Annotated in this window: 107 protein-coding genes, 7 tRNA genes and 1 pseudogene (2 of these 115 only partly in view); 39 read left to right on the top strand and 76 right to left on the bottom strand. The window is 72.5% G+C overall.

Annotated features, from left to right (window positions below; genetic code table 11):
• A protein-coding gene (locus tag ACFY3I_RS21795; protein ID WP_390862031.1) for a hypothetical protein crosses the window boundary here: on the bottom strand, positions 1-915 show its 5' portion. 321 nt of this gene lie to the left of the window's left edge; only the first 915 of its 1236 coding nucleotides appear in the window; it begins with the start codon at positions 913-915; its stop codon lies off the left edge, out of view.
• A complete protein-coding gene (locus tag ACFY3I_RS21790; protein WP_365293295.1) occupies positions 912-1478 on the bottom strand; it encodes a DUF4365 domain-containing protein in 567 nt (188 codons plus the stop codon). Before ACFY3I_RS21790 ends, ACFY3I_RS21795 begins: the two co-directional genes overlap by 4 nt.
• A 169-nt stretch (positions 1479-1647) precedes the next feature.
• Between ACFY3I_RS21790 and ACFY3I_RS21785 the strand changes: the two genes are divergently transcribed.
• Positions 1648-2373 carry a 3'-5' exonuclease gene (locus ACFY3I_RS21785; protein ID WP_365293296.1) on the top strand — a complete coding sequence of 242 codons (726 nt, stop codon included), beginning with the start codon at positions 1648-1650 and terminating at the stop codon, positions 2371-2373.
• 129 nt (positions 2374-2502) lie between these two features.
• On the opposite strand, the gene ACFY3I_RS21780 is transcribed toward ACFY3I_RS21785, so the two are convergent.
• A complete protein-coding gene (locus ACFY3I_RS21780; protein WP_390862030.1) occupies positions 2503-2919 on the bottom strand; it encodes an ester cyclase in 417 nt (138 codons plus the stop codon).
• A gap of 152 nt (positions 2920-3071) precedes the next feature.
• Positions 3072-3443 carry a MarR family transcriptional regulator gene (locus ACFY3I_RS21775; protein WP_390862029.1) on the bottom strand — a complete coding sequence of 124 codons (372 nt, stop codon included), beginning with the start codon at positions 3441-3443 and terminating at the stop codon, positions 3072-3074.
• A 212-nt stretch (positions 3444-3655) separates the two neighbouring features.
• Here ACFY3I_RS21775 and ACFY3I_RS21770 point away from each other — a divergent pair, with 212 nt between their 5' ends.
• Positions 3656-5059: a DUF488 family protein gene (locus ACFY3I_RS21770; protein ID WP_390862028.1), complete on the top strand. Its 1404-nt coding sequence runs from the start codon at positions 3656-3658 to the stop codon at positions 5057-5059.
• Between the two features lie 84 nt (positions 5060-5143).
• Here ACFY3I_RS21770 and ACFY3I_RS21765 read toward each other — a convergent pair.
• A pseudogene (locus ACFY3I_RS21765) lies at positions 5144-6040 on the bottom strand (C4-dicarboxylate ABC transporter); the annotation flags it as partial.
• A 432-nt stretch (positions 6041-6472) separates the two neighbouring features.
• On the opposite strand from ACFY3I_RS21765, the gene ACFY3I_RS21760 reads away from it, so the two are divergent.
• Positions 6473-7534: a GlxA family transcriptional regulator gene (locus ACFY3I_RS21760; protein ID WP_390862027.1), complete on the top strand. Its 1062-nt coding sequence runs from the start codon at positions 6473-6475 to the stop codon at positions 7532-7534.
• Here ACFY3I_RS21760 and ACFY3I_RS21755 read toward each other — a convergent pair.
• From ACFY3I_RS21755 to ACFY3I_RS21735, 5 genes are all read right to left on the bottom strand, one after another.
• Positions 7521-7925 (bottom strand): nuclear transport factor 2 family protein, encoded by a 405-nt coding sequence (locus tag ACFY3I_RS21755; RefSeq protein WP_390862026.1) that lies wholly within the window; start codon positions 7923-7925, stop codon positions 7521-7523. The two genes, ACFY3I_RS21760 and ACFY3I_RS21755, sit on opposite strands and share 14 nt — an antisense overlap.
• 135 nt (positions 7926-8060) lie before the next feature.
• A tRNA-Val gene (locus tag ACFY3I_RS21750) sits at positions 8061-8135 on the bottom strand.
• Between the two features lie 39 nt (positions 8136-8174).
• Positions 8175-8621 carry an SRPBCC family protein gene (locus tag ACFY3I_RS21745; RefSeq protein WP_365293309.1) on the bottom strand — a complete coding sequence of 149 codons (447 nt, stop codon included), beginning with the start codon at positions 8619-8621 and terminating at the stop codon, positions 8175-8177.
• Between the two features lie 631 nt (positions 8622-9252).
• Positions 9253-9324, bottom strand: a tRNA-Val gene (locus tag ACFY3I_RS21740).
• Between the two features lie 75 nt (positions 9325-9399).
• Complete coding sequence (locus tag ACFY3I_RS21735; protein ID WP_390862025.1) at positions 9400-9864, bottom strand: TIGR02611 family protein; 465 nt, start codon at positions 9862-9864, stop codon at positions 9400-9402.
• Positions 9865-10055: 191 nt separating this feature from the next.
• Here ACFY3I_RS21735 and ACFY3I_RS21730 point away from each other — a divergent pair, with 191 nt between their 5' ends.
• Positions 10056-10469: an SsgA family sporulation/cell division regulator gene (locus ACFY3I_RS21730; RefSeq protein ID WP_004002642.1), complete on the top strand. Its 414-nt coding sequence runs from the start codon at positions 10056-10058 to the stop codon at positions 10467-10469.
• Positions 10470-10740: 271 nt separating this feature from the next.
• Entirely contained in the window at positions 10741-11301 is a 561-nt protein-coding gene (locus ACFY3I_RS21725; RefSeq protein ID WP_390862024.1) for a CGNR zinc finger domain-containing protein, read from the top strand.
• A 121-nt stretch (positions 11302-11422) separates the two neighbouring features.
• Here the strand turns inward: ACFY3I_RS21725 and ACFY3I_RS21720 are convergent, their stop codons facing one another.
• A complete protein-coding gene (locus ACFY3I_RS21720) occupies positions 11423-11575 on the bottom strand; it encodes a hypothetical protein (RefSeq protein ID WP_365293315.1) in 153 nt (50 codons plus the stop codon).
• 252 nt (positions 11576-11827) lie between these two features.
• Positions 11828-12274: a hypothetical protein gene (locus tag ACFY3I_RS21715; RefSeq protein WP_390862023.1), complete on the bottom strand. Its 447-nt coding sequence runs from the start codon at positions 12272-12274 to the stop codon at positions 11828-11830.
• 236 nt (positions 12275-12510) lie between these two features.
• On the opposite strand from ACFY3I_RS21715, the gene ACFY3I_RS21710 reads away from it, so the two are divergent.
• Entirely contained in the window at positions 12511-13029 is a 519-nt protein-coding gene (locus ACFY3I_RS21710) for a DsbA family protein (protein WP_390862022.1), read from the top strand.
• A 150-nt stretch (positions 13030-13179) separates the two neighbouring features.
• On the opposite strand, the gene ACFY3I_RS21705 is transcribed toward ACFY3I_RS21710, so the two are convergent.
• The 3 genes from ACFY3I_RS21705 to ACFY3I_RS21695 all read right to left on the bottom strand — a co-directional run bounded on the left by ACFY3I_RS21705 (position 13180) and on the right by ACFY3I_RS21695 (position 15942).
• A complete protein-coding gene (locus ACFY3I_RS21705; RefSeq protein ID WP_390862021.1) occupies positions 13180-14004 on the bottom strand; it encodes a GNAT family N-acetyltransferase in 825 nt (274 codons plus the stop codon).
• Positions 14005-14080: 76 nt separating this feature from the next.
• Positions 14081-14902, bottom strand: coding sequence for an aminodeoxychorismate lyase (locus tag ACFY3I_RS21700; RefSeq protein ID WP_365293319.1), 822 nt, complete (start codon positions 14900-14902; stop codon positions 14081-14083).
• A complete protein-coding gene (locus ACFY3I_RS21695; protein WP_390862020.1) occupies positions 14899-15942 on the bottom strand; it encodes a chorismate-binding protein in 1044 nt (347 codons plus the stop codon). The genes ACFY3I_RS21700 and ACFY3I_RS21695 overlap by 4 nt, the downstream gene beginning before the upstream one ends.
• Positions 15943-16120: 178 nt before the next feature.
• On the opposite strand from ACFY3I_RS21695, the gene ACFY3I_RS21690 reads away from it, so the two are divergent.
• The 5 genes from ACFY3I_RS21690 to ACFY3I_RS21670 all read left to right on the top strand — a co-directional run bounded on the left by ACFY3I_RS21690 (position 16121) and on the right by ACFY3I_RS21670 (position 16590).
• Positions 16121-16193: transfer RNA gene (locus ACFY3I_RS21690), tRNA-Gly, on the top strand.
• Positions 16194-16231: 38 nt separating this feature from the next.
• Positions 16232-16305: transfer RNA gene (locus tag ACFY3I_RS21685), tRNA-Cys, on the top strand.
• A 1-nt stretch (position 16306) separates the two neighbouring features.
• A tRNA-Val gene (locus ACFY3I_RS21680) sits at positions 16307-16378 on the top strand.
• A 34-nt stretch (positions 16379-16412) separates the two neighbouring features.
• Positions 16413-16484, top strand: a tRNA-Val gene (locus ACFY3I_RS21675).
• Between the two features lie 34 nt (positions 16485-16518).
• Positions 16519-16590 (top strand) — tRNA-Val (locus ACFY3I_RS21670).
• Between the two features lie 96 nt (positions 16591-16686).
• Here ACFY3I_RS21670 and ACFY3I_RS21665 read toward each other — a convergent pair.
• The 4 genes from ACFY3I_RS21665 to ACFY3I_RS21650 all read right to left on the bottom strand — a co-directional run bounded on the left by ACFY3I_RS21665 (position 16687) and on the right by ACFY3I_RS21650 (position 19336).
• Positions 16687-16989 carry a zf-TFIIB domain-containing protein gene (locus ACFY3I_RS21665; protein ID WP_390862019.1) on the bottom strand — a complete coding sequence of 101 codons (303 nt, stop codon included), beginning with the start codon at positions 16987-16989 and terminating at the stop codon, positions 16687-16689.
• Positions 16990-17132: 143 nt separating this feature from the next.
• Positions 17133-18059, bottom strand: coding sequence for a phosphotransferase family protein (locus ACFY3I_RS21660; protein WP_390862018.1), 927 nt, complete (start codon positions 18057-18059; stop codon positions 17133-17135).
• A 616-nt stretch (positions 18060-18675) separates the two neighbouring features.
• Positions 18676-18852 (bottom strand): hypothetical protein, encoded by a 177-nt coding sequence (locus tag ACFY3I_RS21655; RefSeq protein WP_046726640.1) that lies wholly within the window; start codon positions 18850-18852, stop codon positions 18676-18678.
• A 208-nt stretch (positions 18853-19060) separates the two neighbouring features.
• Positions 19061-19336, bottom strand: coding sequence for a hypothetical protein (locus ACFY3I_RS21650; protein ID WP_365293328.1), 276 nt, complete (start codon positions 19334-19336; stop codon positions 19061-19063).
• A gap of 196 nt (positions 19337-19532) precedes the next feature.
• On the opposite strand from ACFY3I_RS21650, the gene ACFY3I_RS21645 reads away from it, so the two are divergent.
• Positions 19533-20855 carry a protein kinase gene (locus ACFY3I_RS21645; RefSeq protein WP_365293404.1) on the top strand — a complete coding sequence of 441 codons (1323 nt, stop codon included), beginning with the start codon at positions 19533-19535 and terminating at the stop codon, positions 20853-20855.
• 6 nt (positions 20856-20861) lie between these two features.
• Here the strand turns inward: ACFY3I_RS21645 and ACFY3I_RS21640 are convergent, their stop codons facing one another.
• The 9 genes from ACFY3I_RS21640 to ACFY3I_RS21600 form a co-directional block, all read right to left on the bottom strand.
• Complete coding sequence (locus ACFY3I_RS21640) at positions 20862-21680, bottom strand: RNA methyltransferase (RefSeq protein ID WP_365293329.1); 819 nt, start codon at positions 21678-21680, stop codon at positions 20862-20864.
• Positions 21681-21744: 64 nt separating this feature from the next.
• Entirely contained in the window at positions 21745-22992 is a 1248-nt protein-coding gene (cobA, locus tag ACFY3I_RS21635; RefSeq protein WP_390862017.1) for a uroporphyrinogen-III C-methyltransferase, read from the bottom strand.
• Between the two features lie 676 nt (positions 22993-23668).
• The gene (gene cobT, locus ACFY3I_RS21630; protein ID WP_390862016.1) at positions 23669-27445 is read right to left on the bottom strand and encodes a nicotinate-nucleotide--dimethylbenzimidazole phosphoribosyltransferase; all 3777 of its coding nucleotides are present in this window, start codon (positions 27443-27445) and stop codon (positions 23669-23671) included.
• A gap of 393 nt (positions 27446-27838) precedes the next feature.
• Positions 27839-29068 carry a precorrin-6y C5,15-methyltransferase (decarboxylating) subunit CbiE gene (cbiE, locus tag ACFY3I_RS21625; RefSeq protein WP_390862015.1) on the bottom strand — a complete coding sequence of 410 codons (1230 nt, stop codon included), beginning with the start codon at positions 29066-29068 and terminating at the stop codon, positions 27839-27841.
• Positions 29069-29181: 113 nt separating this feature from the next.
• Positions 29182-29811: a GNAT family N-acetyltransferase gene (locus tag ACFY3I_RS21620; protein ID WP_390862014.1), complete on the bottom strand. Its 630-nt coding sequence runs from the start codon at positions 29809-29811 to the stop codon at positions 29182-29184.
• A gap of 234 nt (positions 29812-30045) precedes the next feature.
• On the bottom strand, positions 30046-30876 hold the full coding sequence (locus tag ACFY3I_RS21615; protein WP_390862013.1) for a MetQ/NlpA family ABC transporter substrate-binding protein: 831 nt from the start codon (positions 30874-30876) through the stop codon (positions 30046-30048).
• An 87-nt stretch (positions 30877-30963) separates the two neighbouring features.
• Positions 30964-31689, bottom strand: coding sequence for a methionine ABC transporter permease (locus ACFY3I_RS21610; RefSeq protein WP_390862012.1), 726 nt, complete (start codon positions 31687-31689; stop codon positions 30964-30966).
• The gene (locus ACFY3I_RS21605) at positions 31686-32729 is read right to left on the bottom strand and encodes a methionine ABC transporter ATP-binding protein (protein ID WP_390862011.1); all 1044 of its coding nucleotides are present in this window, start codon (positions 32727-32729) and stop codon (positions 31686-31688) included. The genes ACFY3I_RS21610 and ACFY3I_RS21605 overlap by 4 nt, the downstream gene beginning before the upstream one ends.
• Positions 32730-33045: 316 nt before the next feature.
• Positions 33046-33693 (bottom strand): HAD family hydrolase, encoded by a 648-nt coding sequence (locus ACFY3I_RS21600; protein ID WP_365293346.1) that lies wholly within the window; start codon positions 33691-33693, stop codon positions 33046-33048.
• A 69-nt stretch (positions 33694-33762) separates the two neighbouring features.
• Here ACFY3I_RS21600 and ACFY3I_RS21595 point away from each other — a divergent pair, with 69 nt between their 5' ends.
• Both ACFY3I_RS21595 and ACFY3I_RS21590 read left to right on the top strand, forming a co-directional pair.
• Positions 33763-34122: a hypothetical protein gene (locus ACFY3I_RS21595; protein ID WP_365293347.1), complete on the top strand. Its 360-nt coding sequence runs from the start codon at positions 33763-33765 to the stop codon at positions 34120-34122.
• Positions 34103-34543, top strand: coding sequence for a hypothetical protein (locus tag ACFY3I_RS21590; protein WP_390862010.1), 441 nt, complete (start codon positions 34103-34105; stop codon positions 34541-34543). Before ACFY3I_RS21595 ends, ACFY3I_RS21590 begins: the two co-directional genes overlap by 20 nt.
• A gap of 118 nt (positions 34544-34661) precedes the next feature.
• Here the strand turns inward: ACFY3I_RS21590 and ACFY3I_RS21585 are convergent, their stop codons facing one another.
• The 3 genes from ACFY3I_RS21585 to ACFY3I_RS21575 all read right to left on the bottom strand — a co-directional run bounded on the left by ACFY3I_RS21585 (position 34662) and on the right by ACFY3I_RS21575 (position 36969).
• Entirely contained in the window at positions 34662-35159 is a 498-nt protein-coding gene (locus ACFY3I_RS21585) for a GNAT family N-acetyltransferase (protein WP_390862174.1), read from the bottom strand.
• A gap of 44 nt (positions 35160-35203) precedes the next feature.
• Positions 35204-35710 (bottom strand): sigma-70 family RNA polymerase sigma factor, encoded by a 507-nt coding sequence (locus ACFY3I_RS21580; protein WP_390862009.1) that lies wholly within the window; start codon positions 35708-35710, stop codon positions 35204-35206.
• Positions 35711-35784: 74 nt separating this feature from the next.
• A complete protein-coding gene (locus ACFY3I_RS21575) occupies positions 35785-36969 on the bottom strand; it encodes a glycerophosphodiester phosphodiesterase (protein ID WP_390862008.1) in 1185 nt (394 codons plus the stop codon).
• Between the two features lie 320 nt (positions 36970-37289).
• Between ACFY3I_RS21575 and ACFY3I_RS21570 the strand changes: the two genes are divergently transcribed.
• Together ACFY3I_RS21570 and ACFY3I_RS21565 are read left to right on the top strand one after the other, a co-directional pair.
• Entirely contained in the window at positions 37290-37961 is a 672-nt protein-coding gene (locus ACFY3I_RS21570) for a lysophospholipid acyltransferase family protein (RefSeq protein ID WP_365293354.1), read from the top strand.
• A 162-nt stretch (positions 37962-38123) separates the two neighbouring features.
• Positions 38124-39758 (top strand): multicopper oxidase family protein, encoded by a 1635-nt coding sequence (locus ACFY3I_RS21565; RefSeq protein ID WP_390862007.1) that lies wholly within the window; start codon positions 38124-38126, stop codon positions 39756-39758.
• A 4-nt stretch (positions 39759-39762) separates the two neighbouring features.
• Here ACFY3I_RS21565 and ACFY3I_RS21560 read toward each other — a convergent pair whose 3' ends face one another.
• The 3 genes from ACFY3I_RS21560 to ACFY3I_RS21550 form a co-directional block, all read right to left on the bottom strand.
• A complete protein-coding gene (locus ACFY3I_RS21560) occupies positions 39763-41295 on the bottom strand; it encodes an MFS transporter (RefSeq protein ID WP_390862006.1) in 1533 nt (510 codons plus the stop codon).
• Positions 41292-41843 (bottom strand): helix-turn-helix domain-containing protein, encoded by a 552-nt coding sequence (locus ACFY3I_RS21555; RefSeq protein WP_365293360.1) that lies wholly within the window; start codon positions 41841-41843, stop codon positions 41292-41294. Before ACFY3I_RS21555 ends, ACFY3I_RS21560 begins: the two co-directional genes overlap by 4 nt.
• 182 nt (positions 41844-42025) lie before the next feature.
• Positions 42026-42562 carry a TetR/AcrR family transcriptional regulator gene (locus ACFY3I_RS21550; protein ID WP_390862005.1) on the bottom strand — a complete coding sequence of 179 codons (537 nt, stop codon included), beginning with the start codon at positions 42560-42562 and terminating at the stop codon, positions 42026-42028.
• 79 nt (positions 42563-42641) lie between these two features.
• Here ACFY3I_RS21550 and ACFY3I_RS21545 point away from each other — a divergent pair, with 79 nt between their 5' ends.
• On the top strand, positions 42642-43691 hold the full coding sequence (locus ACFY3I_RS21545) for an aldo/keto reductase (RefSeq protein WP_390862004.1): 1050 nt from the start codon (positions 42642-42644) through the stop codon (positions 43689-43691).
• Positions 43692-43779: 88 nt separating this feature from the next.
• Here ACFY3I_RS21545 and ACFY3I_RS21540 read toward each other — a convergent pair whose 3' ends face one another.
• The 3 genes from ACFY3I_RS21540 to ACFY3I_RS21530 form a co-directional block, all read right to left on the bottom strand.
• Positions 43780-44754 carry an aldo/keto reductase gene (locus ACFY3I_RS21540; protein WP_390862003.1) on the bottom strand — a complete coding sequence of 325 codons (975 nt, stop codon included), beginning with the start codon at positions 44752-44754 and terminating at the stop codon, positions 43780-43782.
• Between the two features lie 260 nt (positions 44755-45014).
• A complete protein-coding gene (gene argH, locus ACFY3I_RS21535) occupies positions 45015-46442 on the bottom strand; it encodes an argininosuccinate lyase (protein ID WP_390862002.1) in 1428 nt (475 codons plus the stop codon).
• 79 nt (positions 46443-46521) lie between these two features.
• Positions 46522-47715, bottom strand: coding sequence for an argininosuccinate synthase (locus ACFY3I_RS21530; protein ID WP_390862001.1), 1194 nt, complete (start codon positions 47713-47715; stop codon positions 46522-46524).
• A 211-nt stretch (positions 47716-47926) separates the two neighbouring features.
• On the opposite strand from ACFY3I_RS21530, the gene ACFY3I_RS21525 reads away from it, so the two are divergent.
• The 6 genes from ACFY3I_RS21525 to ACFY3I_RS21500 all read left to right on the top strand — a co-directional run bounded on the left by ACFY3I_RS21525 (position 47927) and on the right by ACFY3I_RS21500 (position 53307).
• A complete protein-coding gene (locus ACFY3I_RS21525; RefSeq protein ID WP_390862000.1) occupies positions 47927-48787 on the top strand; it encodes a hypothetical protein in 861 nt (286 codons plus the stop codon).
• A gap of 143 nt (positions 48788-48930) precedes the next feature.
• Entirely contained in the window at positions 48931-49518 is a 588-nt protein-coding gene (locus tag ACFY3I_RS21520) for a pyridoxamine 5'-phosphate oxidase family protein (protein WP_390861999.1), read from the top strand.
• Between the two features lie 3 nt (positions 49519-49521).
• A complete protein-coding gene (locus ACFY3I_RS21515) occupies positions 49522-50226 on the top strand; it encodes a L,D-transpeptidase (RefSeq protein WP_390861998.1) in 705 nt (234 codons plus the stop codon).
• 82 nt (positions 50227-50308) lie between these two features.
• The gene (locus tag ACFY3I_RS21510; RefSeq protein ID WP_365293378.1) at positions 50309-51691 is read left to right on the top strand and encodes a ferredoxin reductase family protein; all 1383 of its coding nucleotides are present in this window, start codon (positions 50309-50311) and stop codon (positions 51689-51691) included.
• Between the two features lie 43 nt (positions 51692-51734).
• Positions 51735-52514 carry an FMN-binding protein gene (locus tag ACFY3I_RS21505; protein WP_390861997.1) on the top strand — a complete coding sequence of 260 codons (780 nt, stop codon included), beginning with the start codon at positions 51735-51737 and terminating at the stop codon, positions 52512-52514.
• A gap of 52 nt (positions 52515-52566) precedes the next feature.
• The gene (locus tag ACFY3I_RS21500) at positions 52567-53307 is read left to right on the top strand and encodes an FAD:protein FMN transferase (RefSeq protein WP_390862172.1); all 741 of its coding nucleotides are present in this window, start codon (positions 52567-52569) and stop codon (positions 53305-53307) included.
• Positions 53308-53558: 251 nt separating this feature from the next.
• Here ACFY3I_RS21500 and ACFY3I_RS21495 read toward each other — a convergent pair whose 3' ends face one another.
• Genes ACFY3I_RS21495 through argC form a run of 5 tightly spaced genes read right to left on the bottom strand, consistent with a single transcriptional unit; the run spans position 53559 to position 58386 of the window.
• Positions 53559-54104, bottom strand: coding sequence for an arginine repressor (locus ACFY3I_RS21495; protein WP_365293384.1), 546 nt, complete (start codon positions 54102-54104; stop codon positions 53559-53561).
• A gap of 7 nt (positions 54105-54111) precedes the next feature.
• Positions 54112-55308, bottom strand: a complete 1197-nt coding sequence (locus ACFY3I_RS21490) for an acetylornithine transaminase (protein ID WP_390861996.1) — start codon at positions 55306-55308, stop codon at positions 54112-54114.
• Positions 55305-56213, bottom strand: a complete 909-nt coding sequence (argB, locus tag ACFY3I_RS21485) for an acetylglutamate kinase (RefSeq protein ID WP_365293386.1) — start codon at positions 56211-56213, stop codon at positions 55305-55307. The genes ACFY3I_RS21490 and argB overlap by 4 nt, the downstream gene beginning before the upstream one ends.
• Positions 56210-57361, bottom strand: coding sequence for a bifunctional glutamate N-acetyltransferase/amino-acid acetyltransferase ArgJ (argJ, locus tag ACFY3I_RS21480; RefSeq protein ID WP_390861995.1), 1152 nt, complete (start codon positions 57359-57361; stop codon positions 56210-56212). The genes argB and argJ overlap by 4 nt, the downstream gene beginning before the upstream one ends.
• Positions 57358-58386 (bottom strand): N-acetyl-gamma-glutamyl-phosphate reductase, encoded by a 1029-nt coding sequence (argC, locus tag ACFY3I_RS21475; protein ID WP_390861994.1) that lies wholly within the window; start codon positions 58384-58386, stop codon positions 57358-57360. The genes argJ and argC overlap by 4 nt, the downstream gene beginning before the upstream one ends.
• A gap of 211 nt (positions 58387-58597) precedes the next feature.
• On the opposite strand from argC, the gene ACFY3I_RS21470 reads away from it, so the two are divergent.
• Entirely contained in the window at positions 58598-60613 is a 2016-nt protein-coding gene (locus ACFY3I_RS21470; protein WP_390861993.1) for a hypothetical protein, read from the top strand.
• Here ACFY3I_RS21470 and ACFY3I_RS21465 read toward each other — a convergent pair.
• The 4 genes from ACFY3I_RS21465 to ACFY3I_RS21450 form a co-directional block, all read right to left on the bottom strand.
• Positions 60585-60998 (bottom strand): GtrA family protein, encoded by a 414-nt coding sequence (locus tag ACFY3I_RS21465; protein ID WP_390861992.1) that lies wholly within the window; start codon positions 60996-60998, stop codon positions 60585-60587. The two genes, ACFY3I_RS21470 and ACFY3I_RS21465, sit on opposite strands and share 29 nt — an antisense overlap.
• The gene (locus ACFY3I_RS21460; protein ID WP_365293394.1) at positions 60998-61972 is read right to left on the bottom strand and encodes a glycosyltransferase family 2 protein; all 975 of its coding nucleotides are present in this window, start codon (positions 61970-61972) and stop codon (positions 60998-61000) included. The genes ACFY3I_RS21465 and ACFY3I_RS21460 overlap by 1 nt, the downstream gene beginning before the upstream one ends.
• A 39-nt stretch (positions 61973-62011) precedes the next feature.
• A complete protein-coding gene (locus tag ACFY3I_RS21455) occupies positions 62012-64630 on the bottom strand; it encodes a YfhO family protein (protein ID WP_390861991.1) in 2619 nt (872 codons plus the stop codon).
• 197 nt (positions 64631-64827) lie between these two features.
• Positions 64828-65724: a DMT family transporter gene (locus ACFY3I_RS21450; protein ID WP_390861990.1), complete on the bottom strand. Its 897-nt coding sequence runs from the start codon at positions 65722-65724 to the stop codon at positions 64828-64830.
• A 259-nt stretch (positions 65725-65983) separates the two neighbouring features.
• Between ACFY3I_RS21450 and ACFY3I_RS21445 the strand changes: the two genes are divergently transcribed.
• Together ACFY3I_RS21445 and ACFY3I_RS21440 are read left to right on the top strand one after the other, a co-directional pair.
• A complete protein-coding gene (locus tag ACFY3I_RS21445) occupies positions 65984-66436 on the top strand; it encodes a carboxymuconolactone decarboxylase family protein (protein WP_390861989.1) in 453 nt (150 codons plus the stop codon).
• Positions 66437-66527: 91 nt separating this feature from the next.
• On the top strand, positions 66528-66971 hold the full coding sequence (locus tag ACFY3I_RS21440) for a DUF6314 family protein (RefSeq protein WP_390862170.1): 444 nt from the start codon (positions 66528-66530) through the stop codon (positions 66969-66971).
• Here ACFY3I_RS21440 and ACFY3I_RS21435 read toward each other — a convergent pair.
• From ACFY3I_RS21435 to ACFY3I_RS21425, 3 genes are all read right to left on the bottom strand, one after another.
• Complete coding sequence (locus tag ACFY3I_RS21435) at positions 66953-67546, bottom strand: histidine phosphatase family protein (RefSeq protein ID WP_390861988.1); 594 nt, start codon at positions 67544-67546, stop codon at positions 66953-66955. The genes ACFY3I_RS21440 and ACFY3I_RS21435 overlap by 19 nt on opposite strands.
• A 116-nt stretch (positions 67547-67662) precedes the next feature.
• Complete coding sequence (locus ACFY3I_RS21430; protein ID WP_390861987.1) at positions 67663-68109, bottom strand: GNAT family N-acetyltransferase; 447 nt, start codon at positions 68107-68109, stop codon at positions 67663-67665.
• Positions 68110-68264: 155 nt separating this feature from the next.
• Complete coding sequence (locus ACFY3I_RS21425) at positions 68265-69704, bottom strand: PLP-dependent aminotransferase family protein (RefSeq protein WP_390861986.1); 1440 nt, start codon at positions 69702-69704, stop codon at positions 68265-68267.
• Here ACFY3I_RS21425 and ACFY3I_RS21420 point away from each other — a divergent pair.
• Positions 69703-70647, top strand: a complete 945-nt coding sequence (locus tag ACFY3I_RS21420; protein WP_390861985.1) for a DMT family transporter — start codon at positions 69703-69705, stop codon at positions 70645-70647. The genes ACFY3I_RS21425 and ACFY3I_RS21420 overlap by 2 nt on opposite strands.
• Before the next feature lie 13 nt (positions 70648-70660).
• Positions 70661-70861: a DUF1918 domain-containing protein gene (locus ACFY3I_RS21415; RefSeq protein WP_351934048.1), complete on the top strand. Its 201-nt coding sequence runs from the start codon at positions 70661-70663 to the stop codon at positions 70859-70861.
• A 33-nt stretch (positions 70862-70894) separates the two neighbouring features.
• Here ACFY3I_RS21415 and ACFY3I_RS21410 read toward each other — a convergent pair whose 3' ends face one another.
• Positions 70895-72124, bottom strand: a complete 1230-nt coding sequence (locus ACFY3I_RS21410; protein ID WP_390861984.1) for a glycoside hydrolase family 10 protein — start codon at positions 72122-72124, stop codon at positions 70895-70897.
• A gap of 171 nt (positions 72125-72295) precedes the next feature.
• On the opposite strand from ACFY3I_RS21410, the gene ACFY3I_RS21405 reads away from it, so the two are divergent.
• Both ACFY3I_RS21405 and ACFY3I_RS21400 read left to right on the top strand, forming a co-directional pair.
• Positions 72296-73156 (top strand): 3-hydroxybutyryl-CoA dehydrogenase, encoded by an 861-nt coding sequence (locus tag ACFY3I_RS21405; protein ID WP_365287789.1) that lies wholly within the window; start codon positions 72296-72298, stop codon positions 73154-73156.
• Between the two features lie 408 nt (positions 73157-73564).
• On the top strand, positions 73565-73822 hold the full coding sequence (locus ACFY3I_RS21400) for a hypothetical protein (RefSeq protein ID WP_365287791.1): 258 nt from the start codon (positions 73565-73567) through the stop codon (positions 73820-73822).
• On the opposite strand, the gene ACFY3I_RS21395 is transcribed toward ACFY3I_RS21400, so the two are convergent.
• The 10 genes from ACFY3I_RS21395 to infC form a co-directional block, all read right to left on the bottom strand.
• Entirely contained in the window at positions 73819-74355 is a 537-nt protein-coding gene (locus ACFY3I_RS21395) for an NUDIX domain-containing protein (protein ID WP_365287793.1), read from the bottom strand. The genes ACFY3I_RS21400 and ACFY3I_RS21395 overlap by 4 nt on opposite strands.
• Positions 74356-74443: 88 nt before the next feature.
• Complete coding sequence (locus ACFY3I_RS21390; RefSeq protein ID WP_365287795.1) at positions 74444-75784, bottom strand: transcriptional regulator; 1341 nt, start codon at positions 75782-75784, stop codon at positions 74444-74446.
• 200 nt (positions 75785-75984) lie between these two features.
• Positions 75985-77091, bottom strand: coding sequence for a PP2C family protein-serine/threonine phosphatase (locus ACFY3I_RS21385; protein WP_390861983.1), 1107 nt, complete (start codon positions 77089-77091; stop codon positions 75985-75987).
• Positions 77092-77354: 263 nt separating this feature from the next.
• Positions 77355-79868: a phenylalanine--tRNA ligase subunit beta gene (gene pheT, locus ACFY3I_RS21380; protein WP_390861982.1), complete on the bottom strand. Its 2514-nt coding sequence runs from the start codon at positions 79866-79868 to the stop codon at positions 77355-77357.
• Positions 79868-80989 carry a phenylalanine--tRNA ligase subunit alpha gene (gene pheS / locus ACFY3I_RS21375; protein WP_390861981.1) on the bottom strand — a complete coding sequence of 374 codons (1122 nt, stop codon included), beginning with the start codon at positions 80987-80989 and terminating at the stop codon, positions 79868-79870. Before pheS ends, pheT begins: the two co-directional genes overlap by 1 nt.
• Positions 80990-81114: 125 nt before the next feature.
• Positions 81115-82251, bottom strand: coding sequence for an ATP-binding protein (locus ACFY3I_RS21370; RefSeq protein ID WP_365287804.1), 1137 nt, complete (start codon positions 82249-82251; stop codon positions 81115-81117).
• A 53-nt stretch (positions 82252-82304) separates the two neighbouring features.
• The gene (locus ACFY3I_RS21365; RefSeq protein ID WP_390861980.1) at positions 82305-83159 is read right to left on the bottom strand and encodes a TrmH family RNA methyltransferase; all 855 of its coding nucleotides are present in this window, start codon (positions 83157-83159) and stop codon (positions 82305-82307) included.
• Positions 83160-83336: 177 nt separating this feature from the next.
• Positions 83337-83720 (bottom strand): 50S ribosomal protein L20, encoded by a 384-nt coding sequence (gene rplT / locus ACFY3I_RS21360; RefSeq protein ID WP_018549117.1) that lies wholly within the window; start codon positions 83718-83720, stop codon positions 83337-83339.
• A 98-nt stretch (positions 83721-83818) separates the two neighbouring features.
• A complete protein-coding gene (gene rpmI / locus ACFY3I_RS21355) occupies positions 83819-84013 on the bottom strand; it encodes a 50S ribosomal protein L35 (protein WP_351320349.1) in 195 nt (64 codons plus the stop codon).
• 134 nt (positions 84014-84147) lie between these two features.
• Positions 84148-84804, bottom strand: coding sequence for a translation initiation factor IF-3 (gene infC, locus ACFY3I_RS21350; protein ID WP_365288192.1), 657 nt, complete (start codon positions 84802-84804; stop codon positions 84148-84150).
• 401 nt (positions 84805-85205) lie between these two features.
• On the opposite strand from infC, the gene ACFY3I_RS21345 reads away from it, so the two are divergent.
• A complete protein-coding gene (locus ACFY3I_RS21345; RefSeq protein WP_351700433.1) occupies positions 85206-85580 on the top strand; it encodes a DUF1844 domain-containing protein in 375 nt (124 codons plus the stop codon).
• On the opposite strand, the gene ACFY3I_RS21340 is transcribed toward ACFY3I_RS21345, so the two are convergent.
• Positions 85581-86312, bottom strand: a complete 732-nt coding sequence (locus tag ACFY3I_RS21340; protein WP_365287809.1) for an SseB family protein — start codon at positions 86310-86312, stop codon at positions 85581-85583.
• Between the two features lie 150 nt (positions 86313-86462).
• Between ACFY3I_RS21340 and ACFY3I_RS21335 the strand changes: the two genes are divergently transcribed.
• On the top strand, positions 86463-87512 hold the full coding sequence (locus ACFY3I_RS21335; protein ID WP_390861979.1) for a serine hydrolase: 1050 nt from the start codon (positions 86463-86465) through the stop codon (positions 87510-87512).
• A 100-nt stretch (positions 87513-87612) separates the two neighbouring features.
• Here the strand turns inward: ACFY3I_RS21335 and mycP are convergent, their stop codons facing one another.
• Together mycP and ACFY3I_RS21325 are read right to left on the bottom strand one after the other, a co-directional pair.
• On the bottom strand, positions 87613-88776 hold the full coding sequence (gene mycP / locus ACFY3I_RS21330) for a type VII secretion-associated serine protease mycosin (RefSeq protein ID WP_390861978.1): 1164 nt from the start codon (positions 88774-88776) through the stop codon (positions 87613-87615).
• A complete protein-coding gene (locus tag ACFY3I_RS21325) occupies positions 88773-89588 on the bottom strand; it encodes a hypothetical protein (protein WP_390861977.1) in 816 nt (271 codons plus the stop codon). Before ACFY3I_RS21325 ends, mycP begins: the two co-directional genes overlap by 4 nt.
• 1272 nt (positions 89589-90860) lie before the next feature.
• Between ACFY3I_RS21325 and ACFY3I_RS21320 the strand changes: the two genes are divergently transcribed.
• Positions 90861-92063, top strand: coding sequence for an amino acid deaminase/aldolase (locus tag ACFY3I_RS21320; protein ID WP_390861976.1), 1203 nt, complete (start codon positions 90861-90863; stop codon positions 92061-92063).
• Here the strand turns inward: ACFY3I_RS21320 and ACFY3I_RS21315 are convergent.
• From ACFY3I_RS21315 to ACFY3I_RS21300, 4 genes are read right to left on the bottom strand one after another with little or no spacing between them, the layout of a single operon-like run.
• Positions 92048-92881 carry a DUF2510 domain-containing protein gene (locus tag ACFY3I_RS21315; RefSeq protein WP_390861975.1) on the bottom strand — a complete coding sequence of 278 codons (834 nt, stop codon included), beginning with the start codon at positions 92879-92881 and terminating at the stop codon, positions 92048-92050. The two genes, ACFY3I_RS21320 and ACFY3I_RS21315, sit on opposite strands and share 16 nt — an antisense overlap.
• Before the next feature lie 33 nt (positions 92882-92914).
• On the bottom strand, positions 92915-93706 hold the full coding sequence (locus ACFY3I_RS21310) for a 3-oxoacyl-ACP reductase (protein WP_365287821.1): 792 nt from the start codon (positions 93704-93706) through the stop codon (positions 92915-92917).
• Positions 93703-95082, bottom strand: coding sequence for an aldehyde dehydrogenase family protein (locus ACFY3I_RS21305; protein WP_365287823.1), 1380 nt, complete (start codon positions 95080-95082; stop codon positions 93703-93705). The genes ACFY3I_RS21310 and ACFY3I_RS21305 overlap by 4 nt, the downstream gene beginning before the upstream one ends.
• 8 nt (positions 95083-95090) lie before the next feature.
• Complete coding sequence (locus ACFY3I_RS21300) at positions 95091-96449, bottom strand: glutamine synthetase family protein (protein WP_365287825.1); 1359 nt, start codon at positions 96447-96449, stop codon at positions 95091-95093.
• A gap of 95 nt (positions 96450-96544) precedes the next feature.
• On the opposite strand from ACFY3I_RS21300, the gene ACFY3I_RS21295 reads away from it, so the two are divergent.
• Both ACFY3I_RS21295 and ACFY3I_RS21290 read left to right on the top strand, forming a co-directional pair.
• Complete coding sequence (locus ACFY3I_RS21295) at positions 96545-97279, top strand: FadR/GntR family transcriptional regulator (RefSeq protein ID WP_390861974.1); 735 nt, start codon at positions 96545-96547, stop codon at positions 97277-97279.
• 74 nt (positions 97280-97353) lie between these two features.
• Positions 97354-98040 carry a gamma-glutamyl-gamma-aminobutyrate hydrolase family protein gene (locus ACFY3I_RS21290; RefSeq protein ID WP_390862168.1) on the top strand — a complete coding sequence of 229 codons (687 nt, stop codon included), beginning with the start codon at positions 97354-97356 and terminating at the stop codon, positions 98038-98040.
• Between the two features lie 127 nt (positions 98041-98167).
• Here the strand turns inward: ACFY3I_RS21290 and ACFY3I_RS21285 are convergent, their stop codons facing one another.
• A complete protein-coding gene (locus ACFY3I_RS21285; RefSeq protein WP_390861973.1) occupies positions 98168-99106 on the bottom strand; it encodes a LysR family transcriptional regulator in 939 nt (312 codons plus the stop codon).
• Positions 99107-99176: 70 nt separating this feature from the next.
• On the opposite strand from ACFY3I_RS21285, the gene ACFY3I_RS21280 reads away from it, so the two are divergent.
• A complete protein-coding gene (locus ACFY3I_RS21280) occupies positions 99177-100295 on the top strand; it encodes a TDT family transporter (RefSeq protein ID WP_390861972.1) in 1119 nt (372 codons plus the stop codon).
• On the opposite strand, the gene ACFY3I_RS21275 is transcribed toward ACFY3I_RS21280, so the two are convergent.
• The 5 genes from ACFY3I_RS21275 to ACFY3I_RS21255 all read right to left on the bottom strand — a co-directional run bounded on the left by ACFY3I_RS21275 (position 100207) and on the right by ACFY3I_RS21255 (position 105610).
• Positions 100207-100926, bottom strand: coding sequence for a helical backbone metal receptor (locus ACFY3I_RS21275; RefSeq protein WP_390861971.1), 720 nt, complete (start codon positions 100924-100926; stop codon positions 100207-100209). The two genes, ACFY3I_RS21280 and ACFY3I_RS21275, sit on opposite strands and share 89 nt — an antisense overlap.
• Positions 100923-101492 carry an XRE family transcriptional regulator gene (locus ACFY3I_RS21270; protein WP_365287837.1) on the bottom strand — a complete coding sequence of 190 codons (570 nt, stop codon included), beginning with the start codon at positions 101490-101492 and terminating at the stop codon, positions 100923-100925. The genes ACFY3I_RS21275 and ACFY3I_RS21270 overlap by 4 nt, the downstream gene beginning before the upstream one ends.
• A gap of 160 nt (positions 101493-101652) precedes the next feature.
• Positions 101653-102627, bottom strand: a complete 975-nt coding sequence (locus tag ACFY3I_RS21265) for a hypothetical protein (RefSeq protein WP_390861970.1) — start codon at positions 102625-102627, stop codon at positions 101653-101655.
• Positions 102628-102756: 129 nt separating this feature from the next.
• A complete protein-coding gene (locus ACFY3I_RS21260) occupies positions 102757-104544 on the bottom strand; it encodes an ABC transporter permease/substrate binding protein (RefSeq protein WP_390861969.1) in 1788 nt (595 codons plus the stop codon).
• A complete protein-coding gene (locus ACFY3I_RS21255; protein ID WP_390861968.1) occupies positions 104537-105610 on the bottom strand; it encodes a glycine betaine/L-proline ABC transporter ATP-binding protein in 1074 nt (357 codons plus the stop codon). Before ACFY3I_RS21255 ends, ACFY3I_RS21260 begins: the two co-directional genes overlap by 8 nt.
• Before the next feature lie 171 nt (positions 105611-105781).
• Here ACFY3I_RS21255 and ACFY3I_RS21250 point away from each other — a divergent pair, with 171 nt between their 5' ends.
• Both ACFY3I_RS21250 and ACFY3I_RS21245 read left to right on the top strand, forming a co-directional pair.
• On the top strand, positions 105782-106711 hold the full coding sequence (locus ACFY3I_RS21250) for a 5'-3' exonuclease H3TH domain-containing protein (RefSeq protein WP_390862166.1): 930 nt from the start codon (positions 105782-105784) through the stop codon (positions 106709-106711).
• A 113-nt stretch (positions 106712-106824) separates the two neighbouring features.
• Positions 106825-107673, top strand: coding sequence for a siderophore-interacting protein (locus ACFY3I_RS21245; RefSeq protein ID WP_390861967.1), 849 nt, complete (start codon positions 106825-106827; stop codon positions 107671-107673).
• 93 nt (positions 107674-107766) lie between these two features.
• On the opposite strand, the gene ACFY3I_RS21240 is transcribed toward ACFY3I_RS21245, so the two are convergent.
• From ACFY3I_RS21240 to ACFY3I_RS21230, 3 genes are all read right to left on the bottom strand, one after another.
• Positions 107767-108543 carry an ABC transporter permease gene (locus tag ACFY3I_RS21240; RefSeq protein WP_390861966.1) on the bottom strand — a complete coding sequence of 259 codons (777 nt, stop codon included), beginning with the start codon at positions 108541-108543 and terminating at the stop codon, positions 107767-107769.
• Positions 108540-109547 carry an ATP-binding cassette domain-containing protein gene (locus tag ACFY3I_RS21235; protein ID WP_390861965.1) on the bottom strand — a complete coding sequence of 336 codons (1008 nt, stop codon included), beginning with the start codon at positions 109545-109547 and terminating at the stop codon, positions 108540-108542. Before ACFY3I_RS21235 ends, ACFY3I_RS21240 begins: the two co-directional genes overlap by 4 nt.
• A gap of 182 nt (positions 109548-109729) precedes the next feature.
• A complete protein-coding gene (locus ACFY3I_RS21230) occupies positions 109730-110362 on the bottom strand; it encodes a PadR family transcriptional regulator (RefSeq protein ID WP_390861964.1) in 633 nt (210 codons plus the stop codon).
• 211 nt (positions 110363-110573) lie between these two features.
• Here ACFY3I_RS21230 and ACFY3I_RS21225 point away from each other — a divergent pair, with 211 nt between their 5' ends.
• Positions 110574-111264: the beginning of an amino acid permease gene (locus ACFY3I_RS21225; RefSeq protein ID WP_390861963.1), read on the top strand. It continues 839 nt past the right edge of the window; 691 of the gene's 1530 nt are visible here — the first part of the coding sequence; the start codon lies at positions 110574-110576; its stop codon lies off the right edge, out of view.

Below are 111264 nucleotides of genomic sequence, written 5' to 3'. Positions count from 1 at the left end.
GACCACGGTGCCGGTGATCCGGACGGGCACGGAGGGTTCGTCGCGCAGGAAGCGGGCGCCCGCCTCGCGCAGCACGGGCAGGTCGCCGGGCGAGAACTCGACGGGCTCGGCGGTCGAGGCGCAGTCGTCGGGGACACCGGCGCCAGGCGCCCACTCGACGGATATCCGGGCGCCCTCGGTGCCGCGCACCAGCATGGCCAGGGCGTCGGTGAGCTCCCGGCTGACGCCCGCCTCGACGGCCGCGTCGAAGGCGTCCATGCCACCGGTGGCCCGCTGGTAGTCGATGGCCTCGCGGGCGGCGTACAGGGCCTGGTGAAGGCGTACGGCCAGCGGCCGCCCGGTGGCCACGGGCACGAAGGCGGTCAGGCCCCGGCCGCCGTCCGCCGAGCCGACGAGGACGGACTCCAGCAGGGCGGCGGCGGCTCGCTTGTGCCGGGCGCCGTAGTAACCGGCACGCGCGTGCGTGGCGAGCGCGCCGGCCAGCAGGGTCTGGCGGGCCGCGCCGCGCAGCTGCTCCTCGACCGTCCAGGGCGCGGCGTCCGCGGGCCCGCTCGGCACATCCCGCCACCAGCGGATCTCGTCGCTGGGCACCGCGAGGCCGACCAGTACCTCGCGCGCGGCGGGCGTGCCACTGCGCACGAGAGCCGTGAGCGCCTCCCCGAGCAGGTCGTCACTGTCCGGGAAGGCGCGGCTCTCGGGCACGAGCAGGCTGGTGCCGGTGTTGCCCGGCCCCGGTGGGGTCCAGCGGCCGTACCGGCCGGGGGCGCCGCCGCGCCGCTGCCAGCCGTGCCGGCGCAGCAGCGCGCCGAGCACCGCGGGGTCGACGTCGGTGGGCTCGGGAGGGTGGTTCCAGTGCGGGTCCACCGGGTGCGGCCGGACTTCCCGCAGCTGCTCCTCGTACGGACGGTGCCTCATGGTCGTCCTCCCGTCCCGACCCGCGTCATGATCTCGCAGAGCGCCCGGTCGTCGAAGATGCGCGAGGTCGGGACCCGCACGGTGGTCCGGGTCCGGCCGGTGATCGGATGCCCTGCCAGGTTGACCCAGTAGCAGCAGTGGCGCAGGTCGAGCCGGTCGTGGCTGGCGCGCAGCCAGTCGTCCTGGGAGCGCGGAACCAGCATCACCACGAGGATCTTGTGCACCGACACCGGCGTGCGGGCGAGCTTGCGCAGGTGGTCGTTGTCCAGCGTGAAGGAGAAGAAACGTCCCGGCGGGTTGGGTGCGATCTGGTACGTGCACTTGAGCTGCACCTTGATCGTCACCTCGTCGTCGACGGTGTGACCGGGCGAGCCGTGACTGACGTGCCAGTCGATGCCGTTGTCCGGGAACGGCTGCGAGAGCGAGCAGCCGGCCGCCGCGGCGACGGCGTGCAGATATCCCACCTGCAGTGTCTCCATGCAGGCGGTGGTGGCGAGTGTGCCGCGATGGGGGCCCGTGCGTTCGGGCAGCAGCCCGCCCCGCTCGGGCTGCGCTATCGCCATGACCAAATGCCTTCCCAGCCAAAGAGTTTCCCCGTGGCGGGCCGCTGAACTGCAAAGACCCGCACTCCTGTTGTGTCCTTCCGGCGTACGCCGCAAACGGCCCGGGTATCACCAAACGGGCAGAAGACGGAACGTCAGCTGCCGTGGGTGAACGAGGAGTTGTATTGGCATGACGTGCTGGTACGAGGGGCCCTTGGCGGCCTTCGACACGGAGACCACGGGCGTGGACGTGGAGACCGACCGCATCGTGTCCGCCGCGGTCGTCGTCCAGGACGCCCCGGGCACCCGGCCCCGGGTGACCCGCTGGCTGGTCAACCCGGGCATGCCGGTGCCGGAAGCGGCGACGGCGGTGCACGGGTTGACGGACGAACACCTGCAGCGCAACGGCCGTTGGCCGGCGCCGGTGATGTACGAGATAGCCGAGCATCTGGCCGAGCACGCGGCGATGCACCGCCCGCTGGTGGTGATGAACGCGCCGTTCGATCTGACGCTCCTGGACCGCGAGTTGCGACGGCACCGGGCGTCCGCGCTGGACCGCTGGTTCGAGGCGAGCCCCCTGCTCGTCCTCGACCCGCGGGTCCTGGACAAGCATCTGGACCGCTACCGCAAGGGCCGCCGCACCCTGACCGACCTCTGCGCGCACTACGAGGTCACCCTGGAGGGCGCGCACGACGCGGCCGCCGACGCGCTGGCCTCGCTGGAACTGGTACGGGCGCTGGGCCGCCGGTTCGCGGCCCGGCTGGAGCGCCTGAGCCCCGCCGAGCTGCACACCCTGCAGACGACGTGGCACGCGGCGCAGGCGCGCGGGCTTCAGGCCTGGTTCGCGCGCAGTGGCACACCGGAGACGGTGAACACGTACTGGCCGCTACGGCCGGACCTGCCGACGGCGGCGTGAGCGGCGGGGCGCCGGCGACCCGGCGCCCCGCCCATCACGGCGTCACCTCAGGACCTCACCGCGGGGTTCCCTGCACGGCCCCGCCTCAGGACCTCACCGGGGGTTCCGCTTCACGGCGTCACGCACGCCTCACACCGGCGCGAGGCCGAGCTGTTGCAGCATGCCGAGCTGGTCACTGCTGCCCCAGCGTTCGACGAGCTTGCCGTCACCGTCGAAGCGGCTGATCTGCATGCCCCGGTAACTCACCTTCCGGCCGGTCGCCGGATGCCCCATGAGCGGTCCCAGGTGCGTGCCGGAGATGACATAGGCGAAGGCCAACTCGTCGTCGGTGGCCATCAGATGCTCCACCTGGACGTTCAGGTCGGGGAAGGCCTCCCGCAGTTCGCCGAACATGCCCTTGTAGCCGTCGGGTCCCGGCCCCTGTCCCGGGGCGGGATCGTGGTCGACCGAGTCGGCGGCGACGATCCGGTCGAGGGCGTCGAGGTCGCCGGAGACGACGGCCTCGCCGAAGGCGGTCTGCGCGGCGATGTTCGCTTCCTGAGCCATGGGCCCTCCCGATGGCGTCCCGGGGCACCGGCATGTGCGTCTTTGACCGTACCCCGGGCGCTCACCAGCGGCATGTCCGCACCGTGGCCGGGCGCACCAGGTCCCGGGAACCGGCGCTGCGACCGGAGAGGTTCACCGGCTCGCCCTTCCGGTCACAGCTCCAGGTGCCTGCCCAGCAGCGCCCGCGCGGTCCTCTCGGCATCCGTGTACCTGGCGCGTCCCGCGTCGGTCAGCGTGACCTCGACCGTCCTGCGGTCCCCGGCACGTCGACGGCGGTCGACGAGTCCGGCCGCCTGGAGGTCCTTGAGGACGTAGGTCATCCGGGTGCCCGACTCCTGGAGGAACGCGGTCAGCCGGGCCACCGGGACGGGCCCGTCCCCGGCCTCGGCGACGGCACCGAGCACCAGGTAGCCGTGGAGCGACAGCCCGTGCACGGCCCGCAGTTCGCCGTGCAGGTGCCCCAGGGCGGGCAGGATCGGGGAAGGCCGCCGTCGGATGCCGTCCGAGGGGTCGGTGTCGTTCATGTCGCTCCAGGAGTGGGGCCCCGCGGCCGCGGACGCGGCCGGACCATCACAACCAGGGACCGCACCCGGCCGATCGCGGGCGGAGCGGACACGAAGCCCTCGGATCAGGACACCGACTCCACTCGGACATTCGCCATCTCATCGCCCGAAAGGTCATGGAGCGCACATTCCACTAATATGCACTTGCCGCAAGAGCTGCCGGAGCGTATGCCATGGCCAAGCAGATCATCTGTCGCGGGATCCACGGACAACCGCCGCCTTCCGAGGACGGCGGGAGTACCGAACGGGTGCTGGTCGACCGCACCTGGCCGCAGGGCGTCCACCGGCGCGACGCACCGCTCGACGCCTGGCTGCGGGAGGTCGCGCCCTCCACCGGCCTGCAGCGCTGGTACGGCGACCACCCGCACCGGTTCGGCGAGTTCCGTCGCCGCTACCTGGTCGAACTGGGCGATCCGGAGCACCGCCGCGAACTCGCCCGGCTCCAGGATCTGGCCGAGCGCCGAAGCCTCACGCTGCTCACCGCGGCCCGGGACACGGACCGCGGCCATGCCGCGGTCCTCGCCGAGTGGCTCACCGACCACGGCGCTCCCCCGCCCCCTCCCCACGTGACGGACGTCAATGCCGGGGCGCTCGCCTTCGTCATGGGCACCGGAATCGTCTCCACCTGCCTGTACGCCGTCGGCGCCGGGACCTTGTCTGCCGTGCTGCTCTGGGTGGCCCTGGCCGGCTTCGCGGTTCTGGTGCCCGCCTACGCCTGGCGGCTGGTGCGCCGCCGGGAACGGCTGGTCGCGGATCTCCTCGGACCTCGCGCCTTCGCCTTCCTCACGCTGGCCATCTCCTCCAACGTGCTGGCCGCACGCCTCGTCCCGGGCGGCCACACCGCGGTGGCCGGCGCGTTCCTGGCGTTCGGCGCACTCGCCTGGCTGGTGCTGGACTACGGCATTCCGCTCACGCTCATCACGACCACGCGACGGGGCCCGGTGCTCGACCAGGCGAACGGCACCTGGTTCCTGTGGGCGGTGGCCTCGGAGTCCGTGGCGGTGGCGGCCGCCGCACTGGCCCCGGCGGCGCCGGGGCCGGTGCTGCCGGTGGTGGCGTTGGTGTGCTGGGGCGTCGGGCTGGTGCAGTACCTGCTGACCGCCGGCATCGTGCTGGCCCGGATGCTGGTCCGGCCGGTGCGGGCACAGGCCCTCATGACGTCGGTCTGGATCTGCATGGGTGCGGCGGCGATCGCCGTGCTCGCCGGGGTGCGGCTGGTCTCGCTCCCGCCGGGGACCCTGTCACCGACGCGTCCGGTCGTCCTCGGGGCGTGCGTGATCCTGTGGTCGTTCGCCAGCTGGCTGGTGCCGTTCCTGCTGGCTCTGGGGGTGTGGCGGCACGCCCTGCGCGGCGTGCCGCTGCGCTACGACCTCGGCTGGTGGAACCTCGTCTTCCCGGTCGGCATGTACGCGGTCACCACGCACGAACTGGGACGCGTGACCGGAACCTCCTGGATGGCCGTCGCCGGCCGCTGGGAGGTCTGGGTCGCCGCGGTGTTCTGGGCCCTCGTGTTCTTCGCCATGGCCGCACGTCTGCTCCGGTCCCGCGCCTCGCGGCCGGGCGCGGGGGCGAGGTGACCGGCGGACGGCGTGCCGCAGGGAGTGCCAGGTGACCACCGCCCACGCGGCGACGAGCACCACGTACAGGGCGACGGCGGTCCACACGAACAGCTCTGACCCGGTGCGGACGGCCAACGCGCTGGTGCCGGTCACGCAGGCACCGAGCGGGAAGATGAAGGACCACCAGGTGGGTGCGAAGGGCAGCCCCCGCCTCACCTCCCGCACGGTCAGCGCGGTGGCGAGCACCAGCCACAGGGTGGCGAAACCCCATATCCCGATCCCGCCCAGCAGGGCGGCGACGGCGCTGCCCCGCGCGTACGGGGCGGGCAGCGCGCTCGGCGCCGCCGTGGCCAGCGCACCCAGCGCGGTCACCGCCTGGTCCAGGGCCCCCACCCCGATCCAGACCGTGGGCACGGTCACGCCGCTGGGCGCTTCGTGGTGCACCAGCCGGCTGTACACCATGGCCAGCACCAGCAGCACCGCCACCAGGCCGAGCCCGAGCATCGCGTAGCAGCCCAGCAGCAGGGCGAGCCGGGGCTGTCCGGGCGCCGCCCTCGGGACCAGCAGGGCGCCCGTCGCGGCGGACACCATCGGCGGCACCACCGGCAGCAGCCAGCCGCCGAACGCCGCGTCCGCGGTGAAACGGTGACGGGTGACCATCAGGTACGGCACCGCACACGCGGTGACGAGACCGAGCACCGTGCCGGCCGACCACAGCACCCAGTCCACGTCCACCGCCGCCCGCTCCCCGATCAGCCGCCGGCCGAGCAGCAGCGTTCCGGACCCGACGGTCAGCAGTGCCATCGGCGGCGCTCCGAAGAACTGGGCAAGCACCGGATCACCGGCGTGCGCGCGCAGCATCCTCTGCCCGAGATATCGGAGGCCCAGCACGGTCAGCAGCAGCGCGGCCCCCGCCCAGACCACCGTGGCGGCCACGTCGAGACCGGGAAGGCTCCGCGGCAGGGTGGCCGCCGCCGACGCGACGATCCCGGTACCCATGACGGCCGCGAACCAGCTGGGCGCGAGCCGCGCTCGCCCCCAGCGGTGCGCTCCGCCGGGCCGGCCCCGGCTACGTTCCGAATCGCCCGGAACCGGGCTGTCCTCGGACGGGATTGCTTGGCTGGTACTGGAGTGGGGTGGCACGGCGTGGAGCGCCTTCTCTTCTCGTGTCGGATGCGTCACCGTCCGGGGCCGGCAACGGCAACGGGCCGGCCGGCGCCGGCCGACACCCGGCAGCTCACGGGGCGCGGCCGAGACCGGCGGCCCGTCGGCGTCTCCGAACCTAGGGGGCGGACCGGATCCCGCCACAGAGCAGCACGTGCCACGACGCCCTCACTCCAGGACATCGGGGCACCGCCCGGCCGGGTGAATTGGGAGGCCGGACCCGGTGGGCCTAATGTGGAGCGAGTTCGTCCGGCCAGGAGGCACACGATGAAGGACAGCCCGTCAGGCAGGAAACCGCTGCTGGTGACCGTGCTGGTCTTCCCCGGCGTTCGCCTGCTCGACGTCACCGGCCCGATCGAGGTGTTCTCCTCGGCCAACGACTTCGGCGGCCGCTACCGCGTGCGCACGGTGTCCTCGGACGGCGCCGACGTGCTCACCGCGTCCGGCACCGGCCTGCACGTCGACCTGTCCGCGGCGCAGGCCCAGGACCCCGGCGACGTGCTCGTCGTACCCGGCGGCCCCGAGTGGCCGACCCTGGTCAAGGACGACGCCCTGCTGGACACCGTGCGGGCACTCGACGCGCACAGCCGCCGTACCGCGTCCATCTGCACCGGTGCCTTCCTGCTCGCCGCGGCCGGACTGCTCGACGGCCGCACGGCGACGACGCACTGGCGCTTCACCGACCAGCTCGCCCTGCGCTACCCGCGGGTGACCGTGTCGCCCGACGCCCTGTTCGTCCGCGACGGCCACATCATGACCTCGGCGGGCGTCAGCTCGGGCATCGACCTGTCGCTCGCCCTGGTGGAGGAGCACTTCGGCGCCGACGTCGCCCGCGCCGTCGCCAAGGACATGGTGGTGTTCATGCAGCGGCCGGGCGGCCAGTCGCAGTTCAGCGTCCGCTCCCGGACTCCGCACGCGCGGCAGGAGACCCTGCGCCGGGTCCTGGACGCGGTAGCCGAGGACCCGTCCGCCGACCACACCCTGGCGGCCATGGCCCGCCGGGCGGGTGTGAGTTCCCGTCACATGACGCGCCTGTTCCACGAGGAGACGGCCACCACCCCGGCCCGCTACGTCGAGCGGATCCGCATGGAAGCCGCCCAGGCCATGCTGGAGAGCGGCGACGACCCCCTGGCCACGGTGGCGCGGCGCACCGGCTTCGGCTCGCCCGAGTCGCTGCGCCGGGCCTTCACCCGCAACCTCGGCATCACGCCGGGAACCTACCGGGCACGCTTCCGTACGACGAACACGACGGACACCACGGAGCCGTCGGTCCCGTCGGGTGCGGCGGACGCGCCGGGAGCGCCGGCGTCGGCGGTCAGGTGCCCGTGACGGTCCGCCCCGGCATCGGCTCGGCGAGCGCGGCCCGCCAGGCCGGCGTGGCGAACGGGCCGGCGAAGTACTGGGTCTCGTGCACCACATGCCGGTCGGCGAACTCCATGACGCTCACCGAGTACGACGGGACGCCGTCGTAGGTGATCACGCACTCGCTCACCCACAGGTTCGCGTGACCGGTGATCCGCTGGACGGTGAAGTGCCGGTCGGCGGGGTGCCCGCCGCGCTGGGCCGCGATCGTGTCCCGCCCCCGGAAACGCTCGCCGGACTGCGGGTAGTCGAGGATCGCGTCCGCCGCGTAGAGGGTGTGCTCGGCTTCGACGTCACCGCGTTCCGAGGCCCGCCAGTGTTCTTCGATCGCGGCCCTGATCAGGGAATCCACGTCCATGGCACCGCCCTTCCGCAGCGACGTCAGCCTAGACGCCCCCGGCCGGGGCGGCCCGGGGCACGGGGCCGGGAGGTCCGCCGTTCGGCCGGGTCACACGCAAAAGGCCGGTCCGCACTGGCGGACCGGCCTTCCCGGTGGTGGGCGATACTGGGTTCGAACCAGTGACCTCTTCGGTGTGAACGAAGCGCTCTCCCACTGAGCTAATCGCCCGGGAACGCAGTGAACGATACAGGGACCGGCGGGTTTCGTTCAAACCGCTTGCAGGTGCCTGCACAGTCCGCGCCGTCCCGACCACATCATCAGCCGGTGGTTGGCGCGGAAGAACGGCCGTCCGGGGACCGCCAGTCGGCGCAGCAGGGGCTTGTCGACGTCGACGACCTGGTCGTAGCGGGCCAGGGTGCCGGTGCCGTCGGCGGTGACCGTCCAGCGCGCCCAGCCCTCGATGTCGCCGCTCATCGCGATCTCCAGCACCCCGGCGGCCGGATCGCGCCGGACCTCGCGCGCGGTGAACGTGATGCCGTACGGCAGCACCGAGCGGATGGTGAGGAGGCCGGTGGTGTCACTGAGCCGGCTGACCCTGCGCACCTGCGGCCACCAGCACGGGTACTCCTCGACCCGTTCCAGGGCCTCGTAGACGGCCGCGCCTTCGAAGGGCAGCGGCCACAGGCTGCGGAAGCGGTAGTGGGTCCATTCCATGGGCGCAGTCTGCCCACCGGGCCCGTCCGAGTACGCGTGCCCGTGCCCGCCCGGAGGTGATCCGGGCTCAGATCGGCTGCCCCGACCCGGGACTTGCGGTCGAGGGGAATTCCTCGCTTGTCGTACTTCCGAAGAAAGGTGACGGCCTTTTGGAAATCAGCCCGGGGATTTCCGTCGACGGCCCGGGTCCGGAACTTCTCCCAGAACGATTGATATGTCTGGAAGTCGGTCTTGACCTCGATCTTGGATACTTCTTCCCGAAGGCTTCGACGGTCTCGTCGATCTTCGCGGCACGTCTCTCCGCATCCCGCCACGAGTAACGGATCGTCACCGTCCGGCACCCGGGGGCCGCCCCCGCCGCGGGGATCCAGCGACTCGGCACTCCGAATGAATCGTTCCAGACGAGTGATCGCCTACGAGGGCGGCGACGGAGACCTCCGACCATCCGGCGACCTCGCGCCTCCGATCCGGAACCGGCGCACGGAGTGCCGGTGTCGGGAACCCGGTGATCCCACACGATTGCCGCCGCCGTACGGGTGACACCCCAGGCACCCCGTCGGCCGCGCCCGCCGCAACCCCCGGGAACGACCGCGGCCCACCTGCTGTCTCGCAGGTGGGCCGTGGTTCCGGGTGGGCGATACTGGGTTCGAACCAGTGACCTCTTCGGTGTGAACGAAGCGCTCTCCCACTGAGCTAATCGCCCGGACGCAGGAAGAACATTACCCCATGTCAGGGGGTGCTCCCGACCAGTCGCCGGGGGTCGCCGCCGCGGGCCGGATCACTCCTCGATCTTCCAGGGCATCACCGTGCCGAACTTGGACAAGTACACCCCGGCCAGGCCGGCCACGATCGCCAGGCCGACGACGGTCAGCGCGATGTTGCGACGGCGCACCTTGGGATCGAGTGCCTTCTGGGCGGCCTCCGTGACCTTGCGTTTCGTCCAGCGGAGCACCAGCTGGGCCCAGACGAACTCGGTCGCCCAGATCGCCATGCCGCCGAAGATGATCACCCAGCCCGGCCCCGGCAGCGGCAGCAGGACCACGCCCACGACCACCACCGCCAGACCGAGCGTGAAGACCCCGACCTGCCAGCTCAGGTGCAGCACCCTGCGTGCCCTGACGAATTCGGGTGCCCGCGATCCCAGTCCCCGCTCGTCGCGCGCCCCGTCCGGCTCCGTCCCGTCCACCTCGCTCCCGTCCGAGGCCATGGCGACCTCGCCCGGTTCGTTACTCCCCGTATTCATACGACCAAACCCTACCCGAGCGATTCCGGTCACCGGAATGGTCGTAGATCGCGCCGATGTTCTCGGCCGGAAGAGTTACGTAAACACACGCAAAACACTCAGAGGGGTTTACAACGGCACCGTAGGTGGCATGTCGATTTCGCCGACGTGCGAATCCCCGAGCGCACACTGAGCGAAAGGCCCTGGCGCTTATGAACACCACGGTCAGCTGCGAGCTGCACCTGCGCCTCGTTGTGTCGAGCGAGTCATCCCTGCCTGTCCCCGCAGGCCTGCGGTACGACACGGCCGACCCCTACGCCGTGCACGCCACCTTCCACACCGGAGCCGAGGAGACCGTCGAGTGGGTGTTCGCCCGCGACCTCCTCGCCGAGGGGCTGCATCGCCCCACCGGCACCGGCGACGTCCGCGTCTGGCCGTCCCGCAGCCACGGTCAGGGCGTCGTGTGCATCGCCCTGAGCTCTCCGGAGGGCGAAGCCCTGCTCGAAGCCCCGGCGCGGGCTCTGGAGTCCTTCCTGAAGCGCACTGACGCCGCCGTGCCGCCCGGCACGGAACACCGGCACTTCGATCTCGACCAGGAGCTCTCGCACATTCTGGCGGAGAGCTAGGGCGACGCCCCTCCAAGCCGCCCGGCGCCGTCCACTCGGGGAGACGGCTCGGGCCTAGATAACCGCATACGGCAGCACCGGCGCCGCCACCGTGTTGGGTCACGGGGCGGCACCGGTGTGTCCGCGTGCCCTGAGGGAACCGCCGCCGGGTGGCGCGCGTTCTAACGGGCAGCGACGAGTGGGGCAGAGCACGGTGCGGTGGAGCCGTATGTCGCTACGATCGGCCACCATCGGCGGGCGCCCGCCCGACCAAGAGGCCAGGGAGCGAAACGTGCTGATCACCCACGACACCCGGTGTTCCCTAGACGTCGTGGTGGACCTGGTGAACACCGCGCCGGAGGACGACACGGCGCAGGACGGCCTGCCCGATGTCGCGGCCCTCAAGGATTTCGTACGAAACCACGACATGAGCGACGTGGGGGTGCTCTCGGAGTTCGACCTGTCGGCGGTGCGCAGGGTCCGCGGACGGTTCGCGGGCATCTTCGCGGCCCAGGACGCCCGGGTCGCCGCCGGGATGATCAACGAACTGGTCGCGGCCGCGGGCACCACGCCCCAGCTCACGGACCACGACGGCTACGACTGGCACGTGCACTATTTCGCGCCAGGGGCCTCGGTGGCCGACCACCTCGCCGCCGACTGCGGGATGGCGCTCGCGTTCTTCGTCGTCGCCGGGGAGCAGGAGCGGCTGCGGCGCTGCGAGGCCCCGGACTGCCGGCGCGCCTTCGTGGACCTCTCCCGCAACCGCTCGCGCCGCTACTGCGACAGCCGGACCTGCGGGAACCGCCTGCATGTCGCCGCCTACCGGGCACGCCGCAAGGAGTCGGCGAGCTGAGCCGAGGCCGGAGGGGAGGCCGGGAGGGGCGGGATCGCCGCGCGGCCTTGCGGTCCGACGGCGGGGTGGACCGATGCCGACGCCTGTCCCGGCGGGTGGCGCCGGGACGGGCGGGTACGGCTCACAGCCACAGCAGGTCGTGCAGCGCAGCCATGAGAATCAGACACCCGATCACCGCAAGGAAGATCATCAGCGGTGGCTGGGAAAGGGCGAAGAGGCACCCGCGCGGCTCGTCCTTGGGCGGCGCGGCCTCGCTCTGTTTCGTGTCCAGCATCTCGCGGCGATGATGACCCAGCGGACACCCTCTACGCGATCAACACGCCCGGAATGGGCTGGAGTTCGCTGAATTCCGTGATGTCCGGTCCGCTTGCGTCCGCCTGGTGAACGCTTCCATGCATACGGTAGACAGAGTGTGTCGTTTCAATGCCTCATGCGACAGTCGTACACATTCGCCGACAATCCGCCCGCCGAACCACCCGGCCGGTCGCCGAGTCGGCTGCCCGGGCGGCATCGGATCGGCGTCGGGTCATATTCCGTGCTTTTTGAGGATGGCCTCGATGTCGCTGAAGTCCTCACCCGAGCCGGTGCCGCGGGAGGGCGCCGGCCGCCCGGCCGCCGGGCGGGCGGCGGAACCCAGCGACGGAGCCGAGGCGGTGGGGGCGACAACGTCCCGCCGCTCACCCCGGGCGGCCGCCCTGCGGTCGGCACGGGTGGAGCCGCGCCGGCGCTCCACGGCGCGCGTGGCGGCGAACAGGGCCCAGGCCGCGCCGAGCACGCCGAAGCCCGCCCAGGCGGTGGGGCTGAACGCCGTGTCGGCGAGCCAGCCGACCACCCCCGTCATGACCAGGCCGACCGGCACGAGGGAGTAGGCGGCGATACGAGCCGCCGCCAGGAATCGCTTGCGGTAGGCGGTCACCACGGCGATGCCCAGGCCGGCCGCGGACGCGGCGGAGCAGACTGTCTCGGCGATCATCCGGTCCTCCTGGCGGCTCGGGCGGGCGGGGCGACGGGCACACGCTGCGTCGCGCCCTCTCCATCGTGCACCGCCCGGCCCCCGCGATCCATGCCCGCGCCCCACAATCAGGGACGTCTCGGGGTCCTCTCCGGGTCGTCTCCACCCCAGGTACGAGCGGCGGTCACACCCGGCCACCGGCCGCCGCCCACCGTCACGATTGGGTCGACGGAGTCCGGCCTGTAAGACTGGTCGCCATGAACGACTCCCCCGCGCACGCCGACGCCCCGGTCCTCGACGTCTGGTGCGAACTCCAGTGTCCCGACTGCCGCACCGCCCTGGACGACCTCCGCGCCCTGCGTGCCCGGTACGGCGACCGGCTGGAGCTGCGGCTGCGGCACTTCCCGCTGGAGAAGCACAAGCACGCCTTCGCCGCCGCGCAGGCCGCCGAGGAGGCCGCGGAGCAGGGCAGGGGCTGGGAGTACGTCGAGGCGGTGCTCGGCCGGGTCGAGGAGCTGGACCGCCGGGGCGAGCCGTTCCTGGTCGAGGTGGCCCGTGAACTGGGCCTGGACGCCGAGGAGTTCGACACCGCGCTGGTCGACGGACGGCACATCCTCATCGTCGACGCCGACCAGGCCGAGGGGCAGGCCATCGGCGTGACCGGCACCCCGACCTACGTCATCGGCGGTGAACGCCTCGACGGCGGCAAGAGCCAGGAGGGCCTGCGCGAACGGGTGTCGGAGATCGCCGACCGGTTGTTGGCCGGCCGGGACTGACCCGCGGGCGGGACGCGCCGCCGGGCCGGCACGGCTCCGGAGCGGGCTCCCGTATCGGAGCGGGTCCAGGGGGCTCCCGTATCGGCGCGGTTCGGCGGACTCGTACCGGAGCGGGTTCGGCGGCCTCTCGTACCGGAGCGGGTTCCGGTATCAGAGCAGGTTCTTGTACAGGTGACGGGTGATCGTCCGGTAGCCGAGTGACTCGTAGAGCCGCTCGGCGGGGGTGTTGCCCGCGAAGACGTTCAACAGGATGGCCCGCCGGCCGGCCGCGATGGCCCGCGCCTCCGCGAGGAGCATCAGGGTGCGGCCGTGCCCCCTGCCCCGGTGGGCCGGGTCGGACTCGACCTTGTACACGAACGCCTCGCCCTCCCGGACGCCCGTCCAGAGCGTGCCGACCGCGGTCCCCTCGTGCTCCAGGACGCCGAGTTCCATCCCCGGCGTTGCCGGGCCGTCGGGCAGTGCGGCGGCGGCGTCCCGCAGGGCCTTGGCCCTGGCCGCCGCCTCGGGCATCCCGCGCTCGGTCCAGCTTCGCGCGTAGTCCTCCTGGTGCGCTTCCCGCCAGGGGCCGAACTCCGCCGCGGTCATCGGCCGCCCACGGCTCCCCGCGGGCAGCTCGGGCGGGGTGTCACCGAGCGGCTTCCGCAGGTGGCGGTTGCGCAGGACGTACCCGAGGGCGGTCGCCGTCCTCAGCGCCACCTCCGCCTCCGCCGGCACCGACACCTCGATCCGCGTGCACCCCCAGCCGCGCAGCACCTCCTCGGCGGCGAGCGCGGCGACCGTGCCCCGGCCCCGTCGGCGGTCCGGTTCCTCGATGCGCAGGTCCAGGATCCGGCCCACCGGGTCCCCGGGGTCGGGGCTCGTGCCGAGGTGCACCGCCCCGACGGGACGGCTGTTCACGCACACCTGGTAGCGGCGGGACGCAGCCCCGTCGGCATCGCGCTGGAGCGGCTCGGTCGGCCGCAGGGTGGTGGTCATCAGAGGTGTTCTACCCGCCGCGGACGCGCTCGTCAGCCCATTTACGGCGGACTCCCGCGGACCTCACGGCGGACTCCTACGGGTCGAGGTCCTGCCCGGACCGCTCGTCGAAGATCCGCATCGCCTTGGCGGTCACCGGGCCGGGGGCGCCCGGGAGTTCGCGGTCGTCGACCCGGTGCACGGCCTGGACGTCGCGCAGGGTGGAGGTGAGGAAGACCTCGTCGGCCCGCTCCAGGACGTCCAGGGGCAGGTCGCTCTCCTTGGCGTCGGTCCACTCGACGGTCAGCGCGCGGGTGATGCCGGCCAGGCAGCCGGAGGTGACCGGCGGGGTGTGGATCTCACCGTCGAGGACGACGAAGACGTTGGAGCCGGTGCCCTCGCAGAGCTGTCCCACGGTGTTGGCGAACAGCGCCTCGGACGCTCCGTGTCGGTGGGCTCGGGCCAGGGCCACCACGTTCTCGGCGTACGAGGTGGTCTTCAGTCCGGTGAGCGCGCCGCGCTCGTTGCGCGTCCAGGGGACCGTGACGACGGCGGTGGTGTCGGGCCGGCGGGCGGTCTCCCCCAGGGCGACCACGAGGGTGGGGCCCCGGTCACCGCGGTCGGAGCCGAGCGGGCCGTGGCCGCCGGTGTAGGTGATGCGCAGCCGGCCCAGCGGCACCGGGTTGGCCGCGAGCACCGCGGCGCACGCCCGGCGCACCTCGTCGTGGTCCGGGTCGGGCAGGCCGAGGCCCCGGGCCGAGCGGGTCAGCCGGTCGAGGTGCCGGGTGAGCGCGAAGAGCCGCCCCTCGGTCGCCTTCACCGTCTCGAAGATGCCGTCCCCCACGGTCAGCCCGTGGTCGAACACGGAGACGCGCGCGGCCTCCGTGTCCTGCAGTCCGCCGTCCAGCCAGATCTTCACCGCGGCTCCCCTTCGTTCACGTCGTACGTACCCGACGCTACCGCGAGCAGCCGGGCGGCCTTGAGCTCGGTCTCCCGCCATTCGCCCTCGGGGTCGGACCCCCAGGTGATCCCGGCCCCGGTGCCGAACCGCAGCTCGCCCGCGTCCCGGTCGATCCAGAAGGTCCGGATGCCGACGGCCAGCTCGCCGACGCCCCGGTCCGCGTCGACCCAGCCGATGCCGCCGCAGTACGGACCGCGCGGCGCGGTCTCGAGGTCCTCGATGATCCGCAGGGCGCTCGACTTCGGCGCGCCGGTGACGGATCCGGGCGGGAAGGCCGCGGCCAGCAGTTCGGCCCAGCCGGCCGACGGGGACAGCTCGCCCCGGACCGTGGAGACGAGATGGACCAGCCCGGGATGCTTCTCCACCACGCACAGGTCGGGGACGGTCACGGTGCCCGGAGCGCAGACCCGGCCGATGTCGTTGCGGACCAGGTCGACGATCATCACGTTCTCGGCGTGGTCCTTCTCCAGCAGGTCCGCCTCGGTGCGGCCGGTGCCCTTGATGGGCCCGCTCTCCACGGTCCGTCCGGTCCGGCGCAGGAACAGCTCGGGCGAGGCGGTGGCTATCTGCACGCCGTGCTCCGGCAGCCGAATCGTTCCGGCATACGGGGCCGGGTTGCCGCGGGCCAGCAGCGCGGTCAGGGCGTCGACGTCGGCGTCCGGGGCGACCGGCGCGGACAGCACGCGGCACAGGTTGGCCTGGTAGACCTCGCCGGCCGCGATGTGCGCACGGATCCGCCGCACGGCCCTCGTGTACGCGGCGTGGTCGAGGGACGACGCCCAGTCCCCGGTGGCCGGCCCCCGCCAGCGGCCCGGTACCGGGGCGGGCACCGGCGCCTCCCGTACGGCGTCGAACCGGGCGCAGGTCAACCGGCCCTCGAAGTCGGCGCAGACGGCCCAGAAGCCGGTGGAGTCGAGGGCCGCGGGGTCGCTGGTGACGTCGAGGAGTCCGGTGGCGAGCCGGGTGCCGAAGCGGGCGAGAGGGGGGTGATGGAGCACGTCGTCGAGTCTATGGCGGGTGACCTGGGGGTGACCCGGGTGTGTCGGCGAGGGGGCCCTGACCACGCCGTCCGCCGGGGCAGGCGCAGCACGCTGCGTAAACGCGTTTTTGTGCTGGCCCGGGAATCCGCTAGAGTTCAACACGTCGCCGGGCCGCGAGAGCGGGCCGAACCGACAGGCGGACGTAGCTCAGTTGGTAGAGCGCAACCTTGCCAAGGTTGAGGTCGCGAGTTCGAGCCTCGTCGTCCGCTCGAAGGAACGAGGGGTCTTCCCGGTCCCCTACACTCCTGGTGGAGTGGCCGAGAGGCGAGGCAACGGCCTGCAAAGCCGTCTACACGGGTTCAAATCCCGTCTCCACCTCCAAGGACGATTAGCTCAGCGGGAGAGCGCTTCCCTGACACGGAAGAGGTCACTGGTTCAATCCCAGTATCGTCCACTGGATCTTGGCCGAGAGGCTTGAGATCTGTCCCGCGCGATTAGCTCAGCGGGAGAGCGCTTCCCTGACACGGAAGAGGTCACTGGTTCAATCCCAGTATCGCGCACGCAGTGCCCGTGATCTCCGGATCGCGGTCCCGAGGACGATTAGCTCAGCGGGAGAGCGCTTCCCTGACACGGAAGAGGTCACTGGTTCAATCCCAGTATCGTCCACACCATGGAGAGCCCCGACCGTTGCGACGGTTGGGGCTTCTTCGTGCGCGCCAGGGGCCGCGTGTGCGCCCGGCACAGGTGCCGGGCGCGCCGGGCTCAGCTGGAGAAGAGCATGTGGGCCCAGCTCTTGTTGTGGCCGTGGTGACCGCCGTGGTGACCGCCGTGGCCCCCGTAGTGACCGCCGTGGTGCTGCTGCGGGGCGCCCCAGGCCGGCGCGGGCGGCGCCGGGTAGGCCTGCGGGGCCGGCGGGACCGGCTTCGCCCACTGGGCCTCCATCTGGGTCAGCGCCTCCAGCTCGCCGTAGTCGAGGAAGATGCCCCGGCAGCCGCTGCACTGCTCGATCTGGACGCCGTTGCGGTTGTAGGTGTGCATCGGCGCATGACATTTCGGACACTGCATGGTCGGCTCAACTCCTCGCCGGTGAAAACTGCTTCACGTTCTCCCAGGACAGACTCCGTCCGACCCCGGTCGGTTGCACCCTACTTCGGGAAATCGAGGGCCAACCGGGCGGGGGCCGGGACCTGTCGGGCGACGATGACGTGTCATTCCGGGGCCATTCGGGCACAGGCGTCGATCAGACACCGCTCGACCTCGTCCAGGGCCCGGTCCGCCGCGATCGCCTTCGCGAGGTAGCGGGCGGCGGTCTGGACGGTGAGCGCACGGGCCGGCACGTCCAGGGCCGGCCAGGGGTCGCCGCCCTCCGGTACGGCCGGGCCGCCGGCCGCGCGGTAGGCGGTCAGGAAGCGGGTCCACTCGTCGGGCGGGAGCAGACCGCACGCGTACCAGGACGCGGGGCGGGCGAGGTCCCAGCCCGGGGCGCCGACGCCCAGGTCGTCGATGTCGATGAGCCGCCACGGACCGTCCGGCGCCGGGTGCCGGACCAGCTGGCCGAGATGGAGATCGCCGTGGACGATGGTCCGGGTACCGGGCATCGGAGCCTCGGCCCGGGCCCAGGGCGGCAGCCCCGACCAGGCGCGGAGGACCGGCGGGGCGGCGGGGTGGGCATCCGCTCCGGCGAGTGCCGCGCGGAGCCGGTCCATCGCCTGGGCCGCCTTGGCGGGGCCGCGCATCGGGGGCGTGGCGGGGGCGGGCGGCTCGCGGTGCAGCAGGGCGAGGAGGATGGCGGCGGCTTCCCAGGGGGCGGCGTCCGGGGCGTCGGGGTCCACGGGGGCGCCGTACGGCCACAGGGTGACCGGACGGCTGCCGACGAAGGCCGCGGGGGCGGGGGCGAGCGGCGGGAGGAAGACCTCGGGGAGGCGGGCGGCGATGGCCAGCCGGACGGTGAGGGCGGTGGGGTCGGTGCCGGGGGCGTGCGCCTTGGCGACGGTCTCCGCGTGCCGGAGGACCGTGGTGTCGGGTCGGTGGGCGAGGGTCGAGGTGGCGTCGGCGCCGCAGGGGCAGGGGGCGGCGTCGGGGTGGGCGGCGGCTCTGACCGCGGCGGCCAGCCGGGGTACTACGTCTGCGGTCATGGGGTCCCCCGGGAGGTGGTGCGGCTGTGCTGGGGTGAGGGTACGCGGGTGCGATGCGCCGGGGTCCACCCGCGACCGGGAGTACCGGCGTCCCGCTCGCCCGCGCTCGCGGGAGTGCCGCCACACCCTCCGGGCCGCGCCGGCTGCGCGGGAGCCCGCGGCCGTACGGGAAACTGCGGCTCTACGGAAGCCCGTGGCGGTGTGAGAGCCCGCGACTGCGCGGAAGCCTGCGGCTGTGCGGGAATCGACCCGGAAGTGAGCCCCCAGGGGCTCGGGGAACCGTGCGGTCGGACCGACCGCACCCTCCCGGGCCGCGCCGGCTGCGCGGGAGCCCGCGGCCGTACCGCCGAGCCCGCGACTGCGCGGGAATCGGCCCGGAAGTGAGCCCTCAGGGGCGCGGGGAGCCGTACGGTCGGGCCGAAGGGCCCGCGGACGACGAGGTCGCCCGGGTGCCCGCGCCGCAGGCTGGGCGCGACCGACGTGCCGGGGAAAAGCAATGCCGGCGCAGCTCCCCAGCTGCGCCGGCATTTGTGCCGTCCGCCGCACCCCCGTCCCCACGGGGTTTCATGGGTGGATGTCCCCGCCCGGACCGCTCTTCCGGGCCTGGGGTCGCCGCTCAGCGCCCCAGCATCACTCCCACGGACGACGCCTGTGTGGCCACCGTCTCCCAGCCGTCGAAGACGAGCAGGAGCAGGGCCGCCAGGGGGAGGGCCATCAGCGTCGCCACCAGCGGGTGGCGACGGCCCTGTCGGCGGGGGCGGGTGGTGTGTGTCCGCTGTGCCGTAAGAGCCATGGTCCCTCTCCTGACCGTTCAGTTGTCGTTGGCAGCGGCGGGTGTCTGACCTCGGGGGACGAGTGCTGCACCCGCCGCTTGACCTCAAATCTAGGTGCGGGCCGCCCGGGGGACGTCATGCCCTCGTACCGAATCGCGGGCCTCCGAGAGGATGAGCCATGACCTGCGCCCTACTCCCCTGGGTGGAGACAGGGTCCCGCGCCTCGTCCTAGGCCTCGGGGTCTTCCCTGAGAGGGTGCCCGGTCCCACCCGGTTTTTCCGAGCTGTCCTCGCGGGGCACCGGCTGCTCGACGAGGGCCAGGACCCGGGTCGCCATGAAACGGGCCGTACGGACAACAGTGCCGTTTCGCGTGACTTCGCTCACTTCCACCACCCCTCGTCGCACCGCTGTCTCCACCCGGCGACCCGCCCTGCTGGCCACCACCTCGTACGTACGGGTCGTGTCCCCGGCATCGACGACTATCTCCACCCGATCACCCTTCACAGTGTCAATCCCCCTTCTGTGACGGCTTGTTGGCGCAGACGGACAGTCAAAGGCGCACAATCCGCCGCCTTCCTGACCACTCCTCAAGTCTCCCACCCGGCACTGACAATCCGTCGGGCCGAGAGGGCGCGGCCTCTGCGCGCGGGCGGCCGTGGAAACGTAAGCTGTGCCACGTCACACGGACCGGGCAGCGGGGATGAACATGGCGATGATGCGCCTGAGGCGCGAGGACCCGCGCGTCGTCGGCTCGTTCAGGCTTCACCGAAGGCTCGGCGCCGGCGGCATGGGCGTGGTCTACCTGGGCTCCGACAAGAAGGGGCAGCGGGTCGCGCTGAAGGTGATCCGGCCCGACCTCGCGGAGGACCAGGAGTTCCGGTCGCGGTTCGCCCGTGAGGTCTCGGCGGCCCGGCGGATCCGGGGCGGTTGCACGGCACGCCTGGTCGCCGCGGATCTGGAGGCCGAGCGGCCGTGGTTCGCCACCCAGTACGTTCCCGGTCCCTCGCTGCACGACAGGGTCGCCGACGACGGCCCCCTGGGCGCGGCGGACGCGGCGGCGGTCGGCGCGGCCCTGTCCGAGGGGCTGGTCGCCGTCCACGAGGCCGGAGTCGTCCACCGGGATCTCAAGCCGTCCAACATCCTGCTGTCCCCGAAGGGGCCGCGGATCATCGACTTCGGCATCGCCTGGGCCACCGGTGCCTCCACGCTCACCCACGTCGGTACGGCGGTGGGCTCCCCCGGGTTCCTCGCGCCCGAGCAGGTGCGCGGGGCCGCCGTCACCCCGGCCACCGACGTGTTCTCGCTCGGGGCGACCCTCGCGTACGCGTCGACCGGTGACTCGCCCTTCGGGCACGGCAGTTCCGAGGTGATGCTCTACCGCGTGGTGCACGAGGAGCCGCAGCTCCACGGGGTACCGGACGCGCTGGCCCCGCTGGTGCGGGCCTGCCTGGCGAAGGACCCGGAGGACCGGCCGAGCACGCTGCAGCTGTCGCTCCGGCTGAAGGAGATCGCGGCGCGCGAGGCGCAGGGACTGCCCGACGTACGACCGCCGGCGCCGCGTGCCGCGGAGGCGGACCGGCCCACCGGGCGGCTCGCCGAGACCTATCCGGAGTCGCAGCGCGTCCAGCGGCGGCCACCGCACTCCTCCCCGGGCACGCCGGTGCGGGGCAACGCGCCCTCACGCGGCGGCAGCGGTCCACGGGCGAACGGCGGGGCGCCGTCCCGGCCCGGTGGCGCGCGTCCCACACCCGCCCCGCGGGGCAACGGCAGCCGGCCGGGGGGCACGAACGGGAACCGTCCCGGGTCGCGAGGTGGTTCGGGGCGCCCCGCCGCGCGTCCCACCGGCACCGGCAGGCGCCCGGCCAACCCGCGGCTGCTGCGTCAGCGGCTGTTCGTGTTCGTCGTGGTGACGCTGCTGGTCGCGCTGGGGATCGCGCTGGCCCAGGGCTGTTCCGGCCCGTCGCACGGGATGGGCGTCCCCGGTGGGACCGCACCCGCGAAGGCCGCCGCCCTCAGGGAGTGACAGGTCCTACGGCTGCGGACGGCCGGCGGTCACGGCGTAAAAGGCCACCGCCGCCGCCGCGCCGACGTTGAGGGAGTCGACGCCGTGGGACATCGGGATGCGCACCCATTCGTCGGCGGCGACCAGGGCCTGGGTGGAGAGGCCGTCCCCCTCCGCGCCGAGCATCAGGCCCACCCGGTCCATGCGGTGCGGAGCGGCCTCGTCGAGGCTGCGGGCCTTCTCGTCCGGGGTGAGGGCGAGCAGGGTGAACCCGGCCTCGCGGACCGAGTCGAGACCCTTGGGCCAGGTGTCGAGACGGGCGTAGGGCACGGAGAAGACCGCGCCCATCGAGACCTTCACGCTGCGGCGGTAGAGGGGGTCGGCGCAGTCCGGGGACAACAGCACCGCGTCCATGCCGAGGGCCGCCGCCGAGCGGAAGATCGCGCCGATGTTGGTGTGGTCGTTGACCGACTCCATGACGACGACCCGGCGTGTGGTGCGCAGCAGTTCGGCCGCCGTCGGCAACGGCTTGCGCTGCATGGAGGCGAGCGCGCCGCGGTGCACGTGGTAGCCGGTGACCCTTTCGGCGAGTTCCGGGCTGACCGCGTAGACGGGGGCGGGGAGTTCGTCGATGACATCGCGCATGACGTCGACCCACTTGGCGGACAGCAGCATCGAACGCATCTCGTAGCCCGCGTCCTTCGCCCTGCGGATCACCTTCTCGCCCTCGGCGATGAACAGGCCCTCCGCCGGTTCGCGCTTGCGGCGCAGTTCGACGTCGGTCAGGCCCGTGTAGTCACGCAGGCGCGGGTCGTCGGGATCCTCGACGGTGATGAGATCGGCCACAGGGTGATACTGCCTTGTCCTGGGTGTGGTGCCAACGGGCTGGAACGAGTTGTGTTACCCGGGGTTACGTCGTTGTCGCCCAGGCGGACGGGAGCGGGCCGACGTTCACGACCTCGCCGACGACGATGACCGCCGGCGCCTTGACGTCCTCCGCGCGGACGACCTCCGCCACCGTGGCGAGGGTCGCGTCGACCCGGCGCTGCGCCGCCGTCGTGCCCTCCTGGACGAGGGCGACCGGGGTGTCCGGGGACTTGCCGTGACCCATCAGGGTCTCGGCGATCCGCCCTATCTTGTCGACGCCCATGAGGATCACCAGGGTCCCGGTGAGCTTCGCGAGCGACGGCCAGTCGGCGAGCGAGCGCTCGTCGTCCGGCGCGACATGGCCGCTGACCACGGTGAACTCGTGCGCGACGCCCCGGTGGGTGACCGGGATACCGGCCGCGCTCGGCACCGAGATCGAACTGGAGATGCCCGGCACCACCGTGCAGGGGATGCCGGCCTCGGCGAGCGCCTGGACCTCCTCCATGCCCCGGCCGAAGACGTAGGGGTCGCCGCCCTTGAGCCGTACCACCGACCTGCCCTGCCTGGCGTGCTCGATCAGGGCGTTGTTGATCGCCTCCTGGGCCATGTAGCGCCCGTACGGGATCTTCGCGGCGTCGATCACCTCGACGTGCGGCGGGAGTTCGGCGAGCAGGTCGCGGGGGCCGAGACGGTCGGCGATCACCACGTCGGCCTCGGCGAGCAGGCGGCGGCCGCGCACCGTGATCAGGTCGGGGTCGCCGGGACCGCCGCCGACCAGGGCGACGCCCGCGGTGCGGGTGCGGTGGTGCGGGGCGACGAGGGTGCCGTCGCGCAGGCCCTCCACGACCGCGTCCCGGATGGCGGCGGTGTGGCGGGGGTCGCGGCCCCGGGCGTCGGTGGTGAGCACGGCGACGGTGACGCCCTCGCTGTGGCCGGTGGCCGGAGTCCAGGCGGTGGCCCGGTCGGCGTCGTCGGAACGGACGCACCAGACACGGTGCCGCTCCGCTTCGGCGGAGGCGGCGGTGTTGGCGGCGGGGTCGCTGGTGGCGATCAGGGCGTACCACGCGTCGGCGAGATCGCCGTCCTGGTAGGGCCGCCTGACCCAGCCGATCTCACCGGCGTCGGCCATCGCCTCGACGGAGGGGGTGGCTTCGGGGGACACGAGGGTGATGTCGGCGCCGGCCGCGATGAGCGCGGGGAGACGGCGCTGGGCGACCTGGCCGGCACCGAGGACGACCACCTTGCGGCCGGTGAGGCGAAGGCCTACGGGGTAGGCGGGGTGTTCGGCCATGACGCTGCGGCTCCCTGGTGTGGCGGCGGTTCGTTGCCCTGACGTGCAGATTTTACGGGGCGGGGGAAGGCGACGGCTCGGGTGCCCAGGGGTTGGGCGGCCCGCCGGGTGCGGATGCCCGCGGCCGCCCTCCCGCTTCCCGGCCGTCGGGGGTGTGGGTGGTGCGGTGCGAGCGGTGGTGCGGGAGGTGTGGGTCCTGCGGGCCGCGCGGTCTTCGGGTCGCCTGTCCGGCTTCCGTCGGCCGGCAGCCGGACCGGTGGAGCCCGCGACGACCGCCGGAGGGCAGGCGCCCGCGCGGACCATGACAGACCCTTCGCCGGGGCCTTCGACGGGCAGGCCGTGACGGGTCGGACCGCCGGGAGGTACCGGTCGCCCCGGACCCACCCGGCTTCCGGCCCTGCCCGCGCCGCGCCGCGTACGCCGGGTCGGCGGGGCGGCGTACTCCGGGTCGGGCGGGCCGCCGTCCGCCTCGCGGCCGGCTTCCGCCCGGCCACTCGACGCGGGTCGGTCCCGGCCCGCTCGCACGACGCGGCCCGCCGCGAACCAGGTCGGTACCCGGCCCACACCACGCGGCCCGAAGCCAACCAGGTCGGAACCCGGCCCGAAGTCCGACGCCCAGAACCGACTCGCGCCGCAGCGCACCGCACGGAGGTCCGCCCGGTGCGCGCGGCCGCGGCTACTTCTCGGTGACGCCCGCCGAGTCGAACGTGGCCACCTCGTGCATGGCCCTCGCCGTGCTCTGCACCAGCGGCAGTGCCAGGAGCGCGCCCGTGCCCTCGCCGAGGCGCAGGTCCAGGTCGACCAGGGGCCGCAGGCCCAGCTTGTTGAGGGCGGCCACGTGACCGGGCTCCGCGCTGCGGTGGCCGGCGATGCACGCGGCCAGGACCTCGGGGGCGATCGCCCGGGCCACCAGGGCGGCGGCACCGGCGCTGACGCCGTCCAGGATCACCGGGGTGCGCAGGGACGCGCCACCGAGCAACAGGCCCACCATCGCCGCGTGTTCGAAGCCGCCGATCGCCGCGAGGACGCCGATGGGGTCGGCCGGGTCCGGCTGGTGGAGGTCCAGGGCGCGGCGGACGACCTCGGTCTTGCGGGCGAGGGTCTCGTCGTTGATGCCCGTGCCGCGGCCGGTGACCTCGGCGGGGTCGGCCCCGGTGTACACGGAGATGAGCGCGGCGGACGCCGTGGTGTTGGCGATGCCCATCTCACCGGTGAGCAGGGCCTTGTTTCCGGCCGCCACCAGATCGCGGGCGGTCTCGATGCCGACCTCGATGGCCTGCTTGGCCTCCTCGCGGGTCATGGCCGCGCCGGTGGTCATGTCGGACGTGCCCGCGCGGACCTTGCGGGGCAGCAGGCCCGGCGTCGCGGGGAGTTCGGAGGCGACGCCGACGTCGACCACGCACACCTCGGCGCCCACCTGGGAGGCGAACGCGTTGCAGACCGCTCCCCCGCCGAGGAAGTTGGCCACCATCTGGGCGGTGACCTCCTGCGGCCAGGGGGTCACGCCCTGGGCGTGCACCCCGTGGTCGCCGGCGAAGATCGCGACGGCCGCGGGCTCCGGGATCGGCGGCGGGCACTGCCGGGACAGGCCGGACAGCTGGGCCGAGATGATCTCCAGCATGCCGAGCGCACCGGCGGGCTTGGTCATCCGCTTCTGCCGCTCCCAGGCCTCGCCGAGCGCCTTGGCGTCCAGCGGGCGGATCCCGGCGACGGTCTCGGCGAGCAGGTCGTGCGGGTCCTCGCCGGGCAGGGCACGACGGCCGTACGTCTCCTCGTGCACCACCCAGGACAGCGGGCGTCGCTTGGACCAGCCGGCCTGCATCAGCTCGGGCTCGTCCGGGAACTCGTCGACGTACCCCACGCACAGGTAGGCGATGACTTCGAGGTGCTCGGGCAGGCCCAGCGCGCGGACCATCTCGCGCTCGTCGAAGAAGCTGACCCAGCCGACGCCGAGGCCCTCGGCGCGGGCGGCGAGCCAGAGGTTCTCGACGGCGAGGGCCGCGGAGTACGGCGCCATCTGCGGCTGGGTGTGCCGGCCGAGGGTGTGCCGGCCGCCGCGTGTGGGGTCGGCGGTGACGACGATGTTGACCGGGGTGTCGAGGATGGCCTCGATCTTCAGTTCCTTGAACTGCTTCGCGCGGCCCTTCGGCAGGGACTTGGCGTACGCGTCGCGCTGGCGCATGGCCAGTTCGTGCATCGAGCGGCGGGTGTCCGCGGACCGGATGACCACGAAGTCCCAGGGCTGGGAGTGGCCGACGGAGGGCGCGGTGTGGGCGGCCTCCAGGACGCGCAGCAGCACCTCGTGCGGGATGGGGTCGCTGCGGAAGCCGTTGCGGATGTCGCGGCGTTCGCGCATGACCTTGAGCACGGCCTCGCGCTCGGCGTCGTCGTAGGCGGGCGCGGCCGGGCCGGTGGACTGATGTGCTTCTGCCACGGCGGCCGTGCTCTCTTCCTGGTCGGCGGCCCTGGTCTCCAGGTCCTCCGCGTGCTGTACGACGTCGAGGTGGTCCTCGGTCACCGGTCCGGGCTCGGCCTCGCGGGGCGCGGGGACCGTGGCGGCCGTCTCCGGCAGACCCTCCATCGGGTCCTGGGCGGGCAGGACCAGGGGGTGCGGCGGGGTCGGGGCGAGGTGCGGGGTGGTCGGAACCTGGCCGTCGACGGCGACGAACTCGCCGAGCGGCCGGTCCGGCGCGGCCTCCGGCGCCTCGGCCGGGAGCGGCGGCTCCTGGGCCGCCGTGGTCTCCTGCGGCCGGGCCACCGGGCTCAGGAGCGGGGTGTCCTGGGGCCGGGGTCCGGCGGGCAGCGGCTCGGCGGCGCCGAGGACGGCGGACTCCGCGTTCGGTACGACGGCCGCCGCGGGAAACTCGGCGGGCGCCTCGTCCAGGGCGGGGCGCGCGGCCTCGGGGGCGACGGCGGGCTCCATGGGCTGCGCTGTCCCGGCCACGGCTGTCCCGGCCACGGCTGAGGCGGCCTCCGGGAGGGCCTCGCCCAGGACCATGGCCGGGGCGGGCCCGGCCGGCACGGCGTCCGCCTCCGGGGCGGGCTCGGGCCGGACCGTCGGGGGCGCCGGAACCGACTCGGGCGCGACGGACTCCGCGGATGCCGCGGCCTGCTCGGGCGCGAGGGACATCACGGACGCCACGGCCTGCTCGGCCACGGCGGGGTCCATGGCCTCCGGCTCCGGCAGGGCCGGGGCCACGGGCCGCACGGGTGCGTGACGTACCGGCTCGGCCGGCTCGGGGACGGCCGCTTCGGCGACCTGGTCCGCGGCCTCCGGCACGGGTACCGCCGACGGCTCGGGCACCGCGGCACCGTGCCCGGGCAGGTGCTCCTGGCCTTCCGGGACCACCGGGGCTTCCGGGACCACCGGGACCTGCGCGGTCGGGTGAGCCGGGGAAGGGTGCGGAACGTGCACCGCGTGCGGGACCTCGGCCCCCATCGGGGCGCCCTCCGGCACCGCGCCCGGCACGGGCTCCTGGGCGCCGCCCGGCATCCCGGCGCCGTGCGGAGCCGTCGGCTCGGCCGTGGGCGAGGCGGCGCCCGCGTCGACCGGCTGGGCCGCGCTCTCGGCGCCGTAGGCGTTCTCGGGCCACGATCCGGGACCCACGGGTGCCTGCTGCCGCGGGGTGACAGCCGTACCGTCGGCGACCATCGCCACCATGGGTTCCGGCGCCATGGGCTCGTGCGCCATGGGTTCCGGCGCCATGTGTTCCTGCACCATGGGCTCGTGCGCCATGTGTTCCTGCACCATGGCCTCGTGCGCCATGGCCTCGTGTCCGACGGCCGAGGTGGCCGCGACGGCGGCGGGCGCCATGGCGGCCATCGCCTCCGGTGCCGGAACAACCGTTTCCGCAGCCTGGGCCTGTGCGGCGACCTGCGGCGCGGGCGCGGCCTGCGGCGCCGCCGTCCGCAGGACCGTCTGGGGCGTGCCCCAGGGCGCGGCGGCCTGGGGAGCGCCCTCGTGCACCGGCTGCGCGTCGAGGTACTCGGGCCCGGCCGTCGGCGGGCCGGGCTGCCGGACCACCGGTGCGCCGGCCGGGCCGCGGTCGGCGAGGGAGCGGACCGGGCTGGCGGAGGCGTCGGGGATCGGCGGACCGAGATGCAGCGGGCGGCGCGGGGCCGGGGCGGCGGTCGGGTCGTGGGGCACGGAGAGGATCGGGGACGCCGGCACCGAGTTGGGCAGCCGGACGGCGCTGAGGTCGACCGACCCGCTGTCCCGGCCGTCCGTCTCGTGCGGGCCGGGCTCGTGGACGGTCTCCACGACCGGCTCCGGGGGCGGCGGCGGCACTTCGTTCCCCCAGGCGCCCTGGGCGCCCGGGAGCAGCAGGTCTTCGTCCTCGGCGGGCGACTCGGAGAGGTAGGTGTACGCGCCGTGCGCGGGAACGCCCGGCTGTTCCACCATGCCTGCGCTCTCCGGCAGTCCCTCGCCCGGGACCTGGCCGGTGTCCGTCATGCGTACCCCTCGCCCATCGGTTAGTGCCTTCTACGACCAGCTCGCTCGGGGCGGCGCACCGACCGCCCCGCAGTGAAGAACGAGCGTGCGTGCCCAGCGGCACGAACGACCCGCCGGAAAAGGCGACAAAGCCATTCAGTGGCATTGTCCCGGCCGTTCGACCGTCACGGCAGCGTGAACCGCGACAGCCCGCTGTGGACTGCGCCACGTTGCGCGTCCCCGGTTCTGCCGTACCACACCCGCCCCAAAAGGAGCGCGTTTTCCGGATATTGACGAACGAATTTCCGGGCCACCGGTGCGGTGCAGCGATCGGCCAGCCTACCGCGCGCGATATGACAACAGGATCACGGGGCGCGCTCGGGCAGGCCCCGCCCGTCGCCCGGCCGCCGCCCCTCAGCGAGTCGCTTCGCGCACCGGCAGCGTGCCGCTGAGCAGGAACGCGACGTTCCGCTCGGTCTCCGTCCAGGCCCTGGTGTCGAGTTCGACGGACTGCAGCAGGGCGCACTCGACCTGATAACCGTGCTCGGTCAGATCGCGTCCGACGAGTTCGGCCGCGTCGCGGGTGGCGGCGTGGGTGACGATGCGCTGCGGGCGACGGTCGGCGACCGCGTTGACCACGGCCGCTCCCCCGCCCCCGACCCGGACGACGTCGGGCTCGGGCAGGTTCTCCAGTACGTGGGGGGCATCGCCGTGCACGATCTGGAACTGGACCCCGAACCGGCGGGCGGCCGCCTCGCTGCGGGCGCAGGCCGCGAGGTCCCGGTCGACGGCGATGACGGCGGCACCGGCGCGCGCCGCCTCGGTGGCGAACGCACCGCTGCCGCAGCCGATGTCCCAGACGAGGTCCCCCACCCGCGGTCCCAGCCGGGCGAGTTGGGCGGCCCTCAGCAGCTCGGTCTCCCCTTCGCCGAGCGGCGCGCCGTCGCCGTACTCCGCGTCGGGCCGAACCCAGCCGCGCGGGCCTGCCGCCGGGTCGCGGCCGGCGATCCAGCCGCCGTCGCCGGCCGGCACGGGTCCGGAGGGTCCGCCGATGACGATGACGACGTTGGGGTCGCGCCATGTGTGGTCGGCGGCCTTGTCGGAGGTGACGACGCTGACCTGCTCGCGGTCGGTGCCGAGTTCCTCGCAGATGACGAAGGTGCGGTGGACGCCTTCCATCAGCAGGCCGAGTTCGGCCGGTCCGGCGCCGGGTGAGGTGAGGACGGCGACCTTGGGGTGGGCGCGGCACACATTCACCGCGCGTCGCAGGGTACGCCGGTGTGCGACCACCACCTGTGCGTCGTCCCAGGGCATGCCGGCGCGGGCGAAGGCGGCGGCCACCGGGGACACGGCCGGCACCACTTCGACCTCCAGGCCGAACTCGGGCGCGCGCAGGGTCCGTACGACACCGAAGAAGGCGGGATCGCCGTCGGCCAGTACCACCGCGGTGCCGCGGTGGCCGGCGATGCGGCGGGCGGCGAGGGCGACGCTGCCGAGGCGGATGCGCTCGGCGGTGCGTGGCACCTCGGGCAGGTCGAGATGGTGTGCCGCACCCGCGACGAGGGTGGCGGCGCCGAGCGCGCCGCGTCCCGCTGCGGTGAGCGGCGAGCCGTCCCAGCCGATCACCGTGACCCTGTCGGCCATCGTCGTCAGTCTCCAGGGAGTTCGCGGGTCGTCAGGGTCCGGGCCCGTGGGCGGGCTCCGTGAGGGTACCTGGTGGAGCTGTCCGGCGCGCGACGGGGCAAGGCCCGTCGGCGTCAGTTCCAGGAGGTGAAGCCGCCGCTCTCGGTGAGTTCCTCACCGGCGCCTTCCAGGTCCTCCGGGAGCAGGCTCCACACGATGAAGTCGGTGCGCACGTCCGACCACGTGCCGTCGTCGGCGCGGACGTGGACTATGCAGGCGTTGCGCAGCACGCCCTCGCTGATCCCGCCGATCTTCTGGGCCACCTGCTGGGAGGCGGTGTTGTCGGCGGCGGTGCGGATCTCGATGCGTTCGAACTTCTGGTCGCCGAAGAGCCAGTGGGCGGTGGCGAGCGCGGCCTCGGAGGCATAGCCCTCGCCGCGGGCCCACGGGGCGACGATGTACGACAACTCGGTGGCGCGGATGTGCCAGTCGGTCTTGGTGAGCCGGATGACACCGACCAGGCGCTGGGTGAGGAACTCGGTGACCGCGAGGTCGAGGCCCCGCCCGTCGGCGCGTTCGGCGGGGGCGTACTCGCCGATCCAGTGCCGGGCCGCGTCCTCGGTGAACGGCTGGGGCACGTCGGTCCAGGCCGCGACCTGCTCGTCCTTCATCATCTCGGTCAGGGCGGGCACGTCGTCCTCGTCGAGGGGACGCAGCACCAACCGCTCCGTGCTGATGGAGATGTTGGGGAAGGTGCTAGTCATGCGCCACTCCGTAACCTTCGGAAATCCTTCAGGGCGTGCGAACTGCCCAGCATGCAGCATGAAACCACTGAACGGCACGACGGGGCCCACCCGCGGTGAGCGAGTGGACCCCGTGCGTGGAGATACGCCGTATACGTGCCGTCGTGAAGGTGACCGCCGGCCGTCGCGCGGACGACGGACCGGCGGACCGACAGGCCGGCGGACCGACAGGCCGGCGGAGCGGCGGAGCGGCGGTCAGAAGGACGGGATGACCGAGCCCTTGTACTTGTCCTCGATGAACTTCTTGACCTCGGGCGAGGTGAGGAGCTTGGCGAGCTTCTTCACCCGCGGGTCCTTCTCGTTGCCCTTCTTCACGGCGAGGAAGTTGCCGTAGGGGCTGTTCTTCGCGGACTCCAGGACCAGGGCGTCCTCGGCGGGCTTGATCCCGGCCGAGATGGCGTAGTTGCCGTTGATCACCGCCGCGTCCACGTCGTCCAGGGAGCGTGCGGTCTGGGCCGCCTCGACCTCCTTGAACTGCAGGTTCTTCGGGTTCTTGGTGATGTCCTGCGGGGTCGCCTCACTGCCCACGCCGTCCTTGAGGGTGATGAGCCCGTTGGCGGCCAGCAGCTTGAGGGCACGCGCCTCGTTCACCGCGTCGTTCGGGACGGCCACGGTCGCACCGCTCTTGAGCGCGTCGGCGCTCTTGACCTTGTGGGAGTACAGGCCGAGCGGCTCCAGATGCACGGTGACGACGGGCACGATGTGGGTGCCGCGCTTCTTGTTGAAGTCGTCGAGGTACGGCTGGTTCTGGAAGTAGTTGGCGTCCACCGAGCCGTCCTCGGTCGCCGTGTTCGGCACGATGTAGTCCTGGAACTCCTTGACCTCCAGGTCGAGTCCGGCCTTCTTCGCCAGGTTGTCCTTGACGTAGTCCAGGATCTCGGCGTGCGGGGTCGGGCTCGCGGCGACGACCAGCGGTCCGCTGTAGTCGGCGGAGGCGGAGTCCTTGTCCGAGCCGCAGGCGGTGAGCCCGAAGGTGAGGGCTCCGGCGGCGAGGACGGCGGTGGTGAGTTTGGCGGTGTTACGCACGAAAAGTGCCTTTCCTTAAGGGTGGAGCGACCCCGCGAGGGTGCTGCGGGGAGATCTGGGGAGAGCCGGAGGGATGCCCGGAGGCGCTCAGACGGTCTCGCCGTCGACGGTGGCGGCCTTCAGCAGCCGCAGCTTCGGCGCCGGACCGGACCGGCCGCCACGGCGGTGCAGGGCGCGGGCCGTGTAGTCGCCGCCGAACTGGATGAGCGAGATGACGACCGCGAGGATCGCGACCGTGATCCACATCAGCTGGGTCTCGAAGCGCTGGTAGCCGTAGCGGATCGCGATGTCGCCGAGACCGCCGGCGCCGACTGTGCCCGCCATGGCCGAGTAGCCGATGAGCGCGACGACCGTGGTGGTGGTGGAGGAGATCAGCGAGGGCAGCGACTCGGGCACGAGGACCTTGCGCACGACGGTCCAGGTGCTGCCGCCCATCGACTGCACGGCCTCGACGAGTCCGCCGTCAACTTCGCGGACGGCCGTCTCGACCAGGCGCGCGAAGAACGGGATGGCGCCGATGGCGAGCGGCACGATGGCGGCCTCGCGGCCGATGGTCGTCCCGGTGATCGAGCGCGTGAAGTTCATCAGCGCGACCATCAGGATGATGAACGGCATCGAGCGGGCGATGTTCACGATCTGCCCGATGACCTTGTTGGCGAGCACGTTCTGGAGGAGTCCGCCGCGGTCGGTGAGGACGAGCAGGACACCGAGCGGCAGTCCGCCGACGACGGCGATCAGCGTGGACCAGCCGACCATGTAGAGCGTGTCCCAACAGGCCTGGGACAACAGCGGCTGCATCTCGGACCAGCTCACTTGGCACCTTCCTTCACCAGCACGGGCTCCTGGCCCACCACGTCGATCTGCAGGCCCTGTTCGCGCAGGAAGCCGATGGGCACCACGTTGTCCTCGTAGCGGCCGGGCAGTTCGATGCGCATGCGGCCGATCTGGAGGCCGCCGACCGTGTCGACCGCGGCACCGAGGATCGATATGTCGATGTTGTAGGTGCGGGAGAGCTGGGAGATGACCGGCTGGGTGGCGGCCTCGCCGTGGAAGGTGACGTCCAGGACGGTGCGGTCCTCGCCGGAGGCCTCGCCGCCGACCGGGAACAGCGCGGCGGCCAGCTCGGAGCCGGGGGTGGCGAGCAGTTCGCTGACGGTCCCGGACTCGACGACGCGCCCCTTCTCCATGAGCGCGGCCGAGTCGCAGATGGACTTGACCACGTCCATCTCGTGCGTGATGAGCAGCACGGTCAGGCCGAGCTGCCGGTTCAGGTCACGCAGCAGCTGGAGGATCGAGCGCGTGGTCTCCGGGTCGAGGGCGCTGGTGGCCTCGTCGGAGAGCAGCACCTTGGGGTCGCCGGCCAGGGCGCGGGCGATGCCCACCCGCTGCTTCTGGCCGCCGGACAGCTGTGCCGGGTAGGCCTTGGCCTTGTCGGCCAGACCGACCATGTCGAGCAGCCCCAGCGCCTTGCGGGAACGTTCCTTCCCTGACGTGCCGAGGATTTCCAGCGGCAGCTCGACGTTGTCCTGGACGGTCCGCGAGGAGAGCAGGTTGAAGTGCTGGAAGACCATGCCGATACGGCTGCGCGCCTGCCGCAGCTCCCGGCCGGCCCGGGGGCCGCGCCCGGCCAGGGCGGTGAGGTCCAGGCCGTCGACCGTCACCGTGCCGGCGGTGGGGCGCTCCAGGAGGTTGACGCAGCGGATGAGCGAGGACTTGCCGGCGCCGGACTGACCGATGACGCCGTACACCTCGCCCTCGCGCACGTGCAGGTCGACGCCGTCGAGGGCGGTGACCTCGCGGCCGTGGGTGCGGTGGGACCGATAGATCTTCGTCAGGCCCGATGTGGTGATCACTGGGATTCCGTCACTGTCGAGTACGCGGGCGTGGATGTGCCCTGGTACGGGAGGAGAATGTGCGCGGGGCGGCGGGGTCACGTACGGCTCGGGGCGTACGGACAGGCCACGGCGGCTCGCTTCGGGGCGCGAGGCTCTGAGGTGGTGCGGGGGCCCTCTAGAAGGCGCACATTCGACACATACAACGAGCACCGGGCGTCATGGTCGCCTCGGTCGCAGGAGTGCGTTCGCTCGTCGTGGTCATGCGATCAGTAAACCAGACGGACGGTCCTGACAGGCCGCCGCTGTCCGCATGGTGGACAGCGGCGGACACCCGTCAACGCCGTTCGGAGATCTCCACGAAGTGGTCGGTGGCCAGTGCCGACAGGGCCGAGAGGTCCGGCACCACGAGGTCCGCGTCCAGCTCGTGCGCGGCGTGGGTTGTGGCCAACGCCACGGTGGTCATCCCGGCGGCCCGGCCGGCCCGGAGCCCGGCCGGGGCGTCCTCGAAGACCACGCAGCGGGCCGGGTCCACGCCCAGCCGTCGGGCGGCGAGCAGGTACGGCTCGGGGTCGGGCTTGCCGCGGGTGACGTCGTCGGCGGCTATCAGCGTCTTCGGCCGGATCCCGACCGCCTCCAGGCGAGCCTCGGCGAGCCGGCGGGTGGCGGAGGTGACGACCGCCCAGCGCTCGGCGGGCAGGGCGTCGAGGAGGGCCCTGGTGCCGGGAAGCAGCCGGACCCCGCCGTTGGGGACGTCCTCCACCTCCAGCTGCTCGACCCTGGCCACGCCCTCGGGGACCAGGTGCGCGGGGAGCAGGTCGGCGACGATGTCCACGGCGGTCCTGCCGTGCAGTTCGACTCGGGCGTACTCCTCGGTGACGCCGTACTCCGCCGCCCAGCGGGTCCAGCAGCGCTCCACGGAGTCGAGGGAGGAGACCAGGGTGCCGTCGTTGTCGAAGAGCAGGGCTTGTGCGTGGATCGTCATGGTCCAGACCCTACGGCGTACGGCAGGGGCGACGGCGGGGGGCCGTTTGCGCCGTAATAAGGTCACCGCATGCTCAATGCCCTGTTGCTGGTGACCGGAGTCGCCGCGCTGCTGCTCGCCGCGTGGTGCGGCTGGGCCGCGTACCGGGACCAGCCGACCAAGGACTGGCACTTCATCGGGATGGCCGTGGTGTCGGTGCTGGCCGTGATCCAGCTCGTGGCGGGGATCGTGCTGCTGTCCGGGGGCGACAGGCCGGCGCAGGGCACGACGATCTTCGTGGCGTATCTGCTGGGCGCCTTCGCGTGCGTCCCGGCGGCGGGGTTCATGTCGCTGGCCGAGCGGACCCGGTGGGGTTCGGTGACGGTCGCCGCGGGCGGTGTGGTGCTGGCCGTGCTGGAGGTGCGGCTCTATGACATCTGGGGAGGGTGAGATGACGACCGTGGAGCAGGGGCCGAAGCGGCTCACCAGTGGGCCGGGGACGCTTCTCGTGTGGTTCTACGGCGTGATGGTCGTCGGGGCGGTGTCGCGGTCCGCGTACCAGATCGCGACGGACTTCGGCCGGGCGCCGCTCGCGTACTCGCTGTCCGCTGTCGCGGGTGTGGTGTACGCGTTCATCACGTACACGCTGGTGCGGGGTGGCGAGACGGCCCGCCGCGTCGCCGCGGTGTGCTGCGCGGCGGAGTTGGCGGGGGTGCTGACGGTCGGCACCTGGACGCTGGCCGATCCTTCGGCGTTCCCCGATGCGACCGTGTGGTCGGACTTCGGCATGGGATACGTGTTCATCCCCGTGCTGTTGCCGGTCTCCGCGCTGTACTGGCTGCGGAAGGGCGCCCAAGGGGCGGCGGCCTGAGGAACGTGCGCGACCGGCGGTGCGCGGTGGCTGATCGCGCCCACGCGGCGGCAGCCGCAGATCGAACACAGCCCCGCGCCCCTTTCGGGGCGTCGGAAGGCTTAGGGGCGCCGGAAAGCTACGCCGTCGTCGCGTACGTGCCGGCCGGCTTCTCCAGGACGATCATCGTGACGCCGTCCGCGCCCTGTGAGGTGCCCACCGTCTCGTAGCCGACCCGGCGGTACAGGCGCAGGTTGCCCTCGCTGCGGTGGCCGGTGAAGAGGCGGAACCTCTTGGCGCCGCGCTCCGCCTCCAACGCGCCCTCGGCCGCGCGCAGCAGACGCGCACCGATGCCGTGTCCCTGGAGGCGGGGGTGGACGCAGAGCTTGCCGATGGCGGCGGCGCCGTCCTCGGTGACCGAGCCGCGGACCGAGCCGACGACCTCCTCGCCGAGCCGGGCGACGAAGACGCAGTCGGACGCGACCTCCCGGCGGACCGAGTCGAGGCTCTGGACGAGCGGGTCGATGCGGTAGTTGCCGTACAGCGCCGCCTCGCTCTGGAAGCACAGGTACTGGAGCCTGAAGATCTGCTCTGCATCCTGCTCGGTCGCCACCGAGATGGTCACGCTCATGCCCATGTGCGCACGCCCCTCGCTCACCTGATCGCCTGTAGTTCTCACTCCTATCCCCGCGCTTCGCGGGACGCAACCTCCGGCGTCAACAATCGGCGGAGACAACCCAGACATCTGGAACGTTCCGGCCCCAGACTGCCCTGTGAGATACCCAACTCCCCCGCGATCTCCCGGTATGTCAGGTCCTCCGGCGAGAACAGCGCCTGCAGCAGGCGGGGGCAGCGGCCGGGCAGGCGGGCGACCGCTTCGCGCAGGGCGCGGTGCCGGGCGGCGGCCAGGACGCGGTGTTCGGGCGACGGGGCGGCGCGGTCGGCCGGTTCGGCGGCGTAGGGGCGTTCGCGGCGTGCCCTGCGACGGGTGCGGCGGGCCTCGGCGCGGACCGCTCTGCGCAGCCAGTCCTCGGGGGCCCGGGGCGGGCCGTGGGTCTCGAGGCGCTCCAGGAGCCGGAGCCAGACGGTCTGTTCGAGGTCACCGGGGTCGCTGCCGCAGGCCTGCGCCTCGGCCGAGGCCTCGGCGGTGAGCAGGGGGCCGAGGGCGGCAACCAGGTCGTCCGTCACATGCGGAACGACGCGGCCGCCCCGGGGCGGGTTGCCGGGGCGGCCGCAGGACACCCCGAACGGGGTGCGGGTGATCAGCCGTTGACGAAGGCGTCGCGGGCCAGGACCGCGGTGTCGGCGTTGTCCGAGAAGACGCCGTCGATGCCGGTCTCGAAGTACGTCCGGAAGACCGGGAAGACATCTCCGTAGCCGGTGACGTCGCTGCCCTTGCGGTAGGCCGGCGGCAGGAAGGGGTTCTCGTTGCGCATGGTGTACGGGTGCAGGATCAGACCCACCTTGTGCGCGTCCGCGACCAGCGTGCTCGGCGTGGTGAAGTTGCCGGCGGCGTCCTTCGGGATGACCAGGTCCAGGGTCGGGCCGATGCCCTGCGCGTAGCCGGCGATCTCCCGCAGGCCCCTCGGCGTGATCAGGTCCGCGACGGTGCGCGGGTCGCCGGTCGCGACGAAGTCGTAGGGCTGGGTGTTCGCCGCGGAGAGCAGGACGACCAGCGTGTTGTCGACCAGCGTGTTCAGGCGCTGGATGCTGGTCGGCTCGAAGGACTGCAGGATGACCGGGGAGTTCCGCTTGTCCTTGCCGTACTTGCGCAGCAGCTTGGCGACCCGCTCCTCAAGGCCGAGGCCCAGCTTGCGGAAGTAGGTGGGGTGCTTGGTCTCGGGGTAGATCCAGACCTGCTTGCCGCGCCTGCGGGTCTGCTCGTCCTGCCACTTGAGGACCTCCTCGAAGGTGGGGATCTCCCAGTGGCCGTTGTAGAGCGTGTTGTGGGGGCGGTTGGCCGGGATGCGCTCGATCGCGCGCAGCGTCTTCAGCTCGGCGAGCGTGAAGTCCTCGGTGAACCAGCCGGTGGTGGGGACGCCGTCCAGGACCTTGGTGACCTTGCGGTCCGCGAACTCCTTGTGGTCGGCGACGTCCGTGGTGCCGCCGATCTCCGGCTCGTGGCGGCAGACCAGGTGGCCGTCCCTGGTCGGGACGAGGTCGCCGGCCTCGACGATGTCGGCGCCGAGGTCGAGGGCCAGGTTGTAGGAGCCGAAGGTGTGCTCGGGGCGGTAGCCGCTGGCACCGCGGTGGCCGATGATCGTCGGCTTGGGCAGGCTCTTCAGGCCGCCGTGGCCGTGACCGGACCGCCTGGCCTCGGCGGCTCTGGCGGCGCCGGGCAGTCCGAGGACCGCGCCGCCGGCACCGAGCACCGCGGCGCCGAGCAGGGCCCGCCGTCCGGTCGTGCCGTTCACCTGTGTCCGCTCGTTCGAGTCGTTCGTGTTCATGAGCGCTCTCCTGACCTTCGCCCTTGGATGCCGGCCGATCGTAGGGCTGCGGTGGTGACCGACGGGAGACCGCCGGCCCAACGGGCGGATGACGCCGTATGGCTGATGGACGGCGCGTCGTGACGGTCCGTCGGCGACCTGCGTCACATCGCGGCGGGCTCGCCGCGACCTGTCCTGGGGACGTCGCCGCAGGTAAACCAGCGTCAACAGTGCGTAAGACCTCGGTGAACCCGCCGTAGTCGATGTGCGCTCCCCACGGAGCCGCGAGTAATGTCCTCACCTGCACAGACACATACCGTCACTCGACATCGGAGGACCCGTTGTCCCGCTTCGCGTTCATCAAGGCAGCGCTCGGACCGGTCATGCGCCTGATGTTCCACCTCCGGGTGGAGGGCGTGGAGCACATCCCGGGAGACGGTCCGGTCATCCTCGCCGGGAACCACCTGACGTTCATCGACTCGATGATCCTCCCGCTGGTCAGCAAGCGGCAGGTGTTCTTCATCGGCAAGGACGAGTACGTCACCGGGAAGGGCCTCAAGGGCCGGCTGATGGCCTGGTTCTTCACCGGTGTCGGCATGATCCCGGTGGACCGGGACGGCGCGAGCGGCGGTGTCGCGGCGCTGATGACCGGCAAGCGGGTCCTGGACGAGGGCCGGATCTTCGGGATCTACCCGGAGGGCACCCGCTCCCCCGACGGCCGGCTGTACCGGGGCCGCACCGGTATCGCGCGGCTGACGCTGATGACGGGCGCGCCGGTGGTCCCGTTCGCGATGATCGGCACCGACAAGCTGCAGCCGGGCGGCGCGGGCATCCCGCGGCCGGGCAAGGTCACCGTCCGGTTCGGCGAGGCGATGGAGTTCTCCCGGTACGAGGGGATGGACCGGGACCGCTACGTGCTGCGGGCCGTGACCGACTCGGTGATGGCCGAGGTCATGCGGCTGTCCGGGCAGGAGTACGTGGACATGTACGCCACGAAGGCCAAGGCCGCCTGACACCCTTTCGGCTCAAGGGCACGGACCGGGGGTCCGTGCCCTTCTGTCTGCCATCCGCCTGACATCCGTCCGCGTCCGCCTCGCGGTGGAATCTGGCCCGACACTTCAGACATTTCTCCGTATTTACCGCCCATATGAGCACACAGCATGTCTTATTCAGATATGCAGAAACCTTCTCGGCGTACCCTGCTCCGTGCTCCGTTCGCTGTCGCCGGCGCGGGGCTAGTGGCCTCTTGCTCCGACTCCGACTCGTCGTCCCGCTCCGGCCCGCAGCAGACGGCCGGGACGGCGGCGTTCGTCCCGGAGGGGCCCAAGGGGTTTGTCAATCCGTCGGGTCCAGAGGTGCTCGCGACGGAGCGGAAGCGCGGCTCCGGGCCCGTCCGCGAGGTCACCTTCACGGCCGCCGAGAGCACGCTCGACCTGGGCGGGCGGACGGTGCACAGCTGGGCGTACAACGAGTCGGTGCCGGGTCCGCTGGTGCGGGTCACCGCCGGTGACATCCTGAGCCTGACCGTCAGGAACCGGCTGAAGGAGAAGACCACACTGCACGCGCACGGAGTGCGGCTGCGCTGCGACATGGACGGCGTCCCGGACCTGACCCAGGCGAGCATCGCGCCGGGGGCGGACTTCCTCTACCGGTTCGTCGCCTCCCACCCCGGCACGTACCTGTTCCATTCGCACGTCGGCATGCAGCCGGACCGCGCCCTGTACGCGCCGTTCGTCGTCGACGACCCGAAGGAGAAACTCGCCTACGACCAGGAGTGGGTCGTCGTCCTGGACGACTGGGTCGACGACATCGACGGCTCCAACCCCGAGCACGTCCTCGACCAGCTCAAGCCCGGCGGCTCCATGGCGATGAACATGCACATGGGCATGGGCCCCGGGGCCGGCAGCCCGAGCCCGCACCGGTCGGCGAGCGCGCCCGCGCCGTCGCCGAAGTCCAAGAAGGGCCTGGGCCCCGACCGGGTGCTGCGCGACTCCCACAGCAGCCTGCTGCACGGCGAGGGCGGCAACGTCGCCTACCCGCACTACCTGATCAACGGGCGGCTGCGCACCGACCCCTCGGTCTTCCGCTGCCGCCCCGGTGACCGCATCCGGATCCGGTTCGTCAACGCGGGCTCGGAGACGGCCTTCCGGGTCGCGCTCGGCGACCACCCCATGACCGTCACCCACACCGACGGCTACCCCGTGCAGCAGCAGAAGACCGACGCCCTGCTGATCGGCATGGCCGAGCGGTACGACGTCCTGGTCACCGCCAAGGACGGCGTCTTCCCGCTCGTCGCGCTCGCCGAGGGCAAGCCGGGCAAGGCGGTCGCGATCCTCCGCACCAACAACGGAAAAAACCTTCCGTCACCGGATGCCCGCCCGGCCGAACTGGACCGCGAGATCGTCCCGGCCCGCCGGCTGCTGCCTGCCGACTCGGTCCGCCTGGACGAACGCAAGCCCGACCGCGAGCTGCGGATCAGGATCACGGGCTCGATGCAGCGGTACGACTGGGGATTCGACCACAAGATGTACGACGTGCGGCAGCGGCACGCGGTGCGGGCCGGCGAGCGGGTGCGGCTGACGCTCGTCAACGCGACCGACATGTGGCATCCGATGCACCTGCACGGGCACACCTTCGCCGTCGGCGGGCTGAACTCGGAACGCGCCCGCAAGGACACGACGGTCGTGCTGCCGCACCGCAAGCTGGTGCTCGACTTCGACGCCGACAACCCCGGACTGTGGATGCTGCACTGCCACAACCAGTACCACTCGGAGAGCGGGATGATGACGGTGCTCGGCTACCAGAAGTGAGGCGTCACACCGACGGGGTGCTCTCCAGCTCCTGCCCCCTGAGCAGGAACCAGGCCGCCACGGCCGTCGCCAGCAGGACCGCGGCGCCCGCTCCCGAGGCCAGGTGCAGACCGTGGACGAAGGAGTCCCGGGCCGCCGCCAGCATCTCGTTCGCCGTCCGCGGGGGCATGGCGGCCGCGGCCTGCACGGCCGCGCCCAGGGACTCGTGGGCGGCGGCCGGGGTGCCCTCGGGCCCCGGGAAACCGCGGTAGACGCCCATGACGATCGAGCCGAGCAGGGCGATGCCCAGGGCCGCGCCGAGTTCGTACGCCGTCTCGGAGACGGCCGAGGCGGCGCCGGCCTGGTCCCGGGGGACGCTGGAGAGGATCACGTCCGCCGTGACGGTGAAGGAGAAGCCCGCGCCGACGCCGACCACCAGGAGGGCGGCGCCGAGGACCGGGTAACCGGTGGACGGCGAGAGCGTGGTCAGGGCCGCCAGGGCCACGCCGACGGCCGCCAGGCCGCCGCAGACCACGGCCCGCACCGAGTACCGGCGGGCCGCCCGGCCGGCCACCAGGCCCGCCGCCACCGCGCCGACGGCGGCGGGGATCTCGGCCAGGCCCGCCTCGAACGGGTGCCTGCCCTGCACCAGCTGAAGGTACTGGGAGAGGAAGAACACCAGGCCGGACATGCCGAGCACGGTCAGCAGGTCGGCGAGGACCGCGCCGCTGAAGCCGCGCGCTCGGAACAGCCTCATGTCCAGCAGCGGCTTGGGCAGGGTGAGCTGGCGGCGGACGAACCCGTAGAGGGCCGCCGTGCCGAGCAGCGCGGTCACCGCGCCGGCGCCGGTGAGACCGTGGGTCGCGGCCTCCTTCACCGCGTACACGACCGCGATCATGCCGACCAGCGACAGCGCGACGCTGATCAGGTCCCAGGGGCCGGGGTCGGGGTTGCGGGACTCGGGGAGCGTCCTGACGCCGACCAGGACCAGGACCACCATCACCGGCAGGTTGATCAGGAAGACCGAGCCCCACCAGAAGTGCTCGAGCAGGAATCCGCCGACGATCGGGCCGACTGCGGTACCGGCGGAGGCCGTGGCGCCCCAGATGCCGACCGCGAGGCTGCGCTCGCGCGGGTCGTGGAAGAGGTTGCGGATCAGGGCGAGGGTGGCGGGCATCAGGGTCGCGCCGGCGACTCCGAGCAGGGCGCGGGCCGCGATCATCGTCCCGGGGGTCGTGGCGTAGGCGTTCAGGACGGATATCGCGCCGAACGCCGTCGCGCCGCCGAGCAGGATCCGCTTGCGGCCGATGCGGTCGCCGAGGCTGCCCATGGAGACCAGCAGGCCGGCGATGACGAACGAGTAGACGTCACCGATCCAGAGCAGCTGGGTGCCGGAGGGCTCGAGGTCCTCGCTGATGTAGGGGGTCGCGAGGCCGAGAACGGTCGCGTCGACGGCCACCAGCAGCACGGCGAGCACGAGGACGGAGAGCGCGAGCCAGCGGCCCGGGCGCTTCTCCTCCGTCTCCGTGGCGAACGCCGGCCGCACGGTGCTGGTCATGGTTCCTCTCTCCGTCGTGCGCCGCCGAGCAGCAGCTCGACGATCATGTGGGTGAAGTCCTTGGGGGCGACCCTGCCCTCCGTCACCGCCCAGGCGGCGGACGCCAGCAGGCCGTACAGCGCCTCGGTGAGCCAGGCGGGGGTGAGGTCGATACGGAACTCGCCGCTCTGCTGGCCGCGCCGGAAGAGCGCGGCGACGCGGTCGTCGATCCGGGTCCAGCCCTGGTTCTGCTGCTCGCCCTCGAACAGCTGGTTCTCGGTGTAGAGGAAGGCCAGCAGTCCGGCCGCCGGTTCGATCTCGCGGACCAGGCGGTGGACGGCGTCGGCCGCGGGCCCCTCGCCCAGGCGGGCCGCGTCCAGGGCGGCCTCGCACTCCTCGATACCGAGTGCCTCCAGCGCGCGGACGAGGGCGTCCCGGCCCGCGAAGTGCCGGTGCAAGGTGGCACGGCTGATCCCGGCGGCCTTGGCGACCTCGTCCATGGTCGCGGTGGATCTGCGGGTCAGCAACGCGGCTGCGCTGCGCAGCACCTGCTCACGGTCGAGGGCCATGAGACAAGGGTAACCCATATGAGACAGATGTGTCTCACTACGGGCATGAGTGACTCACCGGCGCCACCCAACCGCGCCCTCTTCGGGCGAACGCGACACACCCCGGACGGCACTCGACGGCCGCATCGGACCTGGCGGTCGACGCCCGGGCCGGGGCCGGCACGACTTGCCCGACCGCGGCACTAGGGGCGGGGCCGGAGGCCGTCCAGGATCAGCGCGAGCATGCGGGGGGCCCGGTCCCCGGGGCCGGACTCGGCGCGCCACAGTGCACCCGTGAACTGGAGGAAGTCACCGGGATCCGCGTCCTCGCGGATGACGCCGTCCGCCTTCCCCGCGTCGAGCAGCTGCGTGAGGGCGGCGATGACGGGACCGCGGCTCCGCTCGGCCATCGCCTGGTGCGCGCCCGCGCCGAGAGCGTCTCCGAGGCCGTGCTTCTGGCGCATGGCCTCGACCAGTTCCAGCGTCCAGCGGCGGAGCGCCTCCAGCGGCGGCAGCTCGGCCAGCAGGTCGGACACGGAGCCGGTGAGGCGCGCCACCTCGTCCTGGTACACGGCCAGGACCAGCGCCTCACGGGTCGGGAAGTTGCGGTAGAGGGTGCCCGCGCCGACGCCGGCGCGCTGGGCGACCTGGTTCATCGAGGCACCACTGTTCTCGGTGAACGCCTCCCGGGCGGCCACCAGGATGCGTGCCCGGTTCTCGCGCGCGTCTGAACGGACCACAGGACGACCTCACCTTGCTAAGTGGAGAGTTCTCCACTACGGTATCCGGAGAACTCTCCACTTATTTTAGAGGGGCACCATGCAGTACATCAAGCTCGGCACGACAGGCCTGGACGTCTCACCGATCGCGGTCGGCGCGATGACCTACGGCGAGCCCGACCGCGGGCACCCCGTCTGGTCGAAGGGCGAGCAGGAGGCACGGCCGCTCATCCGGCACGCGCTGGAGGCGGGCATCAACTTCTTCGACACCGCGAACCTGTACTCGAACGGTTCCAGCGAGGAGATCCTCGGCCGCGCGCTCAAGGACTTCGCCGACCGCGACGCCGTGGTGATCGCCACCAAGCTGCGCCATCCGATGCGGCCGGGGCCCAACGGACGGGGGCTGTCACGCAAGGCCGTCATGACCGAGGTCGAGCACTCGCTGCGCCGCCTCGGCACCGACCACATCGACCTCTACCAGATCCACCGCAACGACCACACGACCCCGCTGGAGGAGACCCTCGAGGCGCTCAGCGACCTCGTGAAGTCCGGCAAGGTCCGCTACCTCGGCGCCTCCTCCATGCCCGCCTGGGAGTTCGCCAAGGCCCTGCACCTGCAGAAACAGCACGGCTGGGCGCGGTTCGTGTCGATGCAGAACCACTACAACCTCCTCGCCCGCGAGGAGGAGCGGGAGATGATCCCGCTCTGCCTGGACGAGGGCGTCGGCACCCTCGTCTGGTCGCCGCTGGCCCGCGGCCGGCTGGCCCGCGCCTGGGACGACGCCCGCTCGACGGCACGCTCCGAGACGGACGGGGCGTACGCGGACACCCTCTACTCGCCCGCGGAGGAGGCGTCCAACCGCGCGATCACCGACACGGTCGGCCGGGTGGCCGACGCGCACGGCGTCAGCCGCGCACAGGTGGCGCTCGCCTGGCTGCGAGGCAGGCCGGTCGTCACCGCGCCCCTGGTCGGCGCCGGCTCGGTCCGCCAGATCGACGAGGCCGTGGCCTCCCTCGACCTCGAACTCGCCGACGACGAGGTGCGCGCCCTGGAGGCCCCGTACACGCCCCGCCACGACTGGCAGGGCGTCTCCGACGAGGCCGAACTGGACGCCATCCGCAGGCGCATCCCCGGAATGGCGCTCGCGTGACCCCCGTGGGTCCGCCGCCCACGAACCACGAGCGCGGCATCGGGGCCCGACCGTGCGGGGCGGACCGGTGGCGGGGGCCGGCCCCGGGTCAGTGCCAGGGCAGGCCGCCGCGGCGCTCCCAGTAGGCGTGCGGGTCCTCGGCCAGGGCGGCGAGGCGGGTCAGCTGGTCCTCGTCCAGGTCGACCGCGGCGGCGTGCAGGTTGGAGGCGAGCTGGGCGAGGGTGGCCGCGCCGGACAGGACCACTCCGGCCCACGGCTGCCGCAGTACGACGGCCAGGGCGACGGCGTCGCAGCCGAGCCCGGTCTCCTCGGCCACGGCCCGCAGCGCGTCGGGGGCGTGCGGGGCGGCGAGCCGGCCGTTGGCCATGCCCTCCTTCACGATCACCGTCAGTCCGGCGTCGTGCGCCTCGGCGAGGGCGGGTCCCGCCGAGGTCTCCAGGGCGTTGTACGTCGACTGGACGGTACGGAAGAGGGGCTCGCCGTCGACCGTGACGGCGAGGGCGGCGCGGACCGCGTCGGCCTGGGCGGGACCGCTCGTGGAGAAGCCGACGGTGAGTCCGCCGGCCGCCGCCTCCGCCAGGCGGGCGTGCAGCTCCTTGTCGGTGAGGGCCGGGCTGTCCGGGGTCACCGAGTGGATCTGGCAGAGGTCGAGGTGGTCGCCGAGGAGTTCGGCGGTCTCGGCGCGCTGACGGTCGTAGGTCTGGACGCCGTGGTCCTTGACCTCGTGCGTCTGCGCGTCCGCGGACCAGCCGGCGGTGTAGGTGTAGCCCCACTTGCTGCCGACGACCACGTCGGCGGCGGCGTCGGGGCGGCTGTCCAGCCAGTCGGCGAGGAACTCCTCGGAACGGCCGTAGGAGCGGGCCACGTCGAAGTAGCGGACGCCCTGGGCGTAGGCGGCGTCGAGGAGTTCGTGGGTACGGGCGCGGAGGGCCTCCACGCTGCGGTCCTCGCCGAGGTCCTGCTCGCGGCCGAGGTTGATGTAACCGGGGCGGCCGACCGCGGCGAGGCCGAGGCCGAGGTGGCAGGTGGGAGTTGTTGCTGTCGCCAGTCGGGCGAAGGGCATCGCGGGCTCCGTCGGGGTCGGCTCCGGTTCGGCTTCCGACCAACGTAACCCGCGATGAGCGTCGCCTCCGGGCTCGGGGGGTGCGGCGCGTGCGCGAGTGCGGGTGCTTCGTGGTTGCTCGCGCGGTTCCCCGCGCCCCTGACGGGGCGCTACAGGTGACGTGCCCCGACGGCGCGGGGAACCGCGCGACCGGCCCCGACGGCGCGGCGGACGACCACGCCGGAGCACCTCTCAAGGACGCCGGGAAGGCCTGCTTCTTCCTACTTCTTCGCGTCGGCCCACTCGTGCTGCCGGGCCACGTCCGCCTTGACCTCGGCCAGTTGGACGGCGACCGCGCTCGGGGCGGTGCCGCCGCGGCCGTCGCGGGAGGCCAGGGCGCCGGGAACGTTGAGGACCGTGCGGACCTCCGGGGTCAGGTGGGCGGAGATCTTGGCGAACTGCTCGTCCGTCAGCTGGTCCAGTTCCTTGTCCTCGGCCTCGGCCGCCTTCACGCACTCGCCCGCCACCTCGTGCGCCACACGGAACGGGACGCCCTGCTTGACCAGCCACTCCGCGATGTCGGTGGCGAGGGAGAAGCCGGCCGGGGCCAGTTCCTCCATGCGCTCGCGGTGGACGGTGAGGGTGGCCATCATGCCGGTGAAGGCGGGGAGCAGGACCTCCAGCTGGTCGCAGGAGTCGAAGACCGGCTCCTTGTCCTCCTGGAGGTCGCGGTTGTACGCGAGGGGCAGCGCCTTGAGGGTGGCCATCAGACCGGTGAGGTTGCCGATCAGGCGGCCGGACTTGCCGCGGGCCAGCTCGGCGATGTCCGGGTTCTTCTTCTGCGGCATGATCGACGAACCCGTGGAGAACGCGTCGTGCAGGGTCACGAAGGAGAACTCCTTCGTGTTCCAGATGATGACCTCCTCGGCGATCCGGGAGAGGTTCACGCCGATCATCGCGGTGATGAAGGCGAACTCCGCCACGAAGTCGCGGGAGGCCGTGCCGTCGATGGAGTTCGCGGAGCTGCCGTGCTCGAAGCCGAGGTCCTTCGCCACCGCCTCGGGGTCCAGGCCGAGGGAGGAGCCGGCGAGGGCGCCGGAGCCGTACGGGGAGACGGCCGTGCGCTCGTCCCACTGACGCAGCCGTTCGGCGTCCCGGGACAGCGACTGGACGTGGGCGAGGACGTGGTGGGCGAAGAGCACCGGCTGGGCGTGCTGGAGGTGGGTGCGGCCGGGCATGGCGACGTCCGGGTGGGCCTGCGCCAGGCCGATCAGGGCGTCCTGGAGGTCGGCGATCAGGCCGCCGATCACGCGCGCGTGGTCCCTCAGGTACATCCGGAAGAGGGTCGCGACCTGGTCGTTGCGCGAGCGGCCGGCGCGGAGCTTGCCGCCGAGGTCGGGACCGAGGCGCTCCAACAGGCCCCGCTCCAGGGCGGTGTGCACGTCCTCGTCGGCGATCGTGCCGGTGAAGGTGCCGGCCGCGACGTCGGCCTCCAGGAGGTCGAGACCCGCGATCATGCGCTGGAGTTCGTCCTCGGTGAGCAGGCCCGCCGTGTGCAGCACGCGCGCGTGGGCGCGCGAACCGGCGATGTCGTAGGGCGCGAGCCGCCAGTCGAAGTGGACGGACGCGGACAGCTTCGCCAGGGCCTCGGCGGGACCGTCGGCGAAACGGCCGCCCCAGAGCCGTACGTCACCGCTGTTGCTGCTCACTTGCGTTGCTCCTAGAAGAGATACGGATGTGGCACCGCCTCCCCGGCCATGAACGGGGAGGCGGTCGTCACGCTACTGGTTACGACTGGTCCCGCTTGGACGCGATCTTCGACGACAGGCTGTAGATGTCGATGAAGCCCTTGGCCGCGGCCTGGTCGAAGGTGTCGCCGGTGTTGTAGGTGGCGAGGTTGAAGTCGTAGAGGGAGGAGTCGGACCGGCGGCCGGTGACGACCGCCCGGCCGCCCTGGAGCGTCATCCGGATGTCACCGGTGACGTGCCGGTTCGCCTCGTCGACGAAGCCGTCCAGGGCGCGCTTGAGCGGCGAGAACCACTGGCCGTCGTAGACCAGTTCACCCCAGCGCTGCTCGACCTGCCGCTTGTAGCGGGCGAGTTCGCGCTCGACGGTGACGTTCTCCAGTTCCTGGTGCGCCGTGATGAGCGCGATGGCTCCCGGCGCCTCGTACACCTCACGGGACTTGATGCCGACCAGCCGGTCCTCGACCATGTCGATCCGTCCGACGCCCTGGGCGCCGGCCCGCTCGTTGAGCTCCTGGACGGCCTGGAGGACGGTGACCGGCCTGCCGTCGATCGCGACCGGGGCGCCGGCCTCGAAGGTGATGATCACCTCGTCGGGCTCACGCGGGGTCGCCGGGTTCTGCGTGTACTCGTAGATGTCCTCGATCGGGCCGTTCCAGATGTCTTCCAGGAAGCCGGTCTCGACGGCGCGGCCGAAGACGTTCTGGTCGATGGAGTACGGGGACTTCCTGGTGGTCGCGATCGGGAGGTTCCTCGCCTCGCAGAAGGCGATCGCCCTGTCCCGGGTCATCGCGTAGTCGCGGACCGGGGCGATGCAGGTCAGGTCGGGGGCGAGGGCGACGATGCCGGCCTCGAAGCGGACCTGGTCGTTGCCCTTGCCGGTGCAGCCGTGGGCGACCGTGGTGGCGCCGTGCATGCGGGCGGCGGCGACCAGGTGCTTGACGATCGCCGGCCTGGAAAGGGCGGAGACCAGTGGATAGCGGTCCATGTAGAGGGCGTTGGCCTTGACCGCGGGGAGGCAGTACTCCTCGGCGAACTCGTCCCTGGCGTCGGCGACCTCGGCCTCGACCGCGCCGCAGGCCAGGGCGCGCTTGCGGATGGCATCCAGGTCCTCGCCGCCCTGGCCGACGTCCACCGCGACGGCGATGACCTCGGCGCCCGTCTCCTCGGCGATCCAGCCGACGGCGACGGAGGTGTCCAGCCCGCCGGAGTAGGCGAGTACGACGCGCTCGGTCATGGGTCCCTCCTCCCGTACATCCCCTGCCATGCATGATTATGCAGAGGTCCGCATGATTCGTCAATTCATCGCCCCTCCACCGGAAGGAAACCCGGGCGGAGGCGGAGATCCGTGAAAGCGGTCTGAACAAACGAAACCGCTTTCTCGTACCCATGCCTGAACGCCGGCGCCGCGTCTGTAAACCCTCCTCCGACCCAAGCGAGGCAACCGCATGTCCAGGGCTCTCCCGAAGTACAGCAAGCGTCGCGTGGCACTCGTCGGCGGCGCCGCCGCCGTGGCACTGTCCGGTGCGGTCGTCGCCGGTTCGGCCCTCGCCGGTACGCCCGACCAGAGCAGCGGCACGAACGACGCGCGCACGCTCGCCGCCGCACCCGGCACCATCGGCTGCCCCGACGTCGCCTCACGGCTGCCGGCCGTCCCCGCCTCCGCGCGGGCAGAGGTCGACCGCAACCTCACCCTGCTCCAGACCCAGATCGCCGAGGCGAACAAGCGACTGGCCGACACCGTCGGCCAGGGCGGACCGAACTTCGTGAACAACGCGATCCTCGGCCCCCTCAAGGACAAGCGGGTGGCGACCGTCAACCGGATCGCGACGGCGATCGGCCGCACGGCCGCCAAGCCGACCGGCCTGGACGCGCTGGCGCCGTGCACCCTGAACGCCGCCGGTACCGCCGCAGGCGCCGGCACCGGCACCACGACGGGCACGGCCTCGGCCGCGCCGAGCACCGCGGCCACCCAGCAGCAGTCGACCGGCGGCACCGGCACGAGCGGTTCCGCGGTGGGCACGATCAGCTGCCCCGACGTCGCCTCACGGCTGCCGGCCGTCCCCGCCTCCGCGCGGGCAGAGGTCGACCGCAACCTCACCCTGCTCCAGACCCAGATCGCCGAGGCGAACAAGCGACTGGCCGACACCGTCGGCCAGGGCGGACCGAACTTCGTGAACAACGCGATCCTCGGCCCCCTCGCGGACAAGCGGAAGTCCACCGTCGACCGGATCGCGATCGCCATCGGCCGCACCTCGGCCAAGCCGGCCGGCCTCGACTCCCTGGCCGCCTGCACGCTCACCGAGTGACGTGACAGGCAGCTGTGGCCGCCCCGTGAACAGCGCCGGCCGGGGCGGCCACAGTGGAGTCCGGACACCCCGCGCCCACCCGGTGCGTCCGGATGCCGGAATCACCCGGACGTCCGGCCCGCACGCGCCGATAATCGCCCGGTATGGGAAAGACCTATGAGCGCATCGACGGCAGACTCCGCACGTTCATCGAGGAACAGCCCCTGTTCTTCACCGCCACCGCCCCGCTCGCCGGGGACGGCACGGTCAACCTCTCCCCCAAGGGCCTCAAGGGCTCCTTCGCGGTGCTCGACGAACGCACCGTGGCCTACCTGGACTTCGCGGGCTCCAACGCCGAGACCATCGCCCACCTGCGGGAGAACGGCCGCATCACCCTGATGTGGTGCGCGTTCCAGGGCCCGCCGAACATCGTGCGGGTGCACGGCCGCGGCGAGCCGGTCTTCCGCGACGACCCGGACTTCCCCGCGCTGCTGACCCGTTTCCCCGGCATCGACCCCACCCCGCACGGCCTGCGCGCGATCATCGTCGTGCACGCCGAACTGGTCCGGGACACCTGCGGCTACGCCGTCCCCCGGATGGCGTACGACACCGACCGCGACCTGCACGCGCGTCGCTTCGCGCGGGAGGACGACGCGTCGCTGAACGCGTACTTCGAGAAGAAGGAGCACATCGCGGTGAGCCTGGACGGCCTACCCGGGCTGCCGTTGCCGCTGCCTCCGTCTACCGTCTGAGCCATGCGCCCAGGCCTCGCCGTCGCCCTCGCCTCCGCGTCCCTGATGCTGCTCGGCGCCGCGCCGGGCGACGGGGACACCGCACCGCTGCCCGCCCGGCTGGCCGACACGGGCGGCGGCGACCAGCTGATCACCGCCGAGGCACCCGCCCTCGACTCCACCTCGGGCACACTGACCTGGTGGGACCGCCGGGACGGGCAGTGGACGAAGGCGGGTTCGGCCCCCGCCAGGTTCGGCGCCAGGGGCCTGGTCGAGGGTGCCGCCCGGCAGCAGGGCACGAACACCACTCCGACCGGGCTGTACGACCTCCCGTTCGGGTTCGGCATCCAGCCCGCACCCGCGGGGACGTCCGTCGACTACCGCCCGGTCAAGGCCGATTCGTGGTGGTGCGAGGACAACGACTCCACCTCCTACAACCGTTGGGTCGAGCCGCTGCCCGCCGACTGCCGGTCCGCCGAATCGGAGAAACTGTCGTCGTACACCACGCAGTACACGTACGCGCTGGTCATCGGCTTCAACTACGAACGGCCCGTGCGAGGGCGCGGCGCCGGAATCTTCCTGCACGTCAACGGGCAAGGTGCCACGGCCGGTTGCGTCTCCGTGCCGTCGGACGCCATGCAGGAGATCCTGCGCTGGGCGAATCCGGCCAGGGCCCCGCACATCGCCATCGGGACCGCGAGCGGCGACACGGCGATCACCCGGTACTGAAGCGGAACTCCGCAGGTCTCTGAACACTCGGGCGGTACGGCACGTATCTGTGGGCCAAGGGTCAAGTCCCCACGGAGGAACCGTGACCACCACGCTCGCAGGCGGACGTGCCGCCCGACGACAGACGATGCGCCGCATCCGCCCGCGCCGCTCCCCGGCCGTACCGCTGCTGCTCGCCGTATGGGCGGGCGCCGCGGCCGTGCTGTGGCTGTGGTGGCACAACACCCCGTCCATCGCGGACCAGAACGGCAAGATCCTCAACGCCGGCCGCATCACCGGGCTGCTGGCCGGATACCTGATGGCCCTGGTCGTCCTCCAGATGGCCCGGGTGCCCGCGCTGGAGCGCCGGGTCGGCTCCGACCGTGTCGCCCGCTGGCACGCGATGAGCGGCCGGTACACCCTCTCGCTGGTCGTCGCGCACGTCTTCCTCATCATGTGGGGCTATGCCCTGCAGGCCGGCAAGACGCTGAACGACATCGTCCAGCAGACCATCGACTCCATCAACCAGTTGCCCGACATGGGCAAGGCGGCGATCGGCACGGGCCTGTTCGTGGTCATCGGCCTCACGTCGATCGGCCCGGTGCGGCGCAGGATGCCGTACGACACCTGGTACCACGTGCATCTGCTCACCTACGCGGCGGTGTTCCTGACCTTCTGGCACCAGATCACCACCGGCAACGACTTCGCCCTCACCCCGGTGGCCAAGACGTTCTGGTACGGCCTGTACGGCATCGTCACCGCGCTGGTCGTCTGGTACCGGATCTTCACCCCGATCCGGCTCAACCTGCGCCACCGGATGCGGGTCGAGGCGGTCATCGAGGAGACGCCGGGCATCGTGTCGGTGCTGATCGGCGGCCGCAAACTGCACCGGATGGGCGCCGAGGCCGGGCAGTTCTTCCGCTGGCGGTTCATGGCTCCCGGGATGCGCTTCAGTTCGCATCCGTACTCGCTGTCCGCGGCGCCCCGCCCGGACATGCTGCGGATCACCGTGAAGGCGATCGGCGACCACAGCGCGCGGCTGCGCGAACTGCGGCCCGGGACGAAGGTGTGGGCCGAGGGGCCGTACGGGGCGATGACCGCCTCCCGGCGCAGCCGCGGCAAGGTCCTGCTGGTGGCGGGCGGCGTCGGGATCACGCCCATGCGCGCGCTGTTCGAGACGCTGCCCGGCGCCGCCGGTGACCTGACCCTGCTGTACCGGGCCAACACCACGCAGGACCTGGCCCTCTGGGACGAGCTGGCCAAGATCGCCAACGAGCGCGGGGCCCGGCTGATGTACGCGGTCAACAGCCCGGAGGGCGAGCGGCCGGACATCTCCGCGGAGAACCTCCAGCGGAAGATCCCGGACATCGTCGACCACGACGTCTTCATGTGCGGCCCGCCCGGGTTCGCGCAGGGTGTGTACGAGGCGCTGCGCGGCGCGGGGGTTCCCGCCCGCCGCATCCATCACGAGTCGTTCGAGATGTGAGCGACGGGACCACGGAATCCACGGAATCGGGAGTTCGGAAACGATGAGGAAGAGCCACCCCGTCAGGCGTGTGGTGCTGGCCACCGCGGCGACGGTGTCCGGTGTCGTGCTGCTGCTGTCGCTCAAGCCGTCCGCCGACCCGGCGTCCGCGGCGGCGGGCGCCGCCCCCTCGGCCGCGGCGGCGGGGCAGGAGTCGCCGCAGGGCGGCACCGGGGCCGCCGGCGCCACCACCGTCACCGGTGACGCGACCCAGACCCAGTACGGGGTCGTGCAGGTGCGGCTGACCGTCGCGAACGGCAGGATCACCCAGGCCGAGGCGGTCCAGGCGCCCAAGGGCGGCACCAGCGACCAGAAGACCGCGCTCTCCGTGCCGAAGCTCAACCAGGAGGCGGTGGCCGCGCAGAGCGCGAACATCGACGCGGTCTCCGGCGCGACCTACACCAGCAACGGCTACAAGCAGTCGCTGCAGTCGGCGCTGGACAGGATGAAGGCCGCGGGCGGCTCCGGTGCGTCCGGGTCCTCCTCCTCGTCCGGCTCCGCGCAGGCGCAGGCCAAGACGGTGACCGGGCAGGTCGCGCAGACCCAGTACGGGCCGGTGCAGGTCAGGATCACCGTCTCCGGCGGGAAGATCACCAGGGCGGAGGCCGTCCAGGCGCCCAGCGGCGGCACCAGCGACCAGAAGACCGCGCTCTCCGTGCCGAAGCTCAACCAGGAGGCGGTGGCGGCCGGAAGCGCGAACATCGACTCCGTCTCCGGGGCCACCTACACCAGCACCGGCTACAAGCAGTCGCTGCAGTCGGCACTGGACCAGGCCGGTGACTGAGACGGTGGCCGACGCGGAGGCGCCCGCCACGGTGCGTCATGCGGAGGAGGTCATGGGGACGGTCTTCTCCTTCGACGTCCGCGGCGGGGATCCGGTGGCCGTGCGGGCGGCTCTCGCCGAGTCGGTCGCCGGACTGCACCGGGTCGACGCGGTGTTCAGCACCTACCGCGAGGACAGCCAGGTGTCCCGGCTGGCGCGGGAGGAGGTCGGCCTCGCGGAGTGCGACGCCGAGGTGGCCGAGGTGCTGGAGCTGGCGGCCGAGGCGCAACGGCTGAGCGACGGCTGGTTCAGCACCCGCTACCGGGGCGTCCTGGACCCCACCGGCATCGTCAAGGGCTGGTCCGTCGAACGGGCGGCGCGGGCGCTGACGGAGGTGGCCGGGGTGACCGGGGTGAGCGTCAACGGGGGCGGTGACGTCCAGATGTACGGCGCGCCCGAGCCGACGCGGGCGTGGCGGGTGGGCATCGCCGATCCGTTGCGGCCGGGCGGACTGGCCGCGGTGATCACGGCGGCCGGTGTGGACGAGCTGGCGGTGGCCACGTCGGGTACGGCGGAGCGGGGCGCCCATATCGTCGACCCGCGGACCGGGAAGTCGGCGGTGACCGACCTGGTGGCGGTGACGGTGGTGGGTCCGCGGCTGACGTGGGCGGACTGCTGGGCCACGGCGGCGTTCGCGATGGGTTCGCGGGCGGGGCTGGCCTGGCTGGAGTCCCTGCCGGGCGTCGAAGGTCTGCTGATCACGGCCGGCGACGAGGTCCGCTGCACCGGCGGCCTGGCCTCGCGTCTGGGCTGAGACGGGGCGGTGGGAGGCACGACTGCCCCCCGGCTCGACAGCGCCCCGTCAGGGGCGCGGGGAACTGCGCGACCAGCCACGATCCACGCACAGCCGCCGACGCTCCCCCGGACCGCTCGGTCACCGGCCGTTTCGCGGGCCCCGTCAGGGGCGCGGGGAACTGCGCGACCAGCCACGATCCACGCACAGCCGCCGACGCTCCCCGGCGCTCCCCTCGTACCGCGCTCCGTCGGCCTGGGCGGCCCCGCCGCTCAGTGGCCGTTCTGAGCCAGCCGCAGCAGATGGTCGGCCAGGGCCTGACCTCCCGTCGGGTTGCGGCTGATCAGGAGCAGCGTGTCGTCGCCCGCGATCGTCCCGAGGATGTCCTGCAGCTCCGCCTGGTCGATCGCGGAGGCGAGGAACTGCGCCGCCCCCGGCGGGGTCCGCAGGACCACCAGGTTCGCCGACGCCTCCGCCGAGATCAGGAGCTCCTGCGACAGGCGCCGCATCCGCTCCTCCTTCGCCGACTCCCCGAGCGGTGCCCTCGGGGTGCGGAACCCGCCCTCGCTCGGCACGGCGTAGATGAGTTCGCCGTCGGTGTTGCGGATCTTCACCGCGTTCAGCTCGTCGAGGTCCCGGGAGAGCGTCGCCTGGGTGACCGTCAGCCCGTCGTCGGCGAGCAGCTTCGCGAGCTGGCTCTGCGACCGCACCGGCTGCCGGTTGAGGATGTCCACGATCCGGCGGTGCCGGGCGGTCCGGGTCTGCGGTACCGCGGGCCCCGCCCCGCCGGACTGGTCGAACTCCTGCGCCTGGCTCATCGTCGTCTCATTCTCCGGATCGTCCGTCCCCGCTCGCTGCGTCGAGGATGCCGGGCAGGGCCCGCAGCAGCGCGTCCACCTCGTCGTCGCGAAGGTTCAGCGGGGGCATCAGCCGTACGACGTCCGGGGCGGGCGCGTTCACCAGGAACCCGGCCTCCTGAGCCGCCTGCTGCGCCTGGGCTGCCAGCGGCTCGGTGAGCACGATACCCAGGAGGAGACCCGCGCCCCGGACATAATCGATCAGCCGGTGGCCGAGACCCTCGATTCCGTCCCGCAATCTCTCGCTCTGCCGCTTGACGTTCTCCAGCAACCCCTCGTTCTCGATGGTGTCGAGAACGGCGAGGCCGGCGGCGCAGGCGACCGGGTTGCCGCCGAAGGTGGTGCCGTGGTGGCCGGGCCGGAGCAGGTCGGCGGCGCGGCCGAACGCCACCGTCGCGCCGAGCGGCAGGCCGCCGCCGAGCTGCTTGGCGAGGGTGACGACGTCGGGCAGCACGCCCTCGTGCGCCTGGTACTCGAACCAGGTGCCGGTGCGGCCGACGCCGGTCTGCACCTCGTCCAGGACGAGCAGCGCGCCGGTGGCGGCGGTGATCGCGCGGGCCGCCTTGAGATAGCCGGCCGGAGGGACGACCACGCCGTTCTCGCCCTGCACGGGCTCGATGACGACGAGGGCGGTCTCCTCGGTGACGGCGGCGGCCAGCGCCTGCGCGTCGCCGTAGGGCACGTGGGTGACGTCGGCGGGCAGCGGCCGGAACGGCTCCTGCTTGGCGGGCTGCCCGGTGAGCGCGAGGGCGCCCATGGTCCGGCCGTGGAAGCCGCCCTCGGTGGCGACCATGTGGGTGCGCCCGGTGAGCCTGCCGATCTTGAAGGCGGCCTCGTTGGCCTCGGCTCCGGAGTTGCAGAAGAAGACCCTGCCCTCCCGGCCGAAGAGCTGGAGCAGCCGTTCGGCGAGGGCGACGGTGGGCTCGGCCATGAAGAAGTTGGAGATGTGGCCGAGGGACGCGATCTGCCGGGTCACCGCCTCGACGACCGCCGGGTGGGCGTGGCCGAGCGCGTTGGTGGCGATCCCGCCGACGAAGTCGTGGTACTCCCGGTCCTCGGCGTCCCAGACCCTGACGCCCTCGCCGCGTACCAGGGGCAGCCGGGGCGTGCCGTAGTTGTCCATGAGCGCGCCCTGCCAGCGCGCGGTCAGTTCCTGGTTGCTCACGGCTGTTTCCCCTCCTGCGCGTCCGGCACGACCATCGTGCCGATGCCCTCGTCCGTGAAGATCTCCAGCAGGATCGAGTGCTGGACCCGGCCGTCGATGACGCGGGCGGTGGTGACGCCGTTGCGCACGGCGTGCAGGCAGCCCTCCATCTTGGGCACCATGCCGGAACTCAGGTCCGGCAGCAGTTTCTCCAGCTGGGAGGCGGTGAGGCGGCTGATCACCTCGTCGGAGTGCGGCCAGTCCTCGTAGAGGCCCTCGACGTCGGTGAGGACCATGAGGGTTTCGGCGCCCAGAGCAGCAGCGAGTGCCGCAGCCGCCGTATCAGCATTGACGTTGTAGACATGTCCGTCGTCCTGGGAGCGGGCGATCGAGGAGACGACCGGGATCCGGCCGTCGGCGAGCAGGGCCTCGATGGCCCCCGTGTCGATCGCGGTGATCTCGCCGACCCGCCCGATGTCGACGCGTTCGCCGTCGATCTCGGGCGTGTGCTTGGTGGCGGTGATGGTGTGGGCGTCCTCGCCGGTCAGTCCGACGGCGAGCGGTCCGTGCTGGTTGAGCAGGTTGACCAGCTCGCGCTGGACCTGCCCGGCCAGCACCATCCGTACGACGTCCATGGCGTCCTCGGTGGTGACCCTTAGGCCGGCCTTGAACTCGCTGACGATGCCGTGCCGGTCGAGGGCGGCGCTGATCTGCGGGCCGCCGCCGTGCACGACGACCGGCTTGAGTCCGGCGTGGTGCAGGAAGACGACGTCCTGGGCGAAGGCGGCCTTCAGCTCCTCGTCGATCATGGCGTTGCCGCCGAACTTGATGACGACGGTCTTCCCGTTGTGCCGGGTCAGCCAGGGCAGCGCCTCGATGAGGGTCTGGGCCTTGGGCAGCGCGGTGTGCTTTCGCGTGGTGCTCATGACGAGTAGGCGCTGTTCTCGTGGACGTAGTCGGCGGTCAGGTCGTTGGTCCAGATGGTGGCGGTCTCGGTGCCGGCCGCCAGGTCGGCGACGATGTGCACCTCGCGGTAGCGCATGTCGACCTGGTCGCGGTCCTCGCCGACCCCGCCGTCCTTGCAGACCCAGACGCCGTTGATGGCGACGTTGAGCCGGTCGGGCTCGAAGGCGGCCCGGGTCGTGCCGATCGCGGACAGGACGCGGCCCCAGTTGGGGTCCTCGCCGTGGATGGCGCACTTGAGGAGGTTGTTGCGGGCGATGGACCGGCCCACCTCGACGGCGTCGTCCTCGGAGGCGGCGTTGACCACCTCCACCTTGATGTCCTTGCTGGCGCCCTCGGCGTCCCGGATCAGCTGCTGCCCCAGGTCGTCGCAGACCTGCCGTACCGCCTCCGCGAACTCCTCGTACTCCGGGGTGGTCCCGGCGGATCCGGAGGCGAGCAGCAGCACGGTGTCGTTGGTGGACATGCAGCCGTCGGAGTCGACACGGTCGAAGGTGGTGCGGGTGGCGGCCCGGAGCGCCTTGTCGAGCACCTCGTCGTCGACGACGGCGTCCGTGGTGAGCACGACCAGCATGGTGGCGAGGCCGGGCGCGAGCATGCCGGCGCCCTTCGCCATCCCGCCGACGGTCCAGCCGTCCCCGGTCACCACGGACGTCTTGTGCACGGTGTCGGTGGTCTTGATGGCGATGGCGGCCTTCTCGCCGCCGTGTTCGGAGAGCCGCGCGGCGGCGGTCTCGACGCCGGGCAGCAGCTTGTCCATGGGCAGGAGCACGCCGATCAGGCCGGTCGAGCAGACGGCGATCTCGATGGCACCGCGCCCGAGCACCTCGGCGGCCTTCTCGGCCGTCGCGTGGCTGTCCTGGAAGCCCTTGGGGCCCGTACAGGCGTTGGCACCGCCGGAGTTGAGGACGACGGCCGAGACCTGGCCGCTCTTGAGCACCTGCTCGGACCACAGCACCGGCGCGGCCTTCACACGGTTGGAGGTGAAGACGCCCGCGGCGGCACGGCGGGGCCCGTTGTTGACCACGAGGGCCAGGTCCGGGTTGCCGTTCTCCTTGATCCCGGCGGCGATGCCCGCGGCCGTGAATCCCTTCGCTGCCGTCACGCTCACGGCGCAACTCCGATCGTGGTCAGCCCGGTGGTCTCGGGGAGACCCAGGGCGAGGTTCATGCTCTGGACGGCACCGCCGGCGGTGCCCTTGGTCAGGTTGTCGATGGCGCTGATCGCGATGATGCGGCCGACGGCGTCGTCGTACGCGACCTGCACCTGAACGGCGTTGGAACCGTAGACGGACGCCGTGGCGGGCCACCGGCCCTCGGGGAGCAGATGGACGAAGGGCTCGTCGGCGTAGGCCTTCTCGTAGGCGCTCCGGACGGACTCGGCCGTCACTCCGGGCTTCGCCGCGACGCTGCAGGTGGCGAGGATGCCCCGGGGCATCGGCGCGAGGGTCGGCGTGAAGGAGACGGCGACCCGCTCCCCCGCCGCCGCGCTGAGGTTCTGGATCATCTCGGGGGTGTGCCGGTGGCCGCCGCCGACGCCGTAGGGGGTCATGGAGCCCATGACCTCGCTGCCCAGCAGGTGCGGCTTGGCCGCCTTGCCCGCGCCGGAGGTGCCGGAGGCGGCGACGATCACCGCCTCGGGGCCGGCGATCCGGGCCGCGTAGGCCGGGTAGAGGGCGAGGGAGACGGCGGTCGGGTAGCAACCGGGTACCGCGATGCGCTTGGACCCCTCCAGCACGGCGCGGGCACCCGGCAGTTCGGGGAGGCCGTAGGGCCAGGTGCCGGCGTGCGGGGAGCCGTAGAAGCGTTCCCAGTCGGCCGGGTCCTTCAGGCGGAAGTCGGCGCCCATGTCGACGACGAGGACGTCCGGGCCGAGCTGTTCGGCGACGGCGGCGGACTGGCCGTGCGGGAGTGCGAGGAAGACGACGTCATGACCGGCGAGGGCCTCGGTGGTCGTCTCCGCCAGCACCCGGTCGGCCAGTGGCAGCAGGTGCGGCTGGAGCGCGCCCAGCCGCTGCCCGGCGTTGGAGTTGCCGGTCAGGGCACCGATCTCGACCTCGGGGTGGGCGAGGAGCAGCCGCAGGACCTCTCCGCCCGCGTATCCGCTCGCTCCGGCAACCGCCGCACGTACCGCCATGTCCATCCTCCTCTGGATGGCATGACTATACGGTCCGATGCACTTTTATGCAATGGGCCGGTCCGCCACGGCCCCGGGCGCACGGCGGCATCCCGATGATGCCCACGCGGCGGCAAGGGAGAACGTCCTCCCCGTGCCCTTCCGGTGTCCTCTCCGTGACAGGGAATGCGAAGAATGGATCCGGACCGGCGGACGAGATCACGGGGTGGGTATGACGGACGCGATCCTGAGGGTGCTCGACGCCATGCCGTGGGGGCACCTGGAATCCGGCCGCGAGGAGCGCCTGACCGAGGAGATGCGACGCGCCCTGCTGCACCTGAGGGACAGGGGCACAGCGGCGACGGAGGAGGACAGCGACGCCCTCTACACGCACATCGCGCCGCGCCACGGGGGCATGACGTCCGCCTCGACGGCTGCCCTGCCGTACATCGTCGCCCTTGCCGGCGATCCCGGGGTGGGCGCCCGGAACTGGATCGTGCAGCTGCTGGTGTACCTGTCCGGGACGGCGGCCTCGCCGGAACCCGACGGCGTGGACCCGGGATGGCACGAGATGTGGCGACGCCTGCGTCCGGCGTTGCCGACACTGCTCGCGGACCCCGATCCCGCGGTACGCAGGGAGGCCCTGCCCCTCGCGGACGGGATCGACTCGCTGCTGGAACGGTGGGACACCGAGACGGATCCGACGGTGCGACTGCCTCTGCTGCTCGCGCTGGGTGCCGCCGCGTCGGACTCGGGCGAGGCCGCGGGGCGGGTGCGCGCCGTGGTGCGGGAGGTGCTGCGCACCGGTCCCGACGTCCTGCGGGTCGCGGCCGTGCACGCCTGGGCCGCCTTCGACGCCCTGGCGCCGGTCCGCGAGCTGGATCTGCTGGTGGAGGTCCTGTCCGATACGTCCGCGCGTCCCCGGTTCGAGGACATCTGGTACGCGCCGAACGTCGACGACGCCTACAGCCGTACCGACCTGGTCTGGTCGACGGCCACGCTGTTCGAGGACATGCCCGCCACCGCGCTGCGCTTCGTCCTGCGGCTCGTCGGCGCCGCGCGCCGGACGGGCGACTCGCCCCTGTGCGCGGCCGCGCTGGACGAGGCCTGGCGGCTGCTGGTGGTCCGCCCGTCCACGGCCTCCGAACTGCTGCCCCTCGCGGGCGAGCTGCTCGCGGACCCGGACGCCGGTGTGCGGTACCGGGCGGCCCATCTGCTGGCCGTCCTGGGAGTACGGGCGGCTCCCTACGCCGACGGGCTGGCCGCGCTCCTGGACGATCCCGGCGAGGCCGGGTTCCTGGACGGCACCGTCGGCGAACACGCCCGCTGGGCGCTCACGCGCATCGGTGACCCCCGCGCCATGCCGGAACTGATCGAGCGGCTCTACGAGCCCTACCGGGGCCAGTACTCCCGCTCGTACACCATGGGCGAGCCACGCCGCCCGGAGGAATGGGAGGTACTGACCCCGCTGCGGGCAGACGCGGAGGTCCTGCTGCCTCCGATACGCGCGCTACTGCGTGAGGACGGCGCGGACGGTCCGCTCACCGGTACCTTCCTCAAGGTCCTGAAGGCCTGGGGACCGGCCGCGGCGCCCGCCCTGCCGGAGGTGGCGGCCCTGGTGAACGAGACCCGTCACTCGCTGGAAGCGGTCGACGCCCTGGCGGCCATGGGCCCGGCCGCGGCGGGCGCCGAGCCCGCCGTGCGCGCTTGCACGGTTCTGGAGCATCCCGGCAAGCTCAGGAGACTGGCATGGGCCGCCTGGCGTCTGGGCGGCGACCGGGACACGGCACTGCGGCTCGTCGGCGAGGCGGCGCTGTCCGGGGACTGGTACTACGCCACCGTCGACCTCCTCGGCGACTTCGGCCCGGCGGCCCTGCCGTACGCCGGCCCGGTTCGACAGCTCATGGCCGACTCCGGCACTCGTCCCTGGGCCGAGCGGGACGCGGCGGTCGCCCTGTGGTCGATCACGGGCGAGGCGGAGCCGAGCCTGTCCGTCCTGGAGAAGCAGGTGCTGTCCGCCGCCACCGATGACGAGTCCCACGTCGGCCTCCTTCCGGCACTGCGTGCGATCACCCGCATCGGCACGGTCCCACCGGCCGTGCGGGCCGCCCTGCACGGACTGCGCGAGACCGACCGGCGGCTGTCTCCCTACCGGGACTACCGCGCGTTCCTGGAGGACGAGGAGGTCCGGTCCGTGATCGACGAGGCGCTCGCCCTGCCTACGCCGCCTCCACCTTCGGCAGCATGACCCACCGCGACACCACGAAGGTCACCGGAATCGCCGCCGCGGATGCCATCAGCGGGGCGAACCGGCTGCCGGCGTGGAGCACGTCGACGATCACGTACACCCCCACCGTGGTGATCACGAAATTGGTGGCATTGGTCAGCGGGAACAGCAGGAATTTACGCCAGGTGGGCCGAATTCGGTAAGTGAACTTCGCATTGAGAAAGAACGAACCGATCATGCTCAGCAAAAACGCGAGACTGTGCGCGACGAGATACGGCACGTACATGAGGAACAGCAGGTACAGGCCGTAGTACGTCGCCGTGTTGATGACCCCGATCACCGCGAAGGTGATGATCTGGCCCGATATCGGGCGGGTGGGGCCGGTGGTCGCTGGGGCGTTCGGCATCAGGGGATGAGGTCCTTCGTCGTGCCGCGGGTGCGGTCGTCCGTTCGGTGCACGTTCGTCGCCTTCACCAGGAAGTGCGGACGCCCCTTGACCTCGTAGTAGATCCGGCCGGTGTACTCGCCGATGACCCCGAGCATGATCATCTGTACGCCGGCCAGGGCGGTGACGGCTGTAATGATGGTGACATAGCCCGGCGTCTGGACGCCGTTGATCATCGCCCCGCCCACGATCCACGCCGTGTACACGCCGGCCAGGGCCAGCAGGGTCATGCCGAGGTAGAGCGCGGCGCGCAGCGGACGGTTGTTGAAGGAGAGCAGCCCGTCGAGACCGTAGTTGAGCAGGCTCCGGAACGACCAGGAGCTGGAGCCGTGTTCGCGCACCGCGTTCTCGTACTCGAAGGTGGTGCTGGGGAAGCCGACCCAGGCGAACAGGCCCTTGGAGAACCTGTTGTACTCGGTCAGGTCCACGATCGCGTCCACCACCCGGCGCGACATCAGCCGGAAGTCGCCCACGCCGTCGACGAGTTCGACGTCGACGAGCCGGTTGATGAGCCGGTAGTAGAGGCGGGCCGTCAGGGTGCGGGTGAAGCGGTCGCCCTGCCGGGTGCGTTTGGCGATGACCTGGTCGTAGCCCTCGCCGCGCAGTTCGACCATGCGCTTGATGAGCGACGGCGGGTGCTGGAGGTCGGCGTCCATGACGATCACGGCGTCGCCGGTGGCGTGCTTCAGGCCGGCCAGCAGGGCGGCCTCCTTGCCGAAGTTGCGGCTGAAGGAGACGTACCGGACCCGCGCGTCGCCCTCGGCGATCCGGCTCAGCAGCGCCAGCGTCCGGTCACGGCTGCCGTCGTCGACGTACACGAACTCCATGTCGTGGCCGAGCGGCAGCAGTTCGTTGGCGATCTTCTGGACCTGCTCGTGGAAGCGTTCTATGACGTCTTCCTCGTTGTAACAGGGCGCGACGATGGATATCAGCATTGGGATTCTCCCCCTGGGGACGGTTCAGTCGGGGACGGGTCAGTGAGCGGTGGTCGTACGCGTGCCGGAGCGGACGGCGGTTCTGCGGCGTACGGCGGAGAGGGTGCCGAGCAGGATCAGGGTCAGCAGCGAGGCGCCGCCCACGGCTGTGCCAAGGCGCAGCCCGGGTGGGTGGAACGTGCAGGTCAGGCTGGTGGCGGAGGCACCCAGCGGGACGGCGATCAGGCCGTGGAACTCGCCCGCCGCGACCTCGTCGCCGCCGGTGGAACAGCGCCAGCCGGCGATCCGGGGCGCGGCCACGACCGCGGTTCCGGTGCTGCCGGCGGGAAGCCGGGCGTGCAGGGTGCCGTCGGACACGGTCACCCGGGTGGCGCCGGTCGCCTTCAGCTGCTGGACGGCGGCGCGCAGCCTCGCGGTGTCGAGGCAGCCGACGGCGCCCTGCGCCGGGACCCGGGCGAGCCGGTTGGGCGTCAGGTCGATCCGCGCCTGCCCCGAGGCGCGGACCGTGCCGAGCGGCTGCATCGCGGCGATCTTCGTGCCCTCGGCGTCCGACCGGTAGAGCTGCTGCGCACCGCCGGCCAGCTGCGCGGTACCGGAGTAGTGCGGCGCCCACAGGAACGCCTCGTCGCCGGCCTGGCAGCGCGCGGTGAGCGTGCGGGCTCCGTCGACCAGCAGCCCGCGCCTCTCGTCGCCCTTGCGGTCACCGCTGAGGGTGGTGGCGGGCAGCGTGTAGACGCGGGTGCCCAGCAGGAGCTCCTGGTTGCGGTACGGCGAGGGGCCGAAGCCGGCCGGCGTGGTGCGCGGCGCGGCCGGCCGCACGGTCACCAGCGGGGGGACGTCCGCACGGGTGACGGTCGACGGGCCACCGCCCTGGGGCAGCCACTTCTGGTGCGGGTCCGGCGGGTTGTGCACCCGGGCGCCCACCGAGAACACCGCGTCGGTGACCGGGTTGTCGAGGCTCTGCAGGCTGCGGCCGCGCGAGGTCCAGCCGCCGCCGACCGCGGTGAGGGTACGGCTGAGGACGTCGGAGGTGAGGCTGCTGTAGTACTGGGAGCCCTGGCCGCCCACCATCATCGGGTCGTTGGCGACGGTCTGGTCGCGGCCGGGTTCGGTGCGGTACTTCGGCCAGGCGTCGGCCTCGGCCACGGCGTCCGCCTCCCGCTGCTGGCGGTCTCCCCAGGTCGCGTAGTCGTCCATCTGGTTGAGGCGCGAGTGGGTGGCCACGGCGGAGGTGGCGGCGGCCTCGCCGAACTGGGCGCCGATCAGCAGCACCGCGGCGAGTCCGGCGAGGACGGGACGGCCGCCCTCGACCGTCAGGAGCGCCAGTCCGCCGAGGGCGCCGGCGACGGCGAGAAGCACCACCGGCCAGGTGTGATGGTGGTGCTGCTGGGTCAGGGTGCTGCGGCCGGCCACGACAGCGATCAGGGCCAGCAGCACGGCGGCCGCGCCCAGGGCCCGCCGGTCCGGCAGCCCGTGGGCCAGGGCCTGCCAGGCCGCCATGACCAGCAGGCCGCAGAAGACGAAGGCCTGCCGGTAGGAGCTGCCGTTCGGGGCGGCGAAGCCGTGCCAGGCCAGACTGGTCGGCGCCCACTGCAGGGACAGGCCCACGGCGAGCACCAGCACGGTCCAGCCCGCCCGCACCCGGACCGGGACCCCGCGGTGGAAGGGCAGCGCCAGCGCGAGCACCAGCGCGGTGATGCCGACGTAGAGGGCCGGTGAGCTGTAGCTGTAGGTGGTCGGCAGCAGCCGGGCCAACAGGTCGTCGGCGCCGACCGGGGCGAAGTGGCCCTCACGGCCCGGGTAGGCGTGCTTGGTGCCGGAGTAGACGACGATCACCAGTGGCGCGGCGAGGCCGACGCCGAGCCCGACGACGGCCGCCGCCCGCCCGATCACCGCCGGCACGCGGCGCCGGGGCTCCTCGGCGAGCACCAGCCGGAGCACCAGCACCAGGGCGGCGCCGAGGGTGGCCATGTAGGCGGTGTAGAAGTTGGCGGTCCAGGCGAGCGTGACCACCAGCACGCCGAGCAGCGGGCGGCGGCCCGCCATGACCCACTCCCCGACCAGGCAGAGCAGGGGCAGTGCGATCAGCCCGTCCAGCCACATCGGGTTGAAGGAGGCGAGCGCGAGGCTCCAGCCGCACAGGGCGTAGGAGGCGCCCAGGATCCCGGCCCCCCACCATCGGCCGCGGCGCAGGACGAGCAGCAGCCAGGCCATGGCGGCCCCGGCCACCGCCGTCTTCAGCACGGTGATCACGTACACCGCGAGGTCGATCTCGTCGCGCGGGAACACCCCGACCAGCAGGGCGAACGGGCTGCTGACATAGGTGCCGATGTCGGGCAGGAAGCTGGAGCCGTAGCCGGACTGCCAGTTGAAGAGGACACCGCCGTCGGCCCGGCCGTGCAGCAGGTCCCACAGGTGGGCGTGGAACGGCACGTACTGGTTGCCGAGGTCGTTGACGTCGCGGGTGTGGGAGCCGAAGGGGTAGCTGCGGGCCATCACGTCGGCGGCGCAGAGCGCGACGGTGGTGAGGAGCGCCGCGAGCAGGGCGGCCGCCCGGCGCGGGCCGGCGTCCGGCCGGCGCGCGGGTCCGGTCTCCCGCTCTTCGCCCCCCGCCGGTTTCACCCCCTGTTCGTGCCCGGTCAGGGTTGTGCGATTCATGGTGTGCGGCCCCCAGAGAAATACGTTGGGGGTGTTACTCCCCGCTGGTCGGTGATTCGCCGACTTAGACGGGTAGAAGTTCCTGATGGTTGTGCTTCGGCTGTGAAGTAATAAATCGAATTCCGAATCCGCGTGCGTTTCGGAAAGAATTCGCGACGTCAAAAGAAACTGGATATTTCAGGAAGGTGTTCTTCTGGTTAACGCGCCTGTGGGACGCCCGTGTCCGCATGATCGGGGGACGGTGCGGGCACTGCCGGAGCGCCGGGCGCGCGCTGGGCGCGTTCGACGGATTGGCCCCAGTACGTCCCGGTGACGATGAGCGCGGCTCCCAGCACGGCGAGCGCGGTGAGGCGTTCGCCGCCGAGGCAGACGCCGGCCAGGAGCGCCCACACCGGTTCGGTCCCCAGCAGCAGACTGGCCCGGGTCGCGGAGGTGCGCTGGACCGCCCAGGTCTGGGCGAGGAACGCGCACAGGCCGCAGCCGAGAGCGAGGTAGACCAGCTCGGCCCAGGTGACGGGACCGGTCCGGGCGAGCGCCGGCAAGCCGGGAGCCGCGGGCAGGAGGAAGAGGACCGCGCCGACGGCCGTCTGCACCGCCGTCAGCGGGAACGGGCGCACGGCCCGGACCGCGGTCACCCGCCCCACCAGCACCACATGACCGGCCCGGACCACCGCGGCCGCGAGCATCAGCAGGTCTCCGGCACCGGGGGCGCGCAGCCCGTTGCCCGACACCAGCAGTCCGACACCGGCGACGCACACGCCGACCGCCAGGAAGAACCTTCCCGGCAGCCGCCCGCGGTCCAGCACCGGGGTGAGGACGATGGTCAGACTGATGATCAGCCCCGCGTTCCCGGCGGTGGTGTGGGCGACCCCGAACGTCTCCAGGACGAGGACGGCGGCCTGGGTGACGCCGAGGAGCGTGCCGTAGCGCCGCTCGTCCCGGGTGAGGGGGCCGGACCGGCCCAGCGCGACGAGGCAGACGACGGCGCCGACGGCGTAGCGCAGGAAGAGGACGATCAGCACGGGGAGGGCGTCCGTGGCCGTCTTCGCCGTCAGGTAGCTGGAGCCCCAGACGACGGCGAGAGCCAGGAGCACCCCAACTGCGGGCGGCGGCGCGGACCGTCCGCGGCGCCGGCTGACCACGCCGCCGGCCCGGCCTGGAGCGCGCTCACGGCCTAAGGGCTGTCCCGTAATCCCCGGTGGGTCGGCGCACGGCGTCGGATGCGGTGCGTCGCAAGGCGGAGGGTCGCCCTCATACCGGGCGTATCCGGGCGACCCCGACAACGCTGCGAGGTGCCGTAGCCGTCGTCGTGCGCCCGCCGGGGATTACGGGACAGCCCTTAGCGTGCTCCCCATGGACTCACGAGCTGACACGAACGAGAGCACCACCCGTGACGAGCGTTTCGCCCGCGGCCTGGAGGTCATGGGCCAGGTCGACGGAGGGCTCGGCGAGCGGGTCCTGGACTCGCTGGCCGACATCAGCCCCGAGCTGGGCCACCAGGTCGTCGCCTGGGGCTTCGGCGAGATCTACGCCCGGCCGGAGCTGGCGGCCAGGGACCGGCAGCTGGTCACCCTGGGGATGCTCACCGCGCTGGGTGGCTGCGAACCCCAGCTGGAGGTGCACGTCAACTTCTCCCTGAACGCGGGACTCACGCCCCAGGAGATCGTCGAGGCGCTGCTGCACTCGGCCGGGTACTGCGGGTTCCCGAAGGCGCTCAACGCGACCATGGTGGCCAGGAAGGTCTTCGCCGAGCGCGGTCTGCTGCCGGTCGGGGAGCCGCCCGCGCCGGGGACGGCCTCCGCCTGATCCGCGCGGGGCGCCGGAGGCCGCCGGGGAGGCGGGGGCGACCGGGCGTCCGCGGCCGGGCGTAGGGTCGGCGGTCGGAGGAGGGATGACCGTGGACGAGTTCTGGCCGGTGGCCGACGTGCTGGCCCATCTGGCGGGGCGCTGGCGGGCCGAGCGGACCGTGGTGGACCTGGCGAGCGGTGACGAGGGGCGGTTCGAGGGGGCCACGGTCTTTCGGCCGCTGGACGGAGGCGGGCTGCTGCACGCGGAGTCCGGGACGTTCACCTGGCACGGGGTGGCCCGGCCGGCCGAGCGGACGCTGCGGTTCCTGCCGGGACCGCGCACGGGAACGGCGGACGTCCGGTTCGCCGACGGGCGGCCCTTCCACGACCTCGACCTGTCCTCGGGCCGGTACGTCGCCGACCACCCGTGCGCGGCCGACCTCTACCGGGGCGAGTTCACCGTCCGGGACGCCGACCGCTGGCGGACGCTGTGGCGGGTCGGCGGCCCGGCCAAGGACCTGGTCCTGACCACCGACTACGAGCGCGAGGCCTGAGCCGGCGACACGTCGAACCGCAGGTTCCAGCGGCCGCCGTGACCCGTCACCGTGGTCGTCGACAGGGGCCGGACGTCGATGTTCCAGTACGTCGACGGCGGCACCTTGAGGGCGTAGACGAGGGCGGCCCGGATCACCGAGGGCTCCGCCACGGCGACGATGCGCCCCCCGTCGCCCACCGGGCGGGTGTCGAGCCAGCCGCCGACCCGGGAGATGAACGAGAGCAGCGACTCACCGCCGTGCGGGGTGGCGCGCGGGTCGGAGAGCCAGGTGTCCACCTGGTCCGGTTCCCTGGCCATCGCCTCCCCCAGCGTCAACCCGCGCCAGCGGCCCATGTCGCAGTCGCGCAGCGCGAGCTGGACCAGCGGGGCGTATCCCAGCCCCTCGCCGGTGGCGCGGCTGCGCGGAGTCGGCGAACAGTAGCGCAGCTCGGCCGCCGCGAGCGGTAGCAGGTCGGCGGCGACACGCTGCACCTCGTCCCAGCCCGCCTGGTCCAGGGGGCGGGCGTCCTCGAAGCGCTCCGCCAGCAGCGGTGAACTGCGCGCGGCCGCGACGAACGTGACCCGAAGTGACATGCGGCGATGGTGTGACGCTCAAGTGCGCAGGTCAAGGGCTCTTGATACGTGAATTACGTGAGGTGGGGGAAACGTTACCCAATGGTCAGGAGGTGTCCGACAAGTCAACCGGAATGTCACTTCGGCGCCTCGTAGTAGAGGGCCATCCACTGGTCCGGGTGTTCGAGCGGGGCGAATCCGAGCTTCTCGTAGACGCCGTGGGCGTCGTGCGTGGCCAGCAGCACCCGGCGCACGCCGTACGGCCGCAGGTGCTCGCGGATCGCCCCGACCAGCGCCGTGCCGACCCCCTTGCCGCGGACCGAGGGGTCGACGTACACGTCCGCGAGCCAGGCGAACAGCGCCTGGTCGGTCACCACGCGCGCGTACGCCACCTGCTCCCCGCCCGCCGTGTCGTACATCCCGAAGTTGAGGGAGCCCGCCATCGCCCGCCGGTGCTGGTCCAGCGGACGGCCGGTCGCCCAGTAGGCGTCGGTGGAAAGCCAGCGGTGGACGCGTTCGACGTCCACCCGGTCGGTGTCGGCGGAGAACTCGTAGCCCTCGGGGGGGCCGGGTGTGTCACTCATGCCGGGATCCTCGCCGGTCGGCCGCGCCGGCGTCGATCGGATTTCGCGGGCCGGATTTCGCGGGCCGGATCTCCCGGGTCGGTTCTCCCGGTCCGGATCTCGCGGTCCGGACCTTCCGGGCCGGATCCCGGGGATCGGGTCTGCCGGTCCGGTGGTCAGGATCCGAGGAGTTCGTCGCAGGCCGTCCGCAGCCGTCGTACCCCCTCCAGGAGTTCACCCGTCCCGGCGACCGCCGCGAAGCTGAGGCGGACGTGGGCGGCCGGGGCCTCGGCGCTGAAGTAGGGACGGCCCGGGGTGACGGCGACGCCCGCGCGCAGGGCGGCGGCGGTCAGGGTGCCGTCGTCGACGCCCTCGGGGAGGCGGAGCCAGAGGTGGTAGCCGCCGGACGGGACGTGCGGGAGGGCCAGTTCGGGGAGGTGCTGGGCGAGGGCGCCGGTGAGGGTGGACCGGCGGGTGTGCAGCGCGGCCGACAGGGCGCGCAGGTGGCGGGGCCAGGCCGGGGAGCCCACGAGTTCGAGTGCGGCCTCCTGGAGGGGCCGGGGGACGAAGAAGGTGTCGACGATCTGGATGGCGCGCAGCCGTTCCAGGACCGGTCCGCGGGCGGCCAGTGCGGCCACCCGGAAGCTCGGCGAGGTGGCCTTGGTCAGCGAGCCCACGTGGACCACGACCCCGTCGGGGTCGTCCGCGGCGAGCGGACGGGGCAGCGGGCCCGCGTCCGCGTGGACCAGCCGTCGCACGTAGTCGTCCTCGATCACGAACGCGCCGGCCGCACGGGCGATGCGGACCACCTCGGCGCGCCGGTCGGGGGCGAGGACGGCGCCGGTGGGGTTCTGGAAGAGGGGCTGGCAGACGAAGACCCGGGCACCGGTGGCGCGGAACGCGTCGGCGAGCAGGGCCGGCCGCACCCCGTCCGCGTCGACCGGGACCGGGACCGGGCGCAGTCCCGCGGCGCGGGCGACGGCCAGCATGCCGGGGTAGGTGGGGGACTCGACGAGGACCGGGGCACCGGGCGGGGCGAGCGCGCGCAGGGCGGTGGCGAGGGCGGACTGGCCGCCGTTGGCGATCAGCACCTCGGCGGCGGTGACCGCGCCGCCGATGTCCCGGGCGAACCACTCGCGCAGCTCCGGCAGCCCGTCCAGGGGCGGCCGGCCCCAGGCGCCGGGCCGCCGCCCGGCCCTCGCCAGGGCCGCCGCCATCGCGCGCTCCGGTTGCAGGGAGGCGTGCAGGTAGCCGCCGCTGAGTTCCAGTACGCCCGGGGGCGGGACGGCGAGGCAGACCGTGACCCCGGACGCGTCGACCGTGCGGGGTACGACGTCGAGGGCGCCGTCGGCGCTGAGCGCCACCTCCTGCCAGGAGGTGTCCCCCGCCGGCCCGGCCGCGGCCCGCGGCGGGGCCCGGAAGGCGCCGGCGCCGGGCCGGGTGACGACCAGCCCCTCCGCGACCAGCTGGGCAAGAGCCCGCGAGACCGTCACCGGGCTCACCCGGTACCGCTCCACGAGCGCCCGGCTCGACGGGAGCTTTCCTCCAGGTGAGTAGCGGTGAAGGTCCCGTCGCAGTCGTTCCGCCAGTTCATGGACACTGCTACGCTCTTGCATGAGAGCACAGAGTAGCGCTACCGCATCGAGTCGGATAGCGGTCGACCCCTCGCCGAGTGCCCCGGCCGTCCCGGCCGCCGTCGGGTCCCACCGGGCCGGCACCCTGCAGGCCGCCCTCGGGGTGGTCGCCTTCTCCCTCACCTTCCCGGCCACCGCCTGGGGCCTGGAGGGCTTCGGCCCCTGGGCGCTGGTGGCGGTGCGCAGCGTCCTGGCGGCGGCCCTGGCCGGCGGCTGCCTGCTGTTCCTGCGGGTACGGCCGCCCGAGCGCCGGCACTGGGCGGGGCTGGCGGTCGTCGCGGCCGGTGTGGTGCTCGGCTTCCCCCTGCTGACCACGCTCGCCCTGGAGACCTCCACCACCGCGCACGCGGCCGTCGTGGTGGGCCTGCTCCCGCTGACCACCGCGCTCTTCTCGGCCCTGCGCACGGGCGTGCGCCCCTCGCGCACCTTCTGGGCGGCGGCCCTGGCGGGCGCGGCGGCCGTGCTGGCGTTCACCGTCGCCCAGAGCGGCGGGGCGCTCACGACCGCCGACGGCTACCTCTTCGGGGCGCTCGTGGTGTGCGCCGCCGGGTACACCGAGGGCGGCCGCCTGGCCCGGGTCATGCCGGGCTGGCAGGTCATCGGCTGGGCGCTGGTGTGCTGTCTGCCGCTGACCGTGCCCGCCGCGGTGGTCGCGCTGTCGTACGAGCCGGTCCTCTGGAACGCGCACGGGGTGGCCGGTGTGCTGTGGGTGGCGGTGGGCTCGCAGTTCCTCGGCCTGGTGGTCTGGTACCGGGGCATGGCGGTCGTCGGCGTCCCGAAGGCCAGCCAGTTGCAGTTGGCCCAGCCGCTGCTCACACTGGTGTGGTCGGTGCTGCTGCTGGGCGAGCACCTCACCGCGGCCGCCCCACTCACGGCCGCCGCCGTGCTCGTGTGCATCGCCGTCACCCAACGATCGCGATCGTGAGGAGGCCCTGGACATGCGTGCATCCGAGGGCGACCAGCTTGTGCAGCACGGCAGGGTGGTCGGACAGCACGACCATGTGGCGGAGATCGTCCAGGTGTTGGGCCCCGGGGGCAATCCGCCCTACCGGGTCCGCTTCGAGGACGGCCACGAGGCCATCATGTCCCCCGGTCCCGACTGCCAGGTCAGGCACCGGGAGACCCATCAGCAGATGTAGTGCGCGGCGAGGGGGCCGCCGGCCGCGCGCCGGTCAGGCCGGCGGAAGCGCCGGCTGCCGGTAGTGGTCGGCGACCACCCGTGACAGCGCGCCGATCGGATCCGCGGCCACGTCCCGGGCCGCGAAATAGACGTGCCCGCCGACCTGCGGGTACTGGGCGGCCAGGGTCAGGTGCCGGGACAGCTCGGCCGGGTTCTGCCAGGCGGAGGGTTCGCCCTTGCCGCCGGCCCGGTACAGCGCCTCGCCGATGTAGAGCCGGGTGCCGGAGCCCTTGGTCACCCCGGCCCACCAGTCCACGACCTTCGCGTAGTCGGCGGCCGCGTTGCCGATCTGCCAGTACACCTGCGGGACGATGTAGTCGATCCAGTTCTTCTGGACCCACTTGCGGGTGTCCGCGTACAGGTCGTCGTACGTCTCCACGCCCGCCCTGGTGTCCGAGCCCCGGGAGTCGGTGGTCGCGTTGCGCCACACCGCGAACGGGCTGATCCCGAACCGGGTGCCGGGGCGGAGCCTCCTGATCCCGGCGGCGGTCCCGGTCACCAGCTTGTCGATGTTGTCCCGGCGCCAGGCGGCCCGGGAGGAGAAGTCACCGCCGTGGGTGTCGTAGGCGTCGCCGTCGTCGAAGGTCTGCCCGGCCACGGGGTACGGGTAGAAGTAGTCGTCGAAGTGGACGGCGTCCACGGGGTACTTGGCGACCGCGTCCAGGATCGCGTCCGTCACGAAGGCGCGGACGGCGGGGATGCCCGGGTTGTAGTAGAGCTTGCCGCCGTAGCGCACCACCCAGTCCGGGTGTTTGCGGGCGGGGTGCGAGGCGACCAGTCTGCCGGGGTCGGTGTTGTTGGCGATCCGGTAGGGGTTGAACCAGGCGTGCAGCTTCAGGCCACGGGCGTGCGCCTCCTCGACGGCCACCCCGAGCGGGTCCCAGCCGGGGTTCCTGCCCTGGGTACCGGTGAGGTACTGGGACCAGGGCTCGTGGGACGAGGGCCAGAACGCGTCGGCGGTGGGCCGCACCTGGAGCATCACCGTGTTGAGCCGGTAGTCGACAGCCTTGTCGAGGAGGGCGGTCAGCTCCTTGCGCTGGGCGGAGGCGGACAGGCCGGTGCGCGAGGGCCAGTCACGGTTGGAGACGGTCGCCAGCCACATGCCCCGCATCTCGGTGGCGGTGTGCCGCGGGCGGGCCGCGGCGCTCGCCCCGGGTGCCGCCGCCAGCGCCAGCGTCGACAGCGCCGCCACCGCGAACGTCCTGCGAGACACCTGTGCCATCCTGAGACCCACTAACTCTCCGGATCCGCACGGTCACGGATCGCCTCCGCGCCACAGGATGCCCGCACCCGCACGATCGATCATCGATACTTACGGGTAACGTGCACGAACGGAGCAGGCACCGGATCCGGAGGTCCTGCCGGCCGCCCGTAGATCAGCGAAGGGGACGATGTGACCGACATCGAGAAGGTCGGAGTCGTGGGCTGCGGCCAGATGGGAGCGGGCATCGCCGAGGTGTGCGCCCGCTCCGGCCTGGACGTGAAGGTCGCCGAGACCACCGGCGAGGCCCTGGAGATCGGCCGCACCCGGCTGTTCAACTCCCTGGCCAAGGCCGCCGAGCGCGGCAAGATCAGCGAGGAGGAGCGGGACGCCACGCTGGCGCGGCTCAGCTTCACCACGGACCTCGGCGAGTTCGCCGACCGCGACCTGGTGATCGAGGCCGTCGTGGAGAACGAGCAGGTGAAGACGGAGATCTTCCAGGTGCTCGACCAGGTGGTGACCCGCCCGGACGCGATCCTGGCCTCCAACACCTCCTCGATCCCGCTGGTGAAGCTGGCGGTCTCCACGTCCCGCCCCGACCACGTGATCGGCGTCCACTTCTTCAACCCGGCCCCGGTGCAGAAGCTGATCGAGCTGATCCCGGCGCTGACCACCTCCGAGGGCACCATCAGCCGCGCGCAGGTCTTCGCCGAGAAGGTGCTCGGCAAGCACGCGATCCGCGCCCAGGACCGCTCCGGTTTCGTGGTCAACGCGCTGCTGGTGCCGTACCTGCTCTCGTCGATCCGGATGTTCGAGTCCGGCATCGCGAGCCGCGAGGACATCGACAACGGCATGGAGATGGGCTGCGCCCACCCGATGGGACCGCTCAAGCTGTCGGACCTGATCGGCCTGGACACCATCGTCTCCATCGCCAACAGCATGTACACCGAGTACAAGGAGCCGCTGTACGCCGCTCCCCCGCTGCTCCAGCGCATGGTCGAGGCGGGCCGGCTGGGGCGCAAGACGGGGTCGGGGTTCTACACGTACGGCTGACCCGCGCACACCGCGAGTCGGCGCCCGCGCCACGACACGACGAAGGCCGCTCCCAGCAGTTCGGGGAGCGGCCTTCGTGGATCGTCGTGGGGTCCGAGGGAGTTGAGGCCTCCGGCGGCCGGATTCCTTCAACGGGTGGTCTCGCCGAGGCCGAGGTCGCGGCCGAGGCCGGGGCCGCGAAGATCAACCGGGTGGCTGAGCGCGGTGGCTCCGGCTACAGGGAGCGATGCTTCGCGGGCCCGGCACCGTCGTCGGGGCCGGGCCCGTGTCTTTCACACACCGTGTGCGCTCCGGGCACGCATATGCCCCGCGCACACTCTCCCCACGCGCTCACCAGGCGAGTTCACTCTTCATGCGCATGCAAAGGGATGCGGAACGACATCTCCGACTACGCGAAGGAGCGGACCCGTGGCCACCGAACCAGAGCATCCCGTGGTCCAGGGAGAACTCGCAGAGTTACGTCGCCGCCTCGATGTGGGCTACGCCCGGGTCGAGGGCGGACTGAACCTGCTCAGCCACCGCACCCAGGAGACGGCCAAGGAACTGGACGATCTGAACAGCCGCCTCGCCCTGCTGGAGAACGCGCGCTGGCCGCTGCCCTCGATCGCCGCGGTCACCGCGCTGGGCGCCCTCGTCGTCACCGTCTGGCAGGCGTTGGCCCACTAGTCGTCGGCCAGGCGCAGGTGGTGCAGCAGGAGTAACGCGGCCGCCATGTTGGCGGCCGGGACCTCCCCGCGGGCGATCATGTCCGGGACGAGCTTGAGAGGGACCCACTCGCGGCGGTCCGACTCGAAATCGTCCACGGGGTGGCCGACGTACTCGCCCTCGTCGGACCAGTAGATGTGGTGCCGGGCGTCGGTGAGGCCGTTGGACGGCTCCACCGTCATGAGGTGGTGCAGGGTCCCCGGCCGCCAGCCGGACTCCTCCTCCAGTTCCCTGGCGGCCGCGGCGGCGATGTCCTCGCCGTCCTCGACCACCCCGGCCGGGAGTTCCCACCCCCAGCTGTCGGTGATGAAACGGTGGCGCCACAGGAGCAGGACCTCGCCCGCCTCGTTGACCACCGTCGCCACGGCCACCGGCCGCAGCCTTATCAGGAAGTGGTCGAGGTGCCGGCCGTCCGGCAGCTCGACATCTGCGAGATTGACGCTGAACCAGCGGTTTTTGTACACAGTTTGTTCGTTCAGTTTCACCCACTGCACGGTTCTGCCACCTTCCGCCGAGTAAGTGGCAATATCGCAGCAGGGAGTTCTCAGACCCACAACGCGCCCCGGCCCGTGGGCGCACGGTCTACAGCGGTACGCGCAGTGCGCTGTCGATGAGTTCGGCGGCCTCCGCCGTACCGGACGAACCGCTGCGCACCAGGTGCTCGCGCACCGCGCGGAGTCTGTCGCGCAGCCGCTGGGACTCCATTCCTCGGGCCTGTTCGGCCATCTGCACGGCCGTGGCCACCGCGTTGTCCGCGTTCCCCTGCCGCAGTTCGATGGTGCTGAGCATGGCCAGCCGGTGCACCCGCCCCCGGTCGTGGGCCGGGTTGTCGACGGCCGCGGCGGCGTGCTCCCGGGCGGCCGCGAGCTCGCCGAGGCTGAGCAGCGCCTCGGCCACCTGCACATTGACCAGGCCGGGCTGGACATAGCCGGTCTCGTCGGGTTCGTAGCCCCGCCGGATGCGTTCGGCGGCCGTCTCCGCCCGCCGGATGCAGGACAGGGCGCTCGTACCGTCGCCGAGGTGCGCGTACGCCTTGGCCTGCATCGCGTAGAGGTCGGAGGCGAGCGCCGGGGTGATGTGCTTGCCCGCCGCCCGCAGCGCGGCCTCCGCGAACGCGACGGCCTGGCGGAACTCCCGCATGAACAAAGCCTGGTTGACGAGGAGCGCGATGACGTACGCGCCGAGCCCCCGGTCGCCGCTCGCCTTCGCCAGGCGCAGCGCCTGGTGGAAGTAGCGCTGTGCGAGGCCGTGCGCGTCGGAGTCGTAGGCGCAGATCCCCACGATGGCGACCAGGCCGCCCGTGGCGCGGTGCAGTTGACGCCCCGTCGCGTCCGTGTAGCTGCCCCGCAGCAGCGGTGCCGCCTCGGCGTTCAGGAAGCCGACGACCCGGGTACGGGTCGCCATGCCGCCGGCCTTGCGGTACATCTGCTCGTAGTGGGCGCGGGCGGAGCGCAGCATCTCCAGATCGGCCGGGGTGACCCGGTGCCGGCCGCCGCGCGAGACGTCCACGTCCTCCGGAGGGTTCTCCCACTCCCACACCGGCATCACGGCGGGCGTGCCGGTGACGGCGGGAACACCCAGTATGTGCGGGCGCTGCTGCTCGTCGGAGCGCCACAGCGCCGTGGCCCGTTCCACGAACCCGGAGAGCGAGGAGGTGTGCGGGACGCTGGGCTCGCCCGGCACTCCGAGGCCGATGTCGTCGAGCGTGACCGTGCGGTGCAGCCGGGCCGCGAGTACCTCGCAGATCAGGTCGGGTACCTGGCCGCGCGGTCGCTGCCCCTTCAACCAGCGGGCCACGGCGGTGTGTTCGTAGCGGAGCGTGAGTCCACGGGGCCGGCCCGCCTGGTTGACGTGGGCGGCGAGACCGGCGTGCGAGATCCCCGCCTCGTCCAGGATCGCGTCGAGCAGAGAGTTGGGCTGCATGGATGCCCCCCGATTGGCCTGGTGCCGTCAGCGTAGTGCGTGGGTGTTCACACGGGGTGTGAACGGAGTGCGCGAATCCGCAGCGTGCGCGCGCTGTTGCGGAGTGTGCCGGACCGGTTGACTGAACTGCCTCGCAAGAGGCCGGCCGGGCCGCCGGCTCCCCCCTCGAACAGTGCGGTGGCCCGGCCGATGGTCCGGGGTCAGATGTGCGTCGTCGGCCGGGGGTGGGCGGGGGTCGCTCGCGCGGTGCTCCGTGCCCCGAGAAGGGCATGTCGCTGTGCGGGCTCGTTGTTCAGCACGAGGAGTGCGATGTCGTCCGTGGGGCGGCCGTTGGTGTGGTCGAGCAGGGCGGTGAACACCGTCCCGAGGATGTTCTGCGGAGACACCGGCCGGTCCCGTACGGCTCGCGCCAGGGCCTGCGGCAGCGAGAAGAAGCGGCCCCGGGCGTCTCTCGCGTCCTCCGCTCCGTCCGTGAACAGGACCAGGGAGTCGTCGGGAAGCAGGTACCCGCAGTGGGTGGCGGCGAGGTCCGGTGGCAGCGGGAAGGGGCCGAGCGGCGGCAGCGGATCGGCTCCCGACAAGGTGTCCACTCCCGCCCCGTTGATCAGATACGGCCATGGATGGCCGCAGTTGACGGCCCACACGTCGCCGTCCGCCGTGATCTCCAGGAGCAGCAGGGTGACGAACTCCTCGGCGACCGGGCTGTCCGGGTCCTGGCCGCTGGACGGGTGTTCGGCTCTGGCTCGCTCTCGCAGGTGCCGGGCGAGCGCGCGGTCCAGCCGGCCCAGTACCCGGCCCAGTTCGGGCTCGTCGTGGGCGGCCTCCCGGAAGCTGCCGAGGACGGCCGCGGCGGTACCGATGGCCGCCAGTCCGTGCCCGCGCACATCGCCCATCACGACCCGGACGCCGTGCTCGGTGGCGACCGCCTCGTAGAGGTCGCCGCCGATGGCCGCTCCCTGGTCGGCGGAGAGCTGGGCGGCGGCGACGTTCAGCCCGGCGAGACGGGGCGGCAGCGGTCGCAGCAGCACGCTCTGCGCGGCGCCCGCGACCTTGCGCGCCTGCCGCAGCTCTCTGAGCAGGGCCCCGCGGACGTGGAGTATCAGCCCGGTGCCGACCGCGAAGAACACGGCGCTGGTGACGATGCGCGCGCCGAGCCCGCTCTGCTCGGCCAGCGGGCATCCGAACTTGTAGGAGACGGCCACGGCGCCCCACACCGTGGGCAACCCCAGGGTGAGCGCACAACGCGAGGACCGGGAACTGGTCCGGGGCCGCCTTCTGTGGGGAACCCCAGCCTTGATGCGGATCATGCCGATGGCCCCCAAGTAGGCCCTGACAGAAACAGACGGACCGACCCCGAAAGGCCGGTCCGATTCTGTCGACGGCATGCCCCGAAAGGCCATGTGTCAGATGGATCTCACCCAAACGAGTGACCACCAACCAACAGCTGCATTTATGCAGGTAGCAGTACCCGTGGGCGCCCTCGGTGGGGCACCCCTTCAGGGGCGCGGGGAACTGCGCGACCGGCCGGCCACAACCCGCAGCCGGCCGACGGCAGTTCCCCTCACGGCGTTCAGCCGCGCAGCACCGCTCCCGTACGCTCCCCCGCCAGGGCGATGGCCGCGTCCCGCGCCGCCGACGCCTCGTCCACGGTCAGCGTCCGGTCACCGGCCCGGAACCGCAGCGCGTAGGCCAGCGACTTCTTCTCCTCGCCGAGCTGCGCGGCGTTCTCGTACACGTCGAACAGCCGGATGGCCTCGAGGAGTTCACCCGCGCCTTCGCGCAGCGCGGCCTCGACCCGTGCGGCCGGGACCGGCCTGTCCACCACGAGGGCGACATCCTGCGTGGCCACCGGGAACGCCGAGATGCTCGGCGCCTGCGGCACACCGTGGCCGGCCCGCTCCAGCGCGTCCAGGTCCAGCTCCATCGCGCAGGCGCGCGCGGGCAGCCCCAGCGCCTTGACCACCCGCGGGTGCAGCTCACCCGCGTGGCCCACGACCCGCTCGGCGCCGTCGGCGACGACCGCCAGCTCGGCGCACCGGCCGGGGTGCCACGGCCCGTACTGGCCGGACCGCACGATCAGCTCGGCACCGGTCTCCCGCGCGACCGTACGCGCGGCCTCGACCGCGTCGGCCCAGTCGGCCGGACGGCCCGTGCCCCACCAGCCGGCCTGCTCGCGGGCGCCCGCGAGGACGACGGCGACGTGGCGCGGCTGCTCGGGCAGCACGGCGTCCAGCGCGGCGAGTTCCGCGTCGGTCGGACGGCGGTCGACCGGCGGATGACCGGCGACGCCCTGCTCCGCGTGGGGCAGGAAGACCAGACCGGTCTCGAAGAGCGCCAGGTCGTGCGCGCCGCGCCCGTCGTTGCGGCGCAGCGCGCCCAGCAGACCCGGCAGCAGCGAGGTGCGCAGCGCGGGCTCCTCGTCGTTGAGCGGGTTGGTCAGCCGGACGACACGGCGGGCCGGGTCGTCGGCGGCCAGGCCCAGCTGGTCGAAGACCTGCTCGCTGACGAACGGGTAGTTCGGCGCCTCGACGTAACCGGCCCCGGCGAGCGCGCGGCCCACCCGGCGGTGCAGACGCTGACGGTGGGTCAGCCCCCGGCCGGAGCGCGGCCTGGGCAGCGTGGAGGGCAGGTTCTCGTAGCCCTCCAGCCGGATGACCTCTTCGGCCAGGTCGTTCTGCTCGAACAGGTCCGGCCGCCAGGACGGCACGGTGACGATCAGTTCGTCCTGGCCGTAGACGTCGCAGCCGACCTCCTGGAGACGGCGTACGACGGTCTCCCGGCCGTACTCGACGCCCGCGACCTTGTCGGGGTGGTCCGCCGCGACGGTGATGGTGTGCGGGGCGGACGGCGCGATCACCTCGGTGACGCCGGCGTCCGCGGTGCCGCCGGCGAGCAGCACCAGCAGGTCGACGGTGCGCTGCGCGGCGGCGGCCGCGGCCTGCGGGTCGACCCCGCGCTCGAAGCGGCGGGAGGCCTCGGAGGACAGCTTGTGCCGGCGGGCCGTGCGCGCGATGGCGACGGCGTCGAAGTGGGCCGCCTCGATCACCACGTCGGAGGTGGCCTTCTCGGCGTCGTCGTGGTCGGCGATCTCGGTGTCGGCGCCGCCCATGACGCCGGCGAGGCCGATCGGGCCGCGGTCGTCGGTGATGACCAGGTCCTCGGCGTGCAGCTTCCGCTCGACGCCGTCGAGGGTGACGATCTTCTCGCCCTCGGCCGCGCGGCGGACCCCGATGGTGCCCTGGACCAGGCTCCGGTCGTAGGCGTGCAGCGGCTGGCCGAGCTCCATCATCACGTAGTTGGTGACGTCGACGGCGAGCGAGATCGGGCGCATGCCGACCTTCTGCAGGCGGCGCTGGAGCCAGATCGGGGAACGCGCCTCCGGGCTCAGCCCGGTGACGGTGCGCGCCGTGAAGCGGTCGCAGCCGATCGGGTCGGCGACCTGGACCGGGTGGCCGAAGGCGTTCGGGCCGGGCACGTCGATGAGCGCCGGGTCGCGCAGCGGCAGGCCGTAGGCGATGGCGGTCTCGCGGGCCACGCCGCGGATGGACAGGCAGTCGCCGCGGTTGGCGGTGACGGCGATGTCCAGGACCTCGTCGACCAGCTCGAGCAGCTCGATGGCGTCCCTGCCGACCTCGGTCTCCGGCGGGAGCACGATGATGCCGTGGGTCCCGTCGGACCCCATGCCCAGCTCGTCGCTGGAGCAGATCATGCCGTGCGAGGTCCTGCCGTACGTCTGGCGGGCGCTGATCGCGAACCCGCCGGGCAGCACGGCGCCGGGCAGGACGACGACGACCTTGTCGCCGACGGCGAAGTTGCGGGCGCCGCAGACGATCTCCTGCGGCGCACCCGTGCTGTTGGCGGCACCGACGTTGACGGTGCAGAAGCGGATGGGCTTCTTGAAGCCCTCCAGCTCCTCGATGGTGAGGACCTGTCCGACGACCAGGGGGCCCTTGAGGCCGTCGCCGAGCTGCTCGACGGTCTCGACCTCCAGGCCGGCCGAAATCAGCTTGGCCTGCACGTCGCGGCCGGTCTCGGTGGCCGGCAGGTCGACGTACTCCCGCAGCCAGGAAAGCGGGACCCGCATCAGATCTCCATCCCGAACGGCCGGGTGAACCGGACGTCACCCTCGACCATGTCTCGCATGTCCTCGACGTTGTGGCGGAACATCAGCATCCGCTCGATGCCGAACCCGAAGGCGAAGCCGCTGTACTTCTCCGGGTCGACGCCGCAGGCGGTCAGCACCCGCGGGTTGACCATGCCGCAGCCGCCCAGCTCGATCCAGCCCTCGGAGGAGCAGGTCCGGCAGGGCCGGTCGGGGTTGCCGACGGACTCGCCCTTGCAGACGTAGCACAGCATGTCCATCTCGGCGCTGGGCTCGGTGAAGGGGAAGAAGTTGGGCCGCAGCCGGGTCTTCATGCCCTCGCCGAACAGCGACTGGACCATGTGGTCCAGGGTGCCCTTGAGGTCGGACATGGTCAGGCCCTCGTCGACGGCGAGCAGCTCGACCTGGTGGAAGACCGGGGTGTGGGTGGCGTCCAGCTCGTCGGTGCGGTAGACGCGGCCCGGGCAGATCACGTACACCGGCAGCTCACGGCCGAGCAGCGAGCGGATCTGGACCGGCGAGGTGTGGGTGCGCAGCACGACACCGGACTCGGTGCCGCCCCGCGGGCCCTGCACGAAGAAGGTGTCCGCCTCGCCGCGCGCCGGATGGTCCGGGCCGATGTTGAGGGCGTCGAAGTTGAACCACTCGGCCTCGACCTGCGGGCCCTCGGCGACCTCGTAGCCCATGGCCACGAAGATGTCCTCGATGCGGTCGGACAGCGTGGTCAGCGGGTGGCGGGCGCCGGCCGGTACCCGGTCGTGGGGCAGTGTGACGTCCACCGCCTCCTCGACCAGCACCCGGGCGTCACGCTCGGCCTCCAGCTCCTCCTGACGACCGGCGAGCGCCTTGTTCACCGCGCCACGCGCCTGGCCGACCAGCTTTCCGGCGGCGGCCTTGGCGTGCGGGGGCAGGGCGCCGATCTCGCGGTTGGCGAGCGACAGCGGGGAGGTGCCCCCGGTGTGCGCGACCTTGGCCTCCTGGAGCGCGTCGAGGGAGTCCGCGGCGGCGAAGGCGGCGAGCGCCTCGTCCCGCATGCGCTCGATCTCTTCCGGTTTCAACGCCTCGACCTCGACAGGGTCGTACGACTTATTGGGTGCCGACATCTCTTCCCGTGCTTCCCGATTGGCTGGCGGTGGTCCCCGAGACCGTTGGTGGGCCGTGTGAAGGACACAAAGGTGCCAAAGGCCGAGTCTAACGGGGTTGAGCTGTACGAAGAGCCCGTGGGCCGTCAGGCGAGATACGCCGGAGTGCTCACGGGCAACATAAATCGGAACTCGGCGCCGCCGCTCGCGGCGCGTCCGACGGTGATGGTGCCGCCGTGGGCCTCGACGATGCCCTTGACGATGTAGAGCCCCAGGCCGGTCCCACCGCGCTTGCTGCCCCGCCAGAAGCGGGTGAAGACGCGGTTCATGGACTCCTCCGGGATGCCGGGCCCCTCGTCGCTCACGGTGACCGACGTGCCGGCCTCCTCCCCTTCCCGGGGGGACGCCGCGGCCGTGATGTCGATGGTGACGGTTCCCTCGCCGTGCCGCACCGCATTTTCGATGAGGTTGCTGAGGACCTGGTCGACCTTGTCGGGATCGGCCCACAGCGGCGGCAGCGGCTGTTCGACGCGGAGCAGGAAGCGGTCGGCGGGCTGGCCGGCGGCGACGTACGCCTGGATGTGCCGTCCGACGGCCGCGCCGATGTCCACGGGCTGCCTGCGCACCTCCAGGCGTCCGCTGTCGATCCGCGAGATGTCCAGCAGCTCGGCGATGAGCCGGGTGACCCGGTCGGCGTCCGCGTCGACCGTCTCCAGCATCAGCCGTTTCTGGTCGTCGGTGAACCGTTCCCACTTGGCGAGCAGGGTGGCGGTGAACCCCTTGACGGAGGTCAGCGGGGAACGCAGTTCATGGGCGACGGTGGCGATCAGTTCGGCGTGACTGCGCTCGGTGCGGCGGCGGGCCTCGGTGTCCCGCAGCGACACGACGATCCGGCGGACCGGCCCGGTGGGCTCGGCGCGTACGTAGGTGGCGGACACCAGCACCTCCCGGCCGCCGGGCAGCAGCAGGTTCCGCTCCGGCTGGCCGACCCGGATGGCGAGGCCGCCGTAGGGGTCGGTGAGCTGCCACCAGCGCCTGCCCTCGAGGTCCTCCAGCGGCAGGGCCTTGTCCAGCCGCCGTCCGAGGGCGTCGGCGGGGGCGGTGGCGGTGATGCGGGCGGCGGCGGCGTTGAAGCAGACGACGATGCCGTGCTCGTCGGCGACCACCAGGCCGTCGGGCAGCTCGTCGGGGTCGACGCCGGGCCCGGTCGGGCCGCCCTGCCGGGGCGCGGGCACGGGTCCGGTGCCGTGGCCGCCCGGCGCGTTGCTGGTGCCGACACTCATCCCCGCACTCCACCTCTCAGACGGCGCAGCAGGCCCCCGAGCTGGTCACCCTACTAGCTCTCGGTGACGGAACGGCACCCTCCGGAGGCGCGCTGTGCACGGGCCGTTGCGTAGAGACATACGGCGGCGGCGGTGGCGAGGTTCAGGCTCTCGGCCTTCCCGTGGATCGGAACGCGCACCACGGCGTCCGCCAGCGCGCGGGTCTCCTCCGGAAGCCCCCACGCCTCGTTCCCGAACACCCAGGCCGTGGGCCCGCCCATGGTGCCCTTGTCGAGCTCGTCGTCGAGGTCGTCGGTACCGGCTCCGTCCGCGGCGAGGATCCGCACCCCGGCACCCCTGAGCCCGGCCACGGCCCGTTCGACGGGCACGCCCACGGCGACGGGCAGATGGAAGTGCGAGCCGACGGAGGCGCGCACGGCCTTGGGGTTGTAGAGGTCGACGGAGGCGTCGGTCAGGACGACGGCCTCGGCCCCGGCGGCGTCCGCGCACCGCAGCACGGTGCCGGCGTTGCCGGGGTCGCGGACGTTGGCGAGGACGGCGACGAGCCTCGGGCGGGCGGCGAGGACGTCCTCGAACGGGGTGTCCAGGAAACGGCAGACCCCCACCAGCCCCTGCGGGGTGACCGTGGTGGAGATGTCGGCGATGACCTCTTCGGAGGCGAGGTGGATCCGGGCACCTGCGTCGCGGGCGGCTCCGATGATGTCGGCGTACCGCTCCGCGGCCTCGACCGTCGCGAACAGCTCGACGAGCGTCGGGAGATCGCCGACCCGATGCCCTGCCGCCTCGCGGACGGCCTGCGGGCCCTCGGCGAGGAACAGCCGGTCCTTGCCCCGGAAGTTCCGCTTCTCCAGCCGCCGGGCGGCGGCGACACGCGCGGAACGGGGGGAGATCAGCTCGGGGCTGGGCATGTGAGGATCACTTTCAGAGTAACGCGACAAAAGGCGCCCCCTCGGGGGCTCGGGGAACTGCGCGACCAGCCCCCACGGCCCGCGGCCGAACACGAAGCCATGGACCCCAACAGCAGGACCCGCAAGCCCGAAGGCCTGCGGGTCCTCAAGTCACGTCGGCCGATGCCGGCGTCAGCGTCACGCGGCCTTCGGCGCGTTGACGTCCGCCGGCAGCGCCTTCTGCGCGACCTCGACGAGCGCGGCGAACGCGCCGGCGTCGTTGACGGCCAGCTCGGCCAGGATCTTGCGGTCGACCTCGACGTTCGCGGCCTTCAGACCCTGGATGAAGCGGTTGTACGTGATGCCGTTGGCGCGGGCAGCGGCGTTGATGCGCTGGATCCACAGCTGACGGAAGTCGCCCTTGCGCTTCTTGCGGTCGTTGTAGTTGTAGACCAGCGAGTGGGTGACCTGCTCCTTGGCCTTGCGGTACAGGCGCGAACGCTGACCGCGGTAGCCGGAGGCCGCCTCGAGGATCGCCCGGCGCTTCTTGTGGGCGTTGACTGCCCGCTTGACGCGTGCCACTTGTTAACTCCTTGTAGCGGGGCCGCGGTTGGACTCACGCGGCCCGGAAACGACTGGGTCCCGGTACTGACTTCAGGGCGCCTGCCGGCGCCCGCGCGTCACTTGCCGAGAAGCTTCTTGATCTTCGCGGTGTCGCCCGGGGCCATCTCGGCGGTGCCGGTGAGGCGACGCGTCACGCGGGACGACTTGTGCTCGAGCAGGTGGCGCTTGCCGGCGCGCTCACGCAGCACCTTGCCGGAGCCGGTGACCTTGAAGCGCTTGCTGGCACCGCTGTGCGTCTTGTTCTTCGGCATGGCGCCGTTATCTCCTCGTCGATGGCGCTCCGGTGCCCGGTCGCGAAACCGGGCACGGTGGAACGTCGCTCTTGTATCGGTTACATCCTGAGGCTCGCGCCCCTGGGTGCTGACCTGGGGCGGTTGCCCCGGGATCACGCCTCTGCAGGCTCCTCGGCAGGCTCCTCGACGGGCGCCTCGGCCTCCAGCTCGGCAGCGTTCTGCGACTTGCCGGGGTTGGCCTTCGCGTCGGCCTTGCGGGCTTCCTGCGCCTGCCGGGCCTCGGCCATCGCCTCGGTCTTCTTCTTGTGCGGACCGAGAACCATGATCATGTTCCGGCCGTCCTGCTTCGGGTTCGACTCGACGAAACCGAGGTCCTGGACGTCCTCCGCGAGACGCTGCAGCAGCCGGTAGCCCAGTTCGGGCCGGGACTGCTCGCGACCACGGAACATGATCGTGATCTTGACCTTGTCGCCCTGCTTGAGGAACCGTACGACGTGACCCTTCTTGGTGTCATAGTCGTGCGGGTCGATCTTCGGCCGGAGCTTCATTTCCTTGATGACCGTGTGCGCCTGGTTCTTGCGCGCCTCACGGGCCTTCATGGCCGACTCGTACTTGAACTTGCCGTAGTCCATGAGCTTGCAGACCGGCGGGCGGGCGCTCGCCGCGACCTCGACCAGGTCGAGGTCGTACTCCTGCGCAAGCTCCAGCGCCTTCGCCAGCGGGACGATGCCCACCTGCTCGCCACTGGGACCGACAAGTCGCACCTCGGGAACGCGAATCCGGTCGTTGATGCGGGGCTCGGTGCTGATGGATCCTCCTCGGTAGCACCACGCGACGGTCTGGCGGACAGCCGCGTAACGTGTCTGTTCCTGAGACCTAACCGCACCGAAGCACAAAAAATGCCCCGGACGATCACAGGCAGGGCTCCTCGAACTACCGGAGCACCGCCGCGGGGATCGCGGGGCGCACTATCGGACGGAACGCCGTCGCCGAAAATCGGCGAAGCGACCGCCTGACCGGTGACCCGCCGCCCGGCAGGGCGGTCAGGTGGGAGTTCGAAGCCTCCACTTGTGGGCCGGATCGGTGAGCCGCGAGGCATACCCGTCCGGCCGGTCGTCACTCAAGGTTAGCAGCAAAGCCGGGAGAGGACCAATCGGACGTCCTGGGGCCAGGTCGGAGCCCCGGCCGCGCTGCGCCTATCGTGTGCGTCATGAGTGAAACGCCCCTTCCTGGCACCGGTGACGCCGGTCAGCCCGACTTCGACGAGATGACCCGCGACATCGCCGAGGTCCCCGCGGTCGAGGTGATCGTGACGGTCGCCGTCAACCTGATGAGCGCGGCCGCCGTGAAGCTCGGCCTGACCGAGGAGGGCGACAAGTACAAGGACCTGGACGAGGCCCGCAAGCTGGTCACCGCCCTCGCCGGGCTGCTCGACGCCTCCGCGACCGAGATCAGCTCCTTCCACGCCGCCCCGCTGCGGGACGGCCTGAAGTCGCTCCAGCTGGCCTTCCGCGAGGCCTCGATCGTCCCCGACGAGCCCGGCCAGGGCCCCGGCGAGAAGTACACGGGCCCGGTCTACGGCTAGTCAGTTCCGCACGTACAGGGGCTCGCCCGGAGGCGTGGCCGCGGCCGGCAGCAGTGCCAGGTCGAGGCCGCGTACCAGGCGGGCCCGCAGTGTCTCGTCGGCAGCGAGCCGCTCGGCGACGGCCTGCGCGGTCTCGGCGGCCGGTGCGGCCGGATCGAGGACCAGGGCGAGGGTGCCGTCGCTCCGGCCCGGCCCGAGGTGGGCCCGGCGCACGGCGGGCTGGGCCGCGACCACCGTACGGACGGCCTCCACGACGGCGGGGTCGGCGAGCGGGTCGGTGGTCGTCCGCCCCTCCGCGAGCGCGAGCAGCACCGGTCCGGTCAGTTCGAACGGCACCGGACCCGCGAGGTCCAGCACCACGGTGTCCGCCTTCTCGTGCGCGGCGGCCTGCAGCGCCTGGTGCAGGGGTACGGCCACGGGCCGCGCCGCCGGGTCCCAGCGGGCCAGCGACTCGGTGGAGGTGAAGGCGGGCAGCGCGATGCGGGCGCCGGCCCGCAGGGTGGGAACCGCCATGTCACTGGTCTTCTCGCGGCGCAGCCCGTTCTCGTCCTCCTCCACCTCACCGAGGACGGCCACCACCGGAACGAGCAGCCGGGCGCCCTTCAGGGCCGCCAGGACCGGCCCCACCGCCGTGCGGTCCGCGGCCCAGGCGGCCAGCGCCTCGGCCAGCCGGGGGTCGGCGGAGCCGTCGTCGGCGGAGTAGCCGGAGTCGGGAATGTTCTTGTTCGCCACGGTCCCCGACCCTATCGGGGGGATGCTGCTGCGGTTGTGCGGCCCCCGAAACCGGCCCGACACGGCTTTCACGGGATTCTCAGACATCCCTGACCTCCTTCTAACGTCCGCCAAACGGGGCGCACAGTCCCCGCCCCGAGCATCGCGGGCATGGAGTCCCCCGGAGCCACCCCAGGATCCCGGCGCGGAGGCCGCCGCGTCCGGCGACGGCGCCGGGCGCTCGTCCGCGTCGCCCTCGCCACGGTCGCCGTCATCGGCGCGACCGCCGCGGGAACCGCCTACGTGAGGGCGCACGCCCGCGACGGCGGCACCGTATCCTCGGCTGCGTCGCCGAAGCCCTCCGCATCTTCCTCGTCCTCGGCCTCGGCGAGCGGGGAGGCATCGGTGGAGCCCGTGACGGAGCCGGTCGTGGACCGGGACGCGCTGCTGGGAAAGGCGATGAGCACGGTGACCGTGCCCTCCGGGGCCCGGGTGTCCGCGGCCGTCCTCGACCTGGACTCCGGCGGGAGCGCGGTCCACGGCGACACCGCGTTCGACACCGCGAGCATCGTCAAGGTCGACATCCTGGCGACGCTGCTGCTCCAGGCGCAGGATGCGGGACGGTCTCCGACGGCGGCGGAGCGGGCGTACGCCGCGAAGATGATCCGGAACAGCGACAACGCGTCCGCGTCCGAGCTGTGGGACGCCATCGGCAGGGCGTCGGGCCTGGACGCGGCGAACCGGCGCTTCGGTCTGACCGGCACGCGGGGCGGCGACGGGACGCTGTGGGGGCTGACCCAGACCACGGCGGCGGACCAGCTGGCGCTGCTCCGGCAGGTGTTCGGGGACGACTCGAAGCTGAGCGAGGCCTCGCGGTCGTACCTCCAGGGTCTGATGAGGACGGTCGAGTCCGACCAGCGGTGGGGCGTCTCGGCCGCCGCGGACGGTGCGGGGTTCGCGCTGAAGAACGGGTGGCTGCCCCGGAGTTCGACCGGCCTGTGGGACGTCAACAGCATCGGGCGGGTGACGGCGGGCGGGACCGACTACCTGGTCGCGGTGCTGTCCGACGGGACGGTGAGCCAGGCGAGGGGGATCGCGCTGGTGGAGGCGGCGGCGCGGGCGGCGGTGGGGTCGTTCACGGACGCGGGTTCGTCCGGGTCCGCGCCCGCCTCGGCTTCCGCCTCGGCCCCGACTTCGGCTTCCGCCTCGGCTTCGCAGTAGGCCGGGGGTACCCCCGGCGCCTCTCCCGGGGGTGTCCGCGCCGAGGTGTGCCGAGGAGGTCCGGCGGTTCAGCCGAGGTGTGCCGAGGAGGTCCGGCGGTTCAGCCGAGCCGGCGGCGGTTGCGCCACAGGACTCCCGCGGCCACCAGGAGCACGCCGCCCGCGCCGCCGGCCAGGGGGGCCGCCCAGTCCGTCGCGCCGGCCGCCGCCTTCGCCGTGTCCGGGCCCGGACCGAAGTACTTGCTGCCGTACGACGCCGAGGTCAGGTTCCGCGTCTTCAGCCGGGCCGCGTCCCTGATCGCCGTCGCCGGGTCGATCATGCCGAAGCCGCGGGAGTCGTCGCGCCCGCCGGCCGGCGCGTCGCGGGCCGTGTCCTCCAGGAGTTTCTTGATCTGGGCCGGGGTGAGGCCCGGACGGGCGGCCTTGATCAGGGCGACGGCACCCGACACGAAGGCCGAGGCGGCGCTCGTCCCCCAGCCCTCGTAGTACCGGTGGTCCGGATCGGCGATGACGATGTCGACGCCGGGCGCGCTGACCGTGGCGTACCAGCGGCGGGTGGAGAAGGCGGCGCGGGTGCCGAACTTGTCCACCGCGGTGGCGGCGATGACGCCCGGATAGGCGGCCGGGTAGGAGACGTGGTCGCCCTTGTCGCCGCCGTTGCCCGCCGAGGCCACGACCACGACGTCCTTCTTCAGGGCGTACTGGATGGCCTCGTCCTCGCTCGGCTCGGGGTGCGCGGAGTCGGAGTCGTCCCCGAGGGAGAGGTTGATGACGTCGGCGCCGTGGTCGGCGGCCCAGCGGATGCCCTCGGCGAGGGCGTTGCCCCGGGTGGACCGGGCCTTGCCGCGCGCTCCGTCGCCGTCTTCGAGGATGACCCGGACGGGCAGGATCCTGGCTTCGGGCGCCACCCCCATCACGCCCTCGCCGTCGCCGACGCCGTGGCCGTGACCCGCGATGATGCCTGCCATCGCGGTGCCGTGCCGGGCCCAGTCGCGCTGGCCCTGCCGGGCGCCGAAGCCGATCATGTCCTTGGCGGGGAGGACGTTGCCGGTCAGGTCGGGGTGGTCGGCCTCCACGCCGGTGTCCAGGACCGCGACGGTGACGCCCTTGCCCTTGGTGGTCCGCCAGACCTCGTCGAGGTGCAGGGCCGTCAGGCCCCACTGCTGGGCGCGGATGCTGTCGGCGTGGGCGGTGGTGGACGGCAGCAGGGCCAGCGAGCCGGCCAGCAGCAGGCTCACCGCGACCCCGGTCGGGCGGCGCTTCATGAGGGCTTCTCCGTTGCCGGGCCTGCGGTGTGCTGCCGCAGTCGCCGTTCGATGCGGTCGGCCAGTCCCTGGGCCTCGTTGCCGAGGCCGGCCTGGGCCGCGGACGTGGTGGCGCCGGACGCCTCCGCGTCGGCGGCGGACTGCGGGGTGTCGACGGTACGGCCGTCGGCCCAGCCGGAGACGGCGTAGGCGACGACCGGGGCGTCGGTGAGCACGGAGATCGTCCAGGAGGCACGCTGATGCGGACCGAAGCGCTCGGCCGCGGTGCCCTTCGCGGCGTACGGGAGGGGCATCAGGTCGGTACGGCGGTCCAGGTGTTCGGCCTCGAACCGCTTCGCCAGCGCGGTCATCCCGGCCGGTTCGGCCTTGGTGAACAGCAGCCCCACGGTGGTGACGTAACTCTGGGTGGCGTCGGTGTAGGTGGCCCGGATCAGGCGCCGGCAGCCCACGGGGGCGAGCGCCTTGCGCAGCAGGGGGTCGAAGGCGTCGGCGCAGCCGGTGGCGGAGGCGACCGCGATCCGGGTCCAGGTGCGGTCGGCTCCGCCGGGGCCGGCGCCGGTGCCCTGCACGGTGGGCGGGAAGAGTTCGTCGACGGGCACGTTGTGCCACAGGCCGGCGGCGGTGGTGAAGCTGCCGACGGCCGCCACGTCACCGTCGTCGTCGACCAGCCAGCTTCCGGTCACCGCGCCGCCGATGAGGCCGATTCCGAGCACGACGCAGGCCGCGGCAGCGACGGTGCGGGGCGCCACCCGGCTGACCAGGGACCGCCCCCACCCTCGCGCGTCGTACCCCTCGGGTTCGCCGAAGGTCACAACGGGCCGGTTCCTGCCGGGAGTTCCGGCGGCGGTCCAGGACATCGCCGGGTCCGGCGCCGGGCCGGGGCCGGGCGTCGGGGAGCCGGTGTCACCGGTGGGCGGCACGGCGACCGGGGCCGGGGGCGTCACGGGACGGGGCGGGGCGACGGGCGCGGGGGGCGTCGCCGGGCGGGGCGGCGGGACGGCGTCCGGAGGTGCCGCGGGGCGCGGCGGGGCCGTGGGCACCGGGAACGCCCGCAGCGGGCTCCACGCGGCGCCCGGCTCCGGCGCGGAGCCGAAGGCGGCCGGGAGGTCACCGCGCGACCGCTCGGACCAGGTGCCCCCGGGCGTCCCGGGACGACCGGAGGGTGTGGCGTCGGTCTCCCGGACCGGGCGGCCTGAGGGTGTGGCGTCGGTCTCCCGGACCGGGCGGCCTGAGGGTGTGGCGCCGCTCTCCCGAACCGGGCGGCCTGAGGGTGTGGCGCCGCTCTCCCGGGCCGGGTGCGTGGGCGGGGCCGGCCGCCGGTCCGGCCGGTCGGGGGAAGCGGGTGGCACGAGCCGGTCGGTGCGTGCGGCGGAAGTGGTGGGCGGGCCGTCGGGGAAGCGGGCGGAGGCCGGAGGCGGGGGCGCGGCGGGCGGCGTCTGCGGCGGCCGCAGGTCGGGGTAGCGGGGGCGGGTGATGCGCTCGGCGGATGCCCGACCGGTGGCCGTCCGGTCCCCCACGCCCTGTTCGCCCCGCGTCACCGCACCGCCCCGACTCGTCCGGTCCTCACGACTCTGCTGCGCACCGGACGGCTCCGGCGGCTGGTCCTGCCCGGTGGTGTCGGTGTCGTCAGTGGATACGTCGGAGCGCTGCGCCCGGTTCACCCGGTTCGGCCGCTCGAAGAACCCCGGTCGCTCGCTCCGGCCGGCCGGCTCGGCCGCACCCGGTGCCGCCGCCTGGCCGGCGTCCCCTCCCGTGGCGGACGCGGGGTCGGACGAAGGGCGCCGCGGGATCGGGGCGTGCCGCGCTTCCGTGCTCATGCGCCCCCCGTTTCCTCCTGCCCGGGCCGACTTCGCGTACGGGCGGGCCGGCGTACTCCCCGTCGAGGAGAGGTCCGTCCGGGCACGCATACCCGCGCCCGCTGATCCGCATCCCGGCGCGGGCCGGACGGGCCGGTTCGTTCCGCCGTACGTGCGCGTCACTCTACGGGTTGTCCGAGGGCGAACGGGAACCCGGTCCGCGACCGCGGGGCATCTGCCCCTATCGTCCCCCTACCCCGCGGTAATCCTGTCTGGCAGGCTTCGTTCATGACTGCGCGCGCCGCCGACCGGGCCCGTTACGACCGGGCCACCGCCCATCTGGACGCCCCTCTCGCGATCGTCGACCTGGAGGCCTTCGACGCCAACGCGGACGATCTCGTGCGCCGCGCCGGCGGCAAGCCGGTACGGGTGGCGAGCAAGTCCGTACGCTGCCGGCACCTGCTGGAGCGGGTCCTCGCGAAGGACGGGTTCGCCGGGATCATGTCCTTCACGCTCGCCGAGTCGCTGTGGCTCGCGCGCTCGGGGTTCGAGGACATCCTGCTGGCCTATCCGTCCGCCGACCGTGCGCGGTTCGCCGAACTGGCCGCCGATCCGAAGCTGGCCGCCGCCGTGACGGTGATGATCGACGATCCGGCGCACCTCGACCTGATCGACGCCTCCCGGGACGGCGGGACCGAAGTGGTCCGGGTCTGCCTGGAGTTGGACACCTCGCTGAAGCTGCTCGGCGGGCGGGTGCGGGTCGGCGCCCGGCGTTCGCCGCTGTACTCCCCCGCCCAACTCGCCGAGATGGCGCGGACCGTGGCCCGCCGGCCCGGCTTCGAACTGGTCGGGATCATGGCGTACGAGGGTCACATCGCCGGGGTCGGCGACAGCCTCGCCGGCCGCCCGCTGCGTTCCCGCGCGGTCCGGCTGATGCAGGCCACCGCCCGCCGCGAACTGGCCGAGCGGCGCGCCGCGGTGGTGCGGGCGGTCCGGGCGGTGGCGCCGGGCCTGGAGTTCGTCAACGGCGGCGGCACCGGCAGTGTGCAGACCACGGCGGCGGAGGACGCGGTCACCGAGATAGCGGCCGGGTCGGGGCTGTACGTGCCCCGGCTCTTCGACAACTACACGTCGTTCACCGGCCGTCCGGCCGCCCTGTTCGCCATGCCGGTGGTCCGGCGGCCCGGTGTCGGGGTCGTCACCGTCCTCGGTGGCGGCTACCCGGCCTCGGGCGCACCGGGCCCGGACCGGCTGCCGGTGCCGTACCTCCCGGAGGGGCTGGTGTACGACCCGCAGGAGGGCCCCGGGGAGGTGCAGACGCCGTTGCTCGGCTCCGCGGCGGACGACCTGCTGATCGGCGACAAGGTGTGGTTCCGGCACGCCAAGGCGGGCGAGCTGTGCGAGCGGTTCGACGAACTGCACCTGGTCGAGGGCGACCGGGTGGCGGCGACCGTGCCGACGTACCGCGGCGAAGGTCACACCTTCCTCTGACCTCCGGGGTCCTGGTCCACCGGGCGGATCCCGGCGGCGATCGCGTCCATGTCGGACAGCGGCGGTCCGTCCGGGCCGGCGTCGAAGACGAACCGGACGACGACCGGGGCGGGGATGCCGGAGCGGGCGGGGAAGGCGAGGGACTGGACGTAGCCGCCGGGCCCCTCGGCGGTCCTGACCCGCCAGCGCACCAGGTACCCGTCGCCGCCGGCCACCGCGACCGGGCCGGCCCTGACCACGCGGTGGGAGCTGATGCCGCCGAACGGCCGCCGCCCGCCGGGATCGTGGCCGTAGGCCGCCTCGGCCGCGCGCGGTACGTCCCGTTCGGCGACGGCGCGCGGGGACCCGCCGTCGGCACTGCCGGCCGTACGGCTGAGGACCTCGCCGTGGCGGCAGAGGCCGGTGCCGGCCGGGCAGTCGTAGGTGCCCTCGGTGGTCATCACGACGTCGTCCTGGGCGAGGGCGGAGGGGCTGGTCCAGCCGGCCGGGACCGGCAGGGATATGCCGTTGAGCCGGTCGACGACCAGGGGCGGGGACGGCGGTCCGGTGGGCGGCGCGCGGACCGCGGTGTCCGGGCCGACGCGCAGTCCGTCCGTCCGGAGCGCGGCGGCGCCGCCGACGATCGCCGTCACCAGCACGGCCCCGGCGGCCGTCGACGCGACCGCGCGTGCCCGTCCGGACGCCCCGGCCGCCGGGGTCGGCGGCGCGGGGAGGCCGGACGGGGTGCGCCGGTGCCCGGTCCAGGTCCCGCCGTCCCACCAGCGCTCCAGGTGCGGAGCCTGCGGGTCGCGGTACCAGCCGGGCGGCGTCGTGCTCACTGACGCACTGTAGGACGGGAGCCGGGGCGGCTCCTACAGGGGCGTGACGTACGCCCCCGAGATCCCGCCGTCCACCAGGAAGTCGCTGGCGTTGACGAACGAGGAGTCGTCGCTGGCCAGGAAGGCGACGGCGGCGGCGATCTCGTCGGCCTCGGCGAACCGGCCGAGCGGGATGTGGACCAGGCGCCGGGCGGCCCGCTCCGGGTCCTTGGCGAACAGCTCCTGCAGAAGCGGGGTGTTGACCGGTCCCGGGCACAGCGCGTTGACGCGGATGCCCTCCCGGGCGAACTGGACGCCCAGTTCGCGGGACATGGCCAGAACTCCGCCCTTGGAGGCGGTGTAGGAGATCTGCGAGGTCGCCGCGCCCATCCGGGCCACGAAGGAGGCGGTGTTGATGATGGAGCCCCTGCCCTGGCGCCGCATGTAGGGGATGGCGGCCTTGCAGCACAGGTAGACGGAGGTGAGGTTGACCTCCTGGACGCGCTTCCAGGCCTCCAGTCCGGTCTCCAGGATGGAGTCGTCGTCGGGCGGCGAGATACCGGCGTTGTTGAAGGCGACGTCGACGCTGCCATAGGTGTCGAAGGCCGTCTTGAACAGCGCCTCGACCTGTTCGGCGTCGGTGACGTCGACCTTCACGAAGAGCCCGCCGACCTCCTCGGCGGCGGCCTTGCCGCGGGTCTCGTCGACGTCGCCGCAGACGACGTGCGCGCCCTCGGAGGCGAGCCGCCGTGCGGTGGCGAGGCCGATGCCGCTGCCGGCTCCGGTGATGACGGCGGTGCGGCCGACGAGTCGGCGGCAGACGGTCTCTTCGGTGGATGCGGTCACTGTGCGGGGCCCTCCGTGCTGATGAAGACGTTCTTGGTCTCGGTGAAGGCGGTGAGCGCGTCCGGGCCGAGTTCGCGGCCGATCCCCGACTGCTTGTAGCCGCCGAAGGGGGTCCAGTAGCGGACGCTGGAGTGGGAGTTGACGGACAGGTTGCCGGCCCTGACCGCCTGGGAGACGCGCAGGGCGCGGCCGACGTCGCGGGTCCACAGGGAGCCGGAGAGGCCGTAGTCGGTGTCGTTGGCGAGGCGGACCGCGTCGGCCTCGTCGTCGAAGGGGATGACGGCGGCGACCGGGCCGAAGACCTCCTCGACGGCCACGCGGGCCCGGGGGTCGACGCCGGTGAGGACGGTCGGCGGGAACCAGAAGCCGGGGCCGTCGGGAGCCGTGCCCCGGATGCCGGGCGCCTCGGCTTCGACGTACGAACGGACGCGGTCCAGCTGGGACTTGGAGATCAGCGGGCCCATGTCGGTCTTCTCGTCGGCCGGGTCGCCGACGGTGACGGACTCGATCGCGGGGGCGAGGAGTTCCAGGAAGCGGTCGTGGACCGAGCGCTGGACGAGGATGCGGGTGCGGGCGCAGCAGTCTTGCCCGGAGTTGTCCAGGAAGGACATGGGGGCGGCGGCCGCGGCGGCCTCGATGTCGGCGTCGGCGAAGACGATGTTGGGGCTCTTGCCGCCGAGTTCGAGGGTCACCCGCTTCACCTGGTCGGCGCAGAGGGCCATGATGCGCTTGCCGACCCGGGTGGAGCCGGTGAACACGATCTTGGCGACGCCGGGGTGCCGGACCAGGGCCTCGCCCGCGATGTCGCCGCGTCCGGGCAGTACCTGGAAGAGGTGTTCGGGCAGTCCGGCCGCCAGGGCGAGTTCGGCGAGGCGGAGCGCGGTGAGGGGGGTGGTCTCGGCGGGTTTCAGGATCACCGCGTTGCCGGCCGCGAGGGCGGGTGCGCTGCCCCAGGCCGCGATCGGCATGGGGAAGTTCCAGGGCGCGATGACGGCCACGACCCCGAGGGGTTCGAGGAGGGTGATGTCGAGGCCGCCGGGCACCGGGATCTGGCGTCCCGTCAGCCGTTCCACGCCGCCCGCCGCGTAGTCGAGCAGGTCCCGGACGTTGCCCGCCTCCCAGCGGGCGTTGCCGATGGTGTGCCCGGCCTCCTTCACCTCCAGCTGGGCGAGTTCCTCGCGGTGTTCGTCGACGGTGACGGCGAACCGGCGCAGCAGCCGGGCCCGTTCGCCGGGTGCGAGCGCGGCCCATCGCCGCTGGGCCTCGGCGCCCCGCCGTACGGCGGTGTCGACGTCCTCCTCCGTGGCCCCCGCGACGGTCGCGATCACCTCCTCCGTGGCCGGGTCGAGGACGTCGAGTTCGTACTGTTGCGACAAGTGGTGCCTCACATGCGTTCGAAGGAGCGGCGCAGCTCCCAGTCGGTCACCGCGGCGTCGAATGCGGCCAGCTCGACGCGGGCCATGTTGCGGTAGTGCGCGACGACCTCGTCGCCGAAGGCGGCGCGGGCGATGGGGCTGTTCTCCCAGAGCTCGGCGGCCTCCCGGAGCGTGGTCGGGACGTGCGCGAAGTCGGCGGCGTACGCGTTGCCGGGGCAGGGTTCGGGGAGTTCGAGCTTGTGCTCGACGCCGTACAGTCCGGCGGCGACCAGGCCGGCGACGGCGAGGTGGGGGTTGACGTCGCCGCCGGGCAGCCGGTTCTCGAACCGCAGCGAGCGGCCGTGGCCGACGACCCGGAGCGCGCAGGTGCGGTTGTCGTGGCCCCAGGCGACCGCGGTCGGTGCGAAGGAGCCCGGCTGGAACCTCTTGTAGCTGTTGATGTTGGGCGCGTACAGGAGCGAGAAGTCCCGCAGGGCGGCCAGCTGTCCGGCGAGGAAGTGCCGCATCAGCTCGGACATGCCGTCCTCGGCCGCGAAGACGTTGGTGCCGTCGGCGTCGGCGAGCGACAGGTGGATGTGGCAGGAGTTGCCCTCCCGCTCGTTGTACTTGGCCATGAAGGTGAGCGAGACGCCCTCCTGGGCGGCGATCTCCTTGGCACCGGTCTTGTAGACGGCGTGCTGGTCGCAGGTGACCAGGGCTTCGTCGTAGCGGAAGGCGATCTCGTGCTGACCCGGGTTGCACTCGCCCTTGGCGGACTCGACGGTCAGTCCGGCGCCCGCCATCTCGTTGCGGATCCGGCGCAGCAGCGGCTCGATCCGGCCCGTCCCCAGCACCGAGTAGTCGATGTTGTACTGGTTGGCCGGGGTCAGTCCCCGGTAGTTGGCGTCCCAGGCGGCCTCGTACGTGTCCTTGAACACGATGAACTCCAGCTCCGTACCGACCTGTGCGGTGCAGCCGAGTTCGGCGAGGCGCTCCAGCTGGCGGCGGAGGATCTGCCGGGGCGCGGCGACGACCGGTGAGCCGTCGTTCCAGGCGAGGTCGGCGACGAGCAGGGCGGTGCCCGCGTTCCAGGGCACCCGGCGGAGGGTGGTGAGGTCGGGATGCATGGCGAAGTCGCCGTAGCCGCGCTCCCAGGAGGACATGGCGTAGCCCTCGACGGTGTTCATCTCGGTGTCGACGGCGAGCAGGTAGTTGCAGCCCTCGGTGCCGTGGTGCAGGACCTCGTCGAGGAAGAAGCGGGCGGCGAACCGCTTTCCCTGCAGTCTCCCTTGCATGTCGGGGAAGGCGAGGACGACAGTGTCGATCTCGCCGCCGGCGACGAGCGTGTGCAGTTCCTCGACGCTGAGCGGGGGTGTGCGGTCTGCCACGGGAGGACTCCTTGGGCTTCATCGCGCTGCTGCGGCCGGGCCGGGAGTTCTAAGGTATTGGTGAGAACCATTGCTTGGGAAGGGGGTGCGGCCTCATGTCGCCGGACGCGGACGGCGCCCTCGACGACCCGTTGACGCCGGTTCTGCGACCGGTGCGGGCGGGCAACGGCTTCGAGGAGGCGCTGGAGCAGATCCTCCAGGTCGTCCGGCTGGGCCTGGTCCCGGGCGGCGGGCGGCTGCCCGCGGAACGGGTGCTGGCGGAGCGGCTTGGGATCAGCCGGGTGACTCTGCGCGAGGTGCTGAAGGTGCTCCAGGACCAGGGCCTGGTGGAGTCCCGGCGCGGGCGCTACGGCGGCACGTTCGTGCTGCGGCGGCCGGACGCGGGCGGCGAGGACGAGCTGCGGCGCCGCACCGCCGAGGTCGACCTCGAGGACGTGCTGCGGTTCCGCGAGGTCCTGGAGGTGGGCGCGGCCGGGCTGTGCGCGGCACACGGGCTGTCGGGAGAGCGGGCGGACCGCCTCCGTGAGGCGCTGGCCCGCACCCACGAGGCGCCCCTGGCGGACTACCGCCGCCTGGACACCCTGCTCCATCTCACGATCGCCGAACTGTGCGGCTCGCCCTCGCTGACCGCGCAGTACGCGGCGGTCCGGGCGACCGTCAACGACCTCCTGGACTGCATCCCGCTCCTGGTCCGCAACCTGGAGCACTCGCAGCGCCAGCACCTCGCCCTGGTGGAGGCGGTCCTGGACGGGGACGCGGACGGCGCCCGGGAGATGATGCGCGAGCACTGCGCGGGGACGGCCGCGCTGCTGCGGGGGTTCCTGGCGTAACCGCCGGTCGGCATGTCATAAAGGTGCGGACACTAAAAGGTGTGCGGGACTACCTTTACGACTGGGGAGGGTCCATGCCCGGACGGCCGCTGATCGGCGTGAGCACCTATCTGGAGGCGGGGACGCGCTGGGGCGTCTGGGAGCTGGAGGCGGCCCTGCTGCCGGCCGGCTACCCACGTCTGGTCCAGCGGGCGGGTGGCCTGGCGGCGCTGCTGCCGCCGGACGCCCCGGAACACGCGGCGGCCGCGGTGAGCCGCCTGGACGGCCTGGTGATCGCCGGCGGCCCGGACGTGGAGCCGGTCCGCTACGGCGCCGACCCCGACCCCCGCACCGGCCCTCCGGCCCGCGCCCGGGACGCCTGGGAGCTGGCGCTGATCGACGCGGCGCTGGCCGCGGGCGTTCCGCTGCTCGGGATCTGCCGGGGCATGCAGCTCCTCAACGTCGCCCTGGGCGGCACGCTCGTCCAGCACATCGACGGCCATGCCGGGGAGCCCGGTGTCTTCAGCCGCCACGAGGTGAAGCCGGTCCCCGGCACGCGCTACGCCGACGCCGTCCCGGTGGAGACCGCGGTCCCCACCTTCCACCACCAGGCGGTGGACCGGCTCGGCACCGGCCTGCTGCCCTCGGCGCACGCGGCCGACGGCACCGTAGAGGCGATCGAGCTCCCCGCCGGCGACAACTGGGTTCTCGGCGTCCAGTGGCATCCCGAGATGGGCGAGGACCTGCGTGTGATGCGGGCGCTGATCGCGGCCGCGTCCTGAGCCGACCGCGCGGCGGGAGCGGCCGGCCGTCACCCCGGCCACGGCAAGGACCCGGGGCGGCGGCCGGGGCTCCGACGGCTGGAGGCACCTCGGCCGCGAGACGGGTCCACGGCGGCGGGCACGGGACTCAGCCCCGGGTCAGGGCCAGCAGTTCGCGGGCCGGGCCGGTGGGGCGGTGACCCGTGGGCCACACCGCCCGCAGGGCGCGCCGCAGGGCGACGCCCTCCACCGGGATGCTCACCAGTCTGCGCATGGCCAGTTCCTCGCCCACCGCCAGTTCGCTGAGGACCGCCGGGCCCGCGCAGCCGACCGCCGACGCCTTCACCGCCGTCGTGGAGGAGAGTTCGATCAGCGGGCGGGCCAGGCCGCCCAGCGCCGCGTCCAGTACCTGTCGGGTGCCGGAGCCGCGTTCGCGCAGGATCAGCGGGGTCGCCGCCAACTCCTCGGCCGCCAGGGGGCGTCGGCGGCGGGCCCACGGATGCGCCGGAGCCGTCACCACGATCAGACGGTCGTGGGCCACCACCGTCGAGTCCAGGCCCGGCGGGACCGTCAGCCCTTCCACGAATCCGAGGTCCGCCTCGTCCGCGAGCAGTCGCTGTGCCACCGCCGCGGAGTTCCCGGCGAGCAGCGAGACCGCCGTGTCGGGGCGCTGGGCGCGCAGCGCGAGCAGCCAGCCGGGCAGCAGGTACTCGGCGATGGTCATGCTCGCCGCCACCCGCAGCCGCGAGTCCCGCCGGTCCCGCAGCGCCTGCGCCCCCGCGTCGAAGGCCTCCGCCGCCTCCACCACCCGTCGCGCCCAGTCGGTCACCAGTGCCCCCGCGTCGGTGAGCCGGGAGCCGCGCGGTGAGCGGTCGACGAGGGCCACGCCCAGCTGACGTTCCATCGAGCGGATCCGGCTGCTCGCCGCCGGCTGGGTGATGCCGACCTCCCGGGCCGCCGCCCCGAGGCTGCCCAGCCGTGCCACCGCCAGGAGCAGTTCCAGCGCACCGAGATCCGGCACCCGGTGTGCCAGGGTGCCGCCGGCCGCACGGTCCCCCGCGCCGCTCGTCCCGCCCGCTTCGCTCATAAGACCAGCTTATGCCCCCATAGAGAGGGACTCCCTGGTCGGCGGCGCGAAGCCGCGGGACCGTGGACCCATGGTCACCGCAGTCCGGTATCTCGGCCCCAACTGGTACGCCTCCGTCATGGGCACCGCGGCCCTCGCCCTCGGCGGCGCCGCGGTCGCCGGCGACGGTCCGCGTGAGGTCCTCGTCGGCATCTGGGCGCTGTCGCTGCTGCAGCTCCTGGTCCTGCTGGCCGCCCGCGCCCTGCACTGGGTCCACCACCGCGACCAGGCCCTCGCCCACCTGCGCGACCCGGCGGTCGCCCCGTTCTACGGCTGCCTCGCCATGGCCCTGCTCGCGGTCGGCGGCGGCGCCCTCACCATCGGGCGGGACTGGATCGGCGAGCGGGCGGCGGTGGCCCTGGACGCCGTGCTGTTCACCGCCGGGACCGCGGTGGGGCTCGCGGCCGCGGTCTCCGTGCCGTACCTGCTGGCCGTACGGCACCGGGTCGGGCCCGGGCAGGCCGGCCCGGTCTGGCTGCTGCCGCTGGTCGCGCCCATGGTGTCGGCCGCGCTCGGACCGCGGCTGGTCCCGCACCTGCCGCCCGGACAGCCGCGCGAGACCCTGCTCTACGGCTGCTTCGCGCTCTTCGGGCTGAGCCTGCTGGCCACCCTGCTGATGCTGACGCTCGTCTTCGCCCGGATGGTCACCGGCGGTCCGCCGCCCCTCACGCTCGTCCCCACGTTCTTCCTGGTGCTGGGCCCCCTCGGACAGTCCACGACCGCGGTGGGCGCCTTCGCGGACCTCGCGCCCGGGGTGGTCCCGGCGCCCTTCGCCGCCGGTTTCGGCCTCCTCGCCGTCCTCTACGGAGTTCCGGTCATGGGGTTCGCGCTGCTGTGGCTGGCGCTGGCGGCCGCGCACCTGGTGCGGGCGCGGCGGGCGGGAATGCGCTTCGCCATGACGTGGTGGGCGTTCACCTTCCCGGTGGGGACGTGTGTCACGGGCGCCGCGTCACTGGAACGCCACACCGGCCTCGCCGTCTACGACTGGCTGGCGCTGGGCCTGTACGCCCTACTCGTCGCGGGCTGGTCGGCGGCCGCCGCCGGCACCGTACGCGGGCTGCTCAGCGGCGAACTGCTCGCAGGGCCTCGTCCAGCATCCGTGGCGCCTCGGCCAGCGACGGTCCGTACCACGTCAGGTGCCGTCCGCTGACCAGTGCGCACGGCAGTCCGGGGAAGGCCTCTGGACCGTCGTCGGCGGTGAAGGCGTAGGGCTCGTCGGGGAGGACGACCAGGCCGGGACGCGCCTCGTTCAGCTCCTCGGCGGGGACGCGCGGATACCGCTCCGGGTGTGCGGCGTACAGATTCCCGACCCCCAGCCTCCTGAGGACGTCGCCCGCGAAGGTGTCCCGGCCGAGGACCATCCACGGCCGCCGCCAGATCGGTACGACCGCGGCCGTACGGGGCTCGGGCACCGGCCCCGACCAGGCCTCTTCGGCCTCGTCCAGCCAGCGCGGGCGGGTGCCCGCCCCGCAGGCCGTCAGCAGCCGGGCCAGCTCGCCGAAGGCCTGCGGCACCTCCCGCACCTCCGTGACCAGCACCTCCACGCCGGCCGCGCGAAGGGCGTCCAGGTCGGGGGCGCGGTTCTCCTCCTCGTTGGCGACCACCAGGTCGGGAGCGAGGGCGAGGATCCGGTCGAGCCCAGGGTTCTTGGTGCCGCCGACACGGGTGACGTCGAGGTCGGCCGGATGGGTGCACCAGTCGGTTGCGCCGACGAGGACCCCGGGGAGGGTCCGGGCGACCGCCTCGGTGAGCGAGGGGACCAGGGAGACCACGCGGGTCAACGGGGGCGGTCCTGGACGGCCTCGATGTGTTCCGCAACCGCCACCACGATCACCCTGGTGTCCGGCACCGTCGCCCGCCAGCGGTGACGGACTCCGCCGGTGAGGTAGAGGGTGTCGCCGCGGCCCAGCCGGTAGGCGCGGCCCTCGGCCTCGATCTCCACCGCGCCGTCGGCGACGTACATCAACTCGTCGTTGCGGTGCTGGAATTCGCGGCCCGCGTCGTGGTCGCCGGTGAACTCCGAGGCGTGCAGTTGATGGTGGCCGCGCACCAGGGAACGCACCTTGGGCGCGAAGTCCGGTTCGGCGGCGTCGGCACGCACCACGTCGACGCTGCACGCCGGATCCGCGGCGGCGAGCAGCTCGACGGCGGTGGTGCGCAGGGCGTCGGCGACCTTCTCCAGCGAGGCGCGGCTCGGCCGGGCCCGGTCGTTCTCGATCTGGCTCAGGAAGGGCACCGACAGGCCACTGCGCTCGGCCACCACGGCGAGGGTGAGCTCCAGCGCGCGGCGGCGCCGCCGGACTGCCGCGCCCACCCGCACGGGCTGCTGGTCTTTGTGGTCGCCCATCGCTCCGGCTCCCTCCTTCGCTCGTCGGCCCGTCGTCGTGTCCACCGGGTGCCCCGCTTCGGCCGGGCCCCCTTCTGTTGGGTTCTCTGCACCCTACGCATGTTCGGCAAACCGTTTCAGGCGGGTGTCACATCCCCGTCACGTCGGGTGAGCGCGACCCTCACAGTTCTCGCCAGTAGACGAGCTCTCCGGACTCGCCGGGCGCGGACTCCTCCTTCGGGATGAACACGCTGACCAGGAGGGCCGGACGGCCGTCGGGGTCGGTGAGCAGGGTGGCCGACGGGTTGGCGAAGGCGCGGCTGCCGCCGGGGGTGCGCAGCCCGAGCCGGTCGGCCCGGCCGGAGACCGGGTCGTAGACGTAGGCCGACCAGCTGCCGAAGTCGCCCCGCAGGCGCTGGCCCTCGATCAGGACCAGCGGGTGCCCCATCAGTTCAATGCGCGATCGGTCCCCGATGTTCCCGGCGGTGCCCCAGGCCAGCAGGGCCAGGTCGAGACGGTGCTCGGGGTGCGCCCGCCAGGTGGTGAAACCCCGCAGGGTGGCGCGGAGTTGGCGGTCGGTGGTGCAGTCGGCACGGTAGTGGCCGGTCAGTTCCACGGTGTCGCCGTGGACAGCGGTGACGTCCGGGGTGCCCTCGGCGCAGCGGGACAGGGTGCGGGGGGCGTCGAACGCGCGGTCGGCCGCTCCGGCCAGCAGGGCGCCAAGGCTTGGGTAATGCCGTAGCGCTATGTGGTTGGCCGGATCCTTTTCGTATGCGAGGACCCATCCGCCGGTGCCATCGGCGTGCAGCGAGGGCTGGCTGGTGCCGGGACCGAAGTCGTGGCGCCGGGTCCAGGTGCGCAGGTCGGTGGAGGTGGCGACGGCGGTGTGGAAGCGGCCGTCGGCGAGGGCCGTGTGGTAGACGGCGAGGTAGCCGCCGCCGTACGCCCCGGGCACCGGGGTGATCTCGGCGGTGTCCATGGTGCGGCCGGTGTCGTCCCGGGCGTCGAAAACCGCGCCGTCCGCCCGCGTGACGTCCGCGGCGAGTGCCTCGAACCGGGCGGCGGCGGCCGAGGCCGGGTCCGGGCCGGCCTCCGAGAACCGGGGCACGGTCATGGCGGCCGCCAGCAGCAGGAGGGGCCAGAGCCGGCGGATCACGGGCTGCTCACAGGAAGGGGGCGGGACCGGGGCGTCGAACAGTACGTGCCCCGGTCCCGCCCGGGGCGGGTCATGACGGGTGGGCTTCGCCACACGGGCGGCGGTGCGCCCGTCGGCGGCCCGCCTGGCTCACCCGTGGAGCGGCGCCCACTTGTCGAGGAGCGCCGGGTCCCGCTTGAGCCAGGCCCGTACCGCGTCCTGCTCCTTGCCCTGGCCGGCCTTCTGGATCTCGGCCTCCAGGCCGGTGAGCTGCTTCTCCGTCATGGAGAAGTCCTTGAGCCACCTGCCGACCTCGGGGTTGTCCTCGCTGAAGCCCTTGCGGGACAGGGCGTGCACGCCGTCGCCGGAGCCCCAGGCGCCCTCGGGGTCCTTGAGCTTCTTGAGCCCGTAGTCGCTGTAGGCCCAGTGCGGGGACCACAGGGTGACCAGGATGGGCTGCTTCTTGGCGTAGGCCCGCTTGAGCTCGGCGAGCATGGCGGGCGTGGAACCGTCGACGACCTGGTAACTGCCTTCGAGGCCGTACTCCTTGAGGACCTTGGACTTGAGCAGGCCCATCATGCCGGCACTGGGCTCGATGCCGACGATCTTCCCGCCGAACTCCGAGGCGTGGTTCTTCAGGTCCGCGAGGGAGTTCACGTCCTTCACATACGAAGGGACGGTCAGCTCCAGGGAGGTGGGGCCGTACCAGCTGCCGAGGTCGTCGAGCCGCTTGCCGTACTTCTTCCAGTACTCGGCGTGCGTGACCGGCAGCCAGGAGTCGGTCTCGAAGTCGAGCTGGCCGGTGGCGAGGCCGGTGTAGAGGGGACCGGCGGCGTACTGGGTGGTGGTGACCTTGAAGCCGCGTTCCTCCAGGAGTTCCTTCCACAGGAAGGTGGAGGCGATGCCCTCGTCCCAGGGGATGTAGCCGATCTTGATCTCCTTGCCCCGGCCGATGTCCGTGGCGGAGGCCTGGGCGGTGTCGGACGAGGAGCCGAAGATGCCGAGACCGCCCGCGACCAGGGCGAGGACGACCACACCGACGACGGCGACGGCCGGGCGGGGGCGGTAGCTCCACGGGGTGGGGCGGACCCTGGCGGCGGCACGGCGGCCGAGCGGGGACAGCTGGGTGCCGAGCGCGCTGGTCATGCGGTCGAGGTAGATGGCGAGGACGACGATGCCGACGCCCGCCTCGAAGCCGAAGCCGATGTCGAGCTGGCCGATGGCCTCGTTGACGGCGCCGCCGAGGCCGCCGGTGCCGACCATGCCGGCGATGACGACCATCGACAGGCCCAGCATGATGACCTGGTTGACGCCGGCCATGATGGTCGGCAGCGCGAGCGGCAGCTGGACGCGCAGCAGGGTGTCGCGGGGTGTGGTGCCGAACGCCTCGGCGGCCTCGACCAGTTCGGCGTCCACCTGGCGGATGCCCAGCTCGGTCATGCGGACGCCGGGTGCCAGCGCGAAGATCAGCGTGGCGATCACGCCGGCGGCGGTGCCCAGGCCGAAGAAGAGGATGGCCGGGATGAGCAGGACCATCGACGGCATGGTCTGGAGCAGGTCGAGGACCGGTCGCACGGCCGCGCTGACCGCCCTGGAGCGGGCCGCCCAGATGCCCAGCGGTACCGAGACGACCAGCGCGATCACCGTGGCGACCAGGACCAGCGCCAGAGTGGACATGGCGCGGTCCCACAGGTCGAGGGAGTCCACGAGCGCGAATCCGGCGAAGGCCAGGACGCCCGCGGTCAGCCCGCGCAGCCACCAGGCCAGGACCGCGAAGATGCCTGCCAGCAGCAGGGGTGCGGGGGCGGTGAGGACACCGTCGATGCCGTCGTACATGCCCTCGACGACCGCGCGGATCGCGTCGAAGAGCCACGACATGTGCGCGACCAGCCAGTTCACTCCGGAGTCGACCCAGTCGCCGAGATGCAGCCTAGGCACGGACGGTCACCTTCTTCCCGCCCTCGCAGGCGACGGGTTCGCCCGTGTCCTCCGCGAGGAACCCGACCAGCCGCTCCTGCGGTACGACGCCCACGACGGCGCGGTCCGGGTCCAGCACGGCGACCGGATGGGACAACCGGGCGCTGAGCGCGCACAGTTCGGTGAACGGGGTGGCCGGGGTCGCGGTGGCGCAGCCGCAGTCCGCCTCGTCGCCGGTCACGTCGGTGTCCATCACGGCGGCGGCCGTCAGCACCCGGGAGCGGTCGACGTCCCGGGTGAAGGAGGCGACGTAGTCGTCGGCGGGGCGCAGCAGGATGTCCTCCGCGGTGCCGGTCTGGACGACGCGGCCGTCGCGCATCACGGCGATGCGGTCGCCCAGGCGCATGGCCTCGTTGAGGTCGTGGGTGATGAAGACGATCGTCTTCTTCAGGGACTTCTGGAGTTCCAGCAGCTGGTCCTGCATGTCGCGGCGGATCAGCGGGTCCAGCGCGCTGAACGACTCGTCCATGAGGAGCAGATCGGCGTCGGTGGCCAGGGCCCGGGCCAGGCCGACGCGCTGCTGCATGCCGCCGGACAGCTCGTCGGGCCAGGAGCCCTCCCAGCCGGCCAGGCCGCACAGGGCGAGCGCCTCGTCGGCGCGGCGGACGCGCTCGGCGCGGGGCACGCCCTGCACGGCCAGGCCGTAGGCGGCGTTGTCGCGGACGGTGCGGTGCGGGAAGAGCGCGAAGTGCTGGAAGACCATGCTGATCTTCTTCGAGCGCAGTTCGCGCAGTTCGCGGTCGGTGAGCGCGGTGAGGTCCTGGCCGTCGAAGCGGACCTGGCCCGCGGTCGGTTCCAGCAGGCCGTTGAGGAGGCGCAGCAGGGTCGACTTGCCGGACCCGGACAGGCCCATCACGACGAATATCTCGCCCGGCTCGACCTGGAAGGAGGCGTCGATCACGGCGGCGGTGGTGCCGTCGGCGCGCAGTTCCTCCCGGTCGGCGCCGTGCCGGAGCCGTTCCACCGAGTCGTCCGGACGTCTGCCGAAGACCTTGTACAGGTGCTCGGTCTCAAGCCTGGGTGCCACGCGAACCTCTCTCTCGGGCCCTGAGCCTCGGGGGCGTGGTGCCTCCGGGGCTGGGACAGGAGCCGCGCCTGCCCGGGTCCGCGCTGGTCAAACGCGTACGTGGGCCAGGTCACGGCCTCTCCACACGCCGGGGCCCGCGGGGCCCTGTCGCTGTCGGTGGCGTGCGGCATGATGCGGGGCGTGACCGAACGCCTGATGCTTCTCGACACCGCCTCGCTGTACTTCCGCGCCTACTTCGGCGTCCCGGACTCCGTGCGGGCTCCGGACGGCACACCGGTGAACGCCGTGCGCGGTCTGCTGGACTTCATCGACCGGCTGGTCAAGGACCACCGTCCGGACCGGCTGGTGGCCTGCATGGACGCCGACTGGCGGCCGCAGTGGCGGGTGGATCTCATCCCCTCCTACAAGGCCCACCGGGTCGCCGAGGAGCGTGCGTCGGGGCCGGACGAGGAGGAGGTGCCGGACACCCTCTCCCCGCAGGTGCCGGTCATCGAGGAGGTGCTGGACGCGCTCGGCATCGCCCGGGTCGGCGTGGCCGGGTACGAGGCGGACGACGTGATCGGCACGTTCACCGCGCGGGCCGGCGGACCGGTCGACATCGTCACCGGCGACCGGGATCTCTACCAGCTGGTGGACGACGGGCGCGGGGTACGGGTGCTGTACCCGCTCAAGGGCGTGGGCACGCTGCAGATGACGGACGAGGCGTGGCTGCGCGAGAAGTACGGAGTGGACGGGGGCGGGTACGCGGATCTGGCGCTGCTGCGCGGCGACCCCAGTGACGGTCTGCCGGGGGTGCCGGGGATCGGCGAGAAGACGGCGGCGAAGCTGCTCGCCGAGTTCGGCGACCTGGCCGGGATCATGGCCGCCGTCGACGACCCGAAGGCAAGGCTCACACCGTCGCAGCGCAGGCGGCTGGACGAGGCCAGGCCGTATGTGGCGGTCGCGCCGACGGTGGTCCGGGTGGCCGGCGACGTTCCGCTGCCCGACGTCGACACCGTGCTGCCGAAGGCCCCGCGGGACCCCGCCCGGCTGGAGGCGCTGTCGGCCCGCTGGGGGCTGGGCGGCTCGCTGCACCGGCTGCTGCTGACACTCGGCGGCTGAGTGACGGAGAATTGTTCTGGCAAAACACGCTCAGCGGGTGTTCATGGAAGAGGTGTTCCCACCGGCGAGATGCTAACTTAGGCAGACCTAACCAATGGAGCAGGAGGCCGGTCATGGCAGAGCGCCCGGGACGTAAGCCGCGCAAGCCCCATTCCGCCCAGGTGGTGCGCACCGAGCGGCTGACCCCGCACATGCAGCGCGTCGTTCTCGGTGGTGAGGGACTGGCCGGTTTCGCCGCGGACACCTGCACGGACCACTATGTGAAGCTCCTCTTCGGGCCCGAGGGCGTCACGTACCCGGAACCCTTCGACCTGGAGCGGATCCGCGCCGAACTCCCCCGTGAGCACTGGCCGGTGACCCGGACGTACACGGTGCGCTCCTGGGACGCCGAGCACCGTGAGCTGAGCCTGGACTTCGTCGTGCACGGCGACGAGGGTCTGGCCGGACCGTGGGCCTGCCGCGTCCGGCCCGGCGAGACCGTGCGATTCATGGGACCCGGCGGCGCCTACGCCCCGGCCCCGGACGCCGACTGGCATCTCCTGGCCGGCGACGAGAGCGCGCTGCCCGCGATCGCCCGCTCCCTGGAGTCCCTGCCCGCCGACGCCCGGGCCTTCGCCTTCGTGGAGGTCTCCGGCCCCGAGGAGGAGCAGAAGATCGACTCCGATGTGGAGGTCGTCTGGCTGCACCGGGGCGCGCGACCGGTCGGCGAGGCCCTGATCGAGGCCGTACGGGAGCTGGAGTTCCCGGAGGGCCGGGTTCAGGCCTTCGTCCACGGTGAGGCGAGCTTCGTGAAGAACCTGCGGTCCCTGCTGCGCGTCGAACACGCGATCCCGCGCGAGGACCTGTCGATCTCCGGCTACTGGCGCCTCGGCCACGACGAGGACGGGTGGCAGGCCTCCAAGCGGGACTGGAACGCCCGCATCGAGGCGGAGCAGGAAGGCGGCGGGGCGGCAGCCGCCTGACGCCGCCGGACCGCGCGAGGTCCGGGCCACGCCGGCCCTCCGCCGTGCGGCCCCGGGGCGGCGGCAGCCGTGGGTGCCGCCGCCCCGGGCCGGTCACACCGATCGCTGGTACGACCCGAACGTCCTGATGGACAGCCACACGGCCGCGACCGCCAGCGCCAGCAGCCCGCCGCCGCGGCCCAGCACCGTACCCCAGTCGGGATCCGCCGACAGCGCCGAACGCCCCGCCACCATCGCCCAGTCGAGCGGGTTGAAGTCGGCGGTGTGCCGCATCCAGCCCGGCATCTGGGACCGTGCCATGAAGGCGCTGGACAGGAAGGTCAGCGGCAGCAGCAGGAACGTGTTGATCCCGATGATCGACTCCCGCTCCCGCACGAGCATGCCGAGCGCGTTGGACAGCGCCCCGAAGACGGTGCCGAGCAGCACGGAGGCCACCACCAGGACGGCGACGCCCGCGGCACCGCCCGGGTAGTCGGCGCCGCCCAGCAGGCCGAGCAGCACGATGACGAGCGACTGGCCGGCGGTGACCAGGCCGTTGTTCACCACGTTGCCGTTCATCAGCGCGGCCCGGCTGACCGGTGTGGTCAGGAAGCGGTTCAGGGTGCCGCGCTGGATCTCCTCCAGGGTGCCCATGCCCGCCCACATGTTGGAGCTGAGCGCGCTCATCGCGACCACGCCCGGCACCAGGTAGTCGAGATAGCTGGTGGTGCCGAAGCCGCCCAGTTCGACCACCTTCCTGAAGAGGCTGCCGAACAGGAAGAGCCAGATCACCGGCTGGATCAGGGTGATGACGGCGAACGCCGGCTGGCGGGCGAACACCATCAGCTGACGCTGGGTCATGTACCAGGTCTGGGACAGGGCGTTGCTCATCGGGCACCTCCGGCCAGGGCGAGGGAGTCGGCGGTGTCGGCCTCCGCGTAACGGCGGCCCGCGTACCGCAGGTAGACGTCGTCCAGCGAGGGCCGGGCGACGGTGGCGGCCGCGACCGTCACCCCGGCCCGCTCCAGCGCGGCCAGCAGCGCCGGCATCGCGGCGGCGCCGTCGTCGGCGCGGGCGCTGATCCGGCGCCCGTCGAACAGCACCTCGCGCACGCCCGGCAGCCCGGTCAGCGCGCCCTTGAGCAGGGTGCGACCGGCCTCCCCGGGCGCCTCGCGCAGCTCCACGTGAACGGCGTCGCCGCGGAGTTCGCCCTTGAGGGAGTCGGGGGTGCCCTCGACCACGATCCGGCCGCGGTCGACGATCGCGATCCGCTCGGCGAGCCGGTCGGCCTCCTCCAGGTAGTGGGTGGTGAGCAGGATGGTCAGGCCCTCCTCGCCGGCCAGCCGGCCGATCTCGTCCCACATCGCGGTGCGGGCCTCGGGGTCCAGACCGGTGGTGGGCTCGTCGAGGAAGAGCACCTCGGGACGGTGGACCAGGCCGAGGGCCACGTCGAGGCGGCGGCGCATGCCTCCGGAGTAGCCCTTGACGGGACGGCCGGCCGCGTCGGTGAGCGCGAAGCGGGCCAGCAGTTCGTCCACCCGACGGTTCAGGTCGGCGCCCCGCAGGCCGTGCAGCCGGCCCTGGAGCCGGAGGTTCTCGCGGCCGGTGGCGACCGGGTCGGCGCCGGAGTTCTGGGCGACCACGCCGATCGCGCGGCGCACCCGGTCCGGATGGCGCAGCACGTCGTGGCCGGCCACGGTGGCGGTGCCCGAGTCGGGGCGGGCCAGCGTGGTGAGGATCTTGACTGTGGTGGACTTGCCGGCGCCGTTGGGCCCGAGGAGCCCGAAGACGGTGCCGGGTTCGACGGTGACGTCCATGCCGTTCAGGGCGGTGACGTCACCCGCGTAGGTCTTGATCAGCTGGCGCGCCTGCACCGCGGGCGCACGGGTGTTCATGACGGGGCTCTCCTGAATGAGTGAGCGGATGACAGCAGATGACAGCTGATCCGCCGAAGGAGCGCCGGGCTATCCTGGGTGTGCCGCACCTCGATGGCCCGGATCTGCCTCACGGCGGGTTCAGCTCGGGGTTCGAGACCCCGGCGGAGCTGCTGCAACAGCACCGCCGGGGTCTGTTTCTCTCAGCGGTCCGCCTCCGTGAACTCCGGCGGGAACTCGCCGGTCTCGTGGAACCGGCGCCAGCTCTCGACGCCGGGCAGCGAACCCTCCCGCAACTCCTGCACGAAGCCGCGGACCCACCGGGCCTGCGCCTCCAGCATGTGCAGGTGGTACTCGACCTCGACGACGAACAGTCGGGGCAGTGTCTCGTGCAGCTTCTCCAGCACCGCCCGGCCGCCGGTGACCTCGACCTCCAGGGTGCTGAGCCGCTCGTCCAGCAGGCGCTCGACCTCGTCCGGGGGCAGGGCGCCCATCAGGGAGAGCGCCGTCTCGAAGATCGGGTACTCCTTGGCCGGGACGGCCAGCAGGTCGGACAGCCAGTGGACCGCCTCCTCGCGCCCGGCGTCGGTGATGCCGTAGACCGTGCGCTCCGGGCGGTTGCCCTGCCGTTCCACGTCGGCCACCTCGACGAAGCCGTGCTTCTCCAGGTTCTGCATGACCGTGTAGAGCGAGCCGTAGTTGATCCGGGTGCTGGTGTCCTTGCCCTGACGGCGCATGGTCTGGGCGATCTCGTACGGATGCATCGGCTTCTGCCAGAGGGTCGTCAGCACGACGAGCGCCAGGGGATTGCCGAGCTTGCGCCGCTTCACCGCCACGCCGACCACCTCGCTTCCGAATATCCGTGGCCGAACATATCGCGTGTCCGGAGCGAACGTCAATACACACGATGTATCGCGTACGACGCGACCTCGCAAGGGCGTGAGGACTTGGGCCCGCCCCGGACACGCCGGCGTGACGCCCGCGAAACAGCGCGTCCCTAATTTCTGTCGCCCGACAGGAAATCCGCCCTGACAGGCAGGTGCCGCCGTGACGACCATCGACGACCGCTCCCTCGCGGAGACCGACGACCGCTCCCTGGAGGAGTTCGGCTACCGCCAGGAGCTGCACCGCAGCCTCGGCCGGTACGCCTCGTTCGCCGCCGGGTTCTCCTTCATCTCCGTCCTCACGACCGTCTTCCAGTTCTTCGCGTTCGGCTACGCGTTCGGCGGCCCGGTCTTCTTCTGGGCCTGGCCGGCCGTCCTGGCCGGGCAGTTGCTGGTGGCCGCCTGCTTCGCCGAACTCGCCGGGCGCTACCCGATCTCCGGCGCGATCTACCAGTGGTCCTCACGCCTGTCGAACCCGTCCTTCGGCTGGTTCGCCGGCTGGATCATGGTGATCGGGCAGATCGTGGTGGTCGCGGCGGCTGCACTGGCCCTGCAGATGGTCCTGCCCGCGCTCTGGTCCGGCTTCCAGCTCATCGGCACGGACCCGGCGCCGGCCTCGGCCGACGGCGCCGCCAACGCGGCCGTCCTGGGTGTCGTCCTGCTGGTCCTGACCACCCTCGTCAACGTCATGGACAACCGGGTCATGTCCGTGATCAACCGGGTCGGCGTCACCGCCGAGATCATCGGCGCGGTCCTGATCGTCGTACTGCTGCTCACCCACTCGAAGCGCTCCCCCGGCATCACGTTCCACACCGGGACGGCGGCCGGAGGAGGACTGGTGGGCGCGCTGCTGG

The organism is Streptomyces sp. NPDC001068 (assembly GCF_042897315.1).
Lineage (GTDB): Bacteria > Actinomycetota > Actinomycetes > Streptomycetales > Streptomycetaceae > Streptomyces.
Note: the sequence above shows the minus strand (reverse complement) of the source record. Positions and strands in the feature narration are given on the sequence as shown.

Coding starts and splice junctions, on each gene's coding strand:
- ACFY3I_RS21515 (WP_390861998.1), top strand. CDS start 49,522: ATGCGCCCAGGCCTCGCCGTCGCCCTCGCCTCCGCGTCCCTGATGCTG.
- ACFY3I_RS21575 (WP_390862008.1), bottom strand. CDS start 36,969: ATGAACACGAACGACTCGAACGAGCGGACACAGGTGAACGGCACGACC.
- ACFY3I_RS21455 (WP_390861991.1), bottom strand. CDS start 64,630: ATGAATCGCACAACCCTGACCGGGCACGAACAGGGGGTGAAACCGGCG.
- ACFY3I_RS21430 (WP_390861987.1), bottom strand. CDS start 68,109: ATGAGTGACACACCCGGCCCCCCCGAGGGCTACGAGTTCTCCGCCGAC.
- ACFY3I_RS21365 (WP_390861980.1), bottom strand. CDS start 83,159: ATGCCCAGCCCCGAGCTGATCTCCCCCCGTTCCGCGCGTGTCGCCGCC.
- ACFY3I_RS21270 (WP_365287837.1), bottom strand. CDS start 101,492: ATGGGCGACCACAAAGACCAGCAGCCCGTGCGGGTGGGCGCGGCAGTC.
- ACFY3I_RS21595 (WP_365293347.1), top strand. CDS start 33,763: ATGCTCAATGCCCTGTTGCTGGTGACCGGAGTCGCCGCGCTGCTGCTC.
- ACFY3I_RS21250 (WP_390862166.1), top strand. CDS start 105,782: ATGCGGGGCGTGACCGAACGCCTGATGCTTCTCGACACCGCCTCGCTG.
- ACFY3I_RS21565 (WP_390862007.1), top strand. CDS start 38,124: ATGCAGAAACCTTCTCGGCGTACCCTGCTCCGTGCTCCGTTCGCTGTC.
- ACFY3I_RS21435 (WP_390861988.1), bottom strand. CDS start 67,546: ATGTCACTTCGGGTCACGTTCGTCGCGGCCGCGCGCAGTTCACCGCTG.
- ACFY3I_RS21555 (WP_365293360.1), bottom strand. CDS start 41,843: ATGGCCCTCGACCGTGAGCAGGTGCTGCGCAGCGCAGCCGCGTTGCTG.
- ACFY3I_RS21410 (WP_390861984.1), bottom strand. CDS start 72,124: ATGGCACAGGTGTCTCGCAGGACGTTCGCGGTGGCGGCGCTGTCGACG.
- cbiE (WP_390862015.1), bottom strand. CDS start 29,068: ATGGCCGACAGGGTCACGGTGATCGGCTGGGACGGCTCGCCGCTCACC.
- ACFY3I_RS21295 (WP_390861974.1), top strand. CDS start 96,545: ATGTCGCCGGACGCGGACGGCGCCCTCGACGACCCGTTGACGCCGGTT.
- ACFY3I_RS21665 (WP_390862019.1), bottom strand. CDS start 16,989: ATGCAGTGTCCGAAATGTCATGCGCCGATGCACACCTACAACCGCAAC.
- cobT (WP_390862016.1), bottom strand. CDS start 27,445: ATGACGGACACCGGCCAGGTCCCGGGCGAGGGACTGCCGGAGAGCGCA.
- ACFY3I_RS21705 (WP_390862021.1), bottom strand. CDS start 14,004: ATGACCACCACCCTGCGGCCGACCGAGCCGCTCCAGCGCGATGCCGAC.
- ACFY3I_RS21520 (WP_390861999.1), top strand. CDS start 48,931: ATGGGAAAGACCTATGAGCGCATCGACGGCAGACTCCGCACGTTCATC.
- ACFY3I_RS21525 (WP_390862000.1), top strand. CDS start 47,927: ATGTCCAGGGCTCTCCCGAAGTACAGCAAGCGTCGCGTGGCACTCGTC.
- ACFY3I_RS21320 (WP_390861976.1), top strand. CDS start 90,861: ATGACTGCGCGCGCCGCCGACCGGGCCCGTTACGACCGGGCCACCGCC.
- cobA (WP_390862017.1), bottom strand. CDS start 22,992: ATGGCCGAACACCCCGCCTACCCCGTAGGCCTTCGCCTCACCGGCCGC.
- ACFY3I_RS21735 (WP_390862025.1), bottom strand. CDS start 9,864: ATGAATACGGGGAGTAACGAACCGGGCGAGGTCGCCATGGCCTCGGAC.
- ACFY3I_RS21645 (WP_365293404.1), top strand. CDS start 19,533: ATGAACATGGCGATGATGCGCCTGAGGCGCGAGGACCCGCGCGTCGTC.
- ACFY3I_RS21755 (WP_390862026.1), bottom strand. CDS start 7,925: ATGGACGTGGATTCCCTGATCAGGGCCGCGATCGAAGAACACTGGCGG.
- ACFY3I_RS21335 (WP_390861979.1), top strand. CDS start 86,463: ATGGAGTCCCCCGGAGCCACCCCAGGATCCCGGCGCGGAGGCCGCCGC.
- ACFY3I_RS21415 (WP_351934048.1), top strand. CDS start 70,661: ATGCGTGCATCCGAGGGCGACCAGCTTGTGCAGCACGGCAGGGTGGTC.
- ACFY3I_RS21600 (WP_365293346.1), bottom strand. CDS start 33,693: ATGACGATCCACGCACAAGCCCTGCTCTTCGACAACGACGGCACCCTG.
- ACFY3I_RS21540 (WP_390862003.1), bottom strand. CDS start 44,754: ATGCCCTTCGCCCGACTGGCGACAGCAACAACTCCCACCTGCCACCTC.
- ACFY3I_RS21280 (WP_390861972.1), top strand. CDS start 99,177: ATGGTCACCGCAGTCCGGTATCTCGGCCCCAACTGGTACGCCTCCGTC.
- ACFY3I_RS21445 (WP_390861989.1), top strand. CDS start 65,984: ATGGACTCACGAGCTGACACGAACGAGAGCACCACCCGTGACGAGCGT.
- ACFY3I_RS21770 (WP_390862028.1), top strand. CDS start 3,656: ATGGCCAAGCAGATCATCTGTCGCGGGATCCACGGACAACCGCCGCCT.
- ACFY3I_RS21720 (WP_365293315.1), bottom strand. CDS start 11,575: ATGCTGGACACGAAACAGAGCGAGGCCGCGCCGCCCAAGGACGAGCCG.
- ACFY3I_RS21560 (WP_390862006.1), bottom strand. CDS start 41,295: ATGACCAGCACCGTGCGGCCGGCGTTCGCCACGGAGACGGAGGAGAAG.
- ACFY3I_RS21790 (WP_365293295.1), bottom strand. CDS start 1,478: ATGGCGATAGCGCAGCCCGAGCGGGGCGGGCTGCTGCCCGAACGCACG.
- argB (WP_365293386.1), bottom strand. CDS start 56,213: ATGAGCACCACGCGAAAGCACACCGCGCTGCCCAAGGCCCAGACCCTC.
- ACFY3I_RS21785 (WP_365293296.1), top strand. CDS start 1,648: ATGACGTGCTGGTACGAGGGGCCCTTGGCGGCCTTCGACACGGAGACC.
- ACFY3I_RS21730 (WP_004002642.1), top strand. CDS start 10,056: ATGAACACCACGGTCAGCTGCGAGCTGCACCTGCGCCTCGTTGTGTCG.
- ACFY3I_RS21500 (WP_390862172.1), top strand. CDS start 52,567: ATGGGGACGGTCTTCTCCTTCGACGTCCGCGGCGGGGATCCGGTGGCC.
- ACFY3I_RS21235 (WP_390861965.1), bottom strand. CDS start 109,547: ATGAACACCCGTGCGCCCGCGGTGCAGGCGCGCCAGCTGATCAAGACC.
- ACFY3I_RS21345 (WP_351700433.1), top strand. CDS start 85,206: ATGAGTGAAACGCCCCTTCCTGGCACCGGTGACGCCGGTCAGCCCGAC.
- ACFY3I_RS21390 (WP_365287795.1), bottom strand. CDS start 75,784: ATGCAGCCCAACTCTCTGCTCGACGCGATCCTGGACGAGGCGGGGATC.
- ACFY3I_RS21590 (WP_390862010.1), top strand. CDS start 34,103: ATGACATCTGGGGAGGGTGAGATGACGACCGTGGAGCAGGGGCCGAAG.
- ACFY3I_RS21745 (WP_365293309.1), bottom strand. CDS start 8,621: ATGGAATGGACCCACTACCGCTTCCGCAGCCTGTGGCCGCTGCCCTTC.
- ACFY3I_RS21460 (WP_365293394.1), bottom strand. CDS start 61,972: ATGCTGATATCCATCGTCGCGCCCTGTTACAACGAGGAAGACGTCATA.
- ACFY3I_RS21530 (WP_390862001.1), bottom strand. CDS start 47,715: ATGACCGAGCGCGTCGTACTCGCCTACTCCGGCGGGCTGGACACCTCC.
- rpmI (WP_351320349.1), bottom strand. CDS start 84,013: ATGCCGAAGAACAAGACGCACAGCGGTGCCAGCAAGCGCTTCAAGGTC.
- ACFY3I_RS21285 (WP_390861973.1), bottom strand. CDS start 99,106: ATGAGCGAAGCGGGCGGGACGAGCGGCGCGGGGGACCGTGCGGCCGGC.
- ACFY3I_RS21715 (WP_390862023.1), bottom strand. CDS start 12,274: ATGATCGCCGAGACAGTCTGCTCCGCCGCGTCCGCGGCCGGCCTGGGC.
- argC (WP_390861994.1), bottom strand. CDS start 58,386: ATGGCGGTACGTGCGGCGGTTGCCGGAGCGAGCGGATACGCGGGCGGA.
- ACFY3I_RS21760 (WP_390862027.1), top strand. CDS start 6,473: ATGAAGGACAGCCCGTCAGGCAGGAAACCGCTGCTGGTGACCGTGCTG.
- ACFY3I_RS21620 (WP_390862014.1), bottom strand. CDS start 29,811: ATGACTAGCACCTTCCCCAACATCTCCATCAGCACGGAGCGGTTGGTG.
- ACFY3I_RS21240 (WP_390861966.1), bottom strand. CDS start 108,543: ATGAGCAACGCCCTGTCCCAGACCTGGTACATGACCCAGCGTCAGCTG.
- ACFY3I_RS21545 (WP_390862004.1), top strand. CDS start 42,642: ATGCAGTACATCAAGCTCGGCACGACAGGCCTGGACGTCTCACCGATC.
- ACFY3I_RS21290 (WP_390862168.1), top strand. CDS start 97,354: ATGCCCGGACGGCCGCTGATCGGCGTGAGCACCTATCTGGAGGCGGGG.
- ACFY3I_RS21655 (WP_046726640.1), bottom strand. CDS start 18,852: ATGGCTCTTACGGCACAGCGGACACACACCACCCGCCCCCGCCGACAG.
- pheS (WP_390861981.1), bottom strand. CDS start 80,989: ATGTCGGCACCCAATAAGTCGTACGACCCTGTCGAGGTCGAGGCGTTG.
- ACFY3I_RS21660 (WP_390862018.1), bottom strand. CDS start 18,059: ATGACCGCAGACGTAGTACCCCGGCTGGCCGCCGCGGTCAGAGCCGCC.
- pheT (WP_390861982.1), bottom strand. CDS start 79,868: ATGCGGGTCCCGCTTTCCTGGCTGCGGGAGTACGTCGACCTGCCGGCC.
- ACFY3I_RS21385 (WP_390861983.1), bottom strand. CDS start 77,091: ATGATCCGCATCAAGGCTGGGGTTCCCCACAGAAGGCGGCCCCGGACC.
- ACFY3I_RS21780 (WP_390862030.1), bottom strand. CDS start 2,919: ATGGCTCAGGAAGCGAACATCGCCGCGCAGACCGCCTTCGGCGAGGCC.
- ACFY3I_RS21420 (WP_390861985.1), top strand. CDS start 69,703: ATGAGAGCACAGAGTAGCGCTACCGCATCGAGTCGGATAGCGGTCGAC.
- ACFY3I_RS21495 (WP_365293384.1), bottom strand. CDS start 54,104: ATGAGCCAGGCGCAGGAGTTCGACCAGTCCGGCGGGGCGGGGCCCGCG.
- ACFY3I_RS21370 (WP_365287804.1), bottom strand. CDS start 82,251: ATGAGTGTCGGCACCAGCAACGCGCCGGGCGGCCACGGCACCGGACCC.
- ACFY3I_RS21585 (WP_390862174.1), bottom strand. CDS start 35,159: ATGGGCATGAGCGTGACCATCTCGGTGGCGACCGAGCAGGATGCAGAG.
- ACFY3I_RS21425 (WP_390861986.1), bottom strand. CDS start 69,704: ATGCAAGAGCGTAGCAGTGTCCATGAACTGGCGGAACGACTGCGACGG.
- ACFY3I_RS21245 (WP_390861967.1), top strand. CDS start 106,825: ATGGCAGAGCGCCCGGGACGTAAGCCGCGCAAGCCCCATTCCGCCCAG.
- ACFY3I_RS21470 (WP_390861993.1), top strand. CDS start 58,598: ATGACGGACGCGATCCTGAGGGTGCTCGACGCCATGCCGTGGGGGCAC.
- ACFY3I_RS21775 (WP_390862029.1), bottom strand. CDS start 3,443: ATGAACGACACCGACCCCTCGGACGGCATCCGACGGCGGCCTTCCCCG.
- mycP (WP_390861978.1), bottom strand. CDS start 88,776: ATGAAGCGCCGCCCGACCGGGGTCGCGGTGAGCCTGCTGCTGGCCGGC.
- ACFY3I_RS21505 (WP_390861997.1), top strand. CDS start 51,735: ATGAGGAAGAGCCACCCCGTCAGGCGTGTGGTGCTGGCCACCGCGGCG.
- ACFY3I_RS21710 (WP_390862022.1), top strand. CDS start 12,511: ATGAACGACTCCCCCGCGCACGCCGACGCCCCGGTCCTCGACGTCTGG.
- ACFY3I_RS21465 (WP_390861992.1), bottom strand. CDS start 60,998: ATGCCGAACGCCCCAGCGACCACCGGCCCCACCCGCCCGATATCGGGC.